The 101,027-nt window shown below is 52.6% G+C and carries 122 protein-coding genes (1 of these 122 running past the window's edge); 30 read left to right on the top strand and 92 right to left on the bottom strand.

The features are described from left to right. Positions 1-319: 319 nt before the first annotated feature. Positions 320-874: a gamma carbonic anhydrase family protein gene (locus On2M_RS02145; RefSeq protein WP_210904235.1), complete on the top strand. Its 555-nt coding sequence runs from the start codon at positions 320-322 to the stop codon at positions 872-874. On the opposite strand, the gene On2M_RS02140 is transcribed toward On2M_RS02145, so the two are convergent. Genes On2M_RS02140 through dprA form a run of 6 tightly spaced genes read right to left on the bottom strand, consistent with a single transcriptional unit; the run spans position 850 to position 4,642 of the window. Next, positions 850-1,107, bottom strand: a complete 258-nt coding sequence (locus On2M_RS02140; RefSeq protein WP_210904233.1) for a DUF1488 domain-containing protein — start codon at positions 1,105-1,107, stop codon at positions 850-852. The two genes, On2M_RS02145 and On2M_RS02140, sit on opposite strands and share 25 nt — an antisense overlap. After that, complete coding sequence (gene aroE, locus On2M_RS02135; RefSeq protein WP_210904231.1) at positions 1,104-1,925, bottom strand: shikimate dehydrogenase; 822 nt, start codon at positions 1,923-1,925, stop codon at positions 1,104-1,106. Before aroE ends, On2M_RS02140 begins: the two co-directional genes overlap by 4 nt. Position 1,926: 1 nt before the next feature. After that, a complete protein-coding gene (tsaC, locus tag On2M_RS02130; RefSeq protein ID WP_151219976.1) occupies positions 1,927-2,499 on the bottom strand; it encodes an L-threonylcarbamoyladenylate synthase type 1 TsaC in 573 nt (190 codons plus the stop codon). 4 nt (positions 2,500-2,503) lie between these two features. Beyond that, positions 2,504-3,046 (bottom strand): type I DNA topoisomerase, encoded by a 543-nt coding sequence (locus tag On2M_RS02125; protein ID WP_151219977.1) that lies wholly within the window; start codon positions 3,044-3,046, stop codon positions 2,504-2,506. Positions 3,047-3,072: 26 nt separating this feature from the next. Beyond that, entirely contained in the window at positions 3,073-3,546 is a 474-nt protein-coding gene (gene smg / locus On2M_RS02120) for a DUF494 family protein Smg (protein WP_005134083.1), read from the bottom strand. Continuing rightward, a complete protein-coding gene (gene dprA / locus On2M_RS02115) occupies positions 3,518-4,642 on the bottom strand; it encodes a DNA-protecting protein DprA (protein ID WP_187260384.1) in 1,125 nt (374 codons plus the stop codon). Before dprA ends, smg begins: the two co-directional genes overlap by 29 nt. Positions 4,643-4,772: 130 nt before the next feature. Here dprA and def point away from each other — a divergent pair, with 130 nt between their 5' ends. The 5 genes from def to mscL all read left to right on the top strand — a co-directional run bounded on the left by def (position 4,773) and on the right by mscL (position 9,537). Then, positions 4,773-5,282 (top strand): peptide deformylase, encoded by a 510-nt coding sequence (def, locus tag On2M_RS02110; RefSeq protein WP_003031159.1) that lies wholly within the window; start codon positions 4,773-4,775, stop codon positions 5,280-5,282. Positions 5,283-5,296: 14 nt separating this feature from the next. Further along, on the top strand, positions 5,297-6,244 hold the full coding sequence (fmt, locus tag On2M_RS02105; RefSeq protein WP_151219979.1) for a methionyl-tRNA formyltransferase: 948 nt from the start codon (positions 5,297-5,299) through the stop codon (positions 6,242-6,244). 51 nt (positions 6,245-6,295) lie between these two features. Further along, complete coding sequence (rsmB, locus tag On2M_RS02100) at positions 6,296-7,606, top strand: 16S rRNA (cytosine(967)-C(5))-methyltransferase RsmB (RefSeq protein ID WP_210904229.1); 1,311 nt, start codon at positions 6,296-6,298, stop codon at positions 7,604-7,606. Then, positions 7,606-8,982 (top strand): Trk system potassium transporter TrkA, encoded by a 1,377-nt coding sequence (trkA, locus tag On2M_RS02095; protein ID WP_096890501.1) that lies wholly within the window; start codon positions 7,606-7,608, stop codon positions 8,980-8,982. Before rsmB ends, trkA begins: the two co-directional genes overlap by 1 nt. Before the next feature lie 141 nt (positions 8,983-9,123). Beyond that, entirely contained in the window at positions 9,124-9,537 is a 414-nt protein-coding gene (gene mscL, locus On2M_RS02090) for a large-conductance mechanosensitive channel protein MscL (protein ID WP_210904227.1), read from the top strand. On the opposite strand, the gene arfA is transcribed toward mscL, so the two are convergent. From arfA to rpsJ, 31 genes are all read right to left on the bottom strand, one after another. Beyond that, positions 9,534-9,752: an alternative ribosome-rescue factor ArfA gene (gene arfA, locus On2M_RS02085; RefSeq protein WP_151219980.1), complete on the bottom strand. Its 219-nt coding sequence runs from the start codon at positions 9,750-9,752 to the stop codon at positions 9,534-9,536. The two genes, mscL and arfA, sit on opposite strands and share 4 nt — an antisense overlap. Before the next feature lie 57 nt (positions 9,753-9,809). Beyond that, entirely contained in the window at positions 9,810-10,235 is a 426-nt protein-coding gene (gene zntR / locus On2M_RS02080; protein ID WP_151219981.1) for a Zn(2+)-responsive transcriptional regulator, read from the bottom strand. Between the two features lie 10 nt (positions 10,236-10,245). Beyond that, positions 10,246-10,614 carry a DUF1992 domain-containing protein gene (locus tag On2M_RS02075; RefSeq protein WP_187260387.1) on the bottom strand — a complete coding sequence of 123 codons (369 nt, stop codon included), beginning with the start codon at positions 10,612-10,614 and terminating at the stop codon, positions 10,246-10,248. A gap of 107 nt (positions 10,615-10,721) precedes the next feature. After that, positions 10,722-11,105 carry a 50S ribosomal protein L17 gene (rplQ, locus tag On2M_RS02070; RefSeq protein ID WP_001216370.1) on the bottom strand — a complete coding sequence of 128 codons (384 nt, stop codon included), beginning with the start codon at positions 11,103-11,105 and terminating at the stop codon, positions 10,722-10,724. Positions 11,106-11,145: 40 nt separating this feature from the next. Further along, on the bottom strand, positions 11,146-12,135 hold the full coding sequence (gene rpoA / locus On2M_RS02065) for a DNA-directed RNA polymerase subunit alpha (protein ID WP_003031139.1): 990 nt from the start codon (positions 12,133-12,135) through the stop codon (positions 11,146-11,148). Between the two features lie 25 nt (positions 12,136-12,160). After that, positions 12,161-12,781, bottom strand: a complete 621-nt coding sequence (gene rpsD / locus On2M_RS02060; protein WP_003031138.1) for a 30S ribosomal protein S4 — start codon at positions 12,779-12,781, stop codon at positions 12,161-12,163. 33 nt (positions 12,782-12,814) lie between these two features. After that, complete coding sequence (gene rpsK, locus On2M_RS02055) at positions 12,815-13,204, bottom strand: 30S ribosomal protein S11 (protein WP_003031137.1); 390 nt, start codon at positions 13,202-13,204, stop codon at positions 12,815-12,817. Positions 13,205-13,220: 16 nt separating this feature from the next. After that, positions 13,221-13,577: a 30S ribosomal protein S13 gene (rpsM, locus tag On2M_RS02050; RefSeq protein ID WP_003031135.1), complete on the bottom strand. Its 357-nt coding sequence runs from the start codon at positions 13,575-13,577 to the stop codon at positions 13,221-13,223. A gap of 146 nt (positions 13,578-13,723) precedes the next feature. Beyond that, complete coding sequence (gene rpmJ, locus On2M_RS02045; RefSeq protein WP_000868187.1) at positions 13,724-13,840, bottom strand: 50S ribosomal protein L36; 117 nt, start codon at positions 13,838-13,840, stop codon at positions 13,724-13,726. 30 nt (positions 13,841-13,870) lie between these two features. Further along, positions 13,871-15,202 carry a preprotein translocase subunit SecY gene (gene secY / locus On2M_RS02040; RefSeq protein ID WP_001118864.1) on the bottom strand — a complete coding sequence of 444 codons (1,332 nt, stop codon included), beginning with the start codon at positions 15,200-15,202 and terminating at the stop codon, positions 13,871-13,873. A gap of 7 nt (positions 15,203-15,209) precedes the next feature. Further along, positions 15,210-15,644 carry a 50S ribosomal protein L15 gene (gene rplO / locus On2M_RS02035; protein ID WP_003031132.1) on the bottom strand — a complete coding sequence of 145 codons (435 nt, stop codon included), beginning with the start codon at positions 15,642-15,644 and terminating at the stop codon, positions 15,210-15,212. A gap of 3 nt (positions 15,645-15,647) precedes the next feature. Further along, positions 15,648-15,827, bottom strand: coding sequence for a 50S ribosomal protein L30 (gene rpmD / locus On2M_RS02030; protein WP_001140434.1), 180 nt, complete (start codon positions 15,825-15,827; stop codon positions 15,648-15,650). A 3-nt stretch (positions 15,828-15,830) separates the two neighbouring features. Then, on the bottom strand, positions 15,831-16,334 hold the full coding sequence (gene rpsE, locus On2M_RS02025; protein WP_003031131.1) for a 30S ribosomal protein S5: 504 nt from the start codon (positions 16,332-16,334) through the stop codon (positions 15,831-15,833). Between the two features lie 14 nt (positions 16,335-16,348). Beyond that, positions 16,349-16,702, bottom strand: a complete 354-nt coding sequence (gene rplR, locus On2M_RS02020) for a 50S ribosomal protein L18 (protein ID WP_000358960.1) — start codon at positions 16,700-16,702, stop codon at positions 16,349-16,351. A gap of 9 nt (positions 16,703-16,711) precedes the next feature. After that, a complete protein-coding gene (gene rplF / locus On2M_RS02015) occupies positions 16,712-17,245 on the bottom strand; it encodes a 50S ribosomal protein L6 (protein WP_210904225.1) in 534 nt (177 codons plus the stop codon). Positions 17,246-17,257: 12 nt separating this feature from the next. Beyond that, positions 17,258-17,650 carry a 30S ribosomal protein S8 gene (gene rpsH, locus On2M_RS02010; protein WP_003031127.1) on the bottom strand — a complete coding sequence of 131 codons (393 nt, stop codon included), beginning with the start codon at positions 17,648-17,650 and terminating at the stop codon, positions 17,258-17,260. A 30-nt stretch (positions 17,651-17,680) separates the two neighbouring features. Then, complete coding sequence (gene rpsN / locus On2M_RS02005; RefSeq protein WP_003031125.1) at positions 17,681-17,986, bottom strand: 30S ribosomal protein S14; 306 nt, start codon at positions 17,984-17,986, stop codon at positions 17,681-17,683. 14 nt (positions 17,987-18,000) lie between these two features. After that, the gene (gene rplE, locus On2M_RS02000; RefSeq protein ID WP_003031123.1) at positions 18,001-18,540 is read right to left on the bottom strand and encodes a 50S ribosomal protein L5; all 540 of its coding nucleotides are present in this window, start codon (positions 18,538-18,540) and stop codon (positions 18,001-18,003) included. A gap of 14 nt (positions 18,541-18,554) precedes the next feature. Beyond that, positions 18,555-18,869, bottom strand: a complete 315-nt coding sequence (gene rplX / locus On2M_RS01995; RefSeq protein ID WP_003031122.1) for a 50S ribosomal protein L24 — start codon at positions 18,867-18,869, stop codon at positions 18,555-18,557. 10 nt (positions 18,870-18,879) lie between these two features. Further along, complete coding sequence (gene rplN / locus On2M_RS01990; protein ID WP_000613954.1) at positions 18,880-19,251, bottom strand: 50S ribosomal protein L14; 372 nt, start codon at positions 19,249-19,251, stop codon at positions 18,880-18,882. A 163-nt stretch (positions 19,252-19,414) separates the two neighbouring features. After that, entirely contained in the window at positions 19,415-19,669 is a 255-nt protein-coding gene (gene rpsQ, locus On2M_RS01985; RefSeq protein ID WP_003031120.1) for a 30S ribosomal protein S17, read from the bottom strand. Then, entirely contained in the window at positions 19,669-19,860 is a 192-nt protein-coding gene (rpmC, locus tag On2M_RS01980) for a 50S ribosomal protein L29 (protein ID WP_000644742.1), read from the bottom strand. Before rpmC ends, rpsQ begins: the two co-directional genes overlap by 1 nt. Next, entirely contained in the window at positions 19,860-20,270 is a 411-nt protein-coding gene (gene rplP / locus On2M_RS01975) for a 50S ribosomal protein L16 (RefSeq protein WP_000941208.1), read from the bottom strand. Before rplP ends, rpmC begins: the two co-directional genes overlap by 1 nt. A gap of 12 nt (positions 20,271-20,282) precedes the next feature. Continuing rightward, positions 20,283-20,984, bottom strand: a complete 702-nt coding sequence (gene rpsC / locus On2M_RS01970) for a 30S ribosomal protein S3 (protein WP_000529945.1) — start codon at positions 20,982-20,984, stop codon at positions 20,283-20,285. 17 nt (positions 20,985-21,001) lie between these two features. Further along, positions 21,002-21,334: a 50S ribosomal protein L22 gene (gene rplV / locus On2M_RS01965; RefSeq protein WP_000448832.1), complete on the bottom strand. Its 333-nt coding sequence runs from the start codon at positions 21,332-21,334 to the stop codon at positions 21,002-21,004. Positions 21,335-21,348: 14 nt separating this feature from the next. Further along, on the bottom strand, positions 21,349-21,627 hold the full coding sequence (gene rpsS / locus On2M_RS01960) for a 30S ribosomal protein S19 (RefSeq protein WP_001138115.1): 279 nt from the start codon (positions 21,625-21,627) through the stop codon (positions 21,349-21,351). Between the two features lie 16 nt (positions 21,628-21,643). Next, positions 21,644-22,465 (bottom strand): 50S ribosomal protein L2, encoded by an 822-nt coding sequence (rplB, locus tag On2M_RS01955; protein ID WP_000301869.1) that lies wholly within the window; start codon positions 22,463-22,465, stop codon positions 21,644-21,646. A gap of 17 nt (positions 22,466-22,482) precedes the next feature. Next, positions 22,483-22,785 (bottom strand): 50S ribosomal protein L23, encoded by a 303-nt coding sequence (rplW, locus tag On2M_RS01950; RefSeq protein ID WP_000617546.1) that lies wholly within the window; start codon positions 22,783-22,785, stop codon positions 22,483-22,485. Next, the gene (rplD, locus tag On2M_RS01945; protein ID WP_003031119.1) at positions 22,782-23,387 is read right to left on the bottom strand and encodes a 50S ribosomal protein L4; all 606 of its coding nucleotides are present in this window, start codon (positions 23,385-23,387) and stop codon (positions 22,782-22,784) included. The genes rplW and rplD overlap by 4 nt, the downstream gene beginning before the upstream one ends. Before the next feature lie 10 nt (positions 23,388-23,397). Continuing rightward, the gene (rplC, locus tag On2M_RS01940; RefSeq protein ID WP_003031117.1) at positions 23,398-24,027 is read right to left on the bottom strand and encodes a 50S ribosomal protein L3; all 630 of its coding nucleotides are present in this window, start codon (positions 24,025-24,027) and stop codon (positions 23,398-23,400) included. Between the two features lie 32 nt (positions 24,028-24,059). Further along, on the bottom strand, positions 24,060-24,371 hold the full coding sequence (gene rpsJ / locus On2M_RS01935) for a 30S ribosomal protein S10 (protein WP_001181005.1): 312 nt from the start codon (positions 24,369-24,371) through the stop codon (positions 24,060-24,062). A gap of 375 nt (positions 24,372-24,746) precedes the next feature. On the opposite strand from rpsJ, the gene On2M_RS01930 reads away from it, so the two are divergent. Next, positions 24,747-25,214, top strand: coding sequence for an A24 family peptidase (locus On2M_RS01930; protein WP_210904223.1), 468 nt, complete (start codon positions 24,747-24,749; stop codon positions 25,212-25,214). Here the strand turns inward: On2M_RS01930 and bfr are convergent. The 11 genes from bfr to fkpA all read right to left on the bottom strand — a co-directional run bounded on the left by bfr (position 25,211) and on the right by fkpA (position 33,442). Next, positions 25,211-25,687, bottom strand: coding sequence for a bacterioferritin (gene bfr, locus On2M_RS01925; RefSeq protein WP_003031113.1), 477 nt, complete (start codon positions 25,685-25,687; stop codon positions 25,211-25,213). The genes On2M_RS01930 and bfr overlap by 4 nt on opposite strands. Positions 25,688-25,758: 71 nt before the next feature. Next, a complete protein-coding gene (bfd, locus tag On2M_RS01920) occupies positions 25,759-25,953 on the bottom strand; it encodes a bacterioferritin-associated ferredoxin (RefSeq protein WP_003031111.1) in 195 nt (64 codons plus the stop codon). A 185-nt stretch (positions 25,954-26,138) separates the two neighbouring features. Continuing rightward, positions 26,139-27,323, bottom strand: coding sequence for an elongation factor Tu (gene tuf, locus On2M_RS01915; RefSeq protein WP_003031109.1), 1,185 nt, complete (start codon positions 27,321-27,323; stop codon positions 26,139-26,141). Positions 27,324-27,392: 69 nt separating this feature from the next. Next, entirely contained in the window at positions 27,393-29,507 is a 2,115-nt protein-coding gene (gene fusA / locus On2M_RS01910) for an elongation factor G (protein WP_151224114.1), read from the bottom strand. A gap of 96 nt (positions 29,508-29,603) precedes the next feature. Further along, complete coding sequence (gene rpsG / locus On2M_RS01905; RefSeq protein WP_016154763.1) at positions 29,604-30,074, bottom strand: 30S ribosomal protein S7; 471 nt, start codon at positions 30,072-30,074, stop codon at positions 29,604-29,606. A 95-nt stretch (positions 30,075-30,169) separates the two neighbouring features. Beyond that, positions 30,170-30,544, bottom strand: coding sequence for a 30S ribosomal protein S12 (rpsL, locus tag On2M_RS01900; protein ID WP_003023654.1), 375 nt, complete (start codon positions 30,542-30,544; stop codon positions 30,170-30,172). A 125-nt stretch (positions 30,545-30,669) separates the two neighbouring features. Next, positions 30,670-30,957, bottom strand: a complete 288-nt coding sequence (gene tusB / locus On2M_RS01895; RefSeq protein ID WP_151216816.1) for a sulfurtransferase complex subunit TusB — start codon at positions 30,955-30,957, stop codon at positions 30,670-30,672. A 7-nt stretch (positions 30,958-30,964) separates the two neighbouring features. Next, entirely contained in the window at positions 30,965-31,324 is a 360-nt protein-coding gene (gene tusC / locus On2M_RS01890) for a sulfurtransferase complex subunit TusC (RefSeq protein WP_043018545.1), read from the bottom strand. Beyond that, positions 31,324-31,710, bottom strand: coding sequence for a sulfurtransferase complex subunit TusD (tusD, locus tag On2M_RS01885; RefSeq protein WP_151216818.1), 387 nt, complete (start codon positions 31,708-31,710; stop codon positions 31,324-31,326). Before tusD ends, tusC begins: the two co-directional genes overlap by 1 nt. After that, complete coding sequence (locus On2M_RS01880; RefSeq protein ID WP_000091462.1) at positions 31,710-32,432, bottom strand: transcriptional regulator; 723 nt, start codon at positions 32,430-32,432, stop codon at positions 31,710-31,712. Before On2M_RS01880 ends, tusD begins: the two co-directional genes overlap by 1 nt. 167 nt (positions 32,433-32,599) lie before the next feature. After that, positions 32,600-33,442: an FKBP-type peptidyl-prolyl cis-trans isomerase gene (gene fkpA, locus On2M_RS01875; protein WP_210904221.1), complete on the bottom strand. Its 843-nt coding sequence runs from the start codon at positions 33,440-33,442 to the stop codon at positions 32,600-32,602. Between the two features lie 231 nt (positions 33,443-33,673). On the opposite strand from fkpA, the gene On2M_RS01870 reads away from it, so the two are divergent. Next, on the top strand, positions 33,674-33,892 hold the full coding sequence (locus On2M_RS01870) for a protein SlyX (RefSeq protein WP_038634770.1): 219 nt from the start codon (positions 33,674-33,676) through the stop codon (positions 33,890-33,892). A gap of 128 nt (positions 33,893-34,020) precedes the next feature. On the opposite strand, the gene slyD is transcribed toward On2M_RS01870, so the two are convergent. From slyD to kefG, 4 genes are all read right to left on the bottom strand, one after another. After that, on the bottom strand, positions 34,021-34,620 hold the full coding sequence (gene slyD, locus On2M_RS01865) for a peptidylprolyl isomerase (RefSeq protein ID WP_210904219.1): 600 nt from the start codon (positions 34,618-34,620) through the stop codon (positions 34,021-34,023). A 94-nt stretch (positions 34,621-34,714) separates the two neighbouring features. After that, positions 34,715-34,915: a YheV family putative zinc ribbon protein gene (locus On2M_RS01860; protein ID WP_005121675.1), complete on the bottom strand. Its 201-nt coding sequence runs from the start codon at positions 34,913-34,915 to the stop codon at positions 34,715-34,717. Positions 34,916-34,923: 8 nt separating this feature from the next. After that, positions 34,924-36,729: a glutathione-regulated potassium-efflux system protein KefB gene (kefB, locus tag On2M_RS01855; protein ID WP_151216820.1), complete on the bottom strand. Its 1,806-nt coding sequence runs from the start codon at positions 36,727-36,729 to the stop codon at positions 34,924-34,926. Then, the gene (kefG, locus tag On2M_RS01850; protein ID WP_003023629.1) at positions 36,729-37,280 is read right to left on the bottom strand and encodes a glutathione-regulated potassium-efflux system ancillary protein KefG; all 552 of its coding nucleotides are present in this window, start codon (positions 37,278-37,280) and stop codon (positions 36,729-36,731) included. The genes kefB and kefG overlap by 1 nt, the downstream gene beginning before the upstream one ends. A gap of 132 nt (positions 37,281-37,412) precedes the next feature. On the opposite strand from kefG, the gene On2M_RS01845 reads away from it, so the two are divergent. Together On2M_RS01845 and On2M_RS01840 are read left to right on the top strand one after the other, a co-directional pair. Further along, complete coding sequence (locus On2M_RS01845) at positions 37,413-39,314, top strand: ABC transporter ATP-binding protein (RefSeq protein ID WP_210904217.1); 1,902 nt, start codon at positions 37,413-37,415, stop codon at positions 39,312-39,314. Positions 39,315-39,330: 16 nt separating this feature from the next. Then, a complete protein-coding gene (locus On2M_RS01840; RefSeq protein WP_151217205.1) occupies positions 39,331-40,263 on the top strand; it encodes a LysR family transcriptional regulator in 933 nt (310 codons plus the stop codon). Positions 40,264-40,352: 89 nt separating this feature from the next. Here On2M_RS01840 and mdcH read toward each other — a convergent pair whose 3' ends face one another. The 10 genes from mdcH to prs all read right to left on the bottom strand — a co-directional run bounded on the left by mdcH (position 40,353) and on the right by prs (position 49,964). Next, positions 40,353-41,249 (bottom strand): malonate decarboxylase subunit epsilon, encoded by an 897-nt coding sequence (gene mdcH, locus On2M_RS01835; protein ID WP_210904215.1) that lies wholly within the window; start codon positions 41,247-41,249, stop codon positions 40,353-40,355. Further along, the gene (locus On2M_RS01830; RefSeq protein ID WP_210904214.1) at positions 41,249-41,866 is read right to left on the bottom strand and encodes a malonate decarboxylase holo-ACP synthase; all 618 of its coding nucleotides are present in this window, start codon (positions 41,864-41,866) and stop codon (positions 41,249-41,251) included. Before On2M_RS01830 ends, mdcH begins: the two co-directional genes overlap by 1 nt. 3 nt (positions 41,867-41,869) lie before the next feature. Beyond that, positions 41,870-42,829, bottom strand: a complete 960-nt coding sequence (locus On2M_RS01825) for an AEC family transporter (RefSeq protein WP_079225899.1) — start codon at positions 42,827-42,829, stop codon at positions 41,870-41,872. Between the two features lie 124 nt (positions 42,830-42,953). Further along, positions 42,954-43,754, bottom strand: coding sequence for a biotin-independent malonate decarboxylase subunit gamma (mdcE, locus tag On2M_RS01820; RefSeq protein ID WP_151217207.1), 801 nt, complete (start codon positions 43,752-43,754; stop codon positions 42,954-42,956). Then, the gene (locus On2M_RS01815) at positions 43,754-44,587 is read right to left on the bottom strand and encodes a biotin-independent malonate decarboxylase subunit beta (protein WP_123650847.1); all 834 of its coding nucleotides are present in this window, start codon (positions 44,585-44,587) and stop codon (positions 43,754-43,756) included. Before On2M_RS01815 ends, mdcE begins: the two co-directional genes overlap by 1 nt. Next, positions 44,580-44,879, bottom strand: coding sequence for a malonate decarboxylase acyl carrier protein (mdcC, locus tag On2M_RS01810; RefSeq protein ID WP_035894381.1), 300 nt, complete (start codon positions 44,877-44,879; stop codon positions 44,580-44,582). Before mdcC ends, On2M_RS01815 begins: the two co-directional genes overlap by 8 nt. Before the next feature lie 9 nt (positions 44,880-44,888). Further along, positions 44,889-45,746 (bottom strand): triphosphoribosyl-dephospho-CoA synthase, encoded by an 858-nt coding sequence (locus On2M_RS01805; protein WP_210904213.1) that lies wholly within the window; start codon positions 45,744-45,746, stop codon positions 44,889-44,891. Next, positions 45,746-47,401, bottom strand: a complete 1,656-nt coding sequence (gene mdcA / locus On2M_RS01800) for a malonate decarboxylase subunit alpha (RefSeq protein WP_035894383.1) — start codon at positions 47,399-47,401, stop codon at positions 45,746-45,748. Before mdcA ends, On2M_RS01805 begins: the two co-directional genes overlap by 1 nt. 197 nt (positions 47,402-47,598) lie before the next feature. Further along, positions 47,599-49,089, bottom strand: a complete 1,491-nt coding sequence (locus On2M_RS01795) for a nicotinate phosphoribosyltransferase (protein ID WP_210904212.1) — start codon at positions 49,087-49,089, stop codon at positions 47,599-47,601. A gap of 14 nt (positions 49,090-49,103) precedes the next feature. Next, positions 49,104-49,964: a ribose-phosphate diphosphokinase gene (prs, locus tag On2M_RS01790; protein WP_151216825.1), complete on the bottom strand. Its 861-nt coding sequence runs from the start codon at positions 49,962-49,964 to the stop codon at positions 49,104-49,106. A gap of 191 nt (positions 49,965-50,155) precedes the next feature. Between prs and On2M_RS01785 the strand changes: the two genes are divergently transcribed. From On2M_RS01785 to On2M_RS01770, 4 genes are all read left to right on the top strand, one after another. Then, complete coding sequence (locus On2M_RS01785) at positions 50,156-50,875, top strand: NUDIX domain-containing protein (protein ID WP_210904211.1); 720 nt, start codon at positions 50,156-50,158, stop codon at positions 50,873-50,875. 81 nt (positions 50,876-50,956) lie between these two features. Next, complete coding sequence (locus On2M_RS01780; protein WP_151216827.1) at positions 50,957-51,979, top strand: hydrolase; 1,023 nt, start codon at positions 50,957-50,959, stop codon at positions 51,977-51,979. Next, positions 51,976-52,194, top strand: a complete 219-nt coding sequence (locus On2M_RS01775) for a YheU family protein (protein WP_187253777.1) — start codon at positions 51,976-51,978, stop codon at positions 52,192-52,194. Before On2M_RS01780 ends, On2M_RS01775 begins: the two co-directional genes overlap by 4 nt. A gap of 52 nt (positions 52,195-52,246) precedes the next feature. Next, complete coding sequence (locus On2M_RS01770; protein ID WP_003827751.1) at positions 52,247-53,116, top strand: phosphoribulokinase; 870 nt, start codon at positions 52,247-52,249, stop codon at positions 53,114-53,116. A 93-nt stretch (positions 53,117-53,209) separates the two neighbouring features. Here On2M_RS01770 and On2M_RS01765 read toward each other — a convergent pair whose 3' ends face one another. Further along, the gene (locus On2M_RS01765) at positions 53,210-53,617 is read right to left on the bottom strand and encodes an OsmC family protein (RefSeq protein ID WP_151216828.1); all 408 of its coding nucleotides are present in this window, start codon (positions 53,615-53,617) and stop codon (positions 53,210-53,212) included. A gap of 306 nt (positions 53,618-53,923) precedes the next feature. Here On2M_RS01765 and crp point away from each other — a divergent pair, with 306 nt between their 5' ends. Together crp and On2M_RS01755 are read left to right on the top strand one after the other, a co-directional pair. Next, positions 53,924-54,556, top strand: coding sequence for a cAMP-activated global transcriptional regulator CRP (gene crp, locus On2M_RS01760; RefSeq protein WP_000242758.1), 633 nt, complete (start codon positions 53,924-53,926; stop codon positions 54,554-54,556). Positions 54,557-54,607: 51 nt separating this feature from the next. Continuing rightward, positions 54,608-56,695: a YccS/YhfK family putative transporter gene (locus On2M_RS01755; RefSeq protein ID WP_151217209.1), complete on the top strand. Its 2,088-nt coding sequence runs from the start codon at positions 54,608-54,610 to the stop codon at positions 56,693-56,695. A 42-nt stretch (positions 56,696-56,737) separates the two neighbouring features. On the opposite strand, the gene On2M_RS01750 is transcribed toward On2M_RS01755, so the two are convergent. From On2M_RS01750 to ppiA, 5 genes are all read right to left on the bottom strand, one after another. Then, complete coding sequence (locus On2M_RS01750) at positions 56,738-57,955, bottom strand: aspartate aminotransferase family protein (protein WP_187253778.1); 1,218 nt, start codon at positions 57,953-57,955, stop codon at positions 56,738-56,740. A gap of 85 nt (positions 57,956-58,040) precedes the next feature. Then, positions 58,041-58,604 (bottom strand): aminodeoxychorismate synthase component 2, encoded by a 564-nt coding sequence (pabA, locus tag On2M_RS01745; RefSeq protein WP_210904210.1) that lies wholly within the window; start codon positions 58,602-58,604, stop codon positions 58,041-58,043. A 31-nt stretch (positions 58,605-58,635) separates the two neighbouring features. Then, complete coding sequence (locus On2M_RS01740; protein ID WP_210904209.1) at positions 58,636-59,238, bottom strand: putative adenosine monophosphate-protein transferase Fic; 603 nt, start codon at positions 59,236-59,238, stop codon at positions 58,636-58,638. Then, entirely contained in the window at positions 59,228-59,395 is a 168-nt protein-coding gene (locus tag On2M_RS01735) for a YhfG family protein (protein WP_151216832.1), read from the bottom strand. The genes On2M_RS01740 and On2M_RS01735 overlap by 11 nt, the downstream gene beginning before the upstream one ends. 106 nt (positions 59,396-59,501) lie before the next feature. Next, positions 59,502-60,074, bottom strand: a complete 573-nt coding sequence (gene ppiA, locus On2M_RS01730) for a peptidylprolyl isomerase A (RefSeq protein WP_003023595.1) — start codon at positions 60,072-60,074, stop codon at positions 59,502-59,504. 264 nt (positions 60,075-60,338) lie between these two features. On the opposite strand from ppiA, the gene tsgA reads away from it, so the two are divergent. The 6 genes from tsgA to On2M_RS01700 all read left to right on the top strand — a co-directional run bounded on the left by tsgA (position 60,339) and on the right by On2M_RS01700 (position 67,495). Next, a complete protein-coding gene (gene tsgA, locus On2M_RS01725) occupies positions 60,339-61,520 on the top strand; it encodes an MFS transporter TsgA (RefSeq protein WP_151216833.1) in 1,182 nt (393 codons plus the stop codon). 271 nt (positions 61,521-61,791) lie between these two features. After that, positions 61,792-64,335, top strand: a complete 2,544-nt coding sequence (gene nirB, locus On2M_RS01720) for a nitrite reductase large subunit NirB (protein WP_210904208.1) — start codon at positions 61,792-61,794, stop codon at positions 64,333-64,335. After that, positions 64,332-64,658 carry a nitrite reductase small subunit NirD gene (gene nirD, locus On2M_RS01715; RefSeq protein ID WP_151216835.1) on the top strand — a complete coding sequence of 109 codons (327 nt, stop codon included), beginning with the start codon at positions 64,332-64,334 and terminating at the stop codon, positions 64,656-64,658. The genes nirB and nirD overlap by 4 nt, the downstream gene beginning before the upstream one ends. Before the next feature lie 195 nt (positions 64,659-64,853). Continuing rightward, positions 64,854-65,663, top strand: a complete 810-nt coding sequence (gene nirC, locus On2M_RS01710; RefSeq protein WP_151216836.1) for a nitrite transporter NirC — start codon at positions 64,854-64,856, stop codon at positions 65,661-65,663. Between the two features lie 15 nt (positions 65,664-65,678). Next, a complete protein-coding gene (cysG, locus tag On2M_RS01705) occupies positions 65,679-67,052 on the top strand; it encodes a siroheme synthase CysG (RefSeq protein WP_151216837.1) in 1,374 nt (457 codons plus the stop codon). A 272-nt stretch (positions 67,053-67,324) separates the two neighbouring features. Further along, entirely contained in the window at positions 67,325-67,495 is a 171-nt protein-coding gene (locus On2M_RS01700) for a YhfL family protein (protein WP_187253783.1), read from the top strand. Between the two features lie 67 nt (positions 67,496-67,562). On the opposite strand, the gene On2M_RS01695 is transcribed toward On2M_RS01700, so the two are convergent. The 20 genes from On2M_RS01695 to On2M_RS01600 all read right to left on the bottom strand — a co-directional run bounded on the left by On2M_RS01695 (position 67,563) and on the right by On2M_RS01600 (position 85,313). Beyond that, positions 67,563-68,657, bottom strand: coding sequence for an aminotransferase class I/II-fold pyridoxal phosphate-dependent enzyme (locus On2M_RS01695; RefSeq protein ID WP_151224121.1), 1,095 nt, complete (start codon positions 68,655-68,657; stop codon positions 67,563-67,565). A 13-nt stretch (positions 68,658-68,670) separates the two neighbouring features. Further along, positions 68,671-69,975 carry a YhfT family protein gene (locus On2M_RS01690; RefSeq protein ID WP_151216839.1) on the bottom strand — a complete coding sequence of 435 codons (1,305 nt, stop codon included), beginning with the start codon at positions 69,973-69,975 and terminating at the stop codon, positions 68,671-68,673. A gap of 11 nt (positions 69,976-69,986) precedes the next feature. Beyond that, positions 69,987-70,340: a DUF2620 domain-containing protein gene (locus On2M_RS01685; RefSeq protein WP_187253785.1), complete on the bottom strand. Its 354-nt coding sequence runs from the start codon at positions 70,338-70,340 to the stop codon at positions 69,987-69,989. Positions 70,341-70,350: 10 nt separating this feature from the next. Continuing rightward, a complete protein-coding gene (locus On2M_RS01680; RefSeq protein ID WP_151224122.1) occupies positions 70,351-71,229 on the bottom strand; it encodes a phosphotriesterase-related protein in 879 nt (292 codons plus the stop codon). Then, a complete protein-coding gene (locus On2M_RS01675; protein WP_210904207.1) occupies positions 71,226-72,452 on the bottom strand; it encodes a phosphopentomutase in 1,227 nt (408 codons plus the stop codon). Before On2M_RS01675 ends, On2M_RS01680 begins: the two co-directional genes overlap by 4 nt. After that, positions 72,452-73,615, bottom strand: coding sequence for a YhfX family PLP-dependent enzyme (locus On2M_RS01670; protein ID WP_151216842.1), 1,164 nt, complete (start codon positions 73,613-73,615; stop codon positions 72,452-72,454). The genes On2M_RS01675 and On2M_RS01670 overlap by 1 nt, the downstream gene beginning before the upstream one ends. Before the next feature lie 83 nt (positions 73,616-73,698). Then, positions 73,699-74,061: a PRD domain-containing protein gene (locus On2M_RS01665; protein WP_151216843.1), complete on the bottom strand. Its 363-nt coding sequence runs from the start codon at positions 74,059-74,061 to the stop codon at positions 73,699-73,701. Positions 74,062-74,076: 15 nt separating this feature from the next. Beyond that, positions 74,077-74,982, bottom strand: coding sequence for a GntR family transcriptional regulator YhfZ (gene yhfZ / locus On2M_RS01660; protein ID WP_151216844.1), 906 nt, complete (start codon positions 74,980-74,982; stop codon positions 74,077-74,079). Positions 74,983-75,147: 165 nt separating this feature from the next. Continuing rightward, the gene (trpS, locus tag On2M_RS01655) at positions 75,148-76,152 is read right to left on the bottom strand and encodes a tryptophan--tRNA ligase (protein WP_151216845.1); all 1,005 of its coding nucleotides are present in this window, start codon (positions 76,150-76,152) and stop codon (positions 75,148-75,150) included. Next, positions 76,145-76,903, bottom strand: a complete 759-nt coding sequence (gene gph, locus On2M_RS01650; RefSeq protein WP_003837920.1) for a phosphoglycolate phosphatase — start codon at positions 76,901-76,903, stop codon at positions 76,145-76,147. The genes trpS and gph overlap by 8 nt, the downstream gene beginning before the upstream one ends. Beyond that, the gene (gene rpe, locus On2M_RS01645) at positions 76,896-77,573 is read right to left on the bottom strand and encodes a ribulose-phosphate 3-epimerase (protein WP_003023561.1); all 678 of its coding nucleotides are present in this window, start codon (positions 77,571-77,573) and stop codon (positions 76,896-76,898) included. Before rpe ends, gph begins: the two co-directional genes overlap by 8 nt. Before the next feature lie 17 nt (positions 77,574-77,590). After that, positions 77,591-78,427 (bottom strand): adenine-specific DNA-methyltransferase, encoded by an 837-nt coding sequence (gene dam, locus On2M_RS01640; RefSeq protein WP_151216847.1) that lies wholly within the window; start codon positions 78,425-78,427, stop codon positions 77,591-77,593. Between the two features lie 117 nt (positions 78,428-78,544). Continuing rightward, positions 78,545-79,834 carry a cell division protein DamX gene (gene damX / locus On2M_RS01635; protein ID WP_210904206.1) on the bottom strand — a complete coding sequence of 430 codons (1,290 nt, stop codon included), beginning with the start codon at positions 79,832-79,834 and terminating at the stop codon, positions 78,545-78,547. Positions 79,835-79,930: 96 nt separating this feature from the next. Continuing rightward, on the bottom strand, positions 79,931-81,019 hold the full coding sequence (gene aroB / locus On2M_RS01630; RefSeq protein ID WP_210904205.1) for a 3-dehydroquinate synthase: 1,089 nt from the start codon (positions 81,017-81,019) through the stop codon (positions 79,931-79,933). Positions 81,020-81,076: 57 nt separating this feature from the next. Further along, positions 81,077-81,598 carry a shikimate kinase AroK gene (aroK, locus tag On2M_RS01625; RefSeq protein WP_210904204.1) on the bottom strand — a complete coding sequence of 174 codons (522 nt, stop codon included), beginning with the start codon at positions 81,596-81,598 and terminating at the stop codon, positions 81,077-81,079. A 404-nt stretch (positions 81,599-82,002) separates the two neighbouring features. Then, a complete protein-coding gene (gene hofQ, locus On2M_RS01620) occupies positions 82,003-83,250 on the bottom strand; it encodes a DNA uptake porin HofQ (RefSeq protein WP_187253789.1) in 1,248 nt (415 codons plus the stop codon). Beyond that, entirely contained in the window at positions 83,153-83,566 is a 414-nt protein-coding gene (locus On2M_RS01615) for a HofP DNA utilization family protein (RefSeq protein WP_187253790.1), read from the bottom strand. Before On2M_RS01615 ends, hofQ begins: the two co-directional genes overlap by 98 nt. Next, positions 83,556-84,011, bottom strand: coding sequence for a hypothetical protein (locus On2M_RS01610; RefSeq protein ID WP_210904203.1), 456 nt, complete (start codon positions 84,009-84,011; stop codon positions 83,556-83,558). Before On2M_RS01610 ends, On2M_RS01615 begins: the two co-directional genes overlap by 11 nt. After that, the gene (locus tag On2M_RS01605; RefSeq protein ID WP_187259972.1) at positions 83,995-84,534 is read right to left on the bottom strand and encodes a PilN domain-containing protein; all 540 of its coding nucleotides are present in this window, start codon (positions 84,532-84,534) and stop codon (positions 83,995-83,997) included. The genes On2M_RS01610 and On2M_RS01605 overlap by 17 nt, the downstream gene beginning before the upstream one ends. Next, positions 84,534-85,313: a DNA utilization protein HofM gene (locus tag On2M_RS01600; RefSeq protein WP_210904201.1), complete on the bottom strand. Its 780-nt coding sequence runs from the start codon at positions 85,311-85,313 to the stop codon at positions 84,534-84,536. Before On2M_RS01600 ends, On2M_RS01605 begins: the two co-directional genes overlap by 1 nt. Before the next feature lie 120 nt (positions 85,314-85,433). Here On2M_RS01600 and mrcA point away from each other — a divergent pair, with 120 nt between their 5' ends. Beyond that, the gene (gene mrcA, locus On2M_RS01595) at positions 85,434-87,986 is read left to right on the top strand and encodes a peptidoglycan glycosyltransferase/peptidoglycan DD-transpeptidase MrcA (RefSeq protein ID WP_210904200.1); all 2,553 of its coding nucleotides are present in this window, start codon (positions 85,434-85,436) and stop codon (positions 87,984-87,986) included. A gap of 87 nt (positions 87,987-88,073) precedes the next feature. Here mrcA and nudE read toward each other — a convergent pair whose 3' ends face one another. After that, a complete protein-coding gene (nudE, locus tag On2M_RS01590) occupies positions 88,074-88,634 on the bottom strand; it encodes an ADP compounds hydrolase NudE (protein ID WP_016154795.1) in 561 nt (186 codons plus the stop codon). 322 nt (positions 88,635-88,956) lie between these two features. Here nudE and igaA point away from each other — a divergent pair, with 322 nt between their 5' ends. The 4 genes from igaA to hslO all read left to right on the top strand — a co-directional run bounded on the left by igaA (position 88,957) and on the right by hslO (position 93,138). After that, positions 88,957-91,092, top strand: coding sequence for an intracellular growth attenuator family protein (gene igaA / locus On2M_RS01585; protein WP_210904198.1), 2,136 nt, complete (start codon positions 88,957-88,959; stop codon positions 91,090-91,092). Positions 91,093-91,154: 62 nt separating this feature from the next. Then, the gene (gene yrfG / locus On2M_RS01580; RefSeq protein ID WP_151216856.1) at positions 91,155-91,823 is read left to right on the top strand and encodes a GMP/IMP nucleotidase; all 669 of its coding nucleotides are present in this window, start codon (positions 91,155-91,157) and stop codon (positions 91,821-91,823) included. Between the two features lie 10 nt (positions 91,824-91,833). Beyond that, a complete protein-coding gene (gene hslR / locus On2M_RS01575) occupies positions 91,834-92,235 on the top strand; it encodes a ribosome-associated heat shock protein Hsp15 (protein ID WP_151216857.1) in 402 nt (133 codons plus the stop codon). 24 nt (positions 92,236-92,259) lie between these two features. After that, positions 92,260-93,138: an Hsp33 family molecular chaperone HslO gene (gene hslO, locus On2M_RS01570; protein WP_151216858.1), complete on the top strand. Its 879-nt coding sequence runs from the start codon at positions 92,260-92,262 to the stop codon at positions 93,136-93,138. Between the two features lie 87 nt (positions 93,139-93,225). Here the strand turns inward: hslO and On2M_RS01565 are convergent, their stop codons facing one another. After that, a complete protein-coding gene (locus On2M_RS01565) occupies positions 93,226-94,944 on the bottom strand; it encodes a DUF4153 domain-containing protein (RefSeq protein ID WP_210904196.1) in 1,719 nt (572 codons plus the stop codon). Positions 94,945-95,322: 378 nt separating this feature from the next. Between On2M_RS01565 and pckA the strand changes: the two genes are divergently transcribed. Further along, positions 95,323-96,945, top strand: a complete 1,623-nt coding sequence (pckA, locus tag On2M_RS01560; RefSeq protein ID WP_151216860.1) for a phosphoenolpyruvate carboxykinase (ATP) — start codon at positions 95,323-95,325, stop codon at positions 96,943-96,945. Between the two features lie 87 nt (positions 96,946-97,032). Here pckA and envZ read toward each other — a convergent pair whose 3' ends face one another. Beyond that, positions 97,033-98,385, bottom strand: coding sequence for a two-component system sensor histidine kinase EnvZ (gene envZ, locus On2M_RS01555; RefSeq protein WP_151216861.1), 1,353 nt, complete (start codon positions 98,383-98,385; stop codon positions 97,033-97,035). Next, positions 98,382-99,101 carry a two-component system response regulator OmpR gene (gene ompR / locus On2M_RS01550; RefSeq protein ID WP_151398003.1) on the bottom strand — a complete coding sequence of 240 codons (720 nt, stop codon included), beginning with the start codon at positions 99,099-99,101 and terminating at the stop codon, positions 98,382-98,384. The genes envZ and ompR overlap by 4 nt, the downstream gene beginning before the upstream one ends. Positions 99,102-99,326: 225 nt before the next feature. Here ompR and greB point away from each other — a divergent pair, with 225 nt between their 5' ends. Continuing rightward, the gene (gene greB, locus On2M_RS01545) at positions 99,327-99,800 is read left to right on the top strand and encodes a transcription elongation factor GreB (protein WP_003023524.1); all 474 of its coding nucleotides are present in this window, start codon (positions 99,327-99,329) and stop codon (positions 99,798-99,800) included. 98 nt (positions 99,801-99,898) lie between these two features. Then, positions 99,899-101,027: the 5' portion of a Tex family protein gene (locus On2M_RS01540; protein WP_151224128.1), read on the top strand. Its footprint extends 1,205 nt past the window's final position; the window shows 1,129 of its 2,334 coding nt (coding positions 1-1,129); it begins with the start codon at positions 99,899-99,901; the stop codon falls past the right edge of the window.

The following is a 101,027-nucleotide window of genomic DNA, read 5'->3' as shown; positions in this document are numbered from 1 at the left end:
GCTTTAGCGCTCTGTCGCGAGGTGGCGTATATTACGCTTTCCTCTTTCAGAGTCAACCCTCATTTTCAGGTTTTTCTCTTCAACCGGACCGGCTGTTTGTGTGAAGTGATTCACATCCGCCGTGTCGATGGAGGCGCATTATAGGGATCCCATTTTTTAGCACAAGTGTTTTTTGGATCTTTTTTGCTGAATGCTTGTTTTTCACCCCTTTCGCTACATTCCTGCGCAATTTGGCTGATTTTTGATAGCTAAATCACTTGCGTAGTCTCGGTAATCCAACCAAAGTCTTCTTTACTGCTCTATTTTCGTTGAGGTGAACATGTCTGATGTATTACGTCCTTATAAGGATCTTTTCCCACAGATCGGAAAACGCGTGATGATCGACGCCAGCAGTGTTGTGATTGGTGATACGCGTTTAGCTGATGACGTCGGAATTTGGCCGCTGGTTGCGATTCGTGGCGATGTAAACTTTGTGCAAATTGGCGCCCGTACGAACATTCAGGATGGCAGCGTTTTGCATGTCACGCATAAATCCACATCAAATCCGCAGGGTAATCCATTGATCGTGGGTGAAGATGTGACGGTCGGTCATAAAGTCATGTTGCACGGCTGCATCATTGGCAACCGCGTATTAGTCGGTATGGGATCGATTTTACTGGACGGTGTGGTGGTAGAAGACGACGTTATGATTGGGGCTGGAAGCCTGGTTCCGCAAAATAAACGCCTGGAGAGTGGGTATCTGTATCTGGGAAGCCCGGTTAAACAGATCCGTCCATTAAGCGATGAAGAGAAGGCAGGCTTACAATACTCTGCTAATAACTATGTTAAATGGAAAGATGAGTATTTAAATCACCGTAACCAAACCCAACCCTGAGAGTCTTCCTGCTGGTCCTGGATCAATGCTTCGGCCTCTTCTTCCAGGTCCCAGCGATGCTGTTGAAATATTTCCAACCACTGCTCAGGCGTAGAGCCACCAAAGCGGGACGCCAACTTCTCTCCTGATATGGCACATGTTAACTGCATACCATGGACCATCGCCGGAAAAACAACAGCACTAATATCTACCTGCCATTTCTCTCGATCGGGAAACTGGATCGCCTGATTCATGCCGACAATTCCTGTTGCAGGCTTTTTATGACAGGCTCAACCTGTGGCAAAACGCCATGCCAGAGTAAAACTGCATGCGCAGCCTGCCCCACCAGCATCCCCAAACCATCGGCATAATGTTTCGCCCCATGCGAAGCACACCAGTAAAGAAACGGTGTGTTCCCTTTCTGATAAAACATGTCATAACAATAGACAGAAGGGTGGATAAGAGATGTTGGAATGGCCGGTATCTCACCGCTTATTCCGCTGGATGTGGCGTTGATGATCAAATCAAAACTGCAATTATCAAGGTCGTTCATTCCCACCGCCTGCACGCTGCCGGTGTGGGAGAATATTAGTGCCAGTTCTTCAGCACGGGAAGGTGTACGGTTAACGATGGTCACCGCACAATCCATAGAAAGAAGAGGTAGTAATACACCACGGGATGCGCCGCCTGCACCAATCAACAGAACTCGCGAACCGGGACGAATAAAAGATAAACGCTCGAGATCGCTTAATAAGCCGATACCATCCGTATTATCTCCCAGTAAACGTCCATCCTCCAACCGCTTAAGAGTATTGACCGCTCCTGCAAGCGATGCCCGCTCCGTGAGCTCATCGGCACGTGCAAACGCTTCTTCTTTAAAAGGCACGGTGACATTTGCCCCCTTCCCACCCCCAGCAAAAAAAGCGTTCAGCGTATTCACAAAATCATTGATGGGTGCCAGCACACGCCCATAGGAATGATCAATCTTCAACTGCTTTGCAAATTGCTGATGAATAAAGGGCGATCTACTGTGCGCTATCGGATTACCAAAAACAGCATAGGCTTCTTTCATATTACCCCTGTCGAAACTGTTCACCCGTCAGAGCATCACGGATCTCCGAAGGATTCAAACGACCTCCAGTCCCCCCCTCAACCACAGGAAAGTCTGTACCAAACTGCGCGCGAACTTCTTCAACTGTTCTGCAAGGCGGCAGGCCACTCAAATTAGCACTGGTAGAGACTAATGGTTTGCCATAGGCCTGGCAGAGTGCAACCACCAGCGGATGATCGGTGACACGCACGGCCAGCGAGTCAAAACGACCAGTCAACCAACGAGGCGTAGTCGCGGGCGCCGGGAAAACGAAAGTAACAGGTCCAGGCCAGCGGGCGAAAACAGCCTCACGTTGGGCCTCGGTTAGCATACTATCGTCGATATAGGGTTTAAGCTGGTCAAAGTTTGCTGCAATCAAAATTAAGCCTTTATCGACTGGGCGTTGTTTTAACTCCAACAGACGGGTGACAGCCGTTTCGCTGTCAGGATCGCAGCCGACACCAAATACAGCTTCTGTTGGATAGGCGATGACTCTTTCTTGTTTCAGAACCTCTATCGCATCAGCGATAAGTTCTGCGGGCAGGTTATTATTCACTTTTTTAATCCGCCGAAATCGGCTTTCCACATTGTTTACTGGCACAGAAATGCTTCACACCCTGCGCGGTTTTCTTTTCGATGAGCAGTGGATAATGACACTCGGGACACTCCCCAGCTAACGGTTTGAAGTTGATGACAAACTGGCACTCCGGATAGCGCTCGCAGGAATAAAAGGTTTTGCCATAACGGGAACGCCGCTGAACAAGATGGCCAGTCTGGCATTGAGGACAGGTTATTGCTGTTTCATCAGGCTTGTCGATAAGTTCAGTATGTTCACACGCAGGATAATCACTGCATCCAATGAACATTCCGAATCTTCCCTGTCTCAGCACCAGTTCTGCGCCACATGCAGGGCAAAGCTTACCCTCCAGAACTTTGACAATATGTCCGTCCGCAGAAGATTTCAGCGGACGGATGTAATCGCATTCTGGATAGTGTGAACAACCGAGAAACGGACCGTGTTTCCCGGAACGAATAACCAGTTCAGCCCCGCATTGTGGGCAGGGCTCATTTTTACGCACCGTGAACAGTGCTGATTTAGCCATAACAACTCATACTGAATGAAGATTGATTAATGCAGCATACCTTCATTCACTTCAAAGAGTAATTCTTCCATTTGCTGATAGGCATTTTCACAACCTGGAATGTTGAATAGCACCATCAGGATCACCCACTTCAGGTCTTCCAGATCGAACTCTGCCGTATCCAGTGCGAGGACGCGTTCAATTACCATCTCTCGCGTTTCGAGGTTTAGCACCTGAATCTGCTCCAGGAATAGCAGGAACCCTCGACAGCTTGCATCTAGTCGATCGCACTCTTCTGCCGTGTAAATACGTACAGAAAGAGGATCGGATGCCAGCTGCATAGGCTCAGCAAGACCATCCTGATAATCAGCAAGCTTTTCCAGCCAAAGTAACGCGTTGTAAATGTCTTCACGATCAAAACCAGCGTCGGTAAGATCCCGTTCCAGTTTGTCCTGATCCACACGCAGCTCAGCTTCGTTATGGATATATGTCTCAAACAAATACATTAGTACGTCGAACATGGCATGCCCTCCTCAATCGGACATAGCCGCCGGGTACAGCTGCGATCCATCCTGCTAACTCCAGTTCGAGCAGTTGAGCTACTACCTCTGGCACAGGTTGGCCGGCACGTTCAGCGACGACGTCAACAGGTGTTACCTCATCTCCTACGTTAGCCAGGAGCTCAGGAAATGGCAATGCCACCTCTTCGTGATCTGGCGAATAAATTGATTTTTCAGGTTCATCTGGCAACCATGGCAGCCCATATTGCAAATTTTCCAGAATTTCTTCTGGGGCCGTCACAAGCGTGGCTCCCTGCTGAATAAGCCAATGTGGACCTTCACTTCCCGGGCTCCCAATCGCTCCCGGCAGAGCAAAAACCTCCCGCCCTTGTTCCAGCGCGCAACGCGCAGTGACCAGTGACCCGCTACGCTGCGCAGCTTCAACAACCAGGACTCCCTTACTTAGACCGCTGATAATACGATTTCGTCTGGGAAAATTGCGCGGCAAAGGGAGAGCATCCAGTGGAAACTCAGACACCAGTGCGCCTCCAGACTCAATCAGTCGCTCAGCAAGATGGACATGCTGTCGTGGATGAATGGTCTCAAGCCCATTTCCCAACACCGCAATACTTGTGCCCTGGCGGTTTATCGCAGCCTTGTGCGCCACACCATCAATCCCCCGGGCCAGACCACTGGTGATCGTCACACCACATGCTGCAAGCTTTTCACAAAACAATCGCCCCCATCGTTCGCCATACCAGGAGTGTTGTCGGCTACCGACAACGGCAACCTGAAATGAGGGGAGGCATGCGGGATTTCCTGCGACAAAAAGCATCCCAGGATAATCCACAATCGCACGGAGCTGTGGGGGATAATGCTCGCTGTCGGCAACCACAAAATGATGGTTGGGCTGCTCAAGCCAGCGCAACGTTTTTTCCAGCGTCTGCTGTGAAAAAGTTAAAAACCGTCTGACCTGGCGGGGAGAGAATCCAGCATGATGAAGTACCGTATTATTAATACACGGTTGAGTATTGAGCCAATGCGCAATGCGCACCATCTCATCACCATACAGTTCATTCACTTGCGCTAAACGTAGCCAAATTTCGATTTGGGTCATCCCTGCTCCCCCTGCCACAAGCAGTCCTGGCAATCTTTGCGATTGGTCACTGATGCTGTCAATCAGAGGGGGTTTTGTCTAGAATAGAGGTAATAATCTTTTCAACTCCTGAACACAACTCTGGATAACTATGTCAGTTTTGCAAGTGTTACATATTCCGGACGAGCGCCTTCGCAAAGTCGCAAAACCGGTTGAAGAAGTGAATGCAGAAATTCAGCGTATCGTTGATGATATGTTCGAAACGATGTACGCCGAAGAAGGTATCGGCCTGGCAGCAACGCAAGTCGATATTCATCAGCGCATCATCGTTATTGATGTCTCTGAAAACCGCGACGAGCAGTTGGTACTCATTAACCCAGAGCTGCTGGAAAAAGACGGCGAAACCGGCATTGAAGAGGGTTGCCTGTCGATTCCTGAACAGCGTGCGTTAGTACCGCGTGCTGAGAAAGTAAAAATTCGCGCGCTCGATCGCAACGGTAAATCTTTTGAACTGGAAGCCGATGGCCTGCTGGCTATCTGTATTCAACATGAAATGGATCACCTGGTCGGTAAACTGTTTATCGATTATCTGTCTCCGTTGAAGCAACAACGCATTCGTCAGAAAGTTGAAAAACTCGACCGCCTGAACGCCCGAGCTTAAGGACAAGAATCAACGTGTCAGACTCACTACGTATTATTTTTGCGGGTACACCTGACTTTGCAGCGCGTCATCTCGACGCGCTGTTGTCTTCTGGACACAACGTCGTTGGCGTGTTTACCCAACCGGACCGCCCGGCGGGACGCGGTAAAAAGCTGATGCCCAGCCCGGTAAAAGTGCTGGCGGAAGAAAAAGGGATACCGGTTTTCCAACCCGTCTCTCTTCGCCCTCAGGAAAACCAGCAGCTGGTTGCTGATTTATGCGCAGACGTGATGGTGGTGGTGGCATATGGCCTGATTCTGCCAAAAGCCGTACTGGAAATGCCACGTCTGGGTTGTATCAACGTTCACGGTTCCCTACTTCCACGCTGGCGTGGCGCAGCACCAATTCAACGCTCACTATGGGCAGGTGACGCAGAAACCGGTGTGACCATCATGCAGATGGATGTTGGCCTCGACACCGGAGATATGCTGCTTAAGCTTTCCTGCCCAATTACGGCGGAAGATACCAGCGGTTCGCTATACAATAAGCTGGCAGATTTAGGGCCGCAGGGGTTGATTGAAACGCTAAAACAGCTGGCAGCTGGTACGATAAAACCGGTTGTACAAGATGAATCTCTGGTTACACATGCAGAAAAACTCAGCAAAGAAGAAGCCCGTATCGACTGGTCGCTTTCAGCCGCTCAGTTGGAACGCTGCATTCGTGCCTTTAACCCGTGGCCAATGAGTTGGCTAGAAATCGACGGTCAGCCGGTGAAAGTCTGGCAAGCTTCGGTCATTGCTGTAAACACCCAGGCTGCGCCAGGTACCATTCTGGAGGCAACAAAGCAGGGTATCCAGATCGCAACGGGCGACGGCATCCTGAACCTCCTCTCTTTGCAGCCTGCCGGTAAAAAAGCCATGAGCGCGCAGGATCTGCTTAATTCACGCCGGGAATGGTTTGTACCCGGTAATCGTCTGTTCTGACGGTTCATCTCTTTAAGCCCGGTGTTTCCGGGCATTTTTATTTTTGCGCTTATGAAAAAACATCTTAATTTACGCAGTATGGCGGCCCAGGCCGTCGAACAGGTTGTCGAAAAAGGACAGTCATTAAGCAACGTACTGCCTGCCATGCAGCAAAAAGTTGCTGATAAAGACAAAGCGTTGTTGCAGGAACTTTGCTTCGGCGTATTGCGCACTCTCTCCCAACTGGAGTGGATGATCCAGCAGTTGATGGAACGTCCAATGACGGGCAAACAGCGCACCGTTCACTATCTGATCATGGTGGGCTTCTACCAACTGCTGCATACCCGTATTCCACCGCATGCTGCACTGGCAGAGACCGTAGAAGGCGCGGTCGTTATTAAGCGCCCGCAGTTAAAAGGGCTGATCAACGGCGTGTTGCGCCAGTTTCAACGCCGTCAGGATGAACTGTTGGCCGAGTTCGCACAAAGCGATTTACGTTTCTTACACCCCTCCTGGCTGGTGAAACGTATTAAGGCCGCTTATCCGCAGCAGTGGGAAGCCATTCTTGAAGCTAATAACCAACGGCCACCAATGTGGCTGCGTGTCAATCGTAACCACCATACGCGCGATGCCTGGCTGGACCTGCTTAGCGAAGCGGGATTAACCGGCTTCCCGCATCCGGCGTATCCGGATGCAGTGCGTCTGGAAACGCCGGCTCCTGTGCACGCCCTGCCTGGTTTTGACGAAGGCTGGGTAACCGTTCAGGATGCTTCCGCTCAAGGATGCATGACCTATCTGTTGCCGGAAGACGGTGAACAGATCCTCGACCTGTGCTGCGCGCCGGGCGGGAAAACCACTCACATTCTGGAAGTTGCTCCTCACGCTAACGTAATGGCCGTCGATGTCGATGAAAAACGTTTATCACGCGTTTACGACAATCTGAAACGTCTGGGCATGAAGGCAACCGTAAAGCAGGGTGATGGCCGCTATCCACAGCAGTGGTGCGGTGAACAACAGTTTGATCGTATTTTGCTGGATGCTCCGTGTTCTGCCACAGGCGTTATTCGTCGCCATCCGGATATCAAGTGGCTCCGCCGCGACCGGGATATTGTCGAACTTGCGCAGTTGCAGGCCGAGATCCTGAATGCCACCTGGTTACATCTTAAACCCGGCGGCACGCTGGTTTATGCAACGTGCTCTATCCTGCCGGAAGAAAACCAGCAGCAAATTGCCGCCTTCCTTGCTCGTAATCCGGATGCGGTATTAAGCGAAACCGGTACGCCGGAAAAACCTGGACGTCAGAATTTACCAGGTGCGGAAGATGGCGATGGCTTCTTTTACGCTAAGCTAATCAAAAGTGATGAGATAACGGGTCGCGACTGATGAAAATTATCATTCTGGGCGCAGGGCAAGTTGGCGGTACGCTGGCTGAAAACCTGGTCGGAGAGAACAACGATATCACGGTAGTCGATACCAATGGTGAACGCCTGCGCAGCTTGCAGGACAAGTTTGATCTCCGCGTCGTACAAGGGCACGGTTCACATCCTCGCGTTCTGCGTGAAGCCGGCGCCGACGATGCCGATATGCTGGTTGCCGTAACCAGCTCAGATGAAACAAATATGGTTGCCTGTCAGGTAGCTTATTCACTGTTTAATACGCCTAATCGCATCGCCCGTATTCGTTCACCGGATTACGTTCGTGATGCGGACAAGCTATTCCAATCCGATGCCGTGCCTATCGACCACCTGATTGCGCCTGAGCAACTGGTTATCGATAGCATTTATCGACTGATTGAATATCCGGGTGCATTACAGGTAGTGAATTTTGCCGAAGGGAAAGTCAGCCTTGCGGTCGTGAAAGCCTATTACGGTGGGCCGCTAATCGGCAATGCGCTATCAACAATGCGTGAACATATGCCACACATTGATACCCGCGTGGCGGCGATTTTCCGTCATGATCGGCCGATCCGTCCGCAAGGTTCTACCATTGTTGAAGCAGGTGATGAAGTCTTCTTTATTGCAGCATCACAGCATATTCGCGCCGTAATGAGCGAATTGCAGCGACTGGAAAAGCCTTACAAACGCATTATGTTAGTGGGTGGTGGTAATATCGGTGCTGGTCTGGCACATCGTCTGGAAAAAGATTACAGCGTCAAACTGATCGAACGTAATCAACAGCGAGCATCCGAGCTTGCGGAGAAACTGCAAAATACGATCGTCTTCTTTGGAGATGCTTCGGATCAAGAGCTGCTGGCGGAAGAACATATCGATCAGGTTGATCTGTTCATCGCGGTCACCAACGACGATGAAGCTAACATCATGTCAGCGATGCTTGCCAAACGGATGGGGGCCAAGAAAGTGATGGTGTTGATCCAACGCAGAGCGTACGTCGATCTGGTGCAGGGCAGCGTGATCGATATTGCGATTTCGCCGCAGCAGGCAACTATCTCTGCGCTGCTCAGTCACGTGCGTAAAGCTGATATAGTTGGTGTTTCTTCACTACGCCGCGGTGTCGCGGAAGCTATTGAAGCTGTCGCACACGGTGATGAAACAACATCGCGGGTTGTAGGTCGCTCAATTGATGAGATAAAACTTCCACCCGGAACCATTATTGGCGCCGTCGTGCGTGGCAACGATGTGATGATTGCCAACGATAACCTGCGTATTGAACAGGGCGATCACGTAATTATGTTCCTGACAGATAAAAAGTTTATTACCGACGTCGAGCGGTTATTCCAGCCAAGTCCTTTCTTCTTGTAATAATTTGGGCGCGAATACCGCGCCCTTTTTATTTCCCTTTATTTATCAGGGTCTAATAAATTTTCCTTTGAGCAATACATAAATGGAAATTGCCTAAACATTTGTTAAACTTATAAACGTCAGCTGCATAGGGAGAATAAAATGAGCATTATTAAAGAATTTCGCGAATTCGCGATGCGCGGGAATGTTGTCGATTTGGCAGTGGGTGTCATTATTGGTGCGGCATTTGGTAAGATCGTTTCATCACTGGTTGCTGATATCATCATGCCGCCGCTTGGGTTGTTAATTGGTGGCATCGATTTTAAACAGTTTGCTTTAACGCTACGTGATGCACAGGGAGATATCCCAGCGGTTGTCATGCATTACGGTATATTTATTCAGAACGTCTTTGATTTCATTATTGTTGCGTTTGCTATTTTTATGGCAATCAAGCTAATCAACAAACTGAACCGTAAAAAAGCGGAAGAGCCGGCAGCACCGCCTGCTCCATCGAAAGAAGAAGTATTGCTGAGTGAAATTCGTGACCTGCTGAAAGAACAAAATAATCGTTCTTAAGCACTCACTGAAACCAGAAGGCCAGTGGTAAAAAAGTGATTCACTTTCTTGCCACTGGCCTCCCAGTTACCCCGATTACCATGTTTACCTTTACGCAGATAACTTCCTTTCCCTTTCTTATTTTTCTCAATGCGCTGTCTGAACAGTGGGTCATGCAGAAGCGCCTCAATGGCGTTGTCCTTTATCTGCCCTTTGGTGTGCTGATAACGACTCATATTATCTCCAGTTTGTAATAGTTTACGCCGCGAGTGTAGACCTGGCCGTTCAATAAATCAACAACCTGATGTAGTTCCGCTGGCACCTTGCTCAAGAGCTTCAAGGATAGAGCAGTAAACGCTGCTGTGCGCCTTGCCACAACATGCGTCATTCAATCGCTGAAGCGATCGTTGCATCGCCTGAAGCTCCGCTATTCGCGCTTCAACCTCCTGCAATCTTTCCTGGACGATCCCTTTTGATTCCTGACAGGTATGGTGTTCAGGATCGATTCGGATCGAAAGTAGCTCGCGGATCGATTCCAGAGTGAAACCAAGCTGACGGGCATAACGAATAAACTTCAGACGCTGAAGATCGCTTTCCGTATAGAGGCGAAACCCACCTTCTGTACGTATTTCATGTTCCATCATCTGCTGCTTTTCATAGTAGCGGATGGTATCAGGCGTTACGTCAGCCAGTTTCGCTAATTCACCAATACGGTACATGCTCTCTCCGCTATTCGTCGTTGACTTTATGTAGCAGCTTATCTGCGTATTCACCGTGTAAAAACTCAGTGCTAAGTCCAGCCTGTCGAAGTTTAAGTTCCAGTAGTGAAAGTCTTCGGCTCACCTCCTGATAACCAGGATCATCTTTGCGGATCCCTGTGAGTAATTCAAGCAGCTGTATTGCCTCTCTGCGCTGCTCAAGCTCAGGAGGAAGACAGCCTGCATTTTTTAATAAACGGAATCCAGCTCGCAGTTCCAGTGGAACATGGGAATCGTCATCAAGAACCAACGGCTTACCTGTACCAGGTAAACGGTCAAACTCACCTTTAGACTGTGCATCAATAATATGCCGCTCTGCCCACTGGTCCAATAACCACATACAACACTCCAGGGGATGAACAAAAAGAGTACTGATATTGTAGATAAGCGGGGATATGACGGATATAAAAAAACCCGCCGAGGCGGGTTTTTTTACGTTACTACAGATTACTCTGCAGCAGCTTCTGTTTTCTCTGAACGATCAACCAGCTCGATGTATGCCATCGGCGCGTTGTCGCCTGCACGGAAACCACACTTCAGAATGCGAGTGTAACCACCGGCGCGGCTCGCGAAACGCGGGCCCAGTTCGTTAAACAGTTTTGCCACGATCTCGTTATCACGAGTACGGGCGAATGCCAGACGACGATTAGCTACGCTATCAGTCTTGGCAAGAGTAATCAGCGGCTCAACTACGCGACGCAGCTCTTTCGCTTTCGGCAGAGTCGTCTTGATGATTTCATGACGAACCAGTGAACCTGCCATATTGCGGAACATAGCCTGGCGATGGCTGCTGTTGCGGTTCAGTTGACGACCACTCTTACGATGGCGCATGACCTTATCCTTCTCAGTAAAACCTTAACCTGTGATCCGGTTACTCGTCAGCGATGCTTGCCGGTGGCCAGTTTTCCAGGCGCATGCCCAGAGACAGTCCACGGGAAGCCAGCACGTCTTTAATCTCAGTAAGAGATTTTTTACCAAGGTTAGGCGTCTTAAGAAGCTCAACCTCAGTACGCTGTACCAGATCACCGATATAGTGGATAGCTTCTGCTTTGAGGCAGTTAGCAGAGCGGACAGTCAATTCCAGATCGTCAACAGGGCGCAGCAGGATCGGATCGAATTCTGGTTTCTCTTCTTTAACTTCCGGCTGACGTACATCACGTAAGTCAACGAAAGCTTCAAGTTGTTCAGCCAGAATGGTTGCCGCACGACGAATCGCCTCTTCAGGATCGATTGTGCCGTTGGTTTCCATTTCGATGACCAGCTTGTCCAGGTCGGTACGCTGTTCTACACGCGCTGCTTCAACATTGTAGGCAATACGCTCTACAGGGCTGTAGCATGCGTCGACCAGCAGACGGCCGATTGGGCGCTCATCTTCTTCCGAATGAATTCGGGTAGAAGCCGGCACATAACCACGACCGCGCTGAACTTTGATGCGCATGCTAATAGATGCGTTCTCATCGGTCAGGTGGCAGATCACGTGCTGTGGCTTGACGATTTCGACATCACCATCATGGGTAATGTCGGCTGCAGTCACAGGGCCAATGCCAGATTTATTCAAGGTAAGAATAACGTCATCTTTACCCTGAACTCTCACCGCCAGCCCTTTCAGGTTGAGCAGGATTTCCAGGATATCTTCCTGAACGCCTTCTTTGGTGCTGTACTCATGTAGTACACCATCAATCTCAACCTCGGTCACCGCGCAACCCGGCATCGATGAGAGCAGAATACGGCGCAGTGCGTTACCCAAAGTATGGCCAAAGCCACGCTCTAAAGGCTCAAGGGTCACCTTGGCGTGCGTCGAACTCACTTGCTCGATATCTACCAGGCGCGGTTTTAGAAACTCTGTCACAGAACCCTGCATTGTGTCCTCTCTTTGGTACTAAGCTTTACTTGGAGTAAAGCTCGACGATCAGGTGTTCGTTAATGTCCGCAGACAGATCAGAACGCTCCGGCTTACGCTTGAACGTACCTTCCATCTTGCCAGCATCAACTTCCAGCCAGGTTGGCTTTTCACGCTGCTCAGCCAGCTCCAGAGCGGCTTTCACGCGAGACTGCTTCTTCGCTTTCTCACGAATGCTAACAACGTCATTCGGACTAACCTGATAAGAAGCGATGTTAACAACACGACCGTTTACCATAATTGCTTTATGGCTGACCAGCTGACGTGCTTCTGCACGAGTGGCACCGAAGCCCATACGGTATACAACGTTGTCCAGACGACCTTCCAGCAGACCCAACAGGTTTTCACCGGTGTTGCCTTTCAGACGTGCTGCTTCTTTGTAGTAGTTACGGAACTGACGCTCCAGCACACCGTAGATACGGCGAACTTTTTGCTTTTCACGCAACTGCACACCATAGTCAGACAGACGCGGTTTACGCGCACCGTGCTGGCCAGGAGCTTGTTCAATTTTACACTTGGTATCGATCGCGCGAACGCCAGACTTAAGGAATAAGTCAGTGCCCTCACGACGGCTCAGCTTGAGCTTAGGACCCAAATATCTTGCCATTTTCTTTCTCCAACAATCCTAGAAACGACAGCGTTATACGCGACGTTTTTTCGGCGGACGACAACCGTTATGAGGGATCGGAGTCACATCAGTAATATTAGTGATGCGGAAACCAGCGGCGTTCAGAGCACGAACAGTAGATTCGCGACCTGGACCCGGTCCTTTGACCATAACTTCCAGATTCTTGATACCGTATTCTTTTACGGCTTCAGCGCAACGCTCTGCTGCAACCTGAGCTGCAAACGGAGTGGATTTGCGAGAACCACGGAAACCGGAACCACCGGCTGTTGCCCAACCCAGTGCGTTACCCTGACGATCAGTGATGGTAACGATGGTGTTGTTAAAAGAAGCATGGATATGAGCCACGCCGTCAGAGACTTGTTTTCTTACACGTTTACGTGCACGAATTGGTGCCTTTGCCATTATTCAATCACCCCGATTATTTCTTGATCGGTTTGCGCGGACCCTTACGGGTACGTGCGTTGGTCTTGGTACGCTGACCGCGAACCGGGAGACCACGACGATGACGCAAACCGCGATAGCAACCAAGGTCCATAAGGCGCTTGATGCTCATGCTAACTTCACGGCGCAGATCACCTTCAACGACAAATTTGGCAACTTCGTCACGCAGCGTGTCGATTTGTTCTTCAGACAGCTCACTGATCTTAACATCTTCAGCGATACCCGCGGCAGCCAGAATGGCTTTAGAACGGGTCTTGCCGACGCCGTAGATCGAAGTTAATGCGATCACAGCATGTTTCTGATCAGGAATGTTAATGCCTGCTATACGGGCCACTATGCACTCCTACTATTTAATATGTACGCACCATGCTGAAAAGCCCGTTTTCAGGATACTCAAATGGAAACGCACAGACATACAAAAGATTGGCTGGCTAATCTAGCCAGCTCAACCCAACTTTGCAAGAAAAATATGCGAATAAATCAGCCTTGGCGCTGTTTATGCTTCGGCTCGGCACTGCAAATCACACGGATGACACCATCACGCTTAACGATTTTGCAGTTACGGCATAATTTCTTGACGGAAGCACGAACTTTCATTTTTACTCTCCGTAACTTCTCGGGCGACTGTTAACGGCCGTAGCCTTTCAGATTCGCCTTCTTCAATGCAGACTCGTACTGACTTGACATCATCAGAGTTTGCACTTGAGCCATAAAGTCCATAATCACGACAACAACGATAAGCAGTGAGGTCCCACCGAAGTAGAACGGTACTTTCATTGCATCACGCATGAACTCCGGGATCAGGCAGATAAAGGTAATGTAGAGCGCACCAACCAAAGTCAGGCGGGTCATTACTTTATCGATATACTTCGCCGTTTGCTCTCCCGGACGAATTCCTGGTACAAATGCACCGGACTTCTTCAGGTTATCTGCTGTTTCACGCGGGTTGAAAACCAACGCCGTGTAGAAGAAACAGAAGAATATGATTGCAGACGCATAGAGTAACACATAAAGCGGTTGCCCAGGCTGCAAATACAGCGAAATTGTTGTCAGCCAGTTCCAACCCGTCCCGCCCCCGAACCATGACGCGATGGTCGCCGGGAACAGAATAATACTGGAAGCGAAGATTGCTGGGATTACCCCCGCCATATTCACTTTCAGCGGTAAATGTGTGCTCTGTGCAGCATAGACACGACGACCTTGCTGACGTTTCGCGTAGTTTACCACAATGCGGCGTTGACCACGCTCAACAAATACAACAAAGAACGTCACTGCGAATACTAATACTGCAACCAACAGCAACACGAGGAAGTGCAGGTCGCCTTGACGCGCTTGCTCGATAGTATGGGCAATGGCTGGCGGGAGTCCCGCGACAATACCGGCGAAGATAATGATTGAGATACCGTTGCCGATACCACGTTCAGTAATCTGTTCACCCAACCACATCAGGAACATCGTCCCTGTAACCAGACTTACAACAGCGGTGAAATAGAATGCAAAGCCTGGGTTCATCACCAGGCCCTGCATACCAGGCATATTCGGCAGACCGGTAGCAATACCGATCGACTGGAATATCGCCAGCACCAGAGTACCGTAGCGGGTGTACTGGCTGATCTTACGACGACCAGACTCCCCTTCTTTCTTAATTTCTGCCAGCGTTGGATGAACCACCGTCAGCAGCTGGATAATGATCGACGCCGAAATATACGGCATGATCCCCAGAGCAAAGATAGAAGCACGGCTGAGAGCACCACCAGAGAACATGTTAAACATTTCAATGATGGTGCCTCGCTGTTGCTCAAGCAGTTTGGCAAGTACAGCGGCATCAATACCAGGGATCGGAATGAAAGAGCCAATACGGAACACAATCAGCGCGCCGATTACAAACAGCAGTCTGCGTTTCAGCTCGCCTAAGCCACCTTTGGCACTTTGAAAATCTAATCCCGGTTGTTTAGCCATCTGCTACTTATTCCTCGATTTTACCGCCAGCAGCTTCGATAGCAGCACGAGCGCCTTTAGTAACACGCAGGCCACGAACAGTTACCGGAGTAGTGACTTCACCAGCCAGGATCACTTTCGCGAACTCGATCTGGATACCGATAATGTTAGCTGCTTTCAGCGTGTTCAGGTCTACAACACCGCCTTCAACTTTAGCCAGGTCAGACAGACGAACTTCGGCTGTAATCGCTGCTTTACGTGAAGTGAAGCCGAATTTCGGCAGACGACGGTACAGAGGCATCTGGCCACCCTCGAAACCGCGACGTACGCCACCGCCAGAACGAGACTTCTGACCTTTGTGACCACGACCACCGGTTTTACCGAGGCCAGAACCGATACCACGACCCAGGCGGCGAGCCGCTTTTTTAGAGCCTTCGGCCGGAGACAGAGTATTTAAACGCATCTCTTACTCCTCAACTTTAACCATGAAGGAAACCGCGTTGACCATACCACGAACAGCAGGAGTATCCTCGCGCTCTACGGTGTGACCAATACGACGCAGACCCAGGCCAAGCAGCGTTGCCTTGTGTTTCGGCAGACGACCGATTGCACTGCGGGTTTGAGTAATTTTAATAGTCTTTGCCATGGTTTATTTCCCCAGAATTTCTTCAACGGATTTACCACGCTTGGCAGCGACCATTTCCGGAGATTTCATATTTTCCAGACCATCGATAGTTGCACGAACCACGTTAATCGGGTTAGTGGAACCATACGCTTTAGCCAGAACGTTACGAACTCCAGCGACTTCCAGAACGGCGCGCATTGCACCACCGGCGATGATACCGGTACCTTCGGAAGCCGGCTGCATGAATACACGAGAACCCGTGTGAGTACCCTTAACCGGGTGCTGCAGGGTGCCGTGGTTCAGCGCGACGTTAATCATATTGCGACGGGCTTTTTCCATCGCTTTCTGGATCGCTGCTGGAACTTCACGCGCTTTACCGTAACCAAAACCAACGCGACCGTTACCATCACCAACTACAGTCAGAGCTGTGAAGGAGAAAATACGACCACCTTTAACGGTTTTAGATACGCGGTTAACCGCGATCAGCTTTTCCTGCAGTTCGCCAGCTTGTTTTTCGATGTGAGCCATCTTACACCTCTACCTTAGAACTGAAGGCCAGCTTCACGGGCAGCATCTGCCAGTGCCTGGACACGACCATGATATTGGAACCCGGAACGGTCAAAAGAAACATCTTTGATGCCTTTTTCCAGAGCGCGTTCAGCAACAGCTTTACCTACAGCTGCAGCAGCGTCTTTGTTACCGGTGTACTTCAATTGTTCAGCGATAGCTTTTTCTACAGTAGAAGCAGCTACCAGAACTTCAGAACCGTTCGGTGCAATTACCTGTGCGTAAATATGACGCGGGGTACGATGTACCACCAGGCGAGTTGCACCCAGCTCCTGGAGCTTGCGGCGTGCGCGGGTCGCACGACGGATACGAGCAGATTTCTTATCCATAGTGTTACCTTACTTCTTCTTAGCCTCTTTGGTACGCACGACTTCGTCGGCGTAACGAACACCCTTGCCTTTATAAGGCTCAGGACGACGGTAGGCGCGCAGATCTGCTGCAACCTGACCGATCAGCTGTTTATCAGCGCCTTTCAGCACGATTTCAGTCTGAGACGGACATTCTGCAGTGATACCCGCAGGCAGCTGATGGTCAACTGGGTGAGAGAAACCTAAAGCCAGGTTTACTACATTCCCTTTAACCGCTGCACAATAACCTACACCAACCAGCTGAAGCTTCTTAGTGAAGCCTTCGGTAACACCGACAACCATTGCATTCAGCAGGGCACGCGCGGTACCAGCCTGAGCCCATCCATCTGCGTAACCATCACGCGGACCGAAGGTCAGTGCATTATCTGCATGATTTACTGCAACAGCATCGTTGAGAGTACGAGTCAGCTCGCCGTTTTTACCTTTGATCGTAATAACCTGACCGTTGATTTTTACATCAACGCCGGCAGGAATAACGACCGGTGCTTTAGCAACACGAGACATTTTTTCCTCCGATTAGGCTACGTAGCAGATAATTTCGCCACCAAGACCAGCCTGGCGCGCTGCACGATCAGTCATAACACCTTTAGAGGTAGAAACAACTGCGATACCCATGCCAGCCATAACTTTCGGCAGCTCGTCTTTACGCTTATAAATGCGCAGACCTGGGCGACTGACACGCTGAATGCTTTCTACAACAGCTTTACCCTGGAAATACTTGAGAGTAAGTTCCAGTTCCGGCTTGGTGTCGCCTTCAACTTTAAAATCTTCAATAAAACCTTCTTCCTTCAGCACGTTGGCAATTGCCACTTTCAGCTTGGAGGAAGGCATGGTGACCGCAGCTTTATTCGCGGCCTGACCGTTACGGATACGGGTCAGCATATCCGCGATCGGATCTTGCATGCTCATCTGTCTTTACTCCCGTGATTCAATTGGTAATTACCAGCTAGCCTTTTTCAAGCCTGGTACTTCACCGCGCATGGCGGCTTCACGCAGTTTGATACGGCTCAACCCGAACTTGCCCACATAGCCATGCGGACGACCTGTTTGACGGCAGCGGTTACGCTGACGGGACGGGCTGGAATCACGCGGCAGAGACTGCAGCTTGAGAACTGCGTTCCAACGATCTTCGTCGGTCGCGTTCACATCAGAGATAATAGCTTTCAGTTCAGCGCGTTTTGCGAAGTACTTATCAGCTAAAGCTACGCGCTTTACTTCGCGTGCTTTCATTGATTGCTTAGCCATTCAGTAACCCTACCTTACTTGCGGAACGGGAAGTCAAAGGCAGCCAGCAGAGCACGGCCTTCTTCATCAGATTTCGCAGTAGTGGTAATGGTAATATCCAAACCACGCACGCGGTCGACTTTATCGTAGTCGATTTCTGGGAAGATGATCTGCTCACGGACACCCATGCTGTAGTTACCACGACCGTCGAAAGACTTAGCGGACAAGCCACGGAAGTCACGGATACGTGGAACAGCAATAGTGATCAGGCGCTCAAAGAACTCCCACATGCGTTCGCCACGCAGAGTTACTTTACAGCCGATCGGATAGCCCTGACGGATTTTGAAGCCTGCAACTGATTTGCGTGCTTTGGTGATCAGCGGTTTTTGACCGGAGATTGCTGTCAGGTCAGCTGCTGCGTTATCCAGCAGTTTTTTGTCAGCGATCGCTTCACCAACACCCATGTTCAGGGTGATCTTCTCGACCCGAGGGACTTGCATGACAGAATTGTAGTTAAACTCAGTCATGAGTTTAGCGACTACTTCGTCTTTGTAGTAATCATGCAGTTTCGCCATCGTACTACTCCAAATTACTTGATAGTTTCGCTGTTAGATTTGAAGAAACGGACTTTTTTACCGTCTTCGAATCTAAAGCCTACACGGTCAGCCTTGCCGGTTGCCGCGTTGAAGATAGCAAGGTTAGAGATCTGAATAGCTGCTTCTTTCTCTACGATGCCGCCTGGCTGGTTCAGGGCCGGAACCGGCTTCTGATGTTTCTTAACCAGGTTAATACCTTCAACAATGACCTTGCCGGAAGACAGGACATTCTTAACTTTACCGCGTTTACCTTTATCTTTACCGGTTAACACGATAACTTCGTCATCACGACGGATCTTCGCTGCCATGATTCGCTCCTTAGAGTACTTCTGGTGCCAGAGAGATAATTTTCATGAACTTCTCGTTACGAAGTTCACGAGTTACCGGCCCAAAAATACGCGTACCGATAGGTTGCTCGCTGTTATTGTTTAAAATAACGCATGCATTACCATCGAAGCGAATGACAGAACCGTCCGGGCGACGAACACCCTTCTTGGTGCGCACCACTACCGCCTTCAGCACATCACCTTTTTTGACCTTACCACGCGGAATTGCTTCCTTGATGGTGATCTTGATGATATCGCCGACGCCTGCGTAGCGACGGTGCGAGCCACCCAGAACCTTGATACACATTACGCGACGTGCACCGGAGTTGTCGGCGACGTTCAGCATAGTCTGTTCTTGGATCATTTTAGTGCTCCGCTAATGTCAACTACTACTGAGACCCGAAAATCAGGTCGTTAAAAAAGCCCCATATCGGGGGCGCGGCATTATAACACCGCTTCAACGATATGGGTAGAAAAAATAAACGGCTCATCGCTGAGCCGTTTATTCGTTGAGAATGCCTACTGTATTACAGAACGGCTTTCTCTACAACGCGAACCAGCGTCCAGGACTTAGTCTTGGACAGCGGACGGCATTCGCGGATTTCAACCACGTCACCAGTACCGCATTCGTTGTTCTCGTCATGTACGTGCAGTTTGGTCGTACGCTTAATGAATTTACCGTAGATCGGGTGTTTCACAAAACGTTCGATAGCAACAACGATGGATTTCTCCATTTTATCGCTAACAACGCGACCTTGCAGAGTACGGATTTTATCGGTCATTACGCACCCGCCTTCTCAGTCAGTAAAGTCTTAACGCGTGCGACATCACGACGCACTTGCTTCAACAGGTGAGACTGTTGCAGCTGGCCACTTGCAGCCTGCATACGCAGGTTGAACTGCTCACGCAGCAGATTCAGCAGCTCGGTGTTCAGCTCTTCAACACTCTTCTCACGCAGCTCTTTTGCTTTCATTACATCACCGTCTTAGTTACAAAGGTGGTTTTAATCGGCAGTTTCGCTGCTGCCAGCTTGAATGCTTCACGGGCCAGCTCTTCCGGTACGCCGTCCATTTCATACAGGACTTTACCCGGCTGAATCAAGGCAACCCAATACTCTACGTTACCTTTACCTTTACCCATACGCACTGCCAGCGGCTTTTCAGTGATCGGTTTGTCCGGGAATACACGGATCCAGATCTTACCTTGACGCTTAACTGCACGGGTCATAGCACGACGTGCTGCTTCGATCTGACGGGCAGTCAGACGACCACGGCCAACAGCTTTCAGACCGAAGCTGCCGAAGCTAACATCCGCGCCAGCAGCCAGACCGCGGTTACGGCCTTTGTGCATTTTACGGAATTTTGTACGCTTTGGTTGTAACATCAGCGACGCTCCTTATTTACGGCCTTTACGCTGCTGCTTTTTAGGTTGCGCAGCCGGTTTTTCCGGTTGTTCAACAGCAGCCATACCACCCAGGATCTCGCCTTTGAAGATCCATACCTTAACGCCGATTACACCGTAAGTGGTGTGCGCTTCAGAGGTGTTGTAGTCGATGTCAGCACGCAGAGTGTGCAGCGGTACGCGACCTTCACGGTACCATTCGGTACGTGCGATTTCCGCGCCGCCCAGACGGCCGCTAACTTCAACTTTGATACCTTTAGCGCCCAGACGCATTGCGTTCTGTACAGCACGCTTCATAGCACGACGGAACATAACGCGACGTTCCAGCTGAGAAGTGATGCTGTCAGCAACCAATTTTGCGTCCAGTTCAGGCTTACGCACTTCGGCGATATTGATCTGAGCAGGAACGCCAGCAATATCCGCTACGACTTTGCGCAGTTTTTCTACGTCTTCGCCTTTCTTACCGATAACGATACCCGGGCGAGCGGTGTGAATGGTCACACGGATGCTCTTAGCCGGACGCTCGATAACGATACGAGATACAGACGCTTTAGCCAGTTCCTTAGTCAGGTACTGACGTACTTTAAAATCGCTGTCCAGGTTGTCAGCGAATTCTTTGGTGTTCGCAAACCAGGTTGAGTTCCATGGTTTTACAATACCCAGGCGAATACCATTAGGATGTACTTTCTGACCCATTGCTAGTCTCCAGAGTCTCAGCGATCGGACACAACCACAGTAATGTGGCTGGTGCGCTTCAGGATGCGATCTGCACGACCTTTTGCACGCGGCATAATGCGCTTCATGCTCGGGCCTTCGTCTACGAAAATTTTCGTAACTTTCAGATCGTCAATGTCAGCGCCATCGTTGTGTTCAGCGTTAGCAATGGCAGATTCCAGGACTTTCTTAACCAGTACAGCCGCTTTCTTATTGGTGTAGGTCAGAATATCCAGAGCCTGCGACACTTTCTTACCGCGAATCAGGTCTGCAACAAGGCGAACCTTCTGAGCAGAAGAACGAGCATGGCGATGTTGAGCTAAAGTTTCCATCTCTTCCTCCTACCTTATTTCTTCTTCGCTTTTTTATCAGCAGCGTGGCCGCGATAAGTACGAGTCGGTGCGAATTCACCCAGTTTGTGACCGACCATTTCGTCGGAAACAAATACCGGAACGTGCTGACGACCATTATGGACAGCGATGGTCAAACCGATCATGTTAGGAAAGATCGTTGAACGACGGGACCAAGTGCGCAGGGGCTTCTTGTCTCCGCTTTCCACCGCTTTCTCTACCTTCTTCAGCAAGTGCAGGTCAATAAAAGGACCTTTCTTGAGAGAACGTGGCATGGCTTATCCTCTAAAATTATTTGCTACGGCGACGTACGATGAATTTATCAGTACGCTTGTTGCTGCGGGTCTTCTTACCTTTGGTCTGAACGCCCCACGGAGTTACCGGGTGCTTACCAAAGTTACGACCTTCACCACCACCATGTGGGTGATCGACTGGGTTCATCGCAGTACCGCGAACGGTAGGACGAACACCACGCCAGCGTGCAGCACCTGCTTTACCCAGAACGCGCAGCATATGCTCAGCATTGCCAACTTCGCCCAGAGTCGCACGGCAATCTGCTTCGACTTTACGCATTTCACCAGAACGCAGACGCAGGGTGACATAAGCACCATCACGAGCAACGATCTGAACGTAAGTACCAGCGGAACGTGCCAGCTGACCGCCTTTACCTGGTTTCATTTCTACGTTATGAACGGTAGAACCAACCGGGATATTGCGCATCGGCAGGGTGTTACCTGCTTTGATTGCAGCATCAACGCCAGATTGAATCTGGTCGCCAGCTTTCAGGCCTTTAGGGGCCAGGATGTAACGGCGTTCACCGTCTTTGTACAGAACCAGCGCGATGTTCGCGGAGCGGTTCGGATCGTACTCAAGACGTTCAACAACTGCCGGGATACCGTCTTTGTTGCGTTTGAAGTCAACAATACGATAAGCCTGCTTGTGACCACCACCGATGTGACGAGTGGTGATGCGGCCATTGTTGTTACGACCACCGGATTTGCTGTTTTTTTCAACCAGCGGAGCAAAAGGTTTGCCCTTGTGCAGCTCTGGGTTGACCACTTTAACAACGTGGCGACGACCCGGAGATGTCGGTTTACATTTAACAACTGCCATTGTATTACTCCTCCGACTTACTCAGCGCCGCCGACGAAGTCCAGATTCTGGCCTTCCTTCAGGGTGACGTAAGCTTTTTTCCAGTCGCTACGACGACCGATACGCTGTCCGTGACGTTTAACTTTCCCTTTAACTACCAGGGTGTTAACGACTTCGACTTCGACTTCAAACAGTTTCTGCACAGCAGCTTTGATTTCTGCTTTGGTCGCGTCTTTAGCAACTTTGAGAACGATGGTGTTAGTTTTTTCCATCGCAGTAGACGCTTTTTCAGAAACGTGCGGTGCGCGCAGCACTTTCAGCAGACGTTCTTCACGAATCATGCCAGCATCTCCTCAACTTGCTTAACAGCATCAGCAGTCATTACGACTTTGTCGAAGGCGATCAGGCTAACCGGGTCGATACCAGTTGCATCGCGTACGTCAACCTTGTGCAGGTTGCGCGCAGCCAGGAACAGGTTTTCGTCCAGCTCACCGGTGATGATCAGCACATCTTCCAGAGCCATGTCTTTCAGTTTCTGTGCCAGCAGCTTAGTTTTAGGCGCTTCAACAGAGAATGATTCGACAACGATCAGACGATCCTGACGTACCAGTTCGGACAGAATGCTTTTCAGCGCGCCGCGGTACATCTTTTTGTTAACTTTTTGACTGTGGTCCTGTGGACGAGCAGCGAAGGTCACGCCACCTGAACGCCAGATCGGGCTCTTGATAGAACCTGAACGCGCACGGCCGGTACCTTTCTGGCGCCACGGCTTTTTGCCTGAACCAGTTACTTCAGCACGAGTCTTCTGAGCACGAGTACCCTGACGAGCACCAGCTGCATAAGCAACAACAACCTGGTGAACCAGCGCTTCGTTGAAATCACGACCGAAGGTAGTTTCGGAAACAGTCAGCGCGCTCTGCGCGTCTTTCAATACTAATTCCATTGCTATCCCCTTACGCCTTCACAGCTGGTTTAACGATCAGGTCGCAACCGGTCGCACCCGGAACACCACCTTTAACCAGCAGCAGGTTGCGCTCAGCGTCAACACGTACTACGTCCAGGCTCTGAACGGTTACACGTTCGTTGCCCAGCTGACCTGCCATTTTCTTGCCTTTGAACACTTTGCCCGGAGTCTGGTTCTGACCGATAGAACCCGGAACGCGGTGGGACAAGGAGTTACCGTGAGTAGCGTCCTGGGTACGGAAGTTCCAGCGCTTAACGGTACCAGCGAAACCTTTACCTTTAGAGGTACCGGTTACGTCAACTTTTTTAACGTCAGCAAACAGTTCAACGCTAATGTTCTGACCAACGGTGTATTCTTCACCATCTGCCAGACGGAACTCCCACAGGCCACGGCCAGCTTCTACGCCAGCTTTAGCAAAGTGACCAGCTTCCGGCTTAGTTACACGGTTAGCTTTTTTAGCACCAGTGGTAACCTGAACAGCGCGATAGCCATCGTTAGCCAGATCTTTAACCTGAGTAACGCGGTTTGCTTCAACTTCGATAACGGTTACTGGGATAGATACGCCATCTTCAGTGAAGATGCGGGTCATACCCACTTTTTTACCGACTAAACCAATCATTGTATCAACCTCTCAATCGCTCGATGACCTGATTAACCCAGGCTGATCTGCACGTCTACACCGGCAGCCAGGTCCAGACGCATCAGAGCATCAACGGTTTTTTCAGTTGGCTCAACGATGTCAACCAGACGCTTGTGAGTACGAATCTCGTACTGATCACGCGCGTCTTTGTTAACGTGCGGGGAGATCAGAACGGTGAAACGCTCTTTGCGGGTCGGCAGCGGGATCGGACCACGAACCTGCGCACCAGTGCGCTTGGCAGTCTCGACGATTTCCGCGGTTGATTGATCGATCAGACGATGATCAAACGCTTTCAAACGGATACGGATTCTTTGGTTCTGCATGAGACCAGAGCTCCAATTATTTTATAGACGAAATAGTTACTCCTCAAACCCATTACGATTGATGGGAGAGTGTAACCGTTCTTACAGAGTTCCCCGATTGGGAACATTGTCTGGTATTGCTTTCGCAGTACCGGTGGCTCATATCGAACCGCTGTCAATATTAGACAAGCCCGCGCATTATACGTAAATCTCAGTCTTAAGCAAGTGCCGCGTAGAAATTAATCACTCGCAAATGCGAACCCCCTTCCACTCCGACTGTATGCGCTATGGCGTCGCGTGTTTTCCGTGGAAGGGAATTTACATAACTAACATCCCAGACTTGTATGGCCGCCGGTTTTACCCGAGGGTAACCTTTTTGCCGCACGAGGCTTGCCTATGTACATCGACCTCCCCTTTCTGCTGATTTATGTTTCGCTATCAGCTCTGCTCTTAGTTCAGGATTTACGTACCGGATTGTTGCCCGACAAATTTACCTGCCCGCTTTTGTGGAGCGGTCTTATTTATCATCAGTGTTGCAGATCGGCACAGTTATCCGAAGCGCTTTGGGGGGCCGTAGCAGGTTATGGTGCATTTTCACTGTTCTACTGGGGGTATCGTCTGCTATTTCGACAGGAAGGATTAGGTTTTGGTGATGTCAAATTTCTTGCCGCGCTAGGCGCATGGCATCGCTGGGAATCATTACCCCTGCTGGTTTTACTTGCCGCCGGCATGGCCTGTTGCCTCACTGGAATCACCTGCGTCTGGTGCGGGAGACAGGCGTTAAAAAACCCGCTGCCATTTGGGCCATATCTGGCGGCTGCGGGTTATGTTATTGGCGGGATAAATCTGCTACAGGGCGTTTAGTCACTGACTTTAATTTGCGACTGCAGATAATTTTGCAAGCCCAGTTTTGCAATCAGGTCCAGCTCTGTTTCGAGCCAGTCAATATGACCTTCTTCTTCAGTCAGGATCTCGATCATCATGTCCCGGCTGACATAGTCATGAACGCTATCAGCATAGGCAATGGCTTCGCGTAAATCTTTAGCACCATCGAGTTCGAGTCGAAGATCGGATTGCAGCATCTCTTCAACGTCTTCACCTATACCCAACTTACCAAGATCCTGTAAGTTTGGGAGCCCTTCCAGAAATAAAATACGCTCAATATACTTATCAGCGTGTTTCATCTCATCGATAGATTCATGGTACTCAACATCATTGAGGCGAGTCAGTCCCCAGTTTTTAAACATACGAGCATGGAGAAAATACTGGTTGATTGCGACAAGCTCATTTCCCAATAGTTTATTGAGATAATTTATGATTTTAACATCACCTTTCATTTTATAGTCCCTCCGCTTCCACTCTTAGAGCGTAGATGGGGCTACAGGGATGTCAAAAAAAAGAGTGTGACTTAGGCGATTTCTTTAAATTCTGGCATTTGTGTCAATTCATCCTGCATGACTTCGCGAGCAGCACGAATGCATTTACCACATTGATTTCCAACAGGAATAAATTTACGTAACTGCTGAAAAGACTGAGGGTGAAACTGGCGAACAGCCTGACGTATTTTTTTATCACTTATCGCATTACACAAACAAACGTACATGATCGCTCCCGTTCAATTTCTGTGCAAATTGTAAATGAGAATAGTTATGATTACAATAGCACAACGCTATTTACGCGGTGAGAGAATGAATAAAAAATGCGAATAAATATGACAATCACTAAATAGCAGGCAGCAAAAAGGGCGCCGAAGCGCCCTTTTTAAGCTCAAAGCTAATTAATCAATAATTAGCTCATTACTTTAGCAACAACGCCCGCACCAACAGTACGGCCGCCTTCACGGATTGCGAAACGCAGACCGTCGTCCATCGCGATTGGGTGGATCAGAGTAACAACCATTTTGATGTTGTCGCCCGGCATTACCATCTCAACGCCTTCCGGCAGTTCGATGGTACCAGTCACGTCAGTAGTACGGAAGTAGAACTGCGGACGGTAGCCTTTGAAGAACGGAGTATGACGGCCGCCTTCGTCTTTGGACAGAATGTACACTTCAGATTCGAACTTGGTGTGCGGCTTGATAGAGCCCGGCTTAGCCAGTACCTGACCACGTTCGATTTCTTCACGTTTGATACCACGCAGCAGAACACCAACGTTCTCACCAGCACGGCCTTCGTCCAGCAGTTTGCGGAACATTTCAACGCCAGTACAGGTAGACTTGGCAGTCTCTTTGATACCAACGATTTCAACTTCTTCACCAACTTTGATGATACCGCGCTCTACACGACCGGTAACAACGGTACCACGACCGGAGATGGAGAATACGTCTTCGATTGGCAGCAGGAACGGCTTATCGATAGCACGTTCTGGTTCTGGGATGTAAGAATCCAGGAAGCCAGCCAGTTCGATGATTTTCGCTTCCCACTCTGCTTCGCCTTCCAGCGCTTTCAGAGCAGAACCACGAACGATCGGCGTGTCGTCGCCCGGGAAATCGTACTGAGACAGAAGTTCACGAACTTCCATTTCTACCAGTTCCAGCAGCTCTTCGTCATCAACCATGTCGCATTTGTTCAGGAACACGATGATGTACGGAACGCCTACCTGACGACCCAGCAGGATGTGCTCACGAGTCTGCGGCATCGGGCCGTCAGTCGCAGCAACAACCAGGATCGCGCCGTCCATCTGCGCAGCACCGGTGATCATGTTTTTAACATAGTCGGCGTGGCCCGGGCAGTCTACGTGTGCGTAGTGGCGAGTCGGGGTGTCATATTCAACGTGAGAAGTGTTGATGGTGATACCACGAGCTTTTTCTTCCGGCGCGTTATCGATCTGGTCGAATGCACGAGCAGCACCGCCGTAGGTTTTAGCCAGTACGGTAGTGATTGCAGCGGTCAGGGTAGTTTTACCGTGGTCAACGTGGCCGATGGTGCCGACGTTAACGTGCGGTTTTGTACGTTCAAATTTTTCTTTAGACACGGCTATATTCCTTACTATAGTGCTCTCCCCTATGGAGAGAGCACGGGACTTAGGTTTTAATCCTGTGGCTTATTTACCACGGGCTTCAATAACGGCCTGAGCAACGTTGTTCGGCGCATCGTCGTACTTCAGGAACTCCATGGAGTAAGAAGCACGGCCTTTGGTCAGAGAACGCAGCTGGGTTGCATATCCGAACATTTCAGACAGCGGAACTTCAGCATGGATAACAACGCCAGTGACGTTGGATTCCTGACCACGAAGCATACCACGACGGCGGCTCAAGTCACCGATTACGTCACCGGTGTTCTCTTCCGGAGTCTCTACTTCAACCTTCATGATAGGTTCAAGCAGAACTGGTTTCGCTTTCTTAAAGCCATCTTTGAAGGCGATAGAAGCGGCCAGTTTAAACGCCAGCTCAGAGGAGTCAACGTCATGGTAAGAACCGAAGTGCAGACGCACGCCCAGATCAACAACCGGGTAACCAGCCAGCGGGCCAGATTTCAGCTGTTCCTGGATGCCTTTATCAACGGCCGGGATGTATTCGCCAGGAATTACACCACCTTTGATGTCGTTGATGAACTCGTAGCCTTTCGGGTTTGAACCCGGCTCCAGCGGGTACATGTCGATAACAACATGACCGTACTGACCGCGACCACCAGACTGCTTAGCGTGTTTACCTTCGATATCGGTAACTTTCGCGCGAATCGCTTCACGGTAAGCAACCTGAGGTTTACCGACGTTCGCTTCAACGTTGAATTCACGCTTCATGCGGTCAACGATGATATCGAGGTGCAGCTCACCCATACCAGCGATAATGGTCTGGTTAGATTCTTCGTCAGTCCAAACGCGGAATGACGGGTCTTCTTTAGCCAGACGGCCCAGAGCCAGACCCATTTTTTCCTGGTCAGCTTTGGTTTTCGGTTCTACCGCGATGGAAATTACCGGCTCAGGGAATTCCATACGTTCCAGAATGATCGGGTGATCCGGGTCACACAGAGTGTCACCAGTGGTCACGTCTTTCAGACCGATAGCAGCAGCGATATCGCCCGCGCGAACTTCTTTGATCTCTTCACGTTTGTTAGCGTGCATCTGTACGATACGGCCAAAACGTTCGCGTGCAGTTTTCACTGAGTTCAGGATGGTGTCACCGGAGTTAACCACACCAGAGTACACGCGGAAGAAGGTCAGGTTACCCACGAACGGGTCAGTAGCGATTTTGAATGCCAGTGCAGCAAACGGTTCGTCATCGCTAGCATGACGCTCAGCCGGAGTATCTTTACCGTCGTCCAGAATACCGTTGATCGCAGGTACGTCGATTGGGGATGGCAGGTAATCAATTACCGCATCCAGCATCGCCTGAACACCTTTGTTCTTGAACGCAGAACCACAGGTTACCAGGATGATTTCGTTGTTCAGAACGCGCTGACGCAGAGCTTTTTTGATCTCTTCTTCAGTCAGTTCTTCGCCACCCAGGTATTTCTCCATCAGCTCTTCTGAAGCTTCTGCAGCGGACTCGATCAGGTTCTGGTGCCATTCTTCAGCCAGTTCCTGCATGTCAGCCGGGATATCTTCATAAGTGAAGGTTACGCCTGCGTCTTCTTCGTTCCAGTTGATGGCTTTCATTTTCACCAGGTCAACAACACCGGTGAACGCTTCTTCAGCGCCAATTGCCAGCTGCAGCGGAACAGGGTTCGCGCCCAGACGGGTTTTGATCTGACCAACAACTTTCAGGAAGTTCGCACCCATACGGTCCATTTTGTTAACGAACGCAATGCGTGGAACTTTATATTTGTTTGCCTGACGCCATACGGTTTCAGACTGAGGCTGAACACCACCAACTGCGCAGTAAACCATTACTGCACCATCAAGCACACGCATGGAACGTTCTACTTCGATAGTGAAGTCAACGTGCCCCGGGGTGTCGATGATGTTTACGCGATGCGGTTCATACTGCTTAGCCATACCAGACCAGAATGCAGTAGTCGCTGCGGAGGTGATAGTAATACCACGCTCCTGCTCCTGTTCCATCCAGTCCATGGTGGCTGCGCCGTCATGAACTTCACCGATTTTATGGTTTACACCGGTGTAGAACAGAATACGTTCGGTAGTAGTGGTTTTACCGGCGTCGATGTGCGCACTGATACCGATGTTACGGTAGCGCGCGATGGGTGTTGTACGAGCCATTTGATTCCTCGTTTATCTTTTAGGCGTTCAATTTAAGTAGCCCAAAGCGGGCTGCTTACTAGAAGCGCCCGCCTGGTGACTAAAACTCCGAAGGGATTACCAACGGTAGTGTGCGAACGCCTTGTTGGCTTCTGCCATACGGTGAACGTCTTCACGTTTCTTAACTGCAGTACCTTTGTTTTCTGCAGCATCAGAAAGTTCGTTCGCCAGGCGCAGAGCCATGGATTTATCACCGCGTTTACGAGCAGCTTCAACGATCCAACGCATTGCCAGGGCATTACGACGAACCGGACGGACTTCAACTGGAACCTGATAAGTAGAACCACCAACGCGGCGAGACTTAACTTCGACAGTCGGACGCACGTTTTCAAGGGCTACTTCAAAAGCTTCCAGGCCATCTTTACCAGAACGCTGAGCCAGGGTCTCCAGCGCGCTGTATACGATGGTTTCTGCAGTAGATTTTTTACCATCTACCATCAGGATATTTACAAATTTAGCCAGCAGCTCTGATCCGAACTTAGGATCCGGCAGAATTTTACGCTGACCAATGACGCGACGACGTGGCATGGGAATACTCCGTTGTTAATTCAGGATTGTCCAAAACTCTACGAGTTTAGTTTGACATTAATATAAAACGTTTGGCCTTACTTAACGGAGAACCATTAAGCCTTAGGACGTTTCACGCCATACTTGGAGCGTGATTGCTTACGGTCTTTAACGCCGGAGCAGTCAAGCGCACCGCGAACGGTGTGGTAACGAACACCCGGGAGGTCTTTTACACGACCGCCACGGATCAGGATCACGGAGTGTTCCTGCAGGTTGTGACCTTCACCACCGATGTAGGAAGTCACTTCAAAACCGTTGGTCAAACGCACACGGCATACTTTACGCAGTGCGGAGTTTGGTTTTTTAGGAGTGGTAGTATATACACGAGTACATACGCCACGTTTCTGCGGGCATGCTTCCAGTGCAGGCACGTTGCTCTTTGCAACTTTGCGTGCGCGTGGTTTGCGTACCAGCTGGTTAACTGTTGCCATTAAATAGCTCCTGGTTGTAGCTTTCGCTTCGTAAACACGTAATAAAACGACCTCATACAATATGAGGACGCAGAATTTTAGGTCGGTGTCGAAAAGGTGTCAAGAAATATACAACGATCCCACAATTACCAGGACATCTGGCTGGGATGCTTCACCGTAAGTCTGACGAAGTCAGTATAGCTAACCCTGACGACACTGTCTGAAATTTGACCATCTAAGCCGCGAGCCTTAATGTCTTCTTCCAATACATAGACCTTAATGGTGGCATTTTGCAGACTTTCAAGGAAACGACTTCCTTCTATTGCCGCAGTCACGCCATCCTGAAGCAATAAAAGTTCATCGTCTTTATCAATCAAACGAAGAAGAGAGGAGAAATCGGTAAGCCACGCGGAGCGATGTAATGTGTGCAGCATGAGTATCTCAAAACCTTAAAATGACGTCATAGTTGCCTAATTCACGGCGCAAATCTTCCGGTTCTAACGCTGTTGCATCGACCACAAAATTAACCCCCTGCTGTAGGCCCCGCTCGCGTAATGAGGCGGCACAAAGCCAACATTGCTCGATATCGTACAACCCTAACAACTTGAAGGTTGCGATATAGTCACGTGCCAGCACAACGTCCGGCTGCTGACCCTGTAGGATTTGAAAAACGCCATCGCCGATGAAAAATACGCCGAGGTCTTCCGTTAAGGCCGATGTCGCCAGTAAGGCATCTAACCCTTCGCGACCAGAGGCACTGCCGTGTGGCACGGTAGAAAAGACAAAAGCAACACGTTTCATTAAAACTGCACCACGCGATCGCAGGTCAGGGATGCCTCAGCCAGCGAACCCAGCCCGCTGAGGTTAAAACCTGATTGTAAATTAGACCCTGCCAGTCCCAGCCGCTTCGCTTCGGTTTCATCAACAACGCCGCGACGCAATGCTGCCGCCACGCAGATATTCAGCGTTACACCATGCTGCTGGTTTAGCTGTTGCCATGCTCGCACCAGATCATATTCATCACTGGCGGGCGATGTCAGGAAGTTGGCGTTATACACACCTTCACGATAGAAAAAGACACTGCATAGCTCATGCCCTTCTTCGAGTAGCGCATGAGCAAATTGCAATGCACTGCTCGCCTGCTGCGTGCCATAAGCCGGCCCCGTCACCATGATGGTAAAGCGCATTACTTGTCTTGCCCCTGGAAATCGCCGCTTTTGAACTGACGAATATAGAGGTAGACCGTGTGCTTGGAGATGTTCAGCCGATCGGCAACCTGGTTGATGGCATCTTTAATATCGAAGATACCTTTCTCATATAGATTCAGGACGATTTGGCGATTCTTGGCATTGTTGGAAACATTGCGATCGGCATTCACTTCTTCGATTGTGAATTCCAGTGTTTGGGTAACCAGGTCTTCTACCGAAGAAGCGAAGTTGACGGCAGAACCTACTTCCGGCGTTTCCGGTGGGATAAAGGTATTCATTATCTGCGAGAATGGAACATCAAGGTTCATGTTGATGCACAGCAGACCAATCACGCGATGCTCACGGTTGCGAATGGCAATCGTCAGCGATTTCATCAAGACACCGCTTTTCGCACGAGTGAAGTAACACTTCGACACGCTGCTATCCGCACCCGTCATATCATGCAGCATGCGCAACGCAAGATCGGTAATTGGCGAGCCAATTTTGCGGCCCGTGTGTTCACCGTTAGCAATGCGGATGGCCGAGCATTTCAAATCCTGCAAAGAGTGCAATACGATTTCACAATGGGAACCAATGAGCATCGCCAACCCGTCCACTACCGCTTCGTAGGATTTAAGGATATCGAAGTCGGTTTGATCGAAAGGACGTTGATCCAGTAAATCTAGCTCACTGGTTTCGTTGGTTAAAAGCGACCTGGACATGAAAAAAAGCACTCCTTTTCAGGAGCCTGTCGTTATGTTGTCAGGGCAGGCTCATCACTATTATAGGGGCATCTAAAGTAATACAGCGCACAAGGCGCTTTCCAGTATTAATTATATCCTGTCGATAATAAAAAACCGCCGCCCTGTGGGCGGCGGTTTCTGTTCTCTTATTTTTTGCTGCTATCTGCAGCTTTATCAGCCGGTGCAGCTTCTGGCTGCGCATCGGCTTTCGGTGCCGGTTTGATGTCTAACAGTTCAACATCAAAGACCAGCGTAGAGTTGGCCGGAATCCCCGGAACACCGGTTTTACCGTAAGCCAGATCCGGTGGGATAACCAACTGGATTTTACCGCCTTTCTTGATGTTTTTCAGGCCTTCGGTCCAGCCCGGGATAACGCCGTCAAGACGGAAAGAGAGCGGCTCACCGCGGGTATAAGAGTTATCAAACTCTTTACCATCAATCAGCGTACCTTTGTAGTTTACGACTACAGTATCGCTGTCTTTCGGGGCAGCACCGGTACCTTCTTTCTCTACTTTGTAGACCAGGCCAGTAGCAGAGGTTTTAACACCTTTCTCTTTAGCAAATTTCTCGCGGTAAACTTTACCTTTGGCTTCGTTGTCAGCCGCGTCTTTTTCCATTTTCGCCTGAGCGGAACTCTTCACGCGCGCTTCAAACGTCTGCAGAGTTTGTTCGATTTCCTGGTCAGACAGTTTGCTCTTGTCTGCAAATGCATCCTGAACGCCAGTGATCAGCTGGTCTTTGTCCAGTTTGATGCCCAGTTTTTCCTGCTCTTTCAGAGAGTTTTCCATATAACGACCCAGGGACGCACCCAGCGCGTAAGCGGCTTTTTGATCGTCATTCTTGAATGCGGCTTTGCTGTCAGCAGTAGCGGCTGGCTTGGCTGCATCAGTAGCAGCTGGTTTTGCTGCATCGGCAGCGAAAGTAAGCGGGGCATGCAGAGCAACAGCCATTGTGGTCGCCAGCAGCGTGACTTTAAACAGTGATTTCATCCATCTCTCCAGGGCCGGGGCATCTCACCCCAGGGTTAACTAACATAAAAATGTACTATAAAGCGTTGCTGAACAAATCAACATACAGGCACGCCCTATTATCACCACTTTTCAGACTCTTTTTGTTTAAATTAGTTTCGTGACCGAAGATTGTGTGCTGTGCAAACAGGCAAAGTTAAGTAGAATTCGCCGCAGTCCGCGATCTGCCGGCAATAACAAAAGAGGTGAATCATGCAGGATACAACGCTGGAAACCCGCCTGGCTGAGCTAGAGAGTCGCCTGGCATTTCAGGAGATAACCATTGAAGAGCTCAACGTCACGGTGACCGCGCATGAACTGGAGATGGCCAAACTGCGTGATCATCTGCGTCTATTGACGGAGAAGCTCAAAGCAACGCAGCCGTCCCACATAGCGTCACAGTCTGAAGAGACCCCGCCGCCACATTATTGAGACGTAAAAAAAGCGGGATATTCCCGCTTTTTTTGTGCCCGATGGCGCTAACGCTTATCGAGCCTCATATATACCCAAAGGATTTCAAATCACAGCCAACGTCTCTGTGGGTTGAAAAACGCTGGATATTAGTGGCAACCGCAGCCGCCGCCGTTACCTTTACCGCCACAGCAGCCTTCGCCGCCGTGCTCGTGACCATGGTCGTGACCGTGACCACCGCAGCAACCGTCATGACCGTGGTCATGATCGTGGTCGTGGCCGTGCGCACCGTGAACGTGACCATGGGCCAGTTCTTCTTCGGTCGCTTCGCGGATCGCGACAACTTCGACGTTGAATTTCAGGTTCTGGCCAGCCAGCATGTGGTTACCGTCAACCACAACGTGGTCGTCTTCCACTTCGGTAATTTCTACCGGTACCGGGCCCTGGTCAGTTTCAGCCAGGAAACGCATGCCAACCTGCAGTTCGTCAACACCCATGAAGACGTCTTTAGGAACGCGCTGCACCAGGTTTTCGTCGTACTGACCGTATGCGTCGTTTGCGCCAACAGCAACATCGAATTTGTCGCCAACTTCGTGACCATCCAGCGCTGTTTCCAGGCCAGAGATCAGGGAACCGTGACCATGCAGGTAGTCCAGCGGTGCACTCACCGGAGACTCATCAACCAACACACCGTCTTCTGTACGTACCTGATAGGCCAGGCTGACCACCAGGTCCTTTGCTACTTTCATGATATCTCCTGAGCATGGAAAGAATAGTGGCGCAGATTGTAGCGGAATTCTGCACCCGTGTACCCTCTAGCTTAAAAAAAGCTGCGCCATATCGCTAGTCCGGATGAAAAATCCCGATCACTTGCTCTTCTTTGCGAACGTGCTCGCGCGCCTCTTTATCGGCCTCCCGCATCTGATGACCACACTTAACACACTCAACAATATCGATATTATTTTCACGCCACATCGCCAGTGAATCTTGTGCCTGGCAGGACGGACATTTTGCGCCTGCAATAAAACGTTTACGAATTGCCATGGTTACCTCTACTCAAATTCATCCCAGCCATCCAGCTGACGTCGCTCTTGCTGCATCTCGCGTTGAAAAATCTCCTCCAGCTCGCGCCGGGCTTCCCTGGCCCGAGAGATTTGTACCGTATCCGTGTGCATGGGGATCAGTTCCCGCAGCATGCGCATATCCAGCCGCCGAAAATGCAACTGGGCGCGCTGAGCCTGATGCGGATGCATCCCCAGAGTAACCAGCGTTTTACGCCCCAACTCCAGCGCGCTGGAGAACGTTTCGCGGGAAAACTGCGTCACACCTGCCTGTAATAACTCATGCGCTTCGACACGTCCGCGCGCGCGCGCAAGAATATGCAAATGCGGAAAGTACTGTTGGCACAATTCCACCAACTTCATCGTATCTTCCGGTTCGTTACAGGTAATGACAATCGATTGGGCTGCTTCTGCACCAGCTGAGCGTAAAAGCTCCACCTGCGTGGCATCACCGTAATAGACCTTATAGCCATATTTGCGCATCAGATTTACAGCGCTAATATCCCGTTCCAGAACGGTAATACGCATCTTATTGGCCATCAACAGGCGTCCAATGACCTGACCAAAGCGCCCAAACCCCACCACAATCACCTGCGGTTTATCGTCTTCTACCCAAGGTTTTTCATCTTCTTCATCCGGGCCGTTAAACTGGCGGGAGAGCCATTTATCAATCAGCTTCATCACCAAAGGCGTCGTCATCATCGACAGTGTGACGGTCACCAGCAACAATGCCATTTGGTCGCTCTGAAACAGCCGTTGCGAGGATGCCGTTGAAAACAGGACGAAGGCGAACTCCCCGCCCTGACTTAACACTCCGGCAAATTGCATCCGTTCTGAGCTTCTCACGCCATTAAGGCGCGCCAGCACATACAGCACCAGCATTTTTACGACCACCAGCACGATCACGCTCGCCGCCACCCACAAAATATGGGTATACAGCACGCCAAGGTTAAGCGACATGCCTACGGAGATGAAAAACAGGCCGAGCAACAGTCCCTTGAACGGATCGATTGCCGTTTCCAGTTCATGTCGGTATTCGCTTTCTGCCAGCAGCACGCCAGCAATAAACGTTCCCAGCGCCATCGACAGCCCCAGCGCATCCATAAATAAAGCAGAACCCAGCACCAACAGCAGCGTGGCAGCGGTGAACACTTCCCGCACGCCGGAATCCGCAATAAAGCGAAAAACCGGACGCAACAAATAGCGCCCGCCAATCAGCATGCCGGCAAAGGCCAGCACCTTCATTCCCACTTTGATCCAGTCAAAATGTTCGTCAGCAGACCCCGCCAGCAGCGGGACCAGTGCCAACGCGGGGATCACCGCCAGATCCTGAAACAGCAGCACCGAAAAACCCAACTGCCCAGACTCACTGCGGTTCATGCCTTTCTCACGCATCAACTGTAGCGCCATCGCGGTCGATGACATCGCCAGACCAATGCCGCCAACCACTGCCGCCTGCCAGGAGAATGTGGTGAGCATCAGTAACCCCGCCAGCACCACCGCGCTCAGCATCACCTGCGCGGCGCCGACGCCAAAAATAGAGCGCCGCAGTTGCCAAAGCTTCGCCGGGTTAAGTTCCAGCCCAATGATGAACATCAGAAAAACCACGCCCAGCTCGGAAAAGTGCAGGATTTCATCCACATCGCTGATGAACCCTAATCCCCACGGGCCGATAGCAATACCCGCCAGCAAGTACCCTAACACCGGCCCGATACCTAACCTGGACGCCAACGGTACTGCCGCCACCGCCGCGAAAAGAAACAACACACCCGCGGTCAATAAATCAGAACCTTCCATCAGCGGCCTCCCACAGGTATCGGATTCGCCAGCCAGTCACCGTACGCTTTCGCATGGCTGTCCAGCTCCTGTTTCGTTTGCCGTCTGGCCCAGTAGACAATAATAGGGCTCATCCAGTGCATGCGGCACATACCGGCTGTTAGCTCAAAAGGGCGCAGCACATCGCTCATTGGATAACGGTTTAACGCGTCATAGCGGTAGGCGCTTTCCGGTTCCCCGGTAGTGATAACGCTCCGCCAGTACTTTCCCGCCAGTTGATTCCCTCCGGGACCGCTGGCAAATCCGCGGCTCAGTACGCGATCAAGCCATTCTTTTAACAGCGCCGGACAGCTATAGGTGTAAAGCGGATGCTGAAAAACAATGACATCATGCTCACGCAGCAGCGCCTGCTCATGCGGAATGTCGATAAAAAAGTCAGGATAGTGCGCGTAAAGGTCGTGCACGGTAACATTGCTGAGCTGCATGGCCGGTTTAAGCAGAACCCGGTTCGCGACCGAGTCCTGAGATTCCGGATGGGCATACAGCAGCAAGACTTTCGCTGGCTGGAACATCATCCCCCTCCCGGTTTTGTCTTTTGTCTATTTTCGACGTTTTGGGCTACCATTGCGCCTCGGTGCGGCAAATGCCCCGCACATTACATTATCATAATGATAAATTAACATAGTCTGAACATACGGCGCCTTATGATTGTTTTCTCATCGTTACAAATTCGTCGCGGCGTGCGCGTCTTGCTGGACAATGCCACGGCCACCATTAATCCAGGGCAGAAAGTTGGCCTGGTCGGTAAAAATGGCTGCGGTAAATCTACCTTACTGGCATTGCTGAAAAATGAACTCAGCGCCGACGCCGGAGGATTTACCTATCCGGGAAACTGGCAGCTCGCGTGGGTGAATCAGGAAACGCCTGCGTTGCCACAGCCCGCGCTGGAGTACGTAATCGACGGCGACCGCGAATATCGTCAACTGGAAGCGCAGTTGAACGATGCCAACGAACGTAACGATGGACACGCCATTGCCACCGTCCATGGAAAACTGGATGCCATTGACGCCTGGACCGTGCGTTCACGCGCCGCCAGTCTGCTGCATGGCCTCGGCTTCTCCAACGAACAGCTTGAACGTCCAGTCAGCGACTTCTCCGGTGGCTGGCGTATGCGTCTCAATCTGGCACAGGCGCTGATTTGCCGTTCGGACCTGCTGCTGCTCGATGAACCGACCAACCACCTCGATCTCGACGCGGTCATTTGGCTGGAAAGATGGCTGAAAAGCTATCAGGGCACGCTGATTTTGATCTCCCACGACCGCGACTTCCTCGATCCGGTGGTGGATAAAATTATCCATATCGAACAACAAACCATGTTCGAGTACACCGGCAACTACAGCGCGTTTGAAATCCAGCGTGCGACCCGCCTCGCGCAGCAACAGGCGATTTACGAAAGCCAGCAGGAGCGTGTAGCGCATCTGCAAAGCTATATCGATCGTTTCCGAGCTAAAGCCACCAAAGCAAAGCAGGCGCAGAGCCGTATCAAAATGCTGGAACGCATGGAGCTGATTGCCCCTGCGCACGTGGACAATCCGTTCCACTTTAGCTTCCGTGAGCCGGAAAGCCTGCCAAACCCGCTGTTGAAGATGGAAAAAGTCAGCGCTGGCTACGGCGAACGCGTCATTCTCGATTCGATCAAACTGAATCTGGTGCCGGGATCCCGCATCGGCCTGCTCGGTCGTAACGGTGCGGGTAAATCTACGCTGATTAAGCTGCTGGCCGGCGAACTGGCCCCAATCAGCGGCGAGATTGGCCTGGCGAAAGGCATCAAGCTGGGCTACTTCGCGCAGCACCAGCTGGAGTTTTTACGCGCCGATGAATCGCCTATCCAGCACCTGGCTCGCATGGCACCACAGGAGCTGGAGCAGAAACTGCGAGACTACCTCGGCGGATTCGGCTTCCAGGGCGATAAGGTCAGCGAAGAGACCCGTCGTTTCTCCGGTGGTGAAAAAGCACGCCTGGTACTGGCGTTGATCGTCTGGCAGCGCCCGAATCTGCTGCTGCTCGATGAACCGACCAACCACCTGGATTTGGATATGCGCCAGGCGCTGACCGAAGCGCTGATCGATTTCGAAGGCGCGCTGGTCGTGGTCTCGCACGACCGTCACCTGATTCGCTCTACCACCGACGACCTGTATCTGGTGCATGACAAGAAAGTCGAGCCGTTTGACGGTGATCTGGAGGATTATCAGCAGTGGCTGAGCGATGTGCAAAAACAGGAAAGCCAGGGCGACGAACCGGCGAAAGAGAGCGTTAACAGCGCCCAGGCGCGTAAAGACCAGAAGCGTCGCGAGGCTGAACTACGCACTCTGACGCAGCCGTTGCGTAAAGAGATTACCCGTCTGGAAAAAGAGATGGAGAAGCTGCACGCACAGCTGGCGCAGGCAGAAGAGAAACTCGGCGACAGCGAACTGTACGACCAAAGCCGCAAGGCTGAACTCACGGCATGCTTGCAGCAACAAGCCAGCGCGAAATCCGGGCTCGAAGAGTGCGAAATGGCCTGGCTGGATGCGCAGGAACAACTCGAACAGATGCTGGCCGACTAACTTTGGGAAGACGATGATGAATCAGCTGACGACCAACGACATAACCTTCCGCAAGCTGAGCATCTTCATGACCTTTATGGAGAAGGGCAACATCGCCCGTACCGCCGAGGCGCTGAACATCAGCGGCGTTAGCGTGCATCGGGCGCTGCACACCCTGGAAGAGAACGTCCGCTGCCCGCTGTTCGTCCACAAAGGTCGTAATCTGATTGCCCAACCGGCGGCGTGGACGCTGCTGGAGTACTGCCAGGAAGTCACCCAACTGATGGAACGCGGGCTGGAAGAGACGCGCAAAACGGCGGGCGTCGGCCAGGGCCGTTTACGCGTTGGCACGCTCTACTCACTGACGCTGGAGACGGTGCCGCACCTGATTATGGGCATGAAACTGCGTCGCCCGGACCTGGAACTGGATCTCACCATGGGTTCCAACGAAGCGCTGCTGAAGATGCTGGAAGACGGCGTGCTGGACGCGATCCTCATCTCCATTTCTGAAAGTGAAATCGACCGCAACAGCCTCGAAGTACTCCCCCTGTTCCACGACGATATCTACCTCGCCGCACCGATGACCGCTACGCTTGACGCCACCCTTAAGGCGGATCTACGCCACTATCGCAATGAGAAATTTGTGTCGCTGGCGGAAGGGTTTGCGACCTACGCGGGTTTCCAGGAAGCGTTTCATATTGCGGGGTTCGAGCCTGAAATCGTCACCCGCGTAAACGACATTTTCTCGATGCTCAGTCTGGTACAGGCTGGGGTTGGCTTCTGTTTGATGCCCGGACGAATGAAGAAGATGTATGAGAATACCGTGAAGCTGCAAAAGCTCGCTGAACCCTATCAGATGCAGCAGCTTATCGCGATTGTGTTTGCCCGTAACCGCGAGCGCGACCCAAGCCTGCTGGCACTGGCCGCCGAAGGGCGCATGTATGCCAGGACGCTGAACCAGAACGCCTGATTGCCGGATGGCGACGCTACGCGTCTTATCCGGCCTACATCAGGTGCGAGTTGTAGGCATGATAAGCGCAGCACCATCGGGCAATCACATCACGCACGAAGCCGTTTTGCCAGATGCACGGCAACATCCACGCCGCTGCGCTCCAGAGAAACAGACTCCCCTTCCCACGCCGCCTGACGCGTTAAGCAGGTCAGCACGCCACCGGGCGGCATTTCAATCGCCAGCCGTGCTTCACGTTCGTTAGCGGAGATAACCGCCTCCTGCCAGCGCACCGTGCGCGCCATGTTCATCGCCAGATCGTCGGCAATACGTTCCGGCTGCCACAGCACGCGGCCGGTACTACCGCTCAGGTAGGCGTAGCGCGGGCGGGAAAGCGTCACATGGCTGAACGCCTCAACCAGCTTTTGCGCGGGCTCGGCCAACAGTTCACAATGCGACGGCACGCTCACCGCCAGCCGAGGCGCCTTACTGGCCCCTTTCTCCAGCGCGCGTTTCGCCACTTCAGCCATCGCTTCATCAGGACCGGCAATCACAATCTGCGTTTCGGCATTCAGGTTAGCGATATAGGTGCCGCTGCCTTCTACCAGGCTTTCCACCTGACTCAGCGTTAGCCCCATGATTGCCGTCAGGCCGTAGCCGTGCGGATAGGCCTGCTCCATTAAGTCACCGCGCAGCGCGACCAGCGTCAGCGCGTCGACGAAGTCGAGCGCACCGGCAATCACCGCCGCCGGGTACGCGCCAATGGAGAGTCCACTGACGATATCAGGCGCTACGCTACGACGTTCTAACTCGCGCGCCCATGCAACGCCAGCAATCAGCAGAGACAGTTGAACCGCTCGGGTATGCTTGAGCGCCTCAGGGGTATCCAGCGTATCAACCTCAGCGCCAAGCACCCCACGCGCCTGGGCCAGTTCCGTCCCCGGAAGGTTTTGCAGCATTCCTGCGTGCTGCGTTCCCTGCCCCGGAAAGGTAAACAGAATTTTCATTATTCCTCCCTGCTCCACGGGTCGCTCACCAGACGCGGCCCCTGTGAGGTTTTTAACAGTGCTTTACCGTCACGCAGCCATTCGTTGAGGGCAAAACCGCCGCGCGGCGTATCCACCTGGGTATCCGCCCGGCAAAGTCCGGCGGTGAGCTGCTGCTGCCACGTTCCCAGCGCTTCACGGGAGAGCGGCTGCGGCGCGCGGATCAGCAGGTCCAGATCGCTTGCCGCGTGGATAACCGGGATCCCGGTCGCCAGCGCATAGCCGGTACTGCCGGTAATGCCCCACGTCCACGGCCACGCCTGCTGCGCCAATAACAAAGCCACCTGAACGGGTGGCTGAGAGATAAAGGGCGAGCGCAGCAGCGCCAGCGGGTCCACCAGTGATTCCGGCGAGCAGACGCGGACGACCGCCCCCGCTTTTACCCAACCGGCGGCGCGCTGGTCGCGCTTCATCCCGCGCACGCCCACCGGAATGCGCCCCTGCGCATCAACATCACGTCGCACCACTACCGGCAGGCCACTATGCCAGACGGTATCCACCCAGGATTCCGTGACATCTTCAAGTGCGTCGCGCGCATTCAGCCAGATAAGGTCGTGTGGACGTAATGTTGTGCTCATGATTTAGATTCCTGAAGTCAGCGAGATAAACAGCGGCAGAGACAGGATACACAGGACCGAGCTCAACAGCAGCACGGCTTCTGCATCCGGCGACTGCACGCCAAAGCGGTTACCAAACACCACGCCGAAGAAACCCGCGGACAGCGCAATCATCAGGATAGCGGTAATCGCCACGGAACCATGCAGGCCGAAAATCAGCACGATACCCCAGGCAATGGCCGGTTGAATCAGCAGTTTGGCGATAGTGGAGGTGATCACCACGGTGTTGATCTGCAGTTTACGCGCAGAGAGGATCACACCGGTCAGGAACAGCGCCGCCGCAGTCGCGGACAGACCCAGCGGTTTGATCGCCGCCAGCACCAGTTCTGGCATTTTAATACCAATGGCGGAGAGGATAACCCCCAGCAGCGGGCCCATGACGATCGGTTTTTTAATGGAACGCCACATTAGTACCGGCAGCATAGACAGCGTAGAACCGGAGTTACCGCCTTCCGCTCGCGCTTTCTCACGTTCGAGGATCAGCAGGCAGAACGGCGTCATCAACACGGAACCGCAGGCGATGGAAACGGCAACGGAAAGCGAGGTGGAAGAAGTTTCACCCAGTACGCTACCCAGAATCGGCAGACCCAGCGCGGCGTAGTTCGGCAGCGCGACGGTCAGCGTCAGCACGGCGGCATCCTGCGGCGATTTCTTGAACACTTTGGTCGCCATAAAATAGATGGCGGCATAGGTAATCCACATCGCCAGCGTCAGTACCACAATCAGCGGTGACTGCGCGACGATACCCGCCCACGGCGTCTGTACGGTTGCGCTAAACAGCGCTGCAGGCAATGCAAAGTCCATGACGAAGATATTGAGCAGGGAGACATTTTTGTTGTCCACCATTTTGGCCTTCCCGGCCCAGAATCCCAGCAGCATGATGACGAAAATCGGAGCAAGAGCATGAACAATTACGTAAGTCATATTTCACCTGTAATGAAAAAAGTTAGCACTGGCGCGATGATTATTATTTTTTCAGATGCAGTGACCCACGCGGGCGCAGCGTATGCGCCCACGGAGCCGTACATCCGGCAGGTCTCTTTTTTACTTACCAGCTAGCCCGCATGCGTTCGCGTACGAGGGCAGAGCTGCGGCGGTTGTCAGCGCCCAGACGGCTTTTCAGCGTCGGGTCCTGACGAGCGTCATTGATGGCCTGTTGCAGCGTGGTTTTCACCAGCGCCAGATCGGAAGCAGAAGGCGCGTCCGGATTGCTGATATCCAGCAGATTCTCCAGCAGCCCCAGGGTGGCGTAGTTGCTGATGTCATACGCCATTGGTGGAATAGTCGCCGCCAGTTTTTCCAGCGCGTCAACGGTACGCAGGGTGATACGCGCCGCCGACTCTTTACCCATGGCGTGAATCAGCACGCCTTTGTCGTTGAAGGCGATCAGGCGATTCGCCTGGTAGCCGTGCGCCAGAAACGCACCGGACATCGCTTTACCGACAATCAGGCCAATCACCGGGTGGCCCGCCAGACGCGCGTTGGCATACGCCGCTGCGGCACCGGCCAGCGCCTGGTGAATACCGAAACCTTCTTCACGGCGACCGTAGGCCTGGCTTGGTACATCAATCACCGCCACAATCGGACGTTTCACCGCTTTATCAGCGTCTGCGGCAATGGTTTCACTGACCACTTTTGCCAGCGTCCAGCCTTCCAGCAGACCGACTTCCCCTTTCGCTGCGCGCGGGAAGTGGTTATTGGCATCCGGCACCACGGCAACAAAACGTACCGTTTCACCGTTAAGTTCACCGTCAGCGGCCTGCACAGACGGGCACAGCCCTTCGATTCGTTTGGCGTTCGGAACCAGCGTTTCCAGCCATAATTCGCCACGGCTAATTGCGTTACTCATCATTTCACCTCCCGGGCGAAGAGCGCATGAATCTGTTCGGTATCCGCCTGTTTGCGGGTATCGAAATTCGTCAGACGGTCGAGATACCAGGCATAGTTGTCGGTGCGATGTTTCGCCGGAACGCCTTTCGCCAGCGCATCGTTCATGGCGGCTTTCACCGCGTTAACGCCGTCACCGACCAGCGCTTCAACCAGACCGCTTTCGTAGCGAATTTCGCCGCCGGTCATACTCCAGATAAACGGACGGTCGCGGGAGTCATACTCTTCAATACCGGCTTCCTGTTCGATGACCTGCGGACCGTTCAGGCCAAGACGCGCTTCGCGGGTCACAATCAGATAGCTACACAGCGCCGCTGCGATAGACATCCCACCGAAGCAGCCCACGGTACCGGCCACAATGCCGACCACCGGGGTGTAACGACGCAGGTCAACAATCGCCGCGTGGATGTCGGCAATTGCCGCCAGGCCCAGGTTCGCTTCTTGTAAACGTACGCCGCCGGTTTCCAGGCTCAGAACGGCCTGAGTTGGGATGCCGTTACGGTTATCTTCCGCCGCCAACTCTAGCGCCGCCGCCATTTTGGCGCCGGACACTTCGCCCATGCTGCCGCCCTGGAATGCGCCTTCAATCGCCACTACAACGGCCGGTTTGCCATTGATGGTGCCTTTTGCCACAACCATGCCGTCATCGGCCTGTGGGACAATGCCCTGCGCGCCCAGCCACGGCGACATCACGCCTTCAAACGGGTCGAGCAGTTCACGGTAGCTGCCTTCATCCAGCAGCGCATGCGCACGCTGACGTGCTTTTAATTCGATAAAACTGCGATCATCACGCATAGCTCACCTCTTCAAAAACCTGTTCGATACGGATGCGCGCCACGCCCGGCGTCGCGCCGAAGTCGTGGATGGTCAGTTTGCCGGCAGGCAGGCTACTGACCGTTTGCAGACGGTTAATCAGTGCTTCCCAGCGGCTGCGGCTGTTATCGACAGAAGTGGTGATATCAATGGTTAACGTCTGGCCCTGGTCGGCGGTGAATAACACCTCCATATCCCCGGAGCCCACAACGCCTGCCAGCGCTTTGCCGCTTAAGGTGCGGCTGGCCGGTACGGTTAACGTAATGTGTTCCATAACATCCTCTTAATGCTTGAAATAAGGCGATTCGATGCGATCGAGAAACAGGGTGGCGGCAAGCAAATCAGCGGCACCGCCCGGCGAAGCGTTGAGCGCCAGCATGTGGCTATCAAGCGCGGCCAATGCCGCCTGACCTGCCGGATGGGCGCTGCCGCCCGCGTTCAGCACTGCGCGAGCGCCGTCTTGCATGGCGTCCAACCCTTCCAGCCCGGCGCGAGACAGCACGCAGGTGTCGGTCAGCGAGGTCATGATCGCCATCAGCGCATCGAGCCTCGCATGGGCTTCGCTGCTACCGTTAAGTCGGCTGAGCCGCAGCTGCGGCAACGCACGCTGCATCACATGCGGAAACGCCTGCTGCGCCTCTTCACGCGCGCCCGGCACCTGATAACGGTGGGTGGCGCGCAGCCCTTTGCTAAACACTTTTGGTGCCGCGGCATCTGGCAGCTTCGCCAGTTCGGCGGCGGTCGCGGCAACCTGTTTCGCGTTGCCCGCTCCGCCATGCATTGCCACGGCGCTCACCAGCAAGCCCAGTGCCCAAATCGCGCCACGGTGAGTATTGACCCCGCCGGTGGCTGCCATCATCTGCTGCTCGCCTTCGCGGCCGAGTCGCCCTATGGTTTGTCTAAGCGCAATATCCGCCGGACGTTGCCAGCTTTGTTGCGCCAGCGCCTGAAATGTAGGGGCCAGGCTGTGCGCGGAGCGCTCCATTAGCGCAAGCGATAAATCGTGGTGCGCACCGTTCCCCCGACTGTCCACCAGACCGGGTTTCGGGCTTAATCGTGCTTCGTCAATCAGACACTGCGTGGCGGTTCGCGCCAGCCATTCGGCACCGCCTTCAACCTGAATCTGGGGCAGAAGTTTCATTACCAGCTCCGGAATTTCGCAGGTGGGTTGTAAAGACCGCCGGACCATTCCACCAGGTCAGCGACGCTACCGGCCGCCAGCAGCGAACGGGTGGCATCGGTACGACGAATGCCCATATCTTCCGGATAGACAACCTTGCCGCTCTGACGCAGCTCGGCTACGCGTTTCGCGTCAACGCCCAGACCAATATCGGTGATACCCGCGACCGCAGCCACCATCGCACGGCGCTCTTCAAGATCTTTGGCGCGATAGAGGTAAGCAATACCTTCTTCGGTCAGCACGTGGGTCACGTCGTCGCCGTAGATCATCACCGGTGCCAGCGGCATGCCCGAGGCTTTCGCCACATCAACCGCGTCCAGTTTTTCAACGAAGGTTGGCTTCACGCCGGCCTGGAATGTTTCGACCATCTGCACAACCAGTTTTTTACCGCGCTGCATTGGATCAGGCTCGGTGATCATGTTCAGCCAGGCAGGCGTTGCATGACGACGACCGTGTGGGTCATGACCCATGTTTGGCGCGCCGCCGAAGCCAGAAAGACGACCGCGGGTCACGGTAGAGGAGTTGGCGTAGCCATCAACCTGTAGGGTAGAACCGATGAACATATCCACCGCGTACTGACCTGCCAGCTGGCAGAAGGCGCGGTTAGAACGCATCGAGCCGTCGGAACCGGTAAAGAAGATGTCAGGACGGGCGCGGATGTACTCTTCCATCCCCAGCTCGCCGCCGAAGCAGTGCACGCTTTCAACCCAGCCGCTCTCAATCGCCGGAATCAGCGTTGGATGCGGGTTCAGCGTCCAATGTTTACAGATTTTGCCTTTCAGGCCGAGCTGTTCGCCGTAGGTTGGCAGCAGCAGTTCGATAGCCGCGGTGTTAAAGCCGATGCCGTGGTTCAGTGACTGGACCTGGTGTTCCGCGTAGATGCCTTTAATCGCCATCATCGCCATCAGGATGTGTTCCTGTTTGATGAGACGCGGATCACGGGTGAACAGCGGTTCGATAAAGAACGGTTTGTCGGCCACAACCACGAAATCAACCCAGGAGCCAGGGATATCCACGCGCGGCAGGTCACATTCATCGTCCACCAGCTCGTTCACCTGTGCGATGACGATACCGTCGTGGAACGCGGCGGCTTCAACCAGCGCTGGGGTATCTTCGGTGCTCGCCCCGGTGTAGAGGTTACCTTTGCGGTCGGCTTTGAAGCCGGCAATCAGCGCCACGTTCGGCGACAGGTCAACGTACAGACGGGAATAGAGTTCGATGTAGGTGTGGATGGCGCCGATTTCCAACTGACCATCTTCCAGCAGCTGCGAAATACGCAGGCTCTGAGTACCGGAGAAGGAAAAGTCCAGCTTGCGGGCGATCCCTTTTTCGAAGATGTCCAGATGCTCGCTGCGGCCGACGCTCGGCATGATCATGTGCAGGTCGTGCACAATCTGCGGGTTAACCTCGGCCAGCATGCGGGATAAGAAATCTGCCTGCTTTTGGTTATTCCCTTCTAATACCACGCGGTCACCCGGCGCGATCAGTTTTTCCAGCATTGCGGTCAGGTCTGCGGTTGGCAGAACCTTGCCCTGCACCGGGACGGAAGCCAGACGCCGCTGTTTTTCGGTGCGGCGTGTGTTCCAGACGCGTGCTGGTGTTTGCCCAGATAACATTATTAACCTCCTGATTCAGCTAATCATTTTGATTGCTTAACACAGCTAAGAGTGTGCGCTCTGGTGAGAAAGTCATCAATTAAGCGTAGGAAAGAATCATTAGCTTGAGAGTAATAATTGAAGTAACCATTTGTGACGATGATCAATTTACGCCGGGAGGGAGGAGAAAGCGGGCAACGCTACCCGCTGGCGGGAAATTACCGTTGCGTCGCCAGACGCTGGCGGATCTGTTCGAAGTGCTCACGGTTAAACAGCTTACCGTTGAGAAAACGGGTTTTCAGCTCCCCTCCCTGCTCTTGCTCCCAGGTCTGTTCATCATGCAGGCATAAATCACCCGCTTCATCCCTCGTCACGCGCAGCAGACCACGAGCGGAACGCTTCAGACCGTTATCCGTTTTTGGCTCTTTAAAAATTGTCCGCCCTTTGCCATCAACTTCTCCCCACGTCGCTTTCATCGCAAAACCGAAGGTGTCACGCGTGTTGTACTGATAGGTAAAGGAACCGACGCCAAACACGACGTTTGAACTGGCAAATCCTTTCGCTTCCAGACGACGCAGGATTTCATTCGCCCGCTCAAGGGTAATGGAATCGCCATAAATCAGTCCCACATGTGGGTCGAGCACCTTGTAGCCTTTAGCGTTAACCGTGCCGCCAAAAATCTCCCACAGCACTTCCACAGACCCTTTTTCCTGCGCGCTGCGTTCGCTTGTTGTATCGTCATCTGCGCCAGTACCACACAGGATCTCCACCGGGTTACCGCTGTCTGGGCGAAATACCACCCGCCCTTCACGGGCCAGAATGATGTTCTTCAGCTCGCGGGTATATTCCGTCAGCACCTGCCAGTAGTCCCAGGTATCAGAGACTATCGACACAAATCCCTGCGGGTAGAGATCGACAATCAGGCGGCGGAAGGTCTCGATCTCGTGTTCACGTTCGCCCATACACATCACACTGTGCTCAGTTGCCGGAATGCTGGCGCCGATAAAATAGGCCTCGCCGTCGGTGTAGTAATCGCGGGTATACAGCAGGGATGGAATACTGTCGGTCCCTTTAAAACTCAACAAATGCCCGCCGCCCGCCTGCATGGTGTCCTGCAATCCGGCCATACCGCGAAATGAAAAGTCATGGCACTGGAAGTCGAGATGCGTCAGATCGCTACAGGTTTTCTGTGCCCAGCGTGCGCAGATTTTTCGGTAGTGATGAGCAATCGTGGCGTTTGTTGACGCCTTCCATAACTCGGCCGACAGTATGGTCTCCAGGTAATTCACCAGCCAGAAAAACTCAGGTTTAGTGTTGATAATGGTTAAAACCGGCACCGTCATTGGGACTTTGCTGCCTTCATCCAGCGCCTTAATATGCAGCGGCAGATAGCCCAACTGATGCAATGCACGAATATGGTCCACCGCCACCATATCTTTGCCGAGATAGCTGTCCATGAGCTGTTTGTACTCGTTCACCACCTCATCTTCCGGGCGGGCAAAAAACGCTTCATTAAACAGGTCAACTAAAAACCACTGCAAGAAACCCTGCAGACCAAAGAAAACCAGTTTGCCATCTGGCAGCGGCGACGAGAAAAAGCGATCGCTGCGCGGAGTAAAGTTGGAATAGACCCGGCTGGTGCCCAGTGGATACTGCACGCGGTGAGACACTTTGTAGCCATCGATAGCTAAAATTGGATTCATTTTCATAACAGGTGTCTCCCTCAGGCGCAGTAAATCGCGTCAATATCGATAAGTTCAAGCTGCGGATGTTTCAGCGTCGGGACAGCGAAAGAAGTGGTGGTGTAGATGGCGTCAATACCGTTATCAAACAGGTGTTCAACGCCCTTAGAAAAGATTCCGTGGGTGACATACAGGCTAACGCTGCGGGCACCGGCATCACGTAGCACCTGCGCGGAGCCTATGAAGGTGCCGCCAGCATCACACAGGTCGTCCACAATCAGCAAATCACGCCCACTGACATCCCCGGTCAGTAATGCAAATCCCGTCAACTTGCCGCTTGCTACATCACGTTTCTTGCTCAGGATGGCGTACTCCGCCACGCCGGCTGCTCTCGCCACGGTATCAATCTTCTTCAGTGCGCCAGCATCCGGGGCAACCAACATCAGCGCATGTTGCTGAAACAGCCGCGATAATGACGCGCTTTGCAACAGGCAGCACTCTTGCCCAATGGCGACCAGGTTGTCGATGGCCGCAGCCGCCGCGTCACTGTGCGGGTCGAGCACGTTGACCTTATCGAATTTCAACGTATTGAGGTGACTGGCGAAGACTTTCAGCGCAAAGCTGTCACCTGCCACCATATGTCTGTCCTGACGCGCCCACGGCAACCAGGGAAGTTCGAGATGGCTGACCAGCACATCAGTTTGGTGGCGAACCGCCTCCACCAGTTGCGCCAGCAGCATAAAGTCATTCATATCACGCATTGCTGCAGCGCGGATGCGCATCAGGCGAGCAAAGGATGGTAGTGCATCGATGACTTTTAACCAGACGGCGCCATCAGGAAAAACACCGCTGGCAACTGCATAGGTTTGGTCGTCCAAAGTTAGTGTCAGTTTTAAGCTCATCACTCGACTCCTATTAATTGTGTCCCTTCGACACAATTAATAATGTCTCTAAGACACATATTAAGCAAGCATAAAATTCATCATTTTTTATCGTGTGGTAATACACTGATAAATAATACTAAAAAACGAACCTTGCTCCCCGACATCGGACTGGTACACTTGTCCGCGTGACAAATCATCGTGAGTGTTTTATGACCACCGAAGCCGACTACCTGAAGCAATACGACGCCAGCCGCTTCCCCTCTCCTTTGGTGACGGTAGATAGCGTGTTGTTTACCCTGCATCAGCAGACGCTGTGCGTATTATTGGTCGAGCGGGCAACCCAACCGCAAAAAGGGTATTGGGGATTACCTGGCGGCTTTATTGATATTGAAAACGATGATTCAACCCGCGCCACAGCGCTGCGCAAACTCACTGAAAAAACGGGCGTTTCGCCTTCGTGGCTGGAACAGCTGGATACCTTTTCCGGGCCCGAACGAGACCCGCGAGGCTGGAGCCTGACGGTAACCTGGTTTGCGCTAATCGCCTGGGTAGACTGTGCGCCGCACATCGCCAGCGTCAGCAACGCCCTCTGGGTGCCAGTTGATGAGCTGAAAAACTATTCACTCGCGTTCGATCACGAAAAAATCATTACGGCGGCGCTGCATCGCTTGCGGCAAAAAACGATGTACTCGCTCCTGCCCGTATATTGTTTGCCGGAGACATTTACCCATGGGCAACTGCTGGAAGCTACTGAGGTTATCCTCGGTCAGTCGATCCAGCGTAAAAGTCTGATTCGCCGCTTTGAAGCTTCAGGAATGTTTGAAGATACCGGAGAAAGCGTAGCAACAGGGACGCGTAAAGCTCGCCTGTGGCGACGTAAACCGGGCGTGGAAATTCATCTTTTTTCACGTAACCTGCTGGCAGAATAAGCGCAAAATCACATATTGGCTAACCCGCATGCGCTGCGCGCGGTATAGTTATTCTTTCCGAATATTAATTGCTCTGGTGTTATGGTTGAAATCACGTCCACAGAAATGACTCCACCTACCGAAGATTCGCGAGATTTCCGTCCAATGCGCGGTATCAGTAACCGCCATCTGCAGACGATGCTGCCGCGTTTAATTCGCCGCAAGGTGAAGTTCGATGCCCACTGGCAGCGTCTGGAATTGCCAGACGGTGATTTTGTCGATCTGGCGTGGAGTGAAGATCCGCAGCAGGCGAAACACAAACCGCGCCTGGTGGTTTTTCACGGCCTGGAAGGCAGCCTGAACAGCCCCTACGCACATGGCCTGATTGAAGCAGCACAAAAGCGCGGCTGGCTGGGTGTGGTGATGCATTTTCGCGGCTGCAGCGGCGAACCAAATCGTCTGAACCGCATTTATCACTCCGGTGAAACAGAAGACGGCACCTGGTTTTTACACTGGCTGGAGCGTGAGTTCGGTCGTGTGCCGACCGCAGCGGTAGGCTATTCGCTTGGTGGAAACATGCTGGCCTGCCTGCTGGCAAAAGAAGGCACCGAGATTCCAATTGATGCTGCGGTTATCGTCTCTGCCCCTTTCGTGCTGGAAGCCTGTAGTTACCACATGGACAAGGGATTCTCCCGGGTCTATCAGCGCTACCTGCTTAATCTGTTGAAAGCCAATGCCTCGCGTAAGCTTGAGGCTTATCCTGGCTCACTGCCGGTGAGTCTGGCCCAGTTGAAATCTCTACGTCGCATTCGCGATTTTGACGATCTGATCACCGCCAAAATTCACGGTTTCGCCGATGCGATAGACTATTACCGTCAGTGTAGCGCCATGCCGTTGCTCAATCAGATCGCCAAACCCACGCTGATTATTCATGCCAAGGATGATCCGTTTATGGATCATCATGTGATCCCTGAGCCGGAAAACCTGCCCTCGCAGGTGGAGTATCAGCTTACTGAACACGGCGGCCATGTCGGATTCATTGGCGGTACGATACGCCATCCGGAGATGTGGCTGGAATCCAGAATCCCGGACTGGCTGACAACGTATCTGGAGACTTCATCATGATTATTCCCTGGCAAGACATCTCCCCGGACGCGCTGGACAATCTGCTTGAAAGCTTTGTCTTGCGCGAAGGCACCGATTATGGTGAACATGAACGCTCGCTCGAACAAAAAGTCGCCGACGTCAAACGCCAACTACAATCAGGTGAAGCCGTGCTGGTGTGGTCCGAATTGCATGAAACGGTCAACATTATGCCGAGGAAGCAGATTCGCGAGTAATCCGTAGCCGCCGGCGACTTTACTATAATTACAACCATTTCATGGAGTTGTTATGTCTGCCAAACATCCGGTGATTGCGGTAACAGGATCCAGCGGCGCGGGGACCACCACCACCAGCCTCGCGTTTCGTAAAATATTCGCGCAGTTAAATCTGCGCGCCGCCGAGGTGGAAGGCGACAGTTTTCATCGCTATACCCGCCCGGAAATGGACATGGCGATTCGCAAAGCGCGCGATGCCGGGCGGCATATCAGCTATTTCGGCCCCGAAGCTAACGACTTCGGTCTGCTGGAGCAAACCTTCATTGAATACGGTCAGACGGGCAAAGGTCAGTCGCGTAAATATCTGCACACCTACGATGAGGCCGTACCGTGGAATCAGGTTCCGGGGACATTTACGCCCTGGCAGCCGCTGCCTGAACCGACGGATGTCCTGTTCTATGAGGGACTTCACGGCGGCGTTGTCACCCCGCAGCAAAATGTGGCCCGGCATGTCGATCTGTTGGTTGGTGTGGTGCCGATCGTGAACCTGGAGTGGATCCAGAAGCTGACCCGCGATACCAGCGAGCGTGGACACTCGCGTGAAGCGGTGATGGACTCGGTGGTGCGTTCAATGGACGATTATATCAATTACATCACGCCACAGTTTTCTCGTACGCATATCAACTTTCAGCGCGTACCGACTGTAGATACCTCTAACCCCTTTGCCGCCAAGAGTATTCCGTCACTCGATGAAAGCTTTGTCGTGATTCATTTTCGTAATCTGGAAGGGATCGATTTCCCATGGCTACTGGCCATGCTGCAGGGCTCATTCATTTCTCATATCAATACATTGGTTGTTCCGGGCGGGAAAATGGGTCTGGCGATGGAATTGATTATGCTGCCGCTAGTCCAGCGACTGATGGAAGGTAAAAAGATAGAGTAAGGTATTTTTTTGCCGGATGGCGGCTAATGCCTTATCCGGCCTACGCGTTTAAATCCTGTAGGCCTGATAAGTGTATCGCCATCAGGCATAACATCACGAAGCGGCAACCACTTCATAGGAGTGGGTAATGTTCACCGCCTTTTCCAGCATCAGCGCCACGGAGCAATATTTTTCCGCCGAAAGATCGACCGCGCGAGCGACGGACGCATCTTTCAGATCGTTACCCGTTACAACGAAATGCAGGTTGATGTGGGTAAACAGGCGTGGCGCTTCATCACGACGCTCGGAGGTCAGCTTCACTTCGCAGTTGGTCACATCCTGACGACCCTTTTGCAGGATCGACACCACATCAATTGCGCTGCAACCGCCCGCAGCCATTAAGACCATTTCCATCGGGCTCGGCGCTTTATCACCGGAGTTACCGTCCATCAAAATCTGGTGGCCAGAGGCGGACTCACCGAGGAAGGTTAACCCTTCAACCCACTTAACACGTGCTTGCATATTTTATTACTCCGATGCATCAATTTTCCTGACAGATTACGCGCACACAACAAATCTCGCAACGGAAGGCGACCTGCGTCATGCTGAAGCGAGACACCAGGAGACACACGGCGAAAGCTATGCTAAAACAGTCAGGATGCTACAGTAATACATTGACGTACTGCATGTATGCAGAGGACATCACATTACAGGCCGTCGCACGTATTGACAGCCCCCTTCCCAGGTAGCGGGAAGCACATTTTTGCAAACCCAGAGGCAGGTAGTATTTTGGCTCTGGAGACAGCTTATAACAGAGGATAACCGCGCATGGTGCTTGGCAAACCGCAAACAGACCCGACTCTCGAATGGTTCTTGTCTCATTGCCATATTCATAAGTACCCATCGAAGAGCACGCTGATTCACCAGGGTGAAAAAGCGGAAACGTTGTACTACATCGTTAAAGGCTCAGTGGCAGTGCTGATCAAAGATGAAGAAGGGAAAGAAATGATCCTTTCTTATCTGAATCAGGGCGATTTTATTGGTGAATTAGGCCTCTTCGAAGAAGGTCAGGAACGCAGCGCCTGGGTCCGTGCTAAAACTGCATGTGAAGTCGCTGAAATTTCGTACAAAAAATTTCGCCAATTAATCCAGGTCAATCCAGATATTCTGATGCGCCTGTCCTCTCAGATGGCTCGCCGTCTGCAGGTCACGTCTGAAAAAGTTGGCAACCTTGCCTTCCTCGACGTTACCGGTCGTATCGCGCAGACTCTGCTGAATCTGGCGAAACAGCCTGACGCGATGACCCACCCGGACGGCATGCAGATTAAAATCACCCGCCAGGAAATCGGCCAGATCGTTGGCTGTTCCCGTGAGACCGTTGGTCGTATTCTGAAGATGCTGGAAGATCAGAATCTGATCTCCGCACACGGTAAGACCATCGTCGTCTACGGCACACGTTAACCCCATCGAAGTGGCGCGTTACCCCGTAATGCGCCACTTTTGTTTGCACCGATGTGGCGAAGACTGATATATCACCCTGAGATCAACTACGCACTACGACAGACGCTGGTGCTATGTTTACCTGTGGCCGTCGGTCTGATCATCGGGCAGCTTCATCTGGGGCTCCTCTTCTCCCTCGTCCCTGCCTGCTGCAATATTGCCGGTCTTGATACCCCGCATAAGCGCTTTTTCAAACGCTTAGTGATTGGTGCGTCTTTGTTTGCCGGATGCAGTCTGATCATGCAGATACTGCTGGCACAGACTATACCGCTGCCGCTGATCCTCACTGGCCTGACGCTGATTCTTGGTGTAACCGCTGAATTAGGCCCTCTGCATGCACGACTACTACCTGCCTCGCTTATCGCGGCAATTTTCACGCTCAGCCTGGCCGGGAACATGCCCGTCTGGGAGCCACTGCTGATCTACGCGCTGGGTACATTGTGGTACGGCCTGTTCAACTGGTTCTGGTTCTGGATGTGGCGTGAGCAGCCGCTGCGTGAGTCGCTCAGCTTGTTGTATCGTGAATTAGCCGATTACTGTGAGGCCAAATACAGCCTCCTGACTCAGCATGCCGATCCGGAAAAAGCGCTACCCCCCCTGCTTGTGCGCCAACAAAAAGCGGTAGATTTGATTACCCAGTGCTATCAGCAAATGCATATGCTGTCGGCACATCGCAACAACGATTATAAGCGCCTGCTACGTGCCTTTCAGGAGGCGCTCGATTTACAGGAACATATTTCCGTCAGCCTCCACCAGCCGGAAGAGGTGCAAAAGCTGGTCGAACGTAGCCACGCCGAACAGGTGATCCGCTGGAACGCGCGCACCGTCGCCGAACGCCTTCGCGTTCTGGCCGATGACATTTTGTATCACCGCTTGCCAACACGTTTTTCAATGGATAAACAAATTGGCACGCTGGAGAAAATTGCCAACCAACATCCGGACAATCCGGTAGGACAATTTTGTTACTGGCACTTCAGCCGTATTGCCCGCGTGCTACGCACCCAGCGCCCACTGTATGCCCGGGATTTAATGGCTGACAAGCAGCGTCGGTTGCCGCTTATCCCCGCACTGAAAAGCTATATGTCGTTGAAATCCCCAGCGCTGCGTAATGCCGGACGCATCAGCGTAATGTTGAGCATTGCCAGCCTGATGGGCAGCGCTTTACATCTGCCAAAACCCTACTGGATTTTGATGACAATCCTGTTCGTCACGCAAAATGGCTACGGGGCGACCCGGGTACGTATTTTACACCGTTCAGTAGGGACGCTCGTTGGCCTGGTGATCGCTGGCGTCACACTGCACTTTCATATTCAGGAGAGTTACACGCTGGCAGGCATGCTGCTGATAACCCTGGTGAGTTATCTGACCATCCGTAAAAACTACGGCTGGGCTACCGTCGGCTTTACGGTCACCGCGGTATACACCCTGCAGTTGCTGACACTGAACGGGGAACAGTTTATCGTGCCGCGGTTTATCGATACGGTCACTGGTTGCCTAATCGCCTTTGGCGGGATGCTCTGGCTATGGCCGCAGTGGCAGAGCGGCCTGCTGCGTAAAAACGCCCACGATGCGTTAGAAGCCGATCAGGAAGCCATCCGCCTGATCCTTAGCAACGATCCGCAGGCCACACCGCTGGCGTATCAACGCATGCGGGTCAACCAGGCGCATAACACGTTGTTCAACTCACTTAACCAGGCGATGCAGGAGCCAGGATTCAACTCGCACTATCTGGCGGACATGAAACTGTGGGTTACGCATAGCCAGTTCATCGTCGAACACATCAACGCGATGACCACGCTGGCAAGGGAACATACGATGCTGACGCCGGATTTGGCGCAGCGGTATCTGGAGTCCTGTGAAATTGCGATCCAGCGCTGTCAGCAACGGCTGGAATATGACGGCCCTGGAAGCTCCGGCGATGTAAATATTCTCGAGGCGCCAGAGATGCTGTCCCACGGGCCTTTAAGTACCCTTGAGCAGCATCTACAGCGGATATTAGGGCATCTGAACACCATGCATACCATTTCGTCGGTAGCATGGCGTCAGCGACCGCATCACGGGATCTGGCTGAGCCGCCGGTTGCGAGATATGAAGGGTTAAGCTCTACTGCCAGATGCGCTACGCTTATCCGGCCTAAGATCGTCAAGCCACCACTTTCGCAACGGCCTGCGCGAAGCGCTGCATCCCTTCATCAATATCGGCCTGCTCCACCACCAGCGACGGCGCGAAACGCATCACGTCTGGTCCGGCGTTCAGTACCATCACGCCTTCATTCGCCGCGGCGTACAAGAAATCACGCGCCCGGCCTTTAAACTGCGGCTTCAGTTCGGCGCCGATCAGCAATCCCATCCCGCGAATGTCGCTAAAAATGTCGAACTGTTGGTCAATCTTCTGCAAATGTTGAACAAATGCCTGGCGTTTGGCCTGAATACCTTCCAGCACTTCCGGCGTGTTGATGATATCAAACGCAGCTCCCGCAACCGCACAGGCCAGCGGATTACCGCCGTAAGTGGAACCATGCGAGCCCACGTGGAACGCCGAGGCAATCTCCTGGGTAGTCAGTACCGCACTCACCGGGAAGCCGCCACCGAGCGCCTTGGCACTGGTCAGGATATCCGGCGTCACGCCGTAGTGCATATAGGCAAACAGTGACCCGGTACGCCCCATCCCGCTCTGTACTTCATCAAATACCAACAGCGCCTGATGCTGATCACAGAGTTCACGCAAGCCTTGCAGGAATGCCGGCGTTGCCGCAGTCACGCCCCCCTCACCCTGAATAGGCTCGATCACCACCGCGCAGGTGTGATCATCCATTACCGCTTTGACTGCATGGAGATCGTTAAACGGTACATGGATAATATCCGCCGGTTTGGGTCCAAAGCCGTCGGAATATTTCGGTTGCCCGCCGACGGATACGGTAAACAGCGAACGACCGTGAAACGCGTTGTGGAAGGCAATAATCTTGGTTTTGAACGGGCTATGGCGCACGCAGGCATAGTGGCGCGCCAGCTTAAAGGCGGTTTCGTTAGCTTCGGTACCGGAGTTCATGAACAGTACGCGCTCGGCGAAGGTCGCATCAATGAGTTTACGGCCTAAGCGTAACGCCGGTTCGTTGGTGAAAACATTGCTGGTATGCCACAGGGTTTCGCCCTGGGTGGTTAACGCCTCAACCAGCGCCGGATGGCAATGCCCTAACGCGGTAACTGCAATACCGCCTGCGAAATCAACATACTCTTTACCCTGTTGATCCCACACTCGACTCCCTTTCCCTTTTACCGGGATAAACTCAGCCGGTGCATAAATCGGCAGAATCACTTCATCGAATGTCGCGCGTGTAATTGCAGTTTGTTCAGTTGCCATGTCATTACCACCCTGTTAAGCAGAAATGCTAGTGAAATTATAATCACAAAATATGAATAAAAAATCACTGAATAGCAACCACAAATCACCGGTTGAGAAAATTAGCCAGCAGCTGATGCCCCTGTTCGCTGAGAATGCTCTCCGGGTGAAACTGCACCCCCTCCATATCCCACTCCCGGTGACGAATACCCATGATCTCCTGCGTTTCACTCCAGGCGGTCACCTCAAAGCAGTCAGGAAGGGTTTCGGGAGCGACCACCAGAGAATGGTAGCGCGTTACCGTTAATGGATTGGCGAGTCCCTGAAAAACCCCCTGCTCGTTATGCGAAATAGGCGACGTTTTACCGTGCATCACTTTAGCCGCCCGCACCACGGACGCGCCAAAGGCCTGCGCCATCGCCTGGTGCCCCAGACAAACCCCCAGCAGAGGGATCTTCCCCGCGAAATAGCGAATAACATCCAGCGAAATACCGGCGTCATCCGGCGTGCAAGGTCCCGGGGAAATGACAATTTTTTGCGGATTCAGCACATCGATTTGCGACAGCGTCAGCTCGTCGTTGCGCCTGACAAGGACATCAGCCCCCAGTTCACAGAAGTATTGATACAGGTTCCAGGTAAATGAATCATAGTTATCGATAAGCAGAATCATGGCGGCTCCGGTACATAAGAACCGCGCTATTCTACTCAGTTTCCGGGACTACGCTTACCATTTTACGAAATATCACCCGCAGTGCAGACAGGTCACCCATCGCCCCGCCCTGATTAGCCCGGTTCCATTCTTCAACCTGGATGCCATCCCAGCTCAACATATACCCGGCATGAATCGCTAACTGTTCGAAGAAAATACGCTGCGCCAGACCGCTGCCAATACGAAACGGATGCAGTACGTTGATTTCACAATAGTAGTGCGCAAGTCGGTCGACAAACTTGTCTTCCGATAACCCCATCAGCCAGGACTCGTCTTCCAGGTCCTGCATCAGCGCATTGCCCTCTTTCTCGATATAAGCGAAATGGCAAAAGCGGGTATCACCCTGGTAAATATCGACTTCTCGCAGATGTCCCGCCCAGTCAAAAATATCCTGATAGAGTTGGCGATGAATAGCGCACAGATGCGGCAAACCCCGTTTAAGCGGGCCCAATTCGATAGTGGCTGCGCGCAGCGCCGTCAACTCATAAGCGGCCTGCGCCAGACGCTGCGCCTGGTGAATACCCAGGCGGTTACGCATGACATTCAGGCCCGGATACAAGTAGGGGTCACGTCCATCACCGAATTTATCGCTCATAGTGCCTCCTCAACGCTTCAAGACGCGCCAGCGCGTCTTCAGCGCTCAGGGTAACCTGTGGAATATCCACGCCTTCCAGCCGCCGACTGGCCTGGAAATTGGCATTTCGCCGTTGTTCCCAGACCCTGGACTTTTGTTTATCGGTGAGTTTTTTCACGTGACCTCCCTGAATGAGCCGACACTTGCCACAAGTATAAGCAGCAATTTCGGGTTACGCAGAGAAGCGAGAGAACGCGGGCAAGCATTGCCCGCGCAAAATACGATTACGGCAGGACTTTGGCAGACAGGATAACAATCGGTTTTGACGGAACATTCTGGTAAGGACCCACATCATGGGTCTGAACCTGAGAGATCTTATCCGCGACATCCATCCCTTTCACAACTTTACCGAAAACAGCGTAGCCAAAGTCGCGCTGGCCGTGATCGAGGAAAGCGTTGTCTGCAATGTTGATAAAGAACTGGCTGGTCGCGCTGTCTTTATCCGCAGTACGCGCCATGGCAATCGTGCCACGGGTGTTACGCAGTCCGTTATCGGCTTCATTCTTGATTGGCGGGTTAGGTTTCTTCTGCTGCATCTGCTCGGTAAAACCACCGCCCTGCACCATAAAACCAGGGATCACACGGTGGAACGTGGTGTTGTTATAGAAACCACTGTTGACATAATCGACAAAGTTTTGCACTGAAACCGGGGCTTTCTGACTGTTCAGCTCCAGCTCAATGTTACCGGCAGAAGTTGTCAGCAGGACATGCGGGTCCCCTTTTGCTGCCAGTGCTGCGGGAGAGAGAGCAGAAAGGGCGAGAACAGCTGCAACAGCCGCCAGAGTCGATTTGAGCATGAGAATTCCTTAACAAGAGCAGAAATGAAGCAAGTGAATTGATTCTAAAGAGCCTTCAAGGACAAGGCCATCCCTTTACCTAATTTTACGTACCTGAAACAAATGTAACCTTACTGCCGCATTACTCAATGTGATTCATATCACATACAAAAATGTAATAAATAAAGTCATTACCAATAAATATTTAAATACATCACAGAATCGCCTAAAATCTGCCCGCTCACGGCGCAGTCAATGCGCCTTACACTTCTATACAGGCCAGTCATGACTAACAGCAATCGCATCAAGCTCACATGGATTAGCTTTCTCTCCTACGCCCTGACAGGTGCGTTGGTAATTGTCACCGGGATGGTGATGGGAAACATCGCAGACTATTTCCATTTGCCCGTTTCCAGTATGAGTAATACCTTCACCTTCCTGAATGCAGGCATTCTGATCTCTATCTTTCTGAATGCATGGTTGATGGAAATTGTGCCACTGAAAACTCAGTTGCGCTTTGGCTTTATCCTGATGGTCCTGGCTGTCGCCGGACTGATGCTCAGCCATAGCCTGGCCTTGTTCTCTGCTGCCATGTTTGTACTGGGTGTGGTGAGTGGTATCACCATGTCGATTGGTACATTCCTGGTGACCCAGATGTACGAAGGTCGCCAGCGCGGTTCCCGCCTGCTGTTTACTGACTCATTCTTCAGCATGGCGGGGATGATTTTCCCGATGGTAGCAGCGTATCTGTTAGCACGCAGTATTGAATGGTATTGGGTCTATGCCTGCATCGGCTTGGTCTACGTCGCCATTTTCCTGCTGACCTTTGGCTGCGAATTCCCGGCGCTGGGTAAACACGCGCAACAACCGGACGCCCCGGTAGTGAAAGAAAAATGGGGTATTGGCGTGCTGTTCCTGGCGATCGCCGCGCTATGTTACATCCTCGGTCAGTTGGGCTTTATCTCCTGGGTACCGGAATACGCCAAAAGTCTGGGAATGAGCCTGAACGATGCGGGTAAACTGGTCAGCGATTTCTGGATGTCTTACATGGTTGGTATGTGGGCATTTAGCTTTATCCTGCGATTCTTCGATCTGCAGCGCATCCTGACTGTACTGGCAGGTCTGGCCACCGTTCTGATGTATCTGTTCATCACCGGTACGCCGGAACATATGCCGTGGTTCATCCTGACGCTGGGCTTCTTCTCCAGCGCGATTTATACCACCATTATTACCCTCGGCTCACAGCAGACGAAGGTCGCCTCACCAAAACTGGTTAACTTCGTTCTGACCTGTGGCACCATCGGTACAATGCTCACCTTCGTGGTCACCGGTCCTATTGTGGCGCACAGCGGCCCGCTGGCGGCATTGCAGACGGCTAACGGTTTGTATGCTGTTGTATTCGTGATGTGCTTTATTCTTGGGTTCGTCACGCGTCATCGCCAGCATAACGCGCCAGTCACGCATTAATCTCAACGCCGGATAGTATCTGCGCTGTCCGGCACATTCTCGCCCCCTCTTCCTTTCGCTGGTCATGTAGGCCAACTCTTACAAAAGCCCTTTAATTTGTATGCTTTTTATACAAACACGAAAAGCCAGTTAATTCCGTAACTTATAAAAATGCAGTTAAATCAGCCATATACCTCTTAAGGAGTATATAAAGGCGAATTTGATTTGCATCAATAAGCGGGGTTGCTGAATCGTTAAGGTAGGCGGTAATAGAAAAGAAATCGAGGCAAAAATGAGCAAAGTCAGACTCGCTATTATCGGTAATGGTATGGTCGGCCATCGCTTTATTGAGGATCTTCTTGATAAATCCGACGCTGCCAATTTTGATATTACCGTCTTCTGTGAAGAACCCCGCAAAGCGTACGACCGTGTACACCTGTCTTCCTACTTCTCCCACCACACCGCCGAAGAGCTTTCTCTGGTGCGTGAAGGATTCTACGAGAAGCACGGCGTTAAGGTGTTAGTGGGCGAGCGCGCAATTACTATCAACCGCCAGGAGAAGGTGATCCACTCCAGCGCAGGTCGTACGGTCTATTACGATAAGCTGATCATGGCGACGGGCTCTTACCCGTGGATCCCACCGATTAAAGGTTCGGAAACCCAGGACTGTTTCGTTTACCGGACCATTGAAGACCTCAACGCTATTGAGTCTTGCGCGCGTCGTAGTAAGCGCGGCGCCGTCGTCGGTGGTGGCCTGCTGGGTCTGGAAGCCGCTGGCGCTCTGAAAAACCTCGGCGTTGAAACTCACGTCATTGAATTCGCCCCGATGCTGATGGCTGAACAGCTGGATCATATGGGTGGCGAGCAGTTACGTCGCAAAATTGAAAGCATGGGCGTGCGTGTGCACACCAGCAAAAATACCAAAGAGATCGTTCAGGAAGGCACCGAAGCACGCAAAACCATGCGTTTTGCCGATGGTAGCGAACTGGAAGTCGATTTCATCGTCTTCTCCACCGGTATTCGCCCACGCGACAAACTGGCGATTCAGTGCGGCCTGGACGTCGCGCCGCGCGGCGGGATCGTGATTAACGATTCTTGCCAGACCTCTGACCCGGATATCTACGCCATCGGCGAATGCGCCAGCTGGAACAACCGCGTGTATGGTCTGGTGGCCCCAGGCTACAAAATGGCGCAGGTTGCCGTTGACCATATTCTCGAAACCGAAAACGCCTTTGAAGGCGCGGATCTGAGCGCCAAGCTGAAGCTCCTCGGCGTAGATGTTGGCGGGATTGGCGATGCGCATGCGCGCACGCCGGGCGCCCGTAGCTACGTCTATCTCGACGAAAGCAAAGAAGTCTACAAACGCCTCATCGTTAGCGAAGATAACAAAACCCTGCTCGGCGCGGTTCTGGTGGGCGACACCAGCGATTACGGCAATTTGCTGCAACTGGTGCTGAACGCCATCGAACTGCCAGAAAATCCGGATTCACTGATTCTGCCAGCACACGCAGGCAGTGGTAAGCCGTCTATCGGCGTGGATAAACTGCCGGACAGCGCGCAGATTTGCTCCTGCTTTGATGTCACTAAAGGCATGCTGGTTGCCGCTATCAACAAAGGCTGCCACACCGTGGCGGCGCTTAAAGCAGAAACCAAAGCCGGTACCGGCTGCGGCGGGTGTATCCCGCTGGTAACGCAGGTTCTGAACGCCGAACTGGCGAAACAGGGGATCGAAGTTAACAACAATCTGTGTGAGCATTTCCCGTACTCACGTCAGGAACTGTTCCATCTGATCCGTGTAGAAGGTATTAAAACCTTCGAAGAACTGCTGGCAAAACACGGGAAAGGCTACGGCTGTGAAGTGTGCAAACCGACCGTAGGTTCCCTGCTGGCGTCCTGCTGGAATGAGTACATCCTCAAACCACAGCACACACCGCTGCAGGACACCAACGACAACTTCCTGGCAAACATCCAGAAAGACGGTACCTACTCCGTGATCCCGCGCTCTGCGGGCGGTGAAATTACGCCGGAAGGCCTGGTTGCCGTGGGTCGTATCGCGCGTAAATTTAACCTGTACACCAAAATCACCGGTTCTCAGCGTATCGGCCTGTTCGGCGCGCAGAAAGATGACCTGCCGGAAATCTGGCGCCAGCTGATTGAAGCGGGCTTTGAAACCGGCCATGCGTACGCCAAAGCACTGCGTATGGCGAAAACCTGCGTCGGTAGCACCTGGTGTCGTTATGGCGTCGGCGATAGCGTCGGCTTCGGCGTGGAACTGGAAAATCGCTACAAAGGTATTCGTACCCCGCACAAAATGAAATTCGGCGTCTCCGGCTGTACCCGCGAATGTGCGGAAGCTCAGGGCAAAGACGTGGGTATTATCGCCACTGAGAAAGGCTGGAATCTGTACGTTTGCGGTAACGGTGGGATGAAACCTCGCCATGCGGATCTGCTGGCAGCGGATATCGATCGCGAAACGCTGCTCAAGTACCTTGACCGTTTCATGATGTTCTATATCCGTACCGCCGATAAACTGACCCGTACCGCGCCATGGTTAGACAATCTGGAAGGCGGTATCGAGTATCTGAAATCAGTCATCATCGACGACAAACTGGGTCTGAACCAGCACCTGGAAGAAGAGATGGCCCGTCTGCGTGAGGCGGTGGTCTGCGAGTGGACGGAGACTGTTAACACCCCATCCGCACAGGTTCGCTTCAAACACTTTATCAACAGCGATCAACGCGATCCGAATGTCCAGGTTGTGCCTGAACGTGAACAACATCGTCCGGCCACGCCATACGAGCGTATCCCGGTCACTCTGGTGGAGGAAAACGCATGAGCCAGTGGAAAAACATCTGCAAAATCGATGACATTCTGCCTGCAACAGGCGTCTGCGCCCTGTTAGGTAGCGAGCAGGTTGCGATTTTCCGCCCATATCACAGCGACCAGGTGTATGCGATCAGCAACATTGACCCGTTTTTTGAGTCGAGCGTGTTGTCTCGTGGGCTGATTGCGGAGCATCAGGGCGAATTGTGGGTCGCCAGCCCGCTGAAAAAACAGCGCTTTCGTTTAAGCGACGGACTGTGCATGGAAGACGAACAGTTCTCCGTGAAACATTACGAAGCCCGCGTGAAAGACGGCACGGTACAACTGCGCGGTTAATTAATTTTTGGGAGGCGCAACGCCTCCCCTTTTTTGTATTTTTTTCATTGTAATTGTTATCACCAAATCATTTGTGCTGCATCGCGGCGGCAACTGAGCAATCCCCCAGGAGCATAGTTCACTATGTGACTGGGGTGAGCGAGGGCAGCCAACAAAGAGGCAGTGCAAAGGATGAAGTGAGAAAAGGATAATCAAATGTTTACTGACACTATCAATAAGTGTGCGGCCAATGCTGCGCGCATCGCACGCCTGTCGGCTAATAACCCACTCGGATTCTGGGTCAGCTCCGCCATGGCAGGAGCCTATGTTGGCCTTGGCATCATCCTTATTTTTACGCTCGGTAATCTGCTTGACCCGTCTGTGCGTCCGCTGGTGATGGGTGCAACCTTTGGTATTGCATTGACGTTGGTGATTATTGCCGGTTCCGAACTGTTCACAGGCCATACAATGTTCCTGACACTTGGCGTAAAAGCGGGCACCATCAGCCACGGTCAGATGTGGGCCATTTTGCCGCAAACCTGGCTGGGAAATCTGGTGGGTTCCGTGTTTGTCGCCCTGCTGTACAGTTGGGGTGGCGGTAGCCTGCTGCCGGTCGATACCAGCATTGTACATACGGTTGCACTGGCAAAAACCACCGCGCCTGCAACGGTGCTTTTCTTTAAAGGCGCGCTGTGTAACTGGTTGGTTTGTCTGGCTATCTGGATGGCAATCCGTACCGAAGGTACGGCAAAGTTCCTCGCAATCTGGTGGTGTTTGCTGGCATTTATCGCTTCCGGCTATGAGCACTCGGTTGCCAACATGACACTGTTTGCCCTCTCCTGGTTCGGTCATCACAGCGAGGCGTATACCTTGTCAGGAATTGGTCATAACTTGCTGTGGGTGACACTCGGTAATACTTTGTCCGGTGTCGTATTCATGGGATTGGGTTATTGGTATGCTACGCCAAAATCGGAGCGTCCGGCTCCGGCAAAAATCAACCAGCCAGAGGCGGCTGCTAATAATTAATTAAGGGGTAATGTCGTGGACCATTTGCCTATATTTTGTCAACTACGTGACCGCGACTGCCTGATCGTCGGCGGTGGTGATGTCGCAGAACGCAAAGCGCGGTTACTGCTGGAAGCGGGCGCCCGTTTAACGGTTAATGCGCTGGCGTTTATTCCGCAGTTTACCGTATGGGCAGATGAAGGCATGCTGACGCTGGTTGAGGGACCGTTCGATGAGTCCCTGCTCGACACCTGCTGGCTGGCTATTGCCGCCACCGATGACGACGCCGTCAACCAAAGCGTCAGTACTGCTGCGGAGTCACGCCGCATCTTCTGTAACGTGGTCGATGCGCCAAAAGCAGCCAGTTTTATCATGCCCTCCATTATCGATCGCTCGCCGCTGATGGTGGCGGTTTCCTCCGGCGGTACATCGCCGGTGCTTGCCCGTCTGCTGCGTGAAAGACTCGAATCCTTACTGCCTCAGCATCTGGGTCAGGTCGCGCAGTATGCAGGCAAGTTGCGTTCCCGGGTGAAAAAACAATTTGCCAGTATGGGTGAACGTCGCCGCTTCTGGGAAAAATTGTTCGTTAATGACCGACTGGCACAGTCGCTGGCGAACAGCGATCAGAAGGCCGTCGAGGAAACCACCGAGCAGTTGCTCAGCGAACCGCTGGACCATCGTGGTGAAGTGGTGCTGGTTGGCGCCGGTCCTGGCGATGCCGGGCTATTGACACTGAAAGGGTTACAGCAGATCCAGCAAGCGGATGTCGTGGTTTATGACCGTCTGGTTTCCGACGACATCATGAATCTCGTACGCCGCGATGCTGACCGGGTGTTTGTCGGTAAACGCGCGGGCTACCACTGCGTCCCGCAGGACGAGATTAACCAGATCCTGCTGCGTGAGGCGCAACAGGGCAAACGCGTCGTGCGACTGAAAGGTGGCGACCCGTTCATCTTTGGCCGCGGCGGTGAAGAGCTGGAAACCTTGTGCCACGCCGGTATTCCATTCTCCGTTGTGCCAGGGATTACCGCAGCATCCGGTTGTTCTGCCTATTCCGGCATTCCGCTGACCCATCGTGATTACGCCCAGAGTGTACGTCTGGTCACCGGACACCTGAAAACCGGCGGAGAGCTGGACTGGGAAAACCTTGCAGCCGAAAAACAGACGCTGGTGTTCTATATGGGACTGAACCAGGCCGCAACCATCCAGGAAAAATTGATCGAGTTTGGCATGCAGCCTGATATGACTGTCGCGCTGGTAGAAAACGGGACTTCCGTGAAGCAACGCGTCGTCAACGGGGTACTGACGCAGCTCGGTGAGCTGGCACAACAGGTTGAAAGTCCGGCGCTGATTATTGTCGGTCGCGTGGTTGGACTGCGTGATAAACTCAACTGGTTCTCAAACCATTAATTGAACGTTAAATAGATGCCCTTAATATCAGGGCATCTATTTATGATTCATAAGAATCAATATTTAATCTACACAATATATCATTCATAGCATTCATCATTTCATTAATTACAGATACATTTCATAGTATTTTAATCCATTAAAAATATATTCCACACAAACATTACTATGTCCTTATTCGGACTATTTAAAATTTTCCTTAGTTGATATCTTAATCGACGAGAAATGGATTTCATCCATTTAAAAAACAGATATCTTACAAGGATTTTATCATGTTTAAATTTGCAAAAATCACCATCGTGGCAGGTGTACTGGCTACGCTGACTGCATGTACTGGTCATATCGAAAACAAAAAAAATAACTGTAGCTACGATTACTTACTGCATCCGGCTATTTCAATTTCTAAAATTATTGGTGGTTGCGGCCCGGCTGCAGATCAGTAATAGAAGCGATTGCGCAGATACAAAAAAACCGGGAACTCCCCGGTTTTTCCATTTATAGATTAGATACTCATTCACACATCATCGCATTCACGCTCTCGCGCAAAATACGTAGTACGGTCTCTTCTCCACTGCGATTTGGATTAATGCGAATCGCATAATCACCCAACGACGGATTTGCTTCACGAAATGTCCCGGAAAGGCGATAGAACAGCGGCGGGATCTCATACTTCGACTCAGCTCCCACCGGGTACGGTAGCGCGCCTCTTTCTTGCGCCACCTTCAGCACGCGGGCGGCAATCGGCTGGTGAAACTCCACGATCAGCACCTTCGACTGGGCATTGGCAATAACAGCCTGTTTCACCTCGGGTAGCACTCCGCTATTGAGCATCGTTAGCAGCCGTTCAGTTACCCCAGCCTGTACCGCATGCATTACAGGGGCGAAAACCAGGCCACGCAGCACTTCCAGTGCTTGCCCCCCCTGGATCTGGCTGCCACCGGAATAGAGGCTGGTACGGATTTTAGCGATAACCTCCGCCTTGCCGACAACCGCCCCTACGCCTTCCGGACCGAAGAGCTTAAAGCAGGAAAAGGTGGACAGCGTCGCCCCTCGTTCACAACCAATTCCGTCTACTTTCATCACCGCGTAGTTATCATCGGTTAACGTCGGTACACCGCATTGCGTTATTTCCGCCAACACATCCGCTAAAACGTAACGGTCCTGCGGTTGCTGCCGCGTATGCTGTACCAGCGCGGCGTCAGGGCGATACTGCGTAATAGCCCGCATGATTGCCGAGGGGCAGTTGAAATCAGCCCTGACCAGGGTGATGCCCATCTGCTCGATGATCACCTGTGTTGTCGGATACACAGGCGCGTCGTGAACCAGCAGTCGCTGCCCAGGTTTGAGGAGTGCAGCCAGCCCGGCGCGAATAGCCCCGGTGCCTGCGCCCTGGACCAAGGCAGCGGCCTCAGCATGAAAAGCCTCGGCCAACACCTTTTCCACACGCTGCGTGACCCGGGGCTGATTCAGCCCCGGAGCCAGTCCCAAATCTCCGCCGGACAGAAAATCAGCACCCGGAAAGTGACGGCAGATCACATCCACCAACGCAAACTGCTTCTGCTGTGCCTGCGCAATCGTCAGGCTTTGCAGAGGGAACGTCTTCATGTTTTACACCTCCTCAGGCCGGAACAAACAGACCAAACCAGTAGAGAATATTCAGCACAATACCGGTGATCATTACTGCCACGACCGGGGCTGCCATCTTCTGAACCGGACGCCCTATCGATTCGTTGAGGAAGTAGATCGCCACCGCAATCGAGAAACCGGTGTAGCCAGCCATCTTGATGGCGGCAAAAATCGAGCCTACCAACAGCGCCATTTCCATCAGCATATTCATCGCATTACGAATATTGTCCGACGCGTTACGCACTGATGGATAACGCCCCAGCCATTTGCCAATTGAGCGTAGCAGCAGCACTTCTGCGGAAATCACGATAGCGCCAAGGATTGCCGCTATCCACGGGTTCGGAGCCAGATAGCCAACGGAATAAACAAAGGTGAAGCCCGCTACCGCGTATACACCGGTTGCCAGCGCGGTGGTGGCAATCAACGGCACAAAACCCAACCCACGCATAAATTCTGCCAGCGCCGCCTGGTTAACCAGCGTCTGCGATTGCTCCGGCGTAATCCCCGCCGAATAGGCTTTTTCCAGCGTAAAAATTGAAACTTCGCTACCAGCGAAAATCTTCATACTGGCGACGGCGGCAATCAGTGCACCGACAATCGCGATGTACGGCAGGTTTTTAATAATCCGCGAGGTTCGTTCTTCAAAGACCGATAGCCCGCTGCCATCCATCTCTTCATCGCCACGGTGGCGAATATCATGCGTAATGGCAATCACCAGCAGCATCATCATCCCCACAAAAATCTCAATCGATTCCGGGTTCAGATGCGGGAAGTAACGCACCACCACGACGCGGGTCATCAGCACCACCACCGCCGCGATAATGCTGTGTTTCCAGCCAAACTGGTAGAAAATCGCGACCAGCGGGAAAAGTGCGAATGCGGAAACGACCGGAGAACTCAGCTCGCCAAGGCTACCCAGTACATCAACCGGCAACGCTGTGAGCAGATGGTTCACCGGCAGCAGGCAGGTCAGAATCAGTACGCCCCAGATAGCACCCAGACCGAACGCCAACAGGCTGTTCATTGCCAGCACGCCGAGAATATCCGTCGGCAGGAACAGCAGCCAGGCGTTAAGTAAGCCGGTTTTCAGAGTAAAGGAGATCCCAACCGACGCGACAAAGCCAATACTCAGACCAAACGCGATACTTCCCGCCTCGCGGCGATTCATGTACCCCTCGATCAGCTGCGGCAGAATCGGACGGATGCCGTCATGAAAGACAGCCGCCGAACGATGCGCCAGAAGTGACGTCATGCCGGTCAGGCAGGCCACCACCACAATCTGAATATACAGATCCATAGTCATGCCTTTTATTTCAGATGGTTAACCAGCATCGGAATCGCATGTTCAACATGTTCGACGGAGAGACCAAATGCCACTTTCCCTTCCGCGACCATTTTTGCGATCTGTTCGTCTTTCGCCTTAATACCCGGCTTGGCGATAGTGCAGCTTTTGTTGTAGCCAATCACCGCGATGGCAATCGACAGCGCAGCCCCCGCGCCGGTGTTACACGCACCGATGTAGTAATCCAACTGTCCGGATTTCACCTTCATTGCCGCCTCCATATCGTTATGAATGGAGACTTCAAAACAGCCCGGAGCGGCAGTTTCGATAGTTTTTTTAATCTGCTCACGCTGTAAGCCAGCAACGCCAATCTTTTTCATGATTCTGTCCTTATTGGAAAAATTTTGAAGGGTTATCATGTAACATCGTGTCCACATCGGCCTGACTGAATCCTGACTGGCGCAGCTGTGGGATAAAGGTGGTTAACAGGTAGTCGTAGCCATTACCGCCATTGGCTTTTAAATGCGAGCGGCGGGTAATGTCCATAGAGAGCATGACGTGGCTAAGCAGTCCGCGATCGCGTATCGCATGCAGCATGGCGATGCGTTTCTCATCCGGGTAATAGTTGTTTTTACCGATGGTATCGAACTGCACATACGCGCCGAGATCAATCATGCGATAGATGTTGTCGAGGTTATCTTTCAAATCACAATGACCCACGGTCACACGGGAAAGGTCAACGCCGTGCGCCTTCAGCAGAGCCAGCTGTTCCAACCCCATCGTGCTAAAAGAGGTATGGGTCGAGATAGGGCGTCCGGTTTCGCGATGTGCCCGCGCTGCAGCGATAAACACCTTCTCTTCAAGCGGCGTAATTACCCCTTCGCTGGAGCCGATTTCCGCGATAATTCCGGCTTTCAATTCAGTGCCATCAATACCGACGACAATCTCATCGACCATCTCCTGCGCGAGCTGTTCTACGCTGCAGGTTGCGACATGTTCAGGGAAAAACGCATCCTGGTAATAGCCTGTACAGGCCATAACGTTAATTCCGGTATCACGCATCAGTGAGAGCATGAATTGCGGATTACGTCCCATATAGCGGTTGGTCATCTCAATAATGTTGCTGACGCCTGACGTCCGGAGATCCTTCATCTCCTGACAGATGAGATCGTACTGATCTAACCGGCAGTCGAGGTTATTCTTGAACCCGGAGAGATCGATATGCAGATGCTCGTGGACCCAGGTGTAGCCCGTCGGATCAAAATTCATAAGGTGTCTCCTGAAAGCCGTAAAGCCGAAAGAAAAGAGCTGCCGTTTTGCGGTCGCTGCGCGCCAAAAAACTCGCACACCGTCGCGCCAACATCGGATAACGTCGCCCGGATGCCTAATTGCGCAGGCTCCAGGCCCTGTTGATACACCAGAACTGGCACAACTTCCCGGGTATGATGGCTGTGCCCAATGGTCGGATCGTTGCCGTGATCGGCCATGACCACCAGACAGTCATTGGGATCCATGGCAGCCAGAAGGCGCGAAAGATTAAGATCGACAAGCTGTAATCGTTCGGCATACCGCGCGACGTCTTCAGCGTGCCCGGCAAGATCGGTTTCCTGAATGTTGGTACAGATAAATACCGTCGACTCAGCGTTAAATTCGTTAAGGGTGATATCCATGATCTGCTGGCTATCCACCAGGTTTTGCCAGTTGCGCCCGTGCGGATTGCCAACGATATCCGCCACTTTACCGACCAGCACGGTAGGGATCCCGGCGTCATGCAGTTTTTGCGGTACTTGTACCTGCTCATCTACGCCAAAGCCCATATGCCTGACCTGAAAGCCGTTTTCATACGCGCCAGAACGTGGGGCATTAATGCCAACAAAGCGCCCTTCCATCGTTTCGGCGGCATCCAGAATGCGCTGGCTGTTCGCAAGCTGGCCGCCAAAGGTTATGACGCGCCCGACCTGAACCTGTTCACGCACTATGCGGCCAATCTTTAGCACCTCATCAAACGCAATGGCGGACAGGTTGGCAGTGACGTTGTAGACCTGACCTAAATCAGCCTCGAGGTTATCGCCCACCGCAACCGCATCGTTGACCCACAGAAACGCCAGCTCGCTACCACGGCGTTCCACCTGCCAGCCCGCCAATTTCAGCGCTTGCTCAACGCCATCGATGACGTCGTTAAATGGCATCCGCAGCGGCGCCTGAGGCCGTGTGCCTAAAATTTCCTGATGCCCCATAAAGGTATCGCCACCTTCATGCTGCAACTGTGCAACGCCCCAGACTGCCGATTCCGAAGGATTCATCACGCCTGGCGTATAACCCAACGCGTTAATCAATCCCAATTTTTCCAGCGTAGGTAGTCGTAACTGCGGGAATTCACTCAGGATATGTCCACAGGTATTCGCCCCGGCATCCTGAGGTCTAACCCGCGCAACGTCTTTCATTGCGCCGACGCCAAAACTGTCGATTACCAACACCACGAATCGGGCCATTAGTCCTCCAGAATATTGCCGAGACTGTCATAACGCGCGACGATTTCAGCCACGCCACGCTGGATACCCGACACCAACACCACGTCGCTGCGCGTCACGAAAATCTGGGTGCGAAAACAGAAGATCACTGCGCTGCTCACCGGAAACTCACCGGCTACGGGCAGGTAGTAATCGATACTGCTGTCGTCAACGGGTTTTAGCTTCGCGGCTATGGGGGCGTCATTTTCCGGCGTAAAGACCAGTGCGTTTTGCGCATGACCGCGACGGTAATAGCCCCCGCCGTAGCAATAACTGTCCCCGCGAAACGTGTGCGAGACCTCGCTCAGCCACAGCATCGCAATACGTTCAGGCTGGTCGCCCTTTTGATTGGCAGGGATGGTGCCTGTCAGCGCATGACCCGGCTCGGCGTGAGTGACGCCATATTCCGCCAGTAGGGGTAATGATGTGCAGCTACTGGCTGACGGCGCATTAAGCTGATCAATAGTAATTCCGGCTTGGGCCAACTGACGCCGGGCACTCACCAGCGTGTGCAGATTAGGCGTCGGCATCGTCTGCGCGGAGTTTTCATCCCATAACAGGCACGGGAAATGGGTGAGGCCGCTCAGGCGCAGGCCCGGCAGTCTGCGGATTTCATTGACCACATCCGTCAGATATATCAGCGGAAAGCCGCTTTCTTGCCCCGGATAGAGAAAATCATCCTTGTCATACACCTTCAGCATCACGTTTTGCTGGCAACCGGCCTTCACCGCCGCCGCCGAAACTTCGCGCGCTTTCTCCAGCGAAAACAACGTAATGACCTCGGTTCCTTGTGCGACAGCCTGATTGACCTGTCGCGAAGGGATCTGCACCAGATGTCCCTGATGCGCCACCGGCAACCCGGCACGGCGCATGACGCGACTCTCCTTGTAATCGACAACCACGATGCCTTCATAGCCAAGCTGCAATAGTTTCTCCGCCAGCCATGGATTGCGTCCAACCTGTTTAGTCATCAGGTACAGCGAGATGCCATACTGCCTGGCGACGTCCAGCAGGCGTTTGCCATTATCAATAACCTGGTCAACATCAATAACCCAACTGTCAGGCGCGATCTTTCCCTGCTGCCACAGCGCGACAGCGGCGGAGATTAGCGCGGGGTTCTGGCGTTTCAATGCGTCTATAAACATTTCTCTGCCTCGTTTCTAATCCTTCAGCTAAATATTCATTTTTTTGAATATTTAGGATGCAATACGCTATTTCCCCATTGATTTCAGACATCTTCGTGTGCCGCCATCCACAATCCATACAAGTTCGCCAGCATGTAGCCTTCTTCATTCACATGTAGCGTCACCGTGAATTCTTTCAGCAATGCCTGATGGACCAGTAAAATAGTCGGCCAGAGATGAGATTGCGCCAGTTCCTCCAGCAGCTCACCATCCAGCGCTTCAATCACCTCGCCCTGGCGACTGCGCATGAGCGCACTCGCCATATGCGTCATCGCCATGGTTCCTTGCTCGCTGTGAATCGGCAAACGCCATTCTTCGTCCAGCCGCCTGACGACCTGCAGCATGCCGCTGCAAATATCCTTGTCGATAACACCTGCTTCACACAGCAGGTTCAACCTGTTTTCCATGTCGTTCGCCTTCACTTAATAACTGGGTTCCTGTTCACCGTTCGCCACACGTTGTTGGTGGGCGAGCAGTGCCTCTTTATTAACAACCGCCCGCAGTAACTGTTGCATCGGATAATCCTCTGCCCGGGTCAGCACCACCGCCTCCGTGGCCTGTAGAAATCGCGGATCGTTGGTGAGCGGCGTGGCTTCTAATCCCAGTACCGCCAATTCGGCCTCTGCTACCACGTTCCAGATCACCGCATCGACATCTCCTTTCGCGATGCGCTGCAAACTCTCGTGGTAAGGCATATCGATCAGTTCAACGTCACGATCGCCAAAACAGGCCTCGGTCATGATTTTCTGATCCGCCGAGCGATTATCGAGCCCGACCCGTTTTACCGCGGCACATTCGCCTTTGCGACAAATCAGTTGATGTTCGCCGACGTAGGTATGCGGCCCCAGCGCCAACGTGATGCGCAGCCCGTCCTGGGCAAGATAACTTTCCGCAGCCAGGCGAGAAACCACCGCCATGTCGTAAACGCCGTTTAGCAGGCATTCCACGCGAATATCGGCCCCACGCATGTGTGCGTAATAAAACGGGATCCCATCAAACTGTGCCTTAAGCCCACTCGCCAGCCCTTCATATAAACGGGTGTAGGGTAGCGGCATCGCACAGACCACAGTATTGATATCCACATGCGTCAACAGCGTGCGGTTATCCATCTCTACCAGGTAACTACCATTACGCCCACGACGCTCAATACGGATCGCGCCTGACGATTCCAGTGTTTTTAGCGCGGCCTGCGTTAATCCCACCGACGAGCGGCATTCGCTCGCCAGTTCATCAATGGTTTTCAAACGGTTACCACACTTTTCACCGAGCAGGTAACGGGCCAGGGTTGTCAGTACAACCCCTTCCTTCTTAATAAATGTCCGACTCATTATATATTTTCAGTAAATTGAATATTTATATCTTCATTAAAATGAAAATATAGCGCAACAAGGAAATATGCAAACGGCGAGGTGCTTCACAGTTTTTGCTATTCACAAACAAACAGGCGAAAAAAAACCGGGTATAACCCGGTTTCTTCAGAACTGCAGCGCGTATTACGGCTTGGCGACAAAACCAATGGCTTCATAAACGGCTTTCAGCGTAACAGACGCACGGGCGCTGGCTTTTTCAGCACCGTCTTTCATCACTTTCTGCAGGAAAGCTTCATCGTTACGGAAACGGTGATAACGCTCCTGAAGCTCGGTTAGCATGCCGGAAACAGCCTCAGCAACTTCGCCTTTCAGATGGCCATACATTTTGCCTTCGAAGTGTTTTTCCAGCTCCGGAATGCTCTGGCCAGTGACGGCAGAGAGGATATCCAGCAGGTTGGAAACGCCCGCTTTTTCTTTCACATCGTAACGAACAACTGGCGGCTCTTCCGAGTCGGTCATCGCACGTTTGATTTTTTTGACGACAGATTTCGGGTCTTCCAGCAGGCCGATAACGTTGTTGCGGTTGTCATCAGATTTTGACATCTTCTTCGTCGGCTCCAGCAGCGACATCACACGCGCGCCGGATTTAGGAATGAACGGCTCCGGCACTTTGAAGATGTCGCCATACAGGGCGTTGAAGCGCTGGGCGATGTCGCGGCTCAGCTCCAGATGCTGTTTCTGATCTTCGCCAACCGGGACCTGGTTGGTCTGATACAGCAGGATGTCTGCCGCCATCAGTACCGGATAATCAAACAGCCCGGCGTTAATGTTCTCCGCATAACGTGCGGATTTATCTTTGAACTGGGTCATACGGCTCAGCTCACCGAAATAGGTGTAGCAGTTCAGTGCCCAACCTAACTGTGCGTGTTCCGGCACATGAGACTGGACGAAAATGGTGCTTTTTTCAGGATCAATACCGCATGCCAGGTATAGCGCCAGCGTATCCAGCGTTGCTTTACGCAACTGCTGAGCGTCCTGACGAACGGTGATAGCATGTTGGTCAACGATGCAGTAGATGCAATGGTAGTCATCCTGCATGCTCACCCACTGACGCAGCGCACCCATATAGTTGCCAATGGTCAATTCACCTGAGGGCTGTGCGCCACTAAAAACGATGGGCTTAGTCATTTTTTGATTCCTGATTTTCGCTATGCGGAAGCCCGAGAGCGGGCAGTAGTTCATTAATACGGTCGTAAATAACGTCGGGCTGGCTCAGCGCGATCGACTCGCCGTAGTTGTAGCCATAGGTCAGGCCAACGGACGGGCAACCAGCAGCTTTTGCCGCCTGAATATCATTGCGTGAATCCCCTACGAAGAGCATTTGCTCAGGCTTGATGCCAAGCTTACTTGCCACCAGCAGCAGCGGATCCGGATGGGGTTTTTTATTCTGCACGTCGTCGCCACCGATGACCACGCTAAAGTATTTGGCGATATCTAACGCCTCAAGCAATGGCGCGACAAACGGGGTCGGTTTGTTAGTCACCAGACCCAGCGGCAATCCTTTCGCATGCAGCGCGCCCAACGTATCGGCTACATCAGGGAACAGGAATGTCCCCTCTTCTGCGACATCGCCGTAGTATCTGTCGAACAGCTTGCGCAAAATCCGCACCTGTTCCTCGGCGGGAATATCATCATCAACGGGTGGTTTACCCATTGTTTTACGTAATGTCGCGCGCTCCTGACGAGACCACGCCAGCGCGCGCTCCATTAGTACATCTGCACCGTTACCAATCCAGGTGATAACGCGTTCTTCACCGGCCACCGGCAGTTCCAGCGCATACAGCGCCATATCCACCGCTGCGGCTAATCCCGGCGCGCTGTCGACCAGCGTGCCGTCGAGGTCAAATGCAGCGCCCCGAATATCCTGAAACTTATCCATGACTTACCTTCGCCAGTTCATTGCGCATTTCATCAATGACTTTTTTGTAGTCTGGTTGGTCGAAAATAGCAGAGCCTGCGACAAACATATCTGCACCCGCCGCCGCGATCTCACCGATGTTGTTCACCTTGACGCCGCCGTCCACTTCCAGACGGATATCGTAGCCAGACTCATCAATACGGCGACGTACTTCACGCAGCTTATCCAGCGTTTGTGGGATGAAAGACTGCCCGCCAAAACCTGGGTTAACGGACATCAGCAGGATCACGTCGAGCTTATCCATGACGTAGTCCAGATAGCTCAGCGGCGTTGCCGGGTTGAATACCAGGCCCGCTTTACAGCCATGTTCTTTGATCAGCTGTAAAGTGCGATCGACATGCTCGGAGGCTTCCGGGTGAAAAGTAATGATGCTGGCGCCGGCTGCGGCGAAGTCCGGGACAATACGATCGACCGGTTTCACCATCAGGTGAACATCAATCGGGGCGGTAATGCCATATTTACGCAACGATTTCAGCACCATCGGGCCGATGGTCAGGTTCGGTACGTAATGATTGTCCATGACATCGAAGTGCACGACGTCGGCTCCGGCAGTCAGCGCTCTCGCGGTGTCCTCACCCAGGCGGGCAAAATCAGCCGACAGAATTGAGGGGGCGATCAAATACTGTTTCATCCGCTTCTCCTTGAGAATTATTTCTTCGCAGGCGTTACAACTCCTGGTTTATACAGTGCCAGCAGTTCATTCACCTTTTTACGCGTGCCGCCATTGCTGCTAATGCTGCGCCGCACTTTGACCTGAAAATGTTTCGCCGCGCTGTACCATTCACGGGTATCGGGCGTGTCATGATTCGAAATTAACACCGGGATCTGCTTACTGACCAGCTTTTCTGCCATCTGGGCCAGATGCGCCTGCTCTTTCGGGCTAAAGCTATTGGTATGATACGCGGTGAAATTTGCCGTCGCCGAAAGTGGTGCATAAGGCGGGTCACAATAGACCACAGAGTTACTGTCTGCTCGATCCATACACTCTTCATAAGAGAGGCAATGGAACTCCGCATTCTGCGCTTTTTCAGCAAAATGGTACAACTCGGCTTCCGGGAAGTAAGGTTTTTTATAACGACCAAACGGTACGTTAAACTCGCCGCGCAGGTTGTAACGGCATAATCCGTTGTAACCAAAGCGGTTCAGATACAAGAACAGCACTGCACGGCGGAACGGATCCTGGCTGGCATTAAATTCTTCTCTGAACCGATAGTACACCTCAGCCTGATTGGTTTCAGGCATAAACAGCTCGCGTGAAGCCTGCACATACTCATCGGTACGCGTCTTCACGATGTTATAGAGACTGATGAGGTCGCTGTTGATATCGGCAAGAATATAACGAGAAAAGTCGGTGTTGAGAAACACCGACCCGGCACCCACGAAGGGTTCAATCAGGCACTCACCCTGAGGTAAATGCCGTTTGATATCATCAAGCAGGGGATATTTCCCCCCTGCCCATTTCAAAAAAGCGCGATTTTTTTTCATGCTGACTAACTAATTACACCTTCTCCGGCTGTGGAGAAAGCTCCGACAGCATCCTGCGCTTTAGTCTTTGTCCCGCAATTGGGCGAAACAGCAAACCATTGCAGAACATATCCTATCTTACTTCAAATCGGCCTGAACCTGGTGCAGCGGTTTTGCCCACGGGTTTTTCGCCTGAATATCGGCGGGTAACGTAGACACTGCACGTTTCGCATCTTCTTTAGAGGCATAAACGCCCGTCACCAGAACATACCACGGTTGACCGTTACGCGTCGTCTGGTACACCACGTAGTTCTTCAGGTTTTCTTTCTTCGCCCAACCGTTCAGGTTGTCGTAGTTAGAAGAACTGCTGAGCTGCAGCGTGTAATGGCTGGACGGCGCAGCTTTTAACGCACCGACATTTCCAGCACTTTTCGCTCCGCCAGCAACAGGTGTTGACGTTGTTGCCGTCGCAGTTGGCGCAGGCGTTGCAGTCTGGGCTGGCGTCGTCGCCGCGGTTGCTTTCGGCGTAGCGGTTACCACTGGCGCTTTAGTTGTGGTCGTCGGTGCAGTTGCGGTTGGTTTTGCCTGAACAACAGGTTTCGGCTCTGCCGGCGTTGTTTTCACCGTGGTTTGCGGCTTGCTCTTCGGCTCAATAACAGCCTGTTTACGTTCCTGGCGCGTAGCAGCAGGACGTTCAGTCGTTTCCGTTTTCGCAGTCTGGCGCGCAGCATTACCATTACGAACGGGAGCTACGGTCGCAGGTTCGGTCGGCAGCGTAGAGTTAACTACAACATTATTAACCTGCTCCTGACCCTGCGGTTGCGTCAAAGCGTTGTTCAGATCGCCCTGCACTTCAACACGCTGTTGGCCTTCGGTTGCCGCAGGTGTCTGACCTTGAGTCGGCGTGGAGGAAATCGGTGGCAGGGAAACATCCTGCTGAGTATTGCCCGCAGTTTGCTCAGCGCCCGCTGCAGGCGTAGTCGTACTCGCCTGATCCGTTGCATTGCTGCCAGAAAGGTCGATGCTCTTCTCACCAGATGCTGTCTGATCATTGGAAGAAGATGATGAGGGGGCTTTCAGCGCAGAACCGATACCGATAATCAGCAGCAGGAGCACCAGAACACCGACCCCCATCATCATATACTGACGTGAGGCAGGCTTACTGGCGGCTTTCTTACGCTTGCGCGGACGGCGTTCTACACGCTCTTCATCCACGTTATCGTCTTCAGATTCATACTCTTCTTCAATGTCCCGCTCTTCTTCACGCTCTTTACGTGCGCGCGCAGGACGGCGATCGTCAGCATCCAGATCAACATCATCAAAATTGATTTGCGGCTCATTATCGCGTTCAGACGATTGACGAGAACGACCAGTACGACGATCGCTGGGATCGGGTTTCAGCTCGTCTTCTGGTTTGAATTCATCCATTTAACACCCCACTCAAAGGTTAATGCTTACGACTTTGCACATAACCTGAAGCTAAAAGACCTACGTTTCGCAACGTAAGCCAGACCTTTCTTGTTGTTACGCCAGCTGGCAATCAGCAATAGCGTTAAGAACCACCTCGTGCGACACTCCGCCGCGCACTTCACTCTTCCCTATAGCCTGCGGAAGCACTAAACGAATCTCTCCCGCTAACACTTTTTTATCTCGTAGCATGTGCGGCAGATAAGCCTCAGTGGACATTTCACGCGGCCCATTAACCGGTAAGCCTGCTCGCTGTAACAGCGTAATGATGCGCTGCGTATCAGCACAGGTAAACTGACCCAGGCGTTCAGACGTACGGGCAGCCATTACCATACCTGCTGCAACTGCTTCACCATGTAACCAATTGCCATAACCCATTTCAGCTTCGATCGCATGGCCAAACGTGTGCCCCAGATTCAGTAAAGCACGTAAGCCCATTTCGCGCTCGTCTGCTGCGACAACTTCTGCTTTCAGCTCACAACAACGACGAATACAGTACGCCATCGCCGGACCGTCCAGACGCAACAACGCATCCAGATTGTCTTCCAGCCAGCTGAAAAACTTACCGTCAAGAATGATGCCGTATTTGATCACTTCCGCCAGGCCCGATGCCAGCTCACGCGCAGGAAGCGTTTTCAGACAATTGAGATCCACCACCACAGAGGCCGGTTGGTAAAACGCGCCAATCATGTTTTTACCGAGGGGATGGTTTACGGCGGTTTTGCCGCCAACGGAAGAGTCGACCTGCGACAACAGGGTTGTTGGGACTTGAATAAAACGAACACCGCGCTGATAGCTGGCTGCCGCAAAACCGGTCAGATCGCCAATCACGCCGCCGCCAAGTGCGACTAACGTGGTATCACGACCATGTGGTTTTTGCAGTAACGCAGTGAAAACCGTATCCAGAACCGTCAGGCTTTTATACTGCTCGCCATCGGGGAGGATAACGCTATCAACGTTAACACCCGCCTGTTCAAGTACGCCGCGGACCTTATCGAGATAAAGGGGAGCCAGGGTTTCGTTGGTCACCAACATAACCTGATCGCCCGATTTCAGCGGTAAGAATGAAGCTGGCTCATTAAACAAACCAGCCGCGATGGTGATAGGGTAACTACGTTCCCCGAGAGTGACTGTGATCCTCTCCATTACGCGACATCCACCTTAGTTACTTGTACCCGCAGACGAGTGTGTATTCAGCCAGAATTAGTTGCTTTCCAACATATGAATAATCTGGTTTGCTACGACTTTTGCGCTCTGATCGTCGGTGCGAATGGTCACGTCAGCAATCTCTTCATACAAAGGATTACGTTCGTCAGCCAACGCTTCCAGAACTCCACGAGGCGGTGATTCTACCTGCAGCAGCGGGCGTTTCTTGTCACGTTGAGTACGCGCAAGTTGTTTTTCAATTGTCGTTTCAAGATAGACCACGACGCCACGCGCGGAGAGACGGTTACGTGTTTCACGTGATTTTACAGAGCCACCGCCAGTTGCCAGCACAATACCCTGTTTTTCCGTCAACTCGTTGATGACTTTTTCTTCGCGATCACGGAAGCCGTCTTCACCTTCTACATCGAAGACCCAGCCCACATCAGCTCCGGTTCGTTTCTCAATCTCTTGATCAGAATCGTAAAATTCCATATTGAGTTGTTGAGCTAACTGGCGCCCAATAGTGCTTTTTCCGGCACCCATAGGCCCAACCAGAAAGATATTGCGTTTCTCTGCCATTTTTTCGGTACTACTAAGACTATTCGTTAATGGTAAACCCGCTTCGCAGACACCCAGCGCAGCAGGACATGAACTGAAACCTCATAAGATATTGCGAGAGTCAGACTGAAAATTATCTCAATACTCAAGCGGGTTTGGCAACTGAATAAATCACCAAACCTTACGCATTTCTGGTCGTGGCAGGCATGCTACCCTGCAAACATCAGACCTGGCGACGTATCGCGCAGCCAAATGACACGAAATAAGCCTATGACACACCACCGGAAAGGCAAAGCGTATTCATTGCCGCATAAGTAAAGAAAAGTACCGACGCTCAAATCGGTACTCCTTGTATGCTAAATACTCCCGCACGTCAAATCCCTGAAACGTGTTCAGTGCAAAAACAACGGCTTTTCATGCATAAGTTATTCCGTTAAAACCAGTCTGGGCGTAATAAACACCACTAATTCGCGCCGTTCGTCTTCTTTTCCATCATGGCGAAAGAGAGAGCCAAGCCAGGGAATATCGCCTAACAGCGGCACGCTGTCGGCAGCGGATTTATTTTTGTGTGAAAAAATCCCGCCCAGGGCAATCGTTTCGCCGCTTTTTACCTCGACCTGCGTTTCAATTTCCTGCTTATCTATAGCCAGAACTTCGCCATCCGCCTGTTGTAACACCTGCCCGGGAACATTCTGGCTGATATGCAGTTTCAGCCTGATTCGTCCTTTCTGCAACACGGTAGGCGTTACCTCCATCCCCAATACAGCTTCTTTAAACTCGACGGATGTCGCGCCGCTTTCACCGCTGGAGACCTGATATGGGATTTCGCTACCCTGCTTAATACTGGCAGGTTGCAGGTGAGAAGCCAGTAAACGTGGACTGGCGATGATATCCAACTGCTGTTTTTGCTCCAGCGCAGACAGCTCCAGTTCGAGTAAACGACCGTTAATGCGGCCAATGTTAAATCCTACACGGGTTGTAGCGGTGGCGACAGAGAGATCGCTGGCAAGCGTTGTAACATTACCCACCGTACCGGGTTGCTGTGCGTCAGCCAGCGACCACTTAACCCCCAGCTCACGCAAACTTTTTTCATTAATTGTGACGATATGCGCCGCCAGCTCAACCTGTGCAACCGGCAGATCCATTTGCGCCACCCACTTTTCCAGTGCGTTAAGCGCAACGCGATTATCACGCAGCAGTAAACGGTTGGTTCGTTTATCCACCGTCATGCTGCCTTTGGCGCTAAGCAGCTTTTCTCCGGCCTTGGCCAGCTCGGATGCATCGGCATAGTGCAAAATGATGCTGCGATGTTCCAGTGGTAAACTGGCCTGAGTCCGTGCCTGCTCATTTTCCTGGCGGGCCGCATTTTCACTCTGCCATTGAACAGAATGCACATGCAGAATATTGCCCTCCTGGCGTAATACCAGCCCGGCGCTTTTCACTACCGTTTGCAATGCCTGCTTCCAGGGCACATTCGTCAGATGCAGTGACAGCACACCGCTAACATCCGGTGAAACCACCAGGTTTTTCTGTTCTTGTTCAGCTAATGCCTGCAATACCTGCACAACCGGCACTTCATCGACCACCAGCGTCACGTTTTGTGATTTCCCCGCCAGCACGCTGGGAATCACGACCATTACCATTATCACTATCCACGCCATCCTTCGCTTCATTTACCGCTCCTTGTCGTTGCCACTGCCACTGTGGTGGCTCGCAGTTTTTCCCTATGTCGAGGGTTATGCTCTGAGCTGTTATCTGTGCCACCTTCCAACCGTTTTTTAGGACCTCATTTCGCTCCACCCGCCGCCATTTATGTTGGTTATCCTGCACGATGCCGATGGGTCGTGTGTCCTGGCTCACCATTCCCTGAAAACGCCATGCTGACAGTTCAGCAATTTGGCAGTGGTCTTCCGGCGGCAGGAAGGGATTACGCATACCGGTGAGCACCAGTACGCTTACGCATGCCAACAACCAACGTTTAACCGTCATTCAGGCGCTCCAGTTGTAGCGTTAGCAGCAATTCAGCTCCTTCCTGGCTGAGAGAAAATTGGCTAACGTTCATTCCCTGTTCCGCCAGTTGGACAAACATCATCGGGATGGCATCCCAGGCTGGCTTGAGCGTCATCTCTCCACCCTGAGCGGAGGGCTGCCAGTGGAGAAGACGTGTGTGCAGAGTCTGAAACAGCAGCGGAGAGAACGGAATCAGCGGCTCTTCAGGAGCTTCTGATGATGTCGCCAGCAAATATAGATTTCGCCATTGTGTCTGAATGGCCGCACGTTGCTGGTTGAGCGCCTCTTGATGCATCACCCGTTTCTGCGCGACGGGATGAAGACAGAGCAAGACGGCGATAAGCAGTCCCAGCAGCCAGCCACACCAGCAAATGAGCCGAAAGCGCGGCGACTGTGCTAACCAGCTATCACAGAGCGTTATCATGCGCACCGCTCCGCGTTAGTCGATAGTGGAATTGCCAGCGACCCTGCGCATCCTGCTGCGTTTCCCCTGGGCTGTTCAACTGAAACCGCGACGGCTGGCGTAATTGCGCTTCCAGCGTCTTTAGCGCCGCAAAATTCAGCGTGTTTCCCGTCAGCTCCAGCGTCTCCTGCTGCCAGGTGATTTTTGTAAACCACGCCTGCTCTGGCAGTAATTCCGCTAGCCCTTGCAAAACCAGCTGCCAGCTTCGGGTCTGCTCACGCTGCCTGTTTCGTTCTTTTACCTGCAGCCATCGTTGCTGGCGATGCTTCATGCGCGGCTTTAGCGCCATTAAGGCCTCGCCTCGCGTCTTTTCGGCATCAGCCAGCAACAATTCAATCCGGGTTTCTACGTAAAAAACGCTGCAATAGCGCAACAACACGCCAATGCTAAGCACTAGCGAAGCGCTAAATAAAACGCCCCAGAAACGCAGGCAGGCGCGTCGTCGCGTCTGGCGCCAGGGGAGGAGGTTGATGGTCGCTATCATTAGCACACGCCTCCCATAGCGAGTCCCAAAGCAATGGCGAAACGATGGCTTTGCGTGGGAATGGGCGGCTGGCGCACGGACACCACGCTTAACGGATCGAAGCCGTCGAGGTCACATAGCGCAATGGCTGTCGTGGGAAGAGACAATGTCGCGGCAAGCTCGTCGATACTGCCAATATCACCCGTTGATTTACGTCCCCATGCCGAATGGGTAGCCCACAGCCACTGGGCGTCATCACGCCATACCAAACACTGTTGATGTTCTGGCAAATAGGGAATAAATCGCTGTAACGCACTGGCATCCGGGGTAATCGCCGTAACCTGCACTTTCAGCGTTTGAATAAGCGTCAGCAGTGTTGAAATCTCTTTGCTTTGCGCGGCAGTGACGTTAAACACCGGGCTCAATGCGTCTTCGCTATAATCGAAATGCAGCGCATCTGGTGCCATATCCAGTTCACGCGCCATCGAACCGGATAACCATGCGGTTTGCTCCGGCTCGCGTAATGTCATATCCGGACGAGGGTACTTTTTTTGTAAAGTCCTGTTGGCGGGAAAGGAAAGATGAATATGGTGTCGGCGAGGAAGCTCACGGCTCCACGGCAGTAGCGCAGCGACAAGCTGTTCAGGCTCGCGAATGTGGCCATCGACGATAACCTGAGGCGTCAGCGGTATGCGCCACCAGCGTTGTAGAAACCAACCGGATGCGTCGCGAACAGCGGCGACTGCCAGCGCTTCATGTTGCTGAATATGCAGACCAATTTTCCAGATATTGAAAGCCATTGCTGATGATCTCCGTATCACCCGTTGCTTTAACGGGTATATCAATGCGTCTGGCTTGCCTTTATACTACCGCGCGTTTGTTTATAAACTGCCCAAATGCCACTAAATGGGAAATCTCCAGTGAAGTTCGTAAAGTATTTATTAATCCTTGCAGTATGTTGCATCCTGCTGGGAGCAGGCTCGATTTATGGCCTTTATCGCTATATTGAGCCGCAATTACCTGACGTCGCGACGCTCAAAGACGTGCGTTTACAGATCCCGATGCAGGTTTACAGCGCTGACGGCGAGCTGATCGCGCAATATGGCGAGAAACGTCGAATCCCGGTCACGCTGGATCAGATGCCGTCAGTAATGGTTAAAGCCTTTATCGCCACAGAAGACAGCCGTTTTTATGATCACCATGGGGTAGACCCGGTGGGGATCTTCCGTGCGGCCAGTGTCGCGTTGTTCTCTGGGCACGCGTCGCAAGGGGCGAGCACCATTACCCAACAGTTGGCGAGAAACTTCTTCCTCAGCCCAGAACGTACGCTGATGCGTAAGATCAAAGAGGTGTTCCTGGCGATCCGCATTGAACAACTGCTGAGTAAAGATGAGATCCTCGAGCTGTATCTGAACAAGATTTACCTGGGGTATCGCGCCTATGGCGTGGGTGCTGCCGCGCAGGTCTATTTCGGTAAGACCGTTGATCAGCTTAGCTTAAGTGAAATTGCAGTGATTGCCGGTCTGCCAAAAGCGCCGTCAACCTTCAACCCACTCTATTCGATGGACCGGGCAACCGCGCGACGTAACGTCGTGCTGTCGCGCATGTTGAGCGAAAACTACATCACGCAGGCCCAGTACGACCAGGCGCGTAATGAAGCGATTGACGCCAACTATCACGCGCCGGAAATCGCTTTCTCTGCACCGTATCTGTCTGAGATGGTGCGCCAGGAGATGTATAACCGTTATGGCGAGAAAGCCTATGAAGACGGGTATCGCATTACCACCACCATTACGCGTAAAGTACAGCAGGCAGCTCAGCAGGCAGTACGTAACAACGTGATGGATTATGACATGCGTCACGGCTACCGCGGCCCGTCGAACGTGCTGTGGAAAGTGGGCGAAAGCAGTTGGGACAGTAAAAAAATCACCGATACGCTGAAAGCGTTGCCGACTTATGGACCGCTATTACCGGCGGTTGTTACCAGCGCCAATCCGCAGGAAGCCATTGCCGCGCTAGCGGATGGTACGTCAGTGTCATTACGGATGGACGGCATGCGTTGGGCGCGTCCTTACCGCTCGGATACCCAGCAAGGCCCAACGCCGCGTAAAGTGACCGATGTGGTACAAACCGGGCAGCAAATCTGGGTACGCCAGGTTGGCAATGCCTGGTGGCTGGCGCAAGTGCCGGATGTCAACTCCGCACTGGTCTCCATCAATCCGCAAAACGGCGCGGTGCTGGCACTGGTTGGTGGTTTTGACTTCAACCAAAGCAAGTTTAACCGTGCCACCCAGGCGTTACGCCAGGTAGGTTCTAACATCAAACCTTTCCTGTATACCGCCGCGATGGATAAAGGTCTGACGCTGGCGAGCATGCTCAATGACGTGCCGATCTCCCGCTGGGATGCTGGTGCCGGTTCTGACTGGCAGCCGAAGAACTCACCGCCGCAGTATGCTGGTCCTATCCGCTTACGTCAGGGTCTGGGCCAGTCGAAAAACGTGGTGATGGTACGCGCCATGCGCGCAATGGGCGTGGATTACGCGGCAGAGTATCTGCAACGTTTCGGCTTCCCGGCGCAGAACATTGTGCACACTGAGTCGCTCGCGCTGGGTTCTGCCTCGTTCACGCCGTTACAGGTGGCGCGCGGTTACGCGGTGATGTCTAACGGCGGCTTCCTGGTCGATCCGTATTTCATCAGCAAGATCGAAAGCGATATGGGCGGCGTGATCTTCGAGGCGAAGCCAAAAATTGCCTGCCCGGAATGTGATATTCCAGTGATTTATGGTGACACCCAGAAATCTAACGTTTTGGAAAACAATAACGTAGAAGATGTCGCCGTCTCGCAGGAACAGCAGAATGCCGCCGTGCCAATGCCGCAGCTTGAGCAAGCTAACCAGGCGCTGGTCGCGCAAAGCGGAACGCAGGAGTATGCGCCTCACGTGATCAACACGCCGCTGGCCTTCCTGATTAAAAGCGCGCTGAACACCAATATCTTTGGTGAGCCAGGCTGGATGGGAACCGGTTGGCGTGCAGGTCGCGATCTACAGCGCCATGATATCGGCGGGAAAACCGGGACCACCAACAGCTCTAAAGATGCGTGGTTCTCCGGCTACGGGCCGGGGGTGGTGACATCGGTCTGGATCGGATTTGACGACCATCGCCGCAACCTTGGTCACACAACGGCCTCCGGGGCGATCAAAGACCAAATCTCCGGTTACGAAGGCGGCGCGAAGAGTGCGCAGCCTGCATGGGATGCCTACATGAAATCCGTGCTGGAAGGTGTGCCTGAGCAGCCGCTGACGCCGCCTCCGGGCATCGTGACGGTCAATATCGATCGCAGCACCGGTCAACTGGCAAGCGGTGGTAACAGCCGCGCAGAGTATTTCATTGAAGGCACTCAGCCGACGCAGCAGGCAGTGCATGAGGTGGGGACGACCATTATCGATAATGGTGAGACGCACGAACTGTTCTGATCAAAAAAGGCGCTTAGGCGCCTTTTTTATTATTCACTTACTCGCTGTAGGCCGGAGCAGGCGTTAGCCGAGTTCCGGCAATCGCAATTAAAGCCGCCCCTGCCCTTTCAGCCATTCGCGCACGAGGAACAGCGCACTCACATTACGCGCTTCGTGAAAATCAGGATCTTCCAGCAGATCCATCAAATGCGCCAGCGGCCAGCGCACTTGCGGTAATGGCTCAGGCTCATCGCCCTCCAGTGATTCAGGATATAAGTCCTCTGCCACCACAATGTTCATCTTGCTGGAGAAATAGGACGGCGCCATGCTGAGTTTCTTCAAAAACGTCAGATCTTTTGCGCCAAACCCTACTTCTTCTTTTAGTTCCCGATTTGCCGCTTCATAGACGCTTTCGCCAGGGTCAATTAACCCCTTAGAAAAACCCAGTTCATAAGATTCGGTGCCAACCGCGTATTCACGGATGAGGATCAGGTGATCGTCCACAATCGGCACAATCATTACCGCTTCACGCGTGGAAGGGCGCATACGTTCATAAACGCGGCGGACGCCATTGCTGAACTCAAGGTCCACGCTTTCGACTTTAAACAGCCGGGATTGGGCGACGGTTTCCACTTTTAAAATCGTGGGTTTCTGTAATGATTTGCTCATTGTGAGGATCTTTGCTGTGAAATCTGGGGTTATTGTGCGACATGCCGCAAGGTTTCGGCAATGTGAATTGCCGTTTATTTACATTTATGTAACGTACTAAAAGTTAATCCTTATTTCAAATTAAAAGTCAATAGGTTGAAATAACTCCAGGAATTTGCTGATATTCCATTTTTAGTGATTTTGCTATGATTCGCATTTACTGGGCTGTACTTAAAGATGCTCAAGTTCGACTCCACACTTGCCGATAGCCAACCACAGAATCACGAATATTGAACAGGGTGCGACTGACCACGCCTGACAGACTAAGTAAGATGGGGAAAGCATGAGCACCATTCTGATTTTTTTAGCTGCTTTGCTGGCCTGCTCATTGCTTGCAGGATGGCTACTCAGAACAAAAACCAGGCGGAAAAATTTTCCTTTGAGCAACGTCTTCTCAGACGCCTCAGAACGTAAACTTACGCCAGAAGAGCGCAGTGCAGTCGAAAATTATCTCGAAAGCCTTAGTCAAATTCAGCAGGTACCCGGCCCAACGGGTGCCAGCTCCGCGCCAGTATCGCTAACGCTGAATGCCCAAAGTAATAGCGTCATCGTGCTTACGCACGCGATTACACGTTACGGCATTACCACCGACGATCCTAACAAATGGCGTTACTATCTTGATTCCGTTGAGGTACATCTTCCCCCCTTCTGGGAACAATACATCAATGACGAAAACAGCGTTGAGCTAATCCACACCAATACGATACCGCTGGTTATCTCTCTGAACGGCCATACGCTGCAGGAATATATGCAGGAAGCGCGTGGCTATGCGCTACAGCACACCGCCTCTACCCAAGCGTCCATTCGTGGTGAAGAAAGCGAGCAGATTGAACTGCTGAATATTCGCCAGGAAACTCATGAAGAATATGCGCTCAGTCGTCCGTCTGGACTGCGCGAAGCGTTGTTAATTGCCGCATCATTCCTGTTGTTCTTCTTCTGTTTGATAATCCCGGATACGTTTGTTCCGTGGACGGTCGGTGGAGCCGTGCTGCTGCTGGCTGCGGGTCTGTGGGGACTTTTCGCCCCGCCGTCGAAAACCGCCCTGCGGGAAATTCATTGTCTGCGCGGGACTCCGCGTCGCTGGGGGCTGTTTGGCGAAAACGATCAGGAGCAAATTAATAATATCTCGTTGGGCATTATTGATCTGATTTATCCACGTCACTGGCAGCCTTACATTGCGCAGGATCTCGGCCAGCAAACAGATATCGATATTTATCTCGATCGCCACGTTGTCCGCCAGGGACGCTTTTTATCCCTGCATGACGAAGTCAAAAACTTCCCGTTACAGCACTGGTTACGCAATGCCGTCATCGCAGGCGGCTCGTTGCTGGTACTGCTGATGCTGCTTGTTTGGATCCCGCTGGATATGCCGATAAAGCTTACGCTTTCCTGGATGAAGGGGGCGCAAACTATCGAAGCCACCAGCGTTAAACAACTTGAAAACGCAGGCGTTCGTGTGGGTGACACGCTGCAACTGAGCGGGACGGGTATGTGTAACATTCATACCCAGGGGAGCTGGAATGCTCAGCCTTCCACACCGTTTATGCCTTTCGATTGCACGCAAATTATCTGGAATGACGCGCGCGCATTGCCGCTGCCCGAATCCGAGCTGGTGAATAAAGCCATCGCGCTGACACAGGCCGTGAACCGACAACTGCATCCCAAAGCGGATGATGACTCTCGTGTTAGCGCATCGTTACGCTCTGCAATCCAAAAATCCGGCATGGTGTTACTGGACGACTTTGGCGAGATAGTCCTGAAAACGGCCGATCTTTGCGCGGCCAAAGATGAATGTGTACGATTAAAAAATGCGCTGGTGAACCTGGGTAATAGTAAAGACTGGGCGGCGCTAGTGAAACGGGCGAACGCAGGTAAACTGGATGGCGTGAACGTGCTGCTGCGTCCGGTAAGCGCGGAGTCGTTGGATAATCTGGTGAATACCTCTACGGCACCGTTTATTTCTCGCGAGACAGCGCGAGCGGCCCAGGCGCTGAATAGCCCTGCGCCCGGCGGTTTCCTGATTATCAGCGACGAAGGCAGCGATCTGGTCGATCAACCGTGGCCGACGACTTCGCTATATGACTATCCCCCACAGGAACAGTGGAACGCCTTCCAGCGACTGGCGCAGATGCTGATGCAGACGCCGTTTCGTGCGGAGGGGATCGTCACCAATATTTCGACCGACGCCAATGGAACCCAGCACATTGGCCTTCACCGTATCCCGGACCGTTCAGGATTATGGCGCTACCTTGGCACAACGCTGCTGATGTTCTCGATGCTCGGATGCGCTATCTACAACAGCATACAGGCATTCAGACGCTACCAGCGTCATCGCACCCGCATCGCGGAAATTCAGAGCTACTACGAAAGCTGCCTGAATCCTACGCTGATTGACGACACGGAAAGCCTGATTCGATAACACGCTCGCGCGACAGGATATGCTACTCTGTCGCGCATCATGTTTTCTTCTGGGGAGTTTCCATGCAGATCAATATTGCCTGGCAGGATGTCGACACCGTGTTGTTAGATATGGACGGCACGTTGCTCGACCTGGCATTCGATAACTATTTCTGGCAAAAACTGGTGCCTGAAACCTATGGCGCGAAGCAGGGTATCTCTCCCCAGGAAGCCCAGGCCTATATTCGTCAGCAGTATCACGCCGTGCAGCATACGCTGAACTGGTATTGCCTGGATTACTGGAGCGAATGCCTGGATCTGGATATTTGCGCGATGACAACGGAACAGGGACCACGCGCCGTTTTACGTGAAGATACCGTACCGTTTCTTGATGCCTTAAAAGCCAGCGGCAAGCGTCGTATTTTGCTCACCAACGCGCATCCGCATAACCTGGCGGTGAAGCTGGAGCACACCGGTCTGGCCTCACACCTTGATTTATTACTTTCCACCCACACATTTGGTTATCCCAAAGAGGATCAGCGGTTATGGCACGCTGTGGCTGAAGAAACGGGAATGAGTGCAGAGAAGACGCTGTTTATTGACGACAGCGAACCCATTCTCGATGCCGCTGCTCTGTACGGTATTCGTTACTGCCTCGGCGTAACCAATCCCGATTCTGGCATTGCGGAAAAACAGTATGCACGCCACCCGTCACTGAATGACTACCGCCGACTGATCCCCTCACTGATGTGAAGGAGACGCCATGAAAGAAAAGCCCCCTGTTGAAGTCAGGCTGGATAAATGGCTGTGGGCTGCTCGCTTTTACAAAACGCGTGCGCTAGCCCGCGAAATGGTTGAAGGCGGTAAGGTGCATTACAACGGCCAACGCAGCAAGCCGAGCAAGATTGTCGAGCTGAACGCCACCCTCACCCTGCGCCAGGGAAATGACGAACGAACAGTCATTATCAAGGCTATTACCGAGCAGCGTCGCCCGGCCACGGAAGCCGTTACGCTGTATGAAGAAACCGCGGAAAGCGTGGAAAAACGCGAAAAAGTGGCACTGGCGCGTAAACTTAACGCGTTAACCATGCCGCACCCGGACAGGCGACCGGACAAGAAAGAGCGCCGCGACCTGTTACGATTTAAACATGGCGACAGCGAGTGACTGTCACCTGCAAGAGAGATGATTATGCCGCAACATGACCAATTACATCGTTATCTGTTTGAAAACTTTGCCGTGCGCGGCGAGCTGGTGACCGTTTCGGAAACCCTGCAACAGATCCTCGAAAACCATACTTATCCGCAGCCAGTCAAAAACGTGCTGGCCGAGCTGCTGGTCGCCACCAGCCTGCTTACCGCCACGCTGAAGTTTGCTGGTGATATCACTGTACAGCTGCAGGGCGACGGTCCGCTGAGCCTGGCCGTCATTAACGGCAACAACAACCAACAAATGCGCGGCGTGGCCCGCATGCAGGGCGATATCCCTGAAGACGCAGATCTGAAAACGCTGGTGGGTAATGGCTACCTGGTGATCACCATAACCCCGGAAGAAGGCGAGCGCTATCAGGGCGTGGTCGGTCTGGAAGGTGACACGCTGGCTGCCTGCCTGGAAGACTACTTCATGCGTTCTGAACAGCTGCCAACGCGTCTGTTTATCCGCACTGGCGATGTCGATGGCAAACCCGCGGCTGGCGGAATGCTGCTGCAGGTCATGCCGGCGCAAAACGCACAGACCGATGATTTCGATCACCTGACCGCCCTGACCGAAACCATCAAAACTGAAGAGCTGTTGACACTGCCGGCCAACGAAGTGCTGTGGCGCTTGTACCACGAAGAAGAGGTTACCCTCTACGATCCGCAGGACGTTGAGTTCAAATGCACCTGCTCACGCGAACGCTGCGCTGGCGCACTGAAAACGCTACCGGACGAAGAAGTAGACAGCATTCTGGCGGAAGAAGGCGAGATTGATATGCACTGCGATTACTGCGGTAGCCACTATCTGTTTAACGCCATGGACATTGCTGAGATCCGCAGCAATGCCTCCCCGGCAGACCCGCAGGTACATTAATCTTCTTATCCGGCCTACAGGTAAACGGTTGTAGGCCGGATAAGACGTACGCCTCGCCACCCGGCAAAAAACCTATCCGCAACAAGCTCACTCGTTGTAATAATTCATCGGTAACCGGGTGCCATCAATAGTGATATCCCGCCAGACTCTGGGAGCAGAATCCAGTTGATGATTCGCCACCGCCTTGAGCAATTTATCTTTATTGAACCCTTCTGGTAGCTGAGCGGACGCGATGAGAACCCATTTATCCTCCTTCCTGCCGAAGACCAGTGTTTCGCCATCGCCAAAGGCATACAGCACCTGCTCAGGGTGACCATCCGCATTGAGGTCCTGATCGACCAGGACGCATGCGTCCTGTTCAACGCAGGAAGTAATACGATAGCGTTGTCCTTTGATAAACGTCCAGAAGGTATCATCGGGTTTCTTGCTCCCCGGTGCGATCATGACTTTCGGCGCTAACTGAGTGGTAGTCAGGTTCTGAATAGGATCGCGATCCTCCTGAAGAATGGCGTTTAAGTCACGTTTACGCTTGCTATCCTTATTGAATGCCTCATCTTTTTGTAACGCTTCCAGCGCCGCACGCCCCGGCTTCCCGCTGCGATTCAACATATACAGGCTAACCTGATCTGCTTTGATTTTCCCGCTGTAGTAGCGCTCCATATGGCTGTTGACGCTAATGCGCCAGGCATCAATCACTGGCGACGTGAGCAGAACCAGTAACCCTAATGCCAGTAACGAAACGCCGAGAATGACCTTTCCCTGAATCTCAAGTGGGTTGCGTCCCCGGCGTAAAATGCTCACCAGATAGCCAAACGACCAGACCAACAGTACGCAGACCACCAATACGCCATGCAGACGCTCAGGGGTCCAACCGTACTGCTGAATTCGCACCCACAGTGACCAGCCGGCAATCAGCGTATAGATAGGTGCGACAGCCAGAGCACATTTGATGAGATAGCGTAACGCGCTAGGATAAGGTAGAGCTTCCTTTTGTGGCTCGCGCACCATGGCCATGAGCAGCAGCAGGCTAAACGTCAGCGTTGACATCAGCCCCGCCGCTGAAACCCGCTGCGAAATAGCCTCCAGCCCGGTGAAAGGCAAAGTCAGCATAAACATCAGCGCGAGTAGCGCTATCAGAGGTAGCAAACCCGTGGCGATTAACGTCAGCAGCTTTTGTACCGCCGCAACCAGACGCGACTGCGTACGCGCCAGTACGACCGCCAACGCGGTAATCAGGCCTAATACGATGTAGGCAAACCAGTCGGTATCAAAAAAAAGCGTTTCAAAAAAGGTAATGCCGACGAGTTTAAACATCTCGCTCCACAGCAGGAGCACCATCCAGAACAACCCGTTGGAAATGAACACAATCAGCAGCGTCAACGCGTTAAGCCACAATTGCGTATAAAATTGCGCATAGCGCGTCTGCTGGCGGGACGCGCGAAGCGAGTACTGAATCCACGGCAACGCCAGCATTGCCATCAACAACAAGCGCCAGCCGTAGAGAAAAAAGGTTTCCTGCTGCCGCCACTTATCTCCACCCTCAACTTGCCACTTCAGCCACACGCTCATCGCCAGCACCACCACAAAAATCAACGCCATCCAGTACCACAGCGCACGTTGTTTGAACGAGACAACGGTGAGTAAAAGCGCCGAGGAGAAAGCAATCGTCGCGGGCATGCCACAAAACAACCAGCCGTCGTTATGCGGCGCCAGATAGGTTATCAGCAGGTAGCACAACATTCCCTGTAACAGGCCAATTGATATCATGCCCCAGCGAGTGGTACGTGAAAGTTCAACACTATCCATGTCGTCATCCAGAATGAAGAGAAAAGGTAATTATCGCATCAACTTCACAATTTTGAGCATTGGCAGGTTAATTTCAGACTAAAACGACGGGAAGTGAATCGATATTGTTTATGTATGAGTTACGTTATTTTCTTACGTGAATGCGATTACACTCACAAGATTCCCGCCAAAAACACTCTTCATTAACGTTTTAAGAACATTTTCCACAACAAAAAAGGGTTTCCTGCCATAATATCCGCCTCTTTGTGACAGGAGTCGCAGCGTATTCGGTTACCCGTGATTTTCCCGGATGCGTAAATCTATGAGCCTTGTCGCGGTTAGCAATCCCTAAAAAACCTTACTATTCCAGGTAATACATATTGGCTAAGGAGCAGTGAAATGCGTGTGAACAACAGTTTAACCCCGCAAGATCTCAAGGCTTATGGTATCAATGACGTTCAGGATATCGTTTACAATCCAGACTACGACACGCTTTTCCAGGAGGAACTCGATCCTTCCCTGCAAGGTTATGAGCGTGGCGTGTTAACGAACCTGGGCGCCGTTGCCGTTGATACCGGTATCTTTACCGGACGTTCGCCAAAGGATAAGTACATTGTCCGTGACGACACTACGCGCGACACGCTCTGGTGGTCCGACAAAGGTAAAGGTAAGAACGACAACAAACCGCTCTCCCCGGAAACCTGGCAGCATCTGAAAGGATTAGTCACCCAGCAACTTTCCGGCAAGCGCCTGTTTATCATTGATGCATTCTGCGGCGCTAACGCCGATACCCGTCTTTCCGTACGCTTCATTACCGAAGTGGCCTGGCAGGCGCATTTTGTCAAAAACATGTTCATCCGCCCAAGCGACGAAGAGCTGGTTGATTTCAAACCGGATTTCATCGTGATGAACGGCGCTAAGTGCACCAACCCACAATGGAAAGAGCAGGGTCTGAACTCTGAAAACTTCGTGGCTTTCAACCTGACTGAGCGTATTCAGCTGATTGGCGGCACCTGGTACGGCGGCGAAATGAAGAAAGGGATGTTCTCCGTAATGAACTACCTGCTGCCGCTGCAAGGCATTGCCTCCATGCACTGCTCGGCAAACGTCGGGGAAAAAGGTGATGTGGCGGTCTTCTTTGGCCTGTCCGGCACCGGTAAAACCACACTGTCCACCGACCCGAAACGCCGCCTGATTGGCGATGACGAACACGGCTGGGATGACGACGGCGTGTTTAACTTTGAAGGCGGTTGCTACGCGAAGACCATCAAGCTGTCTAAAGACGCCGAGCCGGAAATTTACAACGCGATCCGTCGTGACGCACTACTGGAAAACGTCACCGTGCGAGAAGATGGTTCCATCGACTTCGACGACGGTTCCAAGACCGAAAACACCCGTGTGTCCTACCCGATTTATCACATCGATAATATCGTTAAGCCGGTCTCAAAAGCGGGTCATGCCACTAAAGTAATCTTTCTGACCGCCGATGCGTTTGGCGTACTGCCACCGGTTTCTCGCCTGACGGCGGACCAAACCCAGTACCACTTCCTGTCTGGCTTCACCGCCAAACTGGCCGGTACCGAACGTGGCGTCACCGAACCCACCCCAACCTTCTCCGCCTGCTTTGGCGCAGCTTTCCTGTCGCTGCACCCAACACAGTACGCAGAAGTACTGGTAAAACGCATGCAAGCGGCAGGTGCGCAGGCATATCTGGTTAACACTGGCTGGAACGGTACTGGTAAGCGTATCTCTATCAAAGATACTCGCGCGATTATCGATGCCATTCTGAACGGCTCGCTGGATGATGCGGAAACGTTCCGTCTGCCGATGTTTGACCTCGCTATCCCGACCGAGCTGCCTGGCGTGGATACGCGCATTCTCGATCCGCGTAATACCTACGCGTCTCCGGAACAATGGCAAGAAAAAGCCAACGCGCTGGCGAAACTGTTTATCGAAAACTTCGAGAAATACACCGACACCCCTGCGGGTGAAGCACTGGTTAGCGCCGGACCGAAGCTGTAACAAGAAGCTGTAACAAAAAGTGTCGGATGGTGGTTGCCACATATCCGGCCTACCGCAACAAAAAGGGAGGCATTTCGCCTCCCTTTCTTATACGTCTTTCGAGATACCCTGCGCGCGAGTGAAAGGAACCGGAAGCCAGGCGCGAATTGACAACCCGCCCCGTTCACTGGTGCCAATCTCCAGCATGCCATTATGGTTATCGACAATACGTTGCACAATCGCCAGACCCAGCCCCGTGCCGCTGGTACTACGCGCACTGTCGCCACGGACAAATGGCTGGAACAGATGTTTACGCTGCTCCGGCTTGATGCCCGGGCCATCATCTTCCACCTGGAACCAGGCGCGATGCGTCTCCGTACCGCTACTGACCTTAATCCAGCCGTTGCCGTAGCGGGCGGCGTTAACCACCATATTAGCAACCGCACGCTTGATCGACAGCGGGTGCATTTTCACCTGAATGCTGCCCGGCTGCAGCGCCGTTTCGATTTCACGTTCATAACCGCTTTCCGCCGCGACCACTTCGCCTAACACCGAGTTCAGATCCGCCATCTCCATCGGCATCTCCTGACCGGTGCGCAGGTAATCGATAAACTGCTCGATAATGGCGTTACACTCTTCAATGTCCTTATTGATGGACTCCGCGAGATAACCGTCCTCTTCGCCCATCATCTCCGTCGCCAGACGAATACGCGTCAGCGGAGTACGTAAATCGTGGCTCACACCCGCCATTAACAGCGTACGGTCATCGGCCAGTTGCTTCACACCTGCGGCCATATGGTTAAAGGCTCGGGTTACGGAGCGCACCTCTGAGGCGCCATACTCGCGCAACGGCGGTGGAATGATACCTTTCCCCACTTGCAGTGCCGCATGTTCAAGATCCACCAACGGTCGGTTCTGAATACGAATGAACAGCCACGCCCCGCCAATAGCCAGCAGCATAATCGCCAGCGTATAGCGGAATAGCGGTGAGAAATCACCCTGATGGATTTCCGTAAGCGGTACGCGAACCCAGATATTGGGCGACAGCCAGGTTTTCAGCCACACGACAGGCGAGCTTTTGTTTACTTCAACGCGCACTTCCGTCGGGCCACCCAATTGCTGCGCCATCTGATGGCTTAAGAATTCATAGTGTTGCGCCCAACGCAGCCCGGCTTCTTCAGCGGCCTCGTTGGAATAGAGGGAAATACCCAGCTCACGATAAATTTCCCGGCGGAATGCGGGCGGCACCACCAGTTGCGTACCGTCCTCCAGCTGTAGTTTATCGGTCATCAGCATACGAACTTCGTAGGCCAGGACCTTATTAAACTGCTGAAGGCTCGGCAGAATCGCGAAGTTCAGCACTACCAGGTAGGTCGTCACCAGGCTGGCAAACAGCAAGGTGACGATAAGCAATAACGTGCGGGCAAATGAACTTCGTGGCGAGAAGCGCATTCGCCTCATGCTTTAGAACCGTCCGGAACAAAGACGTAGCCCAGACCCCATACGGTCTGAATATAGCGCGGATGCGCCGGATCTTCTTCCACCATTCGACGCAGACGAGAAATCTGGACGTCGATGGAACGCTCCATCGCCGAGTATTCACGACCTCGGGCCAGGTTCATTAACTTGTCGCGGGACAGCGGCTCACGCGGATGGCTGACCAGTGCTTTCAGCACCGCAAACTCACCGCTGGTGAGCGGCATAGGCTCATCTTCACGGAACATTTCACGCGTACCGAGGTTCAGTTTGAACTTACCAAACGCAATAACCGCTTCTTCCTGGGAAGGCGCTCCCGGCAGTTCGTTCGCCTGACGACGCAGTACAGCGCGAATACGCGCCAGCAGTTCACGCGGGTTAAACGGTTTCGGAATGTAATCGTCAGCGCCGATTTCCAGTCCTACAATACGGTCCACTTCTTCGCCCTTCGCCGTAACCATAATGATCGGCATCGGGTTGCTTTGGCTGCGCAGGCGACGGCAAATAGACAGGCCATCTTCTCCCGGCAGCATTAAATCCAGCACCATCAGGTGGAAAGACTCACGGGTCAGCAGACGATCCATCTGCTCAGCGTTTGCGACGCTTCGAACCCGGAAGCCCTGCTCGGTCAGATAACGCTCCAGAAGCGCACGTAAGCGCATGTCGTCATCGACCACCAGAATCTTATAGTTCTCTTGCATTGTTATTACTCCCAAAGGTTCGCAACAATTAAGTGTATATTCTTAAGAAAGCTCACGTGAGTCACCAGCGAATTCTGGTATTAATTGCAGGCTAAATTGTTACAAAGCATATTAAACAGCAGCTTAAGTATACAATGTTTCTCGCAATACATTATTTATTCTGTTGATATGCTCACGTAATACTAATTGTGCGCATCATCACAGAGTCGAAGGTAAAACAATAAGATGAAAACGCCCCTGATAACCCGTGAAGGGTATGAAAAACTCAAACAAGAGCTGAATTATCTCTGGCGTGAAGAGCGCCCGGAAGTCACCAAAAAGGTTACCTGGGCTGCAAGTCTGGGTGACCGCAGCGAAAATGCCGACTACCAGTATAATAAAAAGCGCCTGCGTGAGATCGATCGCCGCGTCCGATATTTGACGAAGTGCATGGAGAATCTGAAAATCGTCGATTACTCCCCACAGCAGGAGGGTAAAGTCTTCTTTGGCGCATGGGTTGAGATTGAAAATGACGATGGCGACATCCGCAAATTCCGCATTGTCGGTTACGACGAGATCTTCGGCCGGAAAGATTACATCTCTATCGACTCGCCAATGGCGCGGGCGCTGCTTAAAAAAGAGGTCGGCGATCTTGCTGTGGTAAACACTCCAGGCGGAGAAGCCAGCTGGTACGTGAACGAGATTGAATACGTTAAGTGAGACCGGAACAATCCGAAGCCCCGGTAGATGACTGGCATTTTTGCCAGTCAATCCGTATAACTATCCCCTGATTTTTTATCCTATAGACGAAGCTATCCATGATGAATGATTCTTTCTGCCGCATTATCGCAGGTGAAATTCAGGCTCGTGCTGAACAGGTAGAAGCTGCCGTTCGCCTGCTTGACGAAGGGAACACCGTGCCGTTTATCGCACGTTATCGTAAGGAAATCACCGGCGGTCTGGATGATACGCAACTGCGTAATCTGGAAACCCGTCTGGGATATCTGCGTGAACTGGAAGACCGCCGTCAGGCAATCCTGAAATCTATCGGCGAGCAAGGCAAACTGACCGACGATCTGGCGAAAGCGATCAACGGCACGTTAAGTAAGACCGAACTCGAAGATCTCTATCTGCCGTACAAACCTAAGCGTCGCACCCGTGGGCAAATCGCCATTGAAGCAGGCCTTGAGCCGCTGGCTGACCTGCTGTGGAACGAACCGTCCCACGACCCGGAAACCGAAGCCGCAAAGTATCTCAACGCCGAAAACGGCGTGGCGGATACCAAAGCCGCCCTCGACGGCGCACGCTATATTCTGATGGAACGCTTTGCTGAGGACGCTGCACTGCTGGCGAAAGTACGTGATTACTTGTGGAAAAACGCCCATCTGGTCTCCACTGTGGTAAGCGGAAAAGAAGAGGAAGGCGCGAAGTTCCGCGACTACTTCGATCATCACGAACCGATCTCTACCGTGCCATCCCACCGTGCGCTGGCCATGTTCCGTGGCCGTAACGAAGGTGTGCTACAGCTTTCGCTGAATGCCGATCCGCAATTCGATGAGCCGCCAAAAGAAAGCCACGGCGAACAGATTATCCAGGACCACCTGGGATTACGCCTGAACAACGCACCTGCCGACAGCTGGCGTAAAGGCGTGGTCAGTTGGACCTGGCGTATTAAGGTGCTGATGCACCTCGAAACCGAGCTGATGGGCACCGTGCGTGAGCGCGCCGAAGACGAAGCTATTAACGTCTTCGCCCGTAATCTGCACGATCTGCTGATGGCCGCGCCTGCGGGTCTGCGTGCCACCATGGGACTCGATCCCGGCCTGCGTACCGGTGTGAAGGTGGCAGTTGTTGACGGCACCGGCAAGCTGGTCGCGACCGACACCATTTATCCACACACCGGTCAGGCCGCCAAAGCTGCCGTTGCGGTGGCGACGCTGTGCGAAA

Origin of the sequence: Citrobacter sp. On2M (assembly GCF_018035235.1) — a bacterium.
Classification (GTDB): domain Bacteria; phylum Pseudomonadota; class Gammaproteobacteria; order Enterobacterales; family Enterobacteriaceae; genus Citrobacter; species Citrobacter meridianamericanus.
The sequence above is the reverse complement of the archived record's forward strand: the minus strand, read 5'-3'. Positions and strand labels throughout refer to the sequence as shown.

Coding starts and splice junctions, on each gene's coding strand:
- On2M_RS02145 (WP_210904235.1), top strand. CDS start 320: ATGTCTGATGTATTACGTCCTTATAAGGATCTTTTCCCACAGATCGGA.
- On2M_RS02140 (WP_210904233.1), bottom strand. CDS start 1,107: ATGAATCAGGCGATCCAGTTTCCCGATCGAGAGAAATGGCAGGTAGAT.
- aroE (WP_210904231.1), bottom strand. CDS start 1,925: ATGAAAGAAGCCTATGCTGTTTTTGGTAATCCGATAGCGCACAGTAGA.
- On2M_RS02125 (WP_151219977.1), bottom strand. CDS start 3,046: ATGGCTAAATCAGCACTGTTCACGGTGCGTAAAAATGAGCCCTGCCCA.
- smg (WP_005134083.1), bottom strand. CDS start 3,546: ATGTTCGACGTACTAATGTATTTGTTTGAGACATATATCCATAACGAA.
- dprA (WP_187260384.1), bottom strand. CDS start 4,642: ATGACCCAAATCGAAATTTGGCTACGTTTAGCGCAAGTGAATGAACTG.
- def (WP_003031159.1), top strand. CDS start 4,773: ATGTCAGTTTTGCAAGTGTTACATATTCCGGACGAGCGCCTTCGCAAA.
- rsmB (WP_210904229.1), top strand. CDS start 6,296: ATGAAAAAACATCTTAATTTACGCAGTATGGCGGCCCAGGCCGTCGAA.
- trkA (WP_096890501.1), top strand. CDS start 7,606: ATGAAAATTATCATTCTGGGCGCAGGGCAAGTTGGCGGTACGCTGGCT.
- mscL (WP_210904227.1), top strand. CDS start 9,124: ATGAGCATTATTAAAGAATTTCGCGAATTCGCGATGCGCGGGAATGTT.
- arfA (WP_151219980.1), bottom strand. CDS start 9,752: ATGAGTCGTTATCAGCACACCAAAGGGCAGATAAAGGACAACGCCATT.
- zntR (WP_151219981.1), bottom strand. CDS start 10,235: ATGTACCGTATTGGTGAATTAGCGAAACTGGCTGACGTAACGCCTGAT.
- On2M_RS02075 (WP_187260387.1), bottom strand. CDS start 10,614: ATGTGGTTATTGGACCAGTGGGCAGAGCGGCATATTATTGATGCACAG.
- rplQ (WP_001216370.1), bottom strand. CDS start 11,105: ATGCGCCATCGTAAGAGTGGTCGTCAACTGAACCGCAACAGCAGCCAT.
- rpoA (WP_003031139.1), bottom strand. CDS start 12,135: ATGCAGGGTTCTGTGACAGAGTTTCTAAAACCGCGCCTGGTAGATATC.
- rpsD (WP_003031138.1), bottom strand. CDS start 12,781: ATGGCAAGATATTTGGGTCCTAAGCTCAAGCTGAGCCGTCGTGAGGGC.
- rpsK (WP_003031137.1), bottom strand. CDS start 13,204: ATGGCAAAGGCACCAATTCGTGCACGTAAACGTGTAAGAAAACAAGTC.
- rpmJ (WP_000868187.1), bottom strand. CDS start 13,840: ATGAAAGTTCGTGCTTCCGTCAAGAAATTATGCCGTAACTGCAAAATC.
- secY (WP_001118864.1), bottom strand. CDS start 15,202: ATGGCTAAACAACCGGGATTAGATTTTCAAAGTGCCAAAGGTGGCTTA.
- rplO (WP_003031132.1), bottom strand. CDS start 15,644: ATGCGTTTAAATACTCTGTCTCCGGCCGAAGGCTCTAAAAAAGCGGCT.
- rpmD (WP_001140434.1), bottom strand. CDS start 15,827: ATGGCAAAGACTATTAAAATTACTCAAACCCGCAGTGCAATCGGTCGT.
- rpsE (WP_003031131.1), bottom strand. CDS start 16,334: ATGGCTCACATCGAAAAACAAGCTGGCGAACTGCAGGAAAAGCTGATC.
- rplR (WP_000358960.1), bottom strand. CDS start 16,702: ATGGATAAGAAATCTGCTCGTATCCGTCGTGCGACCCGCGCACGCCGC.
- rplF (WP_210904225.1), bottom strand. CDS start 17,245: ATGTCTCGTGTTGCTAAAGCACCGGTCGTTATTCCTGCCGGCGTTGAT.
- rpsH (WP_003031127.1), bottom strand. CDS start 17,650: ATGAGCATGCAAGATCCGATCGCGGATATGCTGACCCGTATCCGTAAC.
- rpsN (WP_003031125.1), bottom strand. CDS start 17,986: ATGGCTAAGCAATCAATGAAAGCACGCGAAGTAAAGCGCGTAGCTTTA.
- rplE (WP_003031123.1), bottom strand. CDS start 18,540: ATGGCGAAACTGCATGATTACTACAAAGACGAAGTAGTCGCTAAACTC.
- rplX (WP_003031122.1), bottom strand. CDS start 18,869: ATGGCAGCGAAGATCCGTCGTGATGACGAAGTTATCGTGTTAACCGGT.
- rplN (WP_000613954.1), bottom strand. CDS start 19,251: ATGATCCAAGAACAGACTATGCTGAACGTCGCCGACAACTCCGGTGCA.
- rpsQ (WP_003031120.1), bottom strand. CDS start 19,669: ATGACCGATAAAATCCGTACTCTGCAAGGTCGCGTTGTTAGCGATAAA.
- rpmC (WP_000644742.1), bottom strand. CDS start 19,860: ATGAAAGCAAAAGAGCTGCGTGAGAAGAGTGTTGAAGAGCTGAACACC.
- rplP (WP_000941208.1), bottom strand. CDS start 20,270: ATGTTACAACCAAAGCGTACAAAATTCCGTAAAATGCACAAAGGCCGT.
- rpsC (WP_000529945.1), bottom strand. CDS start 20,984: ATGGGTCAGAAAGTACATCCTAATGGTATTCGCCTGGGTATTGTAAAA.
- rplV (WP_000448832.1), bottom strand. CDS start 21,334: ATGGAAACTTTAGCTCAACATCGCCATGCTCGTTCTTCTGCTCAGAAG.
- rpsS (WP_001138115.1), bottom strand. CDS start 21,627: ATGCCACGTTCTCTCAAGAAAGGTCCTTTTATTGACCTGCACTTGCTG.
- rplB (WP_000301869.1), bottom strand. CDS start 22,465: ATGGCAGTTGTTAAATGTAAACCGACATCTCCGGGTCGTCGCCACGTT.
- rplW (WP_000617546.1), bottom strand. CDS start 22,785: ATGATTCGTGAAGAACGTCTGCTGAAAGTGCTGCGCGCACCGCACGTT.
- rplD (WP_003031119.1), bottom strand. CDS start 23,387: ATGGAATTAGTATTGAAAGACGCGCAGAGCGCGCTGACTGTTTCCGAA.
- rplC (WP_003031117.1), bottom strand. CDS start 24,027: ATGATTGGTTTAGTCGGTAAAAAAGTGGGTATGACCCGCATCTTCACT.
- rpsJ (WP_001181005.1), bottom strand. CDS start 24,371: ATGCAGAACCAAAGAATCCGTATCCGTTTGAAAGCGTTTGATCATCGT.
- On2M_RS01930 (WP_210904223.1), top strand. CDS start 24,747: ATGTACATCGACCTCCCCTTTCTGCTGATTTATGTTTCGCTATCAGCT.
- bfr (WP_003031113.1), bottom strand. CDS start 25,687: ATGAAAGGTGATGTTAAAATCATAAATTATCTCAATAAACTATTGGGA.
- bfd (WP_003031111.1), bottom strand. CDS start 25,953: ATGTACGTTTGTTTGTGTAATGCGATAAGTGATAAAAAAATACGTCAG.
- fusA (WP_151224114.1), bottom strand. CDS start 29,507: ATGGCTCGTACAACACCCATCGCGCGCTACCGTAACATCGGTATCAGT.
- rpsG (WP_016154763.1), bottom strand. CDS start 30,074: ATGCCACGTCGTCGCGTCATTGGTCAGCGTAAAATTCTGCCGGATCCT.
- rpsL (WP_003023654.1), bottom strand. CDS start 30,544: ATGGCAACAGTTAACCAGCTGGTACGCAAACCACGCGCACGCAAAGTT.
- tusB (WP_151216816.1), bottom strand. CDS start 30,957: ATGCTGCACACATTACATCGCTCCGCGTGGCTTACCGATTTCTCCTCT.
- tusC (WP_043018545.1), bottom strand. CDS start 31,324: ATGAAACGTGTTGCTTTTGTCTTTTCTACCGTGCCACACGGCAGTGCC.
- tusD (WP_151216818.1), bottom strand. CDS start 31,710: ATGCGCTTTACCATCATGGTGACGGGGCCGGCTTATGGCACGCAGCAG.
- On2M_RS01880 (WP_000091462.1), bottom strand. CDS start 32,432: ATGTCCAGGTCGCTTTTAACCAACGAAACCAGTGAGCTAGATTTACTG.
- fkpA (WP_210904221.1), bottom strand. CDS start 33,442: ATGAAATCACTGTTTAAAGTCACGCTGCTGGCGACCACAATGGCTGTT.
- On2M_RS01870 (WP_038634770.1), top strand. CDS start 33,674: ATGCAGGATACAACGCTGGAAACCCGCCTGGCTGAGCTAGAGAGTCGC.
- slyD (WP_210904219.1), bottom strand. CDS start 34,620: ATGAAAGTAGCAAAGGACCTGGTGGTCAGCCTGGCCTATCAGGTACGT.
- On2M_RS01860 (WP_005121675.1), bottom strand. CDS start 34,915: ATGGCAATTCGTAAACGTTTTATTGCAGGCGCAAAATGTCCGTCCTGC.
- kefB (WP_151216820.1), bottom strand. CDS start 36,729: ATGGAAGGTTCTGATTTATTGACCGCGGGTGTGTTGTTTCTTTTCGCG.
- kefG (WP_003023629.1), bottom strand. CDS start 37,280: ATGTTCCAGCCAGCGAAAGTCTTGCTGCTGTATGCCCATCCGGAATCT.
- On2M_RS01845 (WP_210904217.1), top strand. CDS start 37,413: ATGATTGTTTTCTCATCGTTACAAATTCGTCGCGGCGTGCGCGTCTTG.
- On2M_RS01840 (WP_151217205.1), top strand. CDS start 39,331: ATGAATCAGCTGACGACCAACGACATAACCTTCCGCAAGCTGAGCATC.
- mdcH (WP_210904215.1), bottom strand. CDS start 41,249: ATGAAAATTCTGTTTACCTTTCCGGGGCAGGGAACGCAGCACGCAGGA.
- On2M_RS01830 (WP_210904214.1), bottom strand. CDS start 41,866: ATGAGCACAACATTACGTCCACACGACCTTATCTGGCTGAATGCGCGC.
- On2M_RS01825 (WP_079225899.1), bottom strand. CDS start 42,829: ATGACTTACGTAATTGTTCATGCTCTTGCTCCGATTTTCGTCATCATG.
- mdcE (WP_151217207.1), bottom strand. CDS start 43,754: ATGAGTAACGCAATTAGCCGTGGCGAATTATGGCTGGAAACGCTGGTT.
- On2M_RS01815 (WP_123650847.1), bottom strand. CDS start 44,587: ATGCGTGATGATCGCAGTTTTATCGAATTAAAAGCACGTCAGCGTGCG.
- mdcC (WP_035894381.1), bottom strand. CDS start 44,879: ATGGAACACATTACGTTAACCGTACCGGCCAGCCGCACCTTAAGCGGC.
- On2M_RS01805 (WP_210904213.1), bottom strand. CDS start 45,746: ATGAAACTTCTGCCCCAGATTCAGGTTGAAGGCGGTGCCGAATGGCTG.
- mdcA (WP_035894383.1), bottom strand. CDS start 47,401: ATGTTATCTGGGCAAACACCAGCACGCGTCTGGAACACACGCCGCACC.
- On2M_RS01795 (WP_210904212.1), bottom strand. CDS start 49,089: ATGAAAATGAATCCAATTTTAGCTATCGATGGCTACAAAGTGTCTCAC.
- prs (WP_151216825.1), bottom strand. CDS start 49,964: ATGAGCTTAAAACTGACACTAACTTTGGACGACCAAACCTATGCAGTT.
- On2M_RS01785 (WP_210904211.1), top strand. CDS start 50,156: ATGACCACCGAAGCCGACTACCTGAAGCAATACGACGCCAGCCGCTTC.
- On2M_RS01780 (WP_151216827.1), top strand. CDS start 50,957: ATGGTTGAAATCACGTCCACAGAAATGACTCCACCTACCGAAGATTCG.
- On2M_RS01775 (WP_187253777.1), top strand. CDS start 51,976: ATGATTATTCCCTGGCAAGACATCTCCCCGGACGCGCTGGACAATCTG.
- On2M_RS01770 (WP_003827751.1), top strand. CDS start 52,247: ATGTCTGCCAAACATCCGGTGATTGCGGTAACAGGATCCAGCGGCGCG.
- On2M_RS01765 (WP_151216828.1), bottom strand. CDS start 53,617: ATGCAAGCACGTGTTAAGTGGGTTGAAGGGTTAACCTTCCTCGGTGAG.
- crp (WP_000242758.1), top strand. CDS start 53,924: ATGGTGCTTGGCAAACCGCAAACAGACCCGACTCTCGAATGGTTCTTG.
- On2M_RS01755 (WP_151217209.1), top strand. CDS start 54,608: ATGTGGCGAAGACTGATATATCACCCTGAGATCAACTACGCACTACGA.
- On2M_RS01750 (WP_187253778.1), bottom strand. CDS start 57,955: ATGGCAACTGAACAAACTGCAATTACACGCGCGACATTCGATGAAGTG.
- pabA (WP_210904210.1), bottom strand. CDS start 58,604: ATGATTCTGCTTATCGATAACTATGATTCATTTACCTGGAACCTGTAT.
- On2M_RS01740 (WP_210904209.1), bottom strand. CDS start 59,238: ATGAGCGATAAATTCGGTGATGGACGTGACCCCTACTTGTATCCGGGC.
- ppiA (WP_003023595.1), bottom strand. CDS start 60,074: ATGCTCAAATCGACTCTGGCGGCTGTTGCAGCTGTTCTCGCCCTTTCT.
- tsgA (WP_151216833.1), top strand. CDS start 60,339: ATGACTAACAGCAATCGCATCAAGCTCACATGGATTAGCTTTCTCTCC.
- nirB (WP_210904208.1), top strand. CDS start 61,792: ATGAGCAAAGTCAGACTCGCTATTATCGGTAATGGTATGGTCGGCCAT.
- nirD (WP_151216835.1), top strand. CDS start 64,332: ATGAGCCAGTGGAAAAACATCTGCAAAATCGATGACATTCTGCCTGCA.
- nirC (WP_151216836.1), top strand. CDS start 64,854: ATGTTTACTGACACTATCAATAAGTGTGCGGCCAATGCTGCGCGCATC.
- On2M_RS01700 (WP_187253783.1), top strand. CDS start 67,325: ATGTTTAAATTTGCAAAAATCACCATCGTGGCAGGTGTACTGGCTACG.
- On2M_RS01695 (WP_151224121.1), bottom strand. CDS start 68,657: ATGAAGACGTTCCCTCTGCAAAGCCTGACGATTGCGCAGGCACAGCAG.
- On2M_RS01690 (WP_151216839.1), bottom strand. CDS start 69,975: ATGGATCTGTATATTCAGATTGTGGTGGTGGCCTGCCTGACCGGCATG.
- On2M_RS01685 (WP_187253785.1), bottom strand. CDS start 70,340: ATGAAAAAGATTGGCGTTGCTGGCTTACAGCGTGAGCAGATTAAAAAA.
- On2M_RS01680 (WP_151224122.1), bottom strand. CDS start 71,229: ATGAATTTTGATCCGACGGGCTACACCTGGGTCCACGAGCATCTGCAT.
- On2M_RS01675 (WP_210904207.1), bottom strand. CDS start 72,452: ATGGCCCGATTCGTGGTGTTGGTAATCGACAGTTTTGGCGTCGGCGCA.
- On2M_RS01670 (WP_151216842.1), bottom strand. CDS start 73,615: ATGTTTATAGACGCATTGAAACGCCAGAACCCCGCGCTAATCTCCGCC.
- On2M_RS01665 (WP_151216843.1), bottom strand. CDS start 74,061: ATGGAAAACAGGTTGAACCTGCTGTGTGAAGCAGGTGTTATCGACAAG.
- yhfZ (WP_151216844.1), bottom strand. CDS start 74,982: ATGAGTCGGACATTTATTAAGAAGGAAGGGGTTGTACTGACAACCCTG.
- trpS (WP_151216845.1), bottom strand. CDS start 76,152: ATGACTAAGCCCATCGTTTTTAGTGGCGCACAGCCCTCAGGTGAATTG.
- gph (WP_003837920.1), bottom strand. CDS start 76,903: ATGGATAAGTTTCAGGATATTCGGGGCGCTGCATTTGACCTCGACGGC.
- rpe (WP_003023561.1), bottom strand. CDS start 77,573: ATGAAACAGTATTTGATCGCCCCCTCAATTCTGTCGGCTGATTTTGCC.
- dam (WP_151216847.1), bottom strand. CDS start 78,427: ATGAAAAAAAATCGCGCTTTTTTGAAATGGGCAGGGGGGAAATATCCC.
- damX (WP_210904206.1), bottom strand. CDS start 79,834: ATGGATGAATTCAAACCAGAAGACGAGCTGAAACCCGATCCCAGCGAT.
- aroB (WP_210904205.1), bottom strand. CDS start 81,019: ATGGAGAGGATCACAGTCACTCTCGGGGAACGTAGTTACCCTATCACC.
- aroK (WP_210904204.1), bottom strand. CDS start 81,598: ATGGCAGAGAAACGCAATATCTTTCTGGTTGGGCCTATGGGTGCCGGA.
- hofQ (WP_187253789.1), bottom strand. CDS start 83,250: ATGAAGCGAAGGATGGCGTGGATAGTGATAATGGTAATGGTCGTGATT.
- On2M_RS01615 (WP_187253790.1), bottom strand. CDS start 83,566: ATGACGGTTAAACGTTGGTTGTTGGCATGCGTAAGCGTACTGGTGCTC.
- On2M_RS01610 (WP_210904203.1), bottom strand. CDS start 84,011: ATGATAACGCTCTGTGATAGCTGGTTAGCACAGTCGCCGCGCTTTCGG.
- On2M_RS01605 (WP_187259972.1), bottom strand. CDS start 84,534: ATGATAGCGACCATCAACCTCCTCCCCTGGCGCCAGACGCGACGACGC.
- On2M_RS01600 (WP_210904201.1), bottom strand. CDS start 85,313: ATGGCTTTCAATATCTGGAAAATTGGTCTGCATATTCAGCAACATGAA.
- nudE (WP_016154795.1), bottom strand. CDS start 88,634: ATGAGCAAATCATTACAGAAACCCACGATTTTAAAAGTGGAAACCGTC.
- igaA (WP_210904198.1), top strand. CDS start 88,957: ATGAGCACCATTCTGATTTTTTTAGCTGCTTTGCTGGCCTGCTCATTG.
- yrfG (WP_151216856.1), top strand. CDS start 91,155: ATGCAGATCAATATTGCCTGGCAGGATGTCGACACCGTGTTGTTAGAT.
- hslR (WP_151216857.1), top strand. CDS start 91,834: ATGAAAGAAAAGCCCCCTGTTGAAGTCAGGCTGGATAAATGGCTGTGG.
- hslO (WP_151216858.1), top strand. CDS start 92,260: ATGCCGCAACATGACCAATTACATCGTTATCTGTTTGAAAACTTTGCC.
- On2M_RS01565 (WP_210904196.1), bottom strand. CDS start 94,944: ATGGATAGTGTTGAACTTTCACGTACCACTCGCTGGGGCATGATATCA.
- pckA (WP_151216860.1), top strand. CDS start 95,323: ATGCGTGTGAACAACAGTTTAACCCCGCAAGATCTCAAGGCTTATGGT.
- envZ (WP_151216861.1), bottom strand. CDS start 98,385: ATGAGGCGAATGCGCTTCTCGCCACGAAGTTCATTTGCCCGCACGTTA.
- ompR (WP_151398003.1), bottom strand. CDS start 99,101: ATGCAAGAGAACTATAAGATTCTGGTGGTCGATGACGACATGCGCTTA.
- greB (WP_003023524.1), top strand. CDS start 99,327: ATGAAAACGCCCCTGATAACCCGTGAAGGGTATGAAAAACTCAAACAA.